This window comes from Laribacter hongkongensis DSM 14985 (assembly GCF_000423285.1).
GTDB classification, from domain to species: domain Bacteria; phylum Pseudomonadota; class Gammaproteobacteria; order Burkholderiales; family Aquaspirillaceae; genus Laribacter; species Laribacter hongkongensis.
Genome location: NZ_AUHR01000004.1, coordinates 1 through 111,164 on the forward strand (window position 1 = coordinate 1; position 111,164 = coordinate 111,164).

Below are 111,164 nucleotides of genomic sequence, written 5' to 3' on the forward strand. Positions count from 1 at the left end.
AGCCCTGTGTGTGACCGTTGTATTCGGTCACGATCATGATTTCGGGTTTTTTGTCGGTGATGATGCCGGTGTACTTGGCGAGGTCGATGACCGGGACGAGCTGCCCGCGCAGGCTGACCATGCCTTCGACGGCGGAGCTCATTTCGGGAGCGGAAGTGATTTCGGGGGTCCGCATGACTTCGCGGACCTTGAAGACGTTGATGCCGAATGTTTCCTTGCGACCGGTGCGCTGATCGGTGCCGAGCGAGAAGAGCAGGATTTCCAGCTTGTTGGCTCCTGCGAGCTTGGTTCGTGCATCAATGCTTTTCAAAAGGTCAGACACAGGACACTCCGCTTGGATCAAGATACCGGACAGACCGGATAATGTGCTTTTTATATCGGATAAACCGGGTAAATCCTGAGCCCAGTCAACTCAGACGCAGCAATTTGCCGCATTATTACCACAAGTCTTTACCAACGTCATAAAGCCTTGCATGTCATGTGATCAGCCTCAAGAAAATACTCATGCCGCCGATCGGCTGGAAACGGCATTTTCGCTCTTTAACCAGGCATCCGTCGAATTAATCGACTCTTATGCCAAACTCCAGAAAGATGTCGCCAGCCTGTCTGCGCAGCTTGAACTCGCTAACCTGGCGCTGGTTCGCCAGACATCCGAGCGGGTCGGGTTGGCGGAACGCCTGGCACTTTTGCTGGATGCATTGCCTGCTGGCGTGGTCGAGTGTGCATCAGACGGTCGTATCCTGAGTCTGAATCCGGCTGCGAGCGAGATGCTGGGAAACGGTTGGCCGGGGCGGTTGTGGGACGAGCTGATGACGACCCTCTCCCCTGCGGATGTTGCCCATGGTTGGTGGCTGACGGATCCCTTGGGTGTGGTGCGGCAAATACAGGTCGAAACACGGGAGTTGCCGATGGGGGGGCGCATCGTCCTCCTGCATGACAACACCCGGACGCAATTGCTATTGCGACAACTGGCCGCCCAGGAGCGGCTGGCTGCCATGGGGCAGATGATGGCCGGGCTGGCACATCAGCTCAGGACACCCCTTTCCGCTGCCATGCTGTATGCAGCCAATCTCTCGGAGCCCGGTCTGCCTGCTTCGGCACGCCAGCGGTTTGCCGAGCGTACGCTGGAGCGTTTGCGCCAGCTGGAAGGCCAGATCCAGGACACATTGAGCTATGTGCGGGGTGACATCATGCCACCAGGGCGCGTGCCGTTATCGCGGCTGCTGGATAGTGTGCATCATGCAGTAGCAGGGCTGGCGGCAGCCCGGCAGGTTGGCTTTGACATCGAACTGCAGGCTGCACCAGACCTCATCATGGCTGACGAGCAGACGCTGGCGAGTGCCCTGATATGTCTGGTTGAAAACGCCATGGCGTTTTCACCGGCGGGCAGCGTCGTCACGCTTGCCGTCGACCTGACCGAAGCCGGTCTCTCCCTGTGCGTGATCGATTGCGGGCCTGGCGTACCGCCTGAAATGGCCGAACGGATTTTCGAACCATTCGTAACCACGCGAACCGACGGTACCGGATTAGGGCTGGCTTTGGCCCGGCAGATCGTGACCCAGCATGGTGGCACACTCCATCTGGATGCCGGATATGCTGATGGAGCGAAGTTTGTAATAACACTACCGCTCATCCCGCAAACGACCAACGGTAGCTAATCAATATATTTGTCTCGCCGACCACAAAGCCGCTTCTGGAGCGGCTTTGTGGCTTTTTATCAGGATGAACGGTCGTTTTTTGCAAAACAATGACATTGTGGCGGTTGCTTGGGGCGTGACTTATACCTGGCATGACCATTACAGAAAGTGAGAGCCGGCCAGGCTCCACATTGGAGAGTGTCATGTCCGTCCGTCCTGTTGCCGTTTTGCAGCTGCCGTGGGTACGCCAGGCCATGGCTCTGGGCATGCTGGCGACCGGGGCCGGATTGTTGTGGCAATTTCCCCAGCCTTTGCTGCTGGCCCTGCTGCTGGTGTCACTGACCGCCATGGCCTGCTGGCCGCTTGCTCCCGCTGTGGCAGAGTCAGCCGGAGCGGACACTCCTGATTCCGGGGATTTGCCTCTTTCCGAAGGAGAGCGGGCAATCTGGCACGAGGTTGAGCAATTGGCAGAACAATGCCGCAGTGACCTCTCACGGCTGGAGCAGCTGTTCGACGAAGGCATGTCACATCTCATGGGCGGCTTTGACGGCATTACCCAGCGTACCCGCAGCCAGGAAGCCGAAACTCGGCATCTGTATGAAGGTGCCAGCAGTGAAACCGGATTCGCCCAGTTTTCATCTTCTCTGGATTGCACCCTGAAACGCTTTCTGGACTCCATCCGCCAGAACGAACAGGTCGCCGACATGCTGGTCCAGCACATGCAAACCATCGTCGAGCAAGTCCAGGGAATGGGCGGTGTGCTGGATGACATCGAAAAGATCACCAGGCAAACCCAGTTGCTGGCGCTGAATGCTGCCATCGAGGCTGCACATGCCGGGGAGTCCGGGCGTGGCTTTGCCGTCGTGGCCGACGAAGTCAAAAAGCTGGCAACCCAGACCTGTGTACTGTCGGCCCAGGTGCGCCAGCGCATGGACGGCGTCCGGGAGGCCGTGACCAATACCACCGAGGCTGCCGGCAATCTGGCCCGGGATGACCACGCTTTTGTCGTGCAGGCACAAACCGACATTGACGTGATGCGCAATGAGGCCGAGCAGCAGCATGTCCGGTTGAAAACAGCTTCATCGGCTCTTGGACGACTGACCCAGGACATTGACCAGGCCGTGGGCGAGATCGTGCGCAACCTCCAGTTTCATGACCTGGTGACCCAGCTGGCGCGCTATCTGGCCCAGCGTCAGCAGGCGCTGGTGACGCTGGCTGCCGGATGCGGTGTCCATGCCGATCCGGCCCGGCGTGAGCAACTGGGCCAAAAGCTTCATCAAAACCTTCAAGAACGCAATCCGGTTTGCCAGCACACCCTGGCACAAGGGGATATCGAGCTGTTCTAGCAGCTTGCCTTCCCTGTCGAACAAGAAAGGACATGCAATGGCCAAATGCATACTGGCTGTCGACGATTCGCCCTCCATTCGCCAGATGGTCACTTTCACGCTGAAAAATGCGGGTTACGACATCATTTCTGCCCCTGATGGCCTTGCCGGCCTGAAAGAGGCCAACAGCCACCGGGTGGATCTGGTCCTGACCGACCAGAACATGCCTGGCATGGATGGCCTGACCCTGATTCGTGAGCTGAGACAACTGCCGGCATACCGGGCAACCCCGATCCTCATGCTGACTACCGAAGCCGGTGATGACATGAAGGCACAGGGCCGGGCAGCCGGTGCCAGTGGCTGGATGGTCAAACCGTTCGATCCACAGAAACTGGTGGATGTCGTGCGCAAACTCCTGGGGTGATCCGGCACCATGAGCATTGATCTCAGCCAGTTCCATGCAGCTTTTTTCGATGAAGCTGCCGATCACCTGGAAACCATCGAACGCCTGCTTCTGGAAAGCCAGCCCGGCCAGACTACCGATGGCGAGGCACTCAATGCCATCTTCCGGGCCGCACATTCCATCAAGGGCAGTGCCGGTACCTTCGGTTTTGCCGACATTGCCGGATTTACCCACGGGCTTGAAAACCTGCTGGACCGCATCCGTCGTGGAGAGCTTCCCCTGACTGCCGGGCGGATAAGCGTGTGCCTCAAGTCACGGGACGTGATTGCCGACCAGCTGGCCGCGCACCGGGACGGAGCCACCGCTGTCGATCCCGGACGCCTTGCCGAGATAGAGGCTGCCTTGCTGGCTGCGCATGACGAGGGTACTGACATGCCAGTACCTGTTACTTCATCCCGGCCTGATGGTGGCCATTATCTGTTGTGCTGGGACCGGCAGCTGGGGCATCCGGAAGGATTGCAAGACCGGCTGGCCGCACTGGGCACCGTTCAACCTTGCGGAGAGCAGGGTGAAGAACTGGTATTCCAGTTGCAAAGCGGGCTCTCGGCCACCGACATTGCCGAAAGCCTGGCTTTCTGGCTGCCCCCGGGCCAATTCCGGCTGGAGCACCTCGAAAGCCAGGGCGACGAGGCATTTGGCGTTTTTGTGGATACTCAACGGGTCGTGGCCACAAGTGCCACAGAACCGGCTGCACCCGTTGACGAGGGCTGGGGCCTGTTTGCGCCGCCGGCTGCTGCAACGGCGGATGTGTCTCCTCCCGTAGCAGAACCTGCGGCAACCGGCAGTACGCCTGCCCTGCGTCAGGCGACACCTCAACCGGAAACCTCGATCCGGGTCAATGTCGAGAAAGTTGACCAGCTCCTGAACCGGATCGGAGAACTGGTCATTACCCAGTCGATGCTGGCGCAGCAGGTCGAGAGGCTTGGTACGCTGGCCAGTGAAGAATTGCAGCGGGGCATGGCCCAGCTGGAACGTACGACCCGCGAACTGCAAGAGGCCGTCATGTCGGTGCGCATGCTGCCGGTTGCCAGTGTATTTGGCCGCTTTCCGCGACTGGTGCGCGAGCTGGGGCAAAAGCTTGGCAAGGCGGTTGAGTTGCAGGTCATCGGTGAGCAGACCGAAATCGACAAAAGCTTTGTTGAAAAACTGACTGATCCCCTGACGCATCTGGTGCGCAACAGCCTTGACCACGGACTGGAATCTGCCGAGGGAAGGGCCGGTGCGGGCAAGCCTCCGGTCGGGCGACTGACATTGCGGGCCTTTCATCAGGGCGGCCACATCGTGATCGAAGTCAGCGATGACGGCGCTGGTTTGCAGCGTGACCGCATCTTGGCCAAGGCGCGCGAGCAGGGGCTGAACGTCAGTGACACGATGAATGATGCCGAAGTGTGGCAACTGATCTTCGAACCCGGATTTTCCACTGCGCAGGCCGTCACGGATGTATCCGGGCGCGGTGTCGGGATGGACGTTGTCCGCCGCAACATCGAGGCCATGGGCGGCTCCATCCGGATTGAATCCCTTGCCGGAGTCGGCACGACCATCAGCCTGCATTTGCCGCTGACGCTGGCCATTCTTGACGGCATGTCGATTGCCATCGGCAACGAAATCTACATCCTGCCCCTGTCGCAGGTCGTGGAGTCGCTGCAACCCCGCGCGGAAGACGTTTTCACGCTGGCCGGGCAACACCGTTTGCTGCGGGTGCGCGGCGAATGCCTGCCCTTGCTGGCGCTGTGGGAAATTTTCGATATCCAGCCACGTGTCCGCGAAGCCCATGAAGGGTTGGTCATCATCATCACCGTGGCGTCCCAGCGCGTGGCCTTGCTGGTGGACGATCTGGTCTCGCAGCAACAGTTTGTCGTCAAAAACCTGGAAACCAATTATCGCCGCGTGCGCGGGCTGGCTGCGGCCACCATTCTGGGAGACGGCCAGGTGGCCTTCATCCTGGACGGAGCCGAGGTCGTGCGCATGGGGCAGGGAGGCTAGCCATGGCTGACAGCCATCAGGAGGGAGGCGCACGGGAATACCTCGTGTTTGCGCTCGGCCCGGAAACCTACGGCATTGACCTGCTCAAGGTGCAGGAAATCCGGGGCTACGATGCCGTCACCCGCATTGCCGGTACACCGGAATTCATCAAGGGAGTCATCAACCTGCGGGGTGCCATTGTGCCGGTGGTTGACCTGCGTATCCGGTTTTCAACCGGAGCAATCGACTACGGCGCGCAAACCGTGGTGATCGTTCTCAACGTCAGCCAGCGCACGGTGGGGGTGGTTGTAGATGGCGTGTCTGACGTGATCGCCCTCGGACCGGACGAAATCCATCCCAAACCTGACATGGGGGCGGTGGACACCAGCTTCATGACCGGACTGGGTCCGTATGAGGAAGGAATGGTCATTTTGCTGGATATCGAACGCCTGATGTGCAGTCCTGACATGGCTTTGATTGATGACTCGCTGGCACAGGCCGGTTGAGTGTGTGCCTTCGGGCAAATACAGATATGCAGGGGGTAGCATGAAGTTTTCACACATGAGCTTGAGCCGGCGCCTGCTGGTGTGTTTCAGCCTGTTGGCCATCATCCCGGTACTGCTGGGCGGTGTATCCATCTGGCAGAACCAGTCCATGCAGAGCCGCGTGAACCATCTCAACGATACGGCCTTGCCGCAGGTCATCGAGGCCAACCACATCATCGACAACTCCAATCTGGTGACCAATTCCCTGCAGAGCATGCTGCTGCTGGATTCGGAAGCACTGGTACGCGAGGCACGCAACAAGGCCAAGCTGGCAGCCGAGTCGAACGCCGAAATCCTGCAAAAACTGCAGGCCGGTGCCCCGGCTGAAGACATGCCCTTGCTCAACAGCATGGTCAGCGCCCGGCAGGCAGTCCTTGCCGACAGGAGCCAGTTCCTGAACCTGTATGACCAGGGCAACCATGAAGCTGCCCGGCGTTACCTGATGAATGAAACCCAGGGGGCGATGCAGGTCCTGATGGCAGCTACCACGCGCTATATCGAGCACAAGACTGCAGCAGCCACCAAAGGTGCTGGCGAGGCCAGTGAAATGGCCGTGTTCGGCAACTGGCTGATCGGCTTTGGCATCGCCTTGTCCCTGGCTCTGGCCATCGCGTTTGCCCGGCTGACGACACGCTCGGTCATGCGTGAAATCGGTGGGGACCCAGCCGTGGCACGGGAAGCGTTGCTACGCCTCAACCAGGGAGACCTGTCCGTATCTTTGCCGGTGGCCGAGGGCGATCACACCAGCCTCTTTGCCCGGCTGAATGATACGTCCCGGCTGGCCATCGAAAATGCCCGCGTTCGTGCGGCCCTGGAGCATGTCAATGCCAACGTGATGATTGCTGACAATGACAGAAACATCCTGTTCATGAACCGCAGTGTCACGGCCATGCTGAAAGCCGCCGAATCGGATATCCGCAAAGGGCTGCCGAACTTCAGTGCCGACAAGGTCCAGGGCAGCAACATGGACATTTTCCACCGCAACCCCCGGCACCAGCAGGACATGCTGGCCCGGTTGTCCTCGGTCATTCATACGCAGATCAGCATTGGCGGGCGCCATTTTGCACTGACAGCCAATCCGGTTTTTGATCCGCAGGGCAACCGGCTGGGAACGGTCGTGGAATGGCTGGACCGTACGGCTGAAGTGGCTGTCGAGCAGGAGGTTGCCGGTATCGTCAATTCGGCCTCCAAGGGCGATTTCACCCAGCGCATCAAGCTCGACAACAAGACCGGCTTTTTCCGGCAACTGGCCGAAGGTCTCAATACCTTGCTGGATACCACGCACCAGGGGATCGGCGATGTGGCCCAGGTACTGTCAGCGCTTGCCCGCGGTGACCTGACTGCCAGGGTCAAGGGCGACTTTGAAGGCACGTTTGCAGCCCTCAGCCAGGATACCAATGCTACGGTCGAGCACCTGCGAGGTATCGTGCAGCGCATCAAGAGTGCTTCCGACACGATCAGCAATGCCGCGCAGGAAATCACGGCGGGCAACCAGAACCTGTCCGCCCGTACCGAGCAACAGGCCGCCAGCCTGGAAGAAACTGCTGCCAGCATGGAGCAGATCACCGGCACGGTGAAGCAGAACGCCGAAAACTCGCGTCAGGCCAATAACCTGGCCATGGGCGCCTCTGACATCGCGACCCGGGGCGGCGAGGTAGTGCACCAGGTGGTAGCCACCATGAATGACATTGCCGACAGTGCGAAAAAGATTGTCGACATCATTGGTGTCATTGACGGTATTGCCTTCCAGACCAATATCCTGGCGCTGAATGCAGCAGTCGAGGCCGCACGGGCCGGGGAACAGGGACGGGGTTTTGCCGTGGTCGCCAGCGAGGTCCGCAGCCTGGCCCAGCGTTCTGCTTCGGCCGCCAAGGAAATCAAGTCGCTGATCGGTGATTCGGTCAGCAAGGTGGAGTCCGGCAACCAGCTGGTGGACGAGGCCGGCCGGACCATGAGCGAGATCGTGGCGGCAGTCCAGCGGGTCAGCGGGATTGTCAGTGAGATTTCTGCGGCCTCCAGCGAGCAGTCGACCGGTATCGAGCAGGTCAATATCTCGGTCAGCCAGATGGATGAAATGACACAGAAGAACGCCACGCTGGTCGAGGAGGCTGCTGCGGCTGCCGAAGCCATGCGCGAGCAGGCCGTGAGCCTTGCCCAGGCGGTGGCCCAGTTCAACCTGGGGGGCAGCGGTGCCCGGGGAGCTGACGGCAAAGGGCGGAGTATTGGCAAGTTTGCCCTGCCGGCAGCCGAACCGGCTTCCGGACAGGCCAGGACGGAACAGCAAGGAAGTGGCGAATCAGTGGGCGAGTGGGAGTCGTTCTGATGGTCGAGGCTGGCGAACTGCTCTTCGAGCGACGTGATTTCGAGCGGGCCGCCAGCCTGATCCGGCGCCGCTGCGGGGTCTGTCTGGGGGAAGGCAAGGAACACATGGTGTATGCCCGGCTGGCCCGGCAAGTGCGCAAGTGTGGTTTCAGCCGGTTTGCGGACTACCTTGATTTGCTTGAGGAGGCCCCGGCTCACCCGGAATGGCAGGGGTTCATCGGTGCCCTGACCACACACCTGACGGCGTTTTTCCGGGAGCGCCACCATTTTGAACTGCTGGTCAAACAGTTCCGGACACATCCGTCTGACCGGCCTTTCCGGATCTGGTGTGCGGCAGTTTCGACCGGAGAAGAAGCGTGGTCGGCCCTGATGGCGTTGTGCGAAGAACGGAACTCGCTGACACCGCGGGTTGAGTTGCTGGCTACCGACGTGGACATCAAGGTACTGAACCAGGCGGCATCCGGTGTGTATCCGCTGGTCCAGGTCGAGGCCTTGCCGTTTGCCTGTCGCAGCCGCTACTGGTTGCGCGGACGCGGTGCTCAGTCCGGGCGGGCGCGCATTCGTCCGGAACTGATGAGCTTGGCACGGTTTGAGGTGATGAACCTTATCGAATCCGGCTGGGGAAAAGGTGCGCCATTCGAGGCCATTTTCTGTCGTAACGTACTGATTTATTTTGATGAAACTACGAGGCAAGCCATCCTGAAGCGGCTGGCCGGACGTCTGGCACCCCATGGCCGGCTGTATCTGGGCCATGCGGAAAACATTGTCAGCCAGGACACCCCGTTTGTTTCCTGTGGGCAAACGGTGTATCGCCTGGCGACAACGGAGGTAGCGGTATGAGTCAGCCTGTACGGGTTCTGGTGGTGGATGATTCTGCCCTGATGCGTAATCTGCTGGCCGAGCTGATCAATGCCTGTGACGGCATGTGCTGTGTCGGGCAGGCGGCGGATCCGTTGCAGGCGCGTGAAAGCATCCGCTTGCTGGCTCCTGATGTGGTGACGCTGGATGTGGAAATGCCGCACATGGACGGGCTGGAGTTCTTGCGTCGCCTGATGCGTTTGCGTCCGACGCCGGTAGTGATGGTGTCCAGCCTGACCGCTCGTGGAAGCGAGGTCGCCATCGAGGCCTTGGCGCTGGGGGCCGTGGAGGTTGTGGAGAAGCCGGGGGCTGGTCTGGGGCAGGCCATACCGCGTTTTGCAATGCAGCTGACCGGTGCGATCCAGAAAGCGGCACAGGCCAATCTGTCTCGAATATGCAACTTGAATAAATCGCCGGCAATGCCGTCACTGCGTCCTCCGGCCAGGGATGCCCTGGTCTTGATCGGGGCATCCACCGGTGGAACGGAGGCATTGGTGACGTTGCTTTCGGCATTGCCGGCCCAGATGCCTCCTGTGCTGATCGTCCAGCACATGCCAGCCGGATTCACGGCTTCATTTGCCCGTCGGCTGGACCAGGCTTGCGTCTTGCAGGTCCGTGAAGCGCAAGGCGGGGAAAAACTGGCTCCGGGGCAGGTGTGGGTCGCTCCCGGGCATGCACATTTGCAGCTTTCGGCCCAGGCCGGAGACTGGCGTACACAACTGGTGGACAGTGATCCGGTCAATCGTCACAGACCATCTGTTGACGTGCTTTTCCATTCGGCATTAAAGGTTGCCGGACGGCATACTGTCGCCGTATTGTTAACCGGCATGGGGCGGGATGGTGCGCAAGGCTTGCTCGCACTACGCAAAGCCGGTGCGTATACCTATGCTCAGGACAAGGCCAGTTCCGTGGTGTTTGGCATGCCTCGCGAAGCAATCGAAATCGGTGCTGCATGTGAGGTTGCCAGTCTGGGGGACATGGCACACCAGATGGTCACCCGGATGGCGGGTGGAGCAGGCGGTCGGGCAGAAGAGGGGAAAGGCGTGGCCGCTCCTCACTAGGAAATTGGAACATCATGACTATCGGAAATACCAAGCAGACCAGTGCCGCAGCGCCCAAACCCACGTACTTTGACCATAATTTCAAGCTGGAAGCGACCAAGGTCCTGCCCGGTGAATATGTCGCCACCAACCGGGACATGCTGCTGGTCACGGTGCTGGGATCTTGCGTGTCGTGCTGTTTGCGTGATTCGGCTGCCAATGTGTCCGGCCTCAATCATTTCATGTTGCCGGATGCCCTGATGGATTCCGAGGCTGCGGCCACCATGCCTGCCCGTTACGGCATGCATGCCATGGAAATCCTCATTAATGAGATGATCAAGCTGGGAGCTGACCGGCAGCGCATGGAGGCCAAGATTTTCGGGGGTGGCAATGTGCTCAAGGGCATCCTCAAATCCAATATCGGCGAGCGCAATGTTGACTTCGTGCGCCAGTATCTGGCCAAGGAGGGGATTCCGGTCATGGCGGAGGACGTGCTCGACAGCTATCCGCGCAAGCTGTATTTCTTTTCCAGAAGCGGGCGTGTACTGGTCAAAAAGATCAAGGAAGTGCATAACCGCACGATCTTTGAACGTGAACTCAGTTACCGGGAACGGCTGCGCCGCATGCCTCTGGACGGCAGCATCGAGCTGTTCTGACTTGTGTGGAGCAGAATGAAAAACGGGCACCATCCGGTGCCCGTTGTCATGATTGGTTGCTTGTTCAGATGCGCTTGAAAATCAGCGTACCGTTGGTGCCGCCAAATCCGAACGAATTCGACAATGCCACATTTACACGGGCATGGCGTGCCTCGTTGGGGACGTAGTCGAGATCACAGCCTTCACCGGCTTCGTGCAGGTTGATGGTCGGCGGCAGGATCTGTTCGGAAACTGCCAGGGCGGAGAATACGGCCTCTACGCCACCTGCTGCGCCGAGCAGATGCCCGGTCATCGATTTGGTCGAGCTGACAGCCAGCTTGTAAGCGTGGTCGCCAAATACACGTTTGACGGCAACCGTTTCGGCGACATCACCCAGCGGAGTCGACGTGCCATGGGCATTGAGATAGTCGACTTCATCCGGATTCATCCGGGCATTCTTGAGGGCGGTTTTCATGCAGCGCATGGCGCCGTCACCGTCTTCGCACGGTGCTGTCATGTGATAGGCATCGGAACTCATGCCGTAGCCTGCCAGTTCAGCATAAATCCTGGCACCGCGAGCCTTGGCATGCTCGTATTCTTCCAGCACCAGAACCCCGGCACCTTCACCCAGAACAAAACCGTCGCGGTCCTTGTCCCAAGGGCGGCTGGCCGCGGCCGGATCGCTGTTGCGGCCGGACAATGCCTTGGCGGATGCGAAACCGCCAATCGCCAACGGGCATACGGTGGACTCAGCACCACCGGCAACCATCACGTCAGCATCACCGTATTCGATCAGGCGGGCAGCGTCACCGATGGAGTGCGTGGCTGTCGTGCAGGCTGACACGATCGCGTAGCTCGGGCCCTTGTAGCCATAGAGGATCGACAGGTTGCCCGACACCATGTTGATGATCGAACCGGGAATGAAAAACGGCGAGATCTTGCGGGCACCCCCTGCCAGATAGGCATTGTGGGTGTCTTCGATCATCGGCAGGCCGCCAATGCCCGAGCCGATGATGACGCCGACACGTTCGGGGTCAAGGCCTGCAATGGCTTCAAGACCGGCGTCGCGAACAGCCTGGATGCCGGCAGCCATGCCGTAATGGATGAACGTATCCATGCGACGGGCGTCTTTGGCCGAAATCCACTGGCTGGCGTCAAAATCCCTGACTTCACCTGCGATCTGGATCGGGAAGTTTTCCACATCGAAGCGGCTGATGCGGCTGATGCCAGAACGGCCTGCAACGATGTTGCCCCAGCCGGTGGTGACGTCGTTGCCGACCGGGCTGATCAGGCCAAGACCGGTGATGACTACTCTGCGTCGAGCCAAGTCGAACTCCTTTTACTGAATGCGATGCGATTGCCGCCGGAAGATCGGGGAGGTTTCAGGAACCTGTCCGTGTCAAACGGGCGTTTACCTGCTCCAGAACGGCAAAAGACCCCTGCACGGTCAGGCACGTTGATGTGCCTTGGGCAGAGGTCTCTGAAAATCGCGGGATTACTTGTCGAGGTGGGCGGTCACGTAGTCGATCGCCTGCTGGACGGTGGTGATCTTCTCGGCTTCTTCATCCGGGATTTCGCATTCGAATTCTTCTTCGAGTGCCATCACCAGTTCCACCGTGTCGAGCGAGTCAGCGCCCAGATCGTCCACGAACGAGGATTCGTTCTTGACTTCGGCTTCGTTCACGCCGAGTTGTTCTGCGACGATTTTCTTGACGCGCTGTTCGATGTTTTCCATTTGGATTTACCTAGGCCTTTCAAAGCGGGGTAATGAAACCGCGTCATTCTACCAAAAAAAATTTAGAGCAAAATACCTAAATCCAATGACGCGAATTTCGAAGTGTTGCAGCGAATGCCTGCCAATGTGCAGGCAGTCACGGTAAAAATCAAGGCATCAGCATGCCACCGTTTACATGCAGGGTCTGACCCGTGATGTAAGCAGCGCGTGACGAGGCCAAAAATGCTACGGCGTCAGCGATATCCTGGGGCGCACCCAGACGACCCAGTGCAATCTGGCCTTCCAGCGCCTGGCGCTGCGCATCCGGCAAATCACGCGTCATGTCGGTCTCGATGAAACCCGGCGCGACGGTATTGACGGTAATGCCGCGGCTGCCGACTTCGCGTGCCAGCGATTTGGAAAAACCGATGACAGCAGCCTTGGCCGCCGCGTAGTTGCTTTGTCCGGCATTGCCCATCGAGCCCACGACCGAACCGATATTGATGATGCGGCCTTCGCGGGCCTTCATCATGCCGCGCAGCACGGCCTTGGACAGGCGATAGACGGATTTCAGATTGGTGTCCATGATGGCATCCCAGTCTTCTTCCTTCATGCGCATCAGCAGCTGGTCACGGGTGATGCCGGCATTGTTGACCAGGATGCCGACCGGACCATAAGTACTGTCGATGTAGCTGATCAGGCGTTCAACCTGCTCTGCACCTTCATTGACGTTGAATTCGATGCCCTGGCCGCCAAACGGCGCCAGACGCTCGCTGATGGCGACGGCACCGGTTTCCGTCGTGGCGGTACCGATCACGATGGCCCCTTCCCGGGCCAGCGTATCGGCAATGGCAGCACCGATGCCGCGGGTGGCACCGGTAACGAGGACGATTTTGCCTTGTAGGCTCATGAATGGCTCCTGCGGGATACGGGGATCAGGCGAATTCGGTCAGCGCAGCTTCCAGTGCCGCGGCGTCGGTCAGCGCCAAGGTCTTGACGCGCGCATCAATGCGCTTGCCAAGACCTGCCAGCACCTTGCCGGGGCCGCACTCGGCCTGTTGCGTCAGGCCGTCTTCGGCCAGCAGGCGGACCGTTTCGGTCCAGCGGACCGGACGATACAGCTGGCGGGTCAGCGCGTCCCGGATGGCCTGCGGCTCGTCATGGCTGGCCACATCGGCGTTGTGGATCACCCGGATGCCCGGCTTGCGCACTTCGATGTCCGCCAGTGCCGCGGCCAGCTGCTCGGCGGCAGGCTGCATCAGGACACAGTGCGAAGGTACGGAGACCGGCAGCAGCAGCGCCCGCTTGGCGCCTTGCTCCTTGCACAGGGCGCAGGCGCGTTCGACAGCGGCCTTGTGACCGGCGATGACCAGCTGGCCCGGTGAATTGAAGTTGACCGGTTCGACCACTTCGCCTTGCGCTGCGGCTTCGCAGACGGCGACGACCGCTGCGTCGTCCAGCCCCAGGATGGCAGCCATGGCGCCCGTTCCGGCCGGCACGGCGGCCTGCATGGCTTCGGCACGCAAGCGGACCAGCCGGACGGCATCGGCAAAGGCCAGGCTGTCGGCCGCGACCAGGGCTGAGTATTCGCCCAGGCTGTGGCCGGCCACGGCAGCCGGCAAGGCACCACCGGCAGCACGCCAGGCACGCCACACGGCGACACCGGCTGCCAGCATGAGGGGCTGGGTGTTGACGGTCTGGTTGATGGCGTCCGGCGATTCGGCCGTAAGCATGCCCCACAGGTCGAGGTCCAGCACGGAGCCGGCTTCATCAAACGTGGCGCGTACGACCGGATGGGCGGCAAAGCCTGCCATCATGTTCAGGCTCTGCGAGCCCTGACCGGGAAAGACAAACGCAAAACTCATGCGACATCTCCTTGCGAAGGGGAGGCGGTTCGGTCCGGTGCATGTGGAAGCCGGCGGCATGGCCGGCGTCTTGTGCAGCGGGAAACGGAATCAGTAATGCAGCAGGGCCGAGCCCCAGGCAAAGCCGCCGCCAATGCCTTCCAGCAACAGCAGCTCGCCGCGCCGGATGCGGCCGTCGCGTACCGCAGCATCCAGTGCCAGCGGCACCGAGGCTGCCGAGGTGTTGGCATGGTTGGGCAGGGTCACGACCACCTTGTCCATCGGCAGGGCCAGATGTCTGGCCGTGGCTTCGATGATGCGCAGGTTGGCCTGGTGCGGCACCAGCCAGTCCAGGTCGGCCTTGGTCTTGCCGGCCTTGGCCAGGGTGACTTCGGCAATGTCGGCCAGCGCCTTGACGGCAAACTTGAAGACGGCCTGGCCGTCCATGTAGACAAACGGGTTGCCGGCCAGCACGCCCTGCGAGGGGCGGGCATCGCACTTGAGGATGTCCTTGTAGCGGCCGTCGGCGCGCAGTTCGGTCGACAGGACGCCGGTATCTTCGTCGGCACCCAGCACCACGGCGCCGGCACCGTCACCGAACAGGATGCAGGTACGGCGATCGTCCCAGTCGATCAGGCGCGACAGCGTTTCGGCGCCGATGACCAGCGCACGCTTGATCTGGCCGCTGCGGATGAAGGCGTTGGCCGTGGCAAAGGCGTACATGAAGCCGGCACAGACTGCCTGCACGTCGAAGGCGGGGACACCGGCGAGGCCGAGGCGTTCCTGCACGACAACGGCGGTGCTGGGGAAAACCATGTCCGGGGTGGTGGTGGCCACGATGATCATTTCGATCGATGCGGCTTCGATGCCGGCCGCTTCGATGGCGCGCAGGGCCGCGCGGTACGCCAGGTCACTGGTCAGCTGGCCTTCGGCGGCGAGGCGGCGTTCCTGGATGCCGGTCCGGCTGACGATCCATTCGTCGGTGGTTTCAACGCGTTTGGCCAGCTCGGTGTTGGTGAGGATGGTATCGGGCAGATAGCTGCCGGTTCCCAGAATCCGGGCGTAGGGCATGGGGAAATCTCTCTGTGGCTACTGACTCTCAGGATGACAAGGTCGCGTCACCGGGCTCCAGCGCAGCCAGCCGGCGGCTGACCTGTTCCTGGATGTGTCCGGTTACGTTGCCGCGGACTTCGGCGACGGCCTCTTCGATGGCATAGCCAAAACCGAGGCTGTCGGTGCCGCCGTGGCTCTTGACCACGATGCCGCGCAGGCCGACCAGACTGGCGCCATTGTAACGCCGGGAATCGAGTCGTTTCTTGAAGTGTTTGAGCACCGGCAGGGCTGCCAGTGCGCTCAGGCGGGTAAACAGGTTGCGGCCGAATTCCTGCTTGAGCAGGGCGCCGACCATGTGTGCCAGCCCTTCCGACGTCTTGAGGGCGACATTGCCGGTAAAGCCGTCGGTGACGATGACGTCGACCGTGCCGAGGTAGATGTCGTTACCCTCGACATTGCCGTAAAAGTTCAGGCTGGAATTGCGCAGGAGTTCGGCGGCCTGTTTGACCGTGTCGTTGCCCTTGATTTCTTCCGAGCCGATATTGAGCAGTCCCACCGTGGGGTTGTTGCGGCCGGTGACGCCTTCGATCAGGGTGGCGCCCATGATGCCGAACTGCAAGAGCTGTTCCGGCGTGCAGTCGACGTTGGCGCCCAGGTCGAGTACGCAGCTTTCGCCCTTCATGGTGGGCAGCAGCTTGGCAATGGCCGGGCGGTCGATGCCGGGGATGGTCTTGAGAACGAAACGGGCAGTGGCCATCAGGGCGCCGGTATTGCCGGCAGATACGGCGGCTTGCGCCTGGCCTTCCTTGACGAGGTTGATGGCAACCCGCATGGAGGAATCTTTTTTGTTCTTGAGCGCCGACTGGGGCGAGTCATCCATGGCCACGACCTGCGAGGCGGCATGGACGGTCAGGCGGCCGGAACGGGGGCGGGCAAGGCGGGTCAGCTCGTCTTCAATGGCGTCCGGCTGGCCTACCAGGATCAGTCTGACGTCCGGATGGCGGTCAAGAAAGTCGACGGCGGCAGGTACGGTTACGCCGACCCCGACGTCACCTCCCATTGCGTCGACAGCTACTGTGAGTGTCATGCTAATCCGGGAAAAGTAAAGCCGTGCGATGGCACGGCTCGGGAATGAGTGGCACCGTTACCGTTTCCGTCCTGGGACCGATCAGGTGACAGCGCTGGCGGACGAAGGATTACTCGTCCTTGCCCTTGACAACCTTGCGGCCACGGTAGAAACCGTTCGGGCTGATGTGGTGACGACGATGGGCTTCGCCGGTGGACGGCTCGATGGCGATCACCGGAGCGGTCAGGAAATCGTGGGCACGGTGCATGCCGCGCTTCGAGGGGGATTTTTTGTTCTGCTGAACAGCCATGATTGACTCCTAAGTCGATTCAAGTTCAGTCGGGCTTGCGCTTGAGCGCGGCAAGCACGGCAAACGGGTTGGGTTTGTCGGTCTTTGCCGCCTCAAGCGCCTCGGGACGGCAATCCTCATGGCGCGGCGCGAGCGGCAAGCCCAGCAAGACTTCATCTTCGATCAAGGCGAGCACGTCCAGTTCGTCTTCGGCCATGACGGCATCCAGCGAGCTGTCTTCATCGCTGGCGGCCTCGAGCTTGCTTTCGTCGGTAAACAGCGTGATGCAGGCATCGGCTGTCACGACAAAAGGCAGCGGATCGAGACAGCGCTGACAGGTCAGTGCGACTTGGCCGGACACCTCCAGTACCAGGTACGGACGATCCAGCTTGTCGACACCTCCCGTGAGCGACCAGTCAAGACGGCCGGCCGGATCGGCCACCGCTTCAAGAAGTCGCTCCAGCTCTGCCACGGCCATGCTGCCGTCGAGTGTCTGGCGTTCACGCGCGAACGTGAGCGGATTGATCAAAATGGGTTGGGACATAAACGGCGGATGATATTATCCGCGTTCTCCCCTGTCAAAAGAATCCTTCACTTTCATGCGTTTGGTCCTTGCTTCCACCTCGCGATTCCGCCGCGAGATGCTGTCCCGTCTGGGCCTGCCTTTCGAGGCACTGGCTCCCGTCTGTGACGAAACCCCGCTGCCCGGAGAATCCGCGCTGGACACGGCCTGCCGGCTGGCCCGCATCAAGGCGCGCTCGCTGGGCGAACGCTGCCCGGATGCGCTGATCATCGGCTCCGACCAGGTGGCACTGCTGGATGGTGAACAGCTGGGCAAGCCCGGCTCGGTTCCCGCGGCCATCGAAATGCTCCGGCGCACCCGTGGCCGCGAGCTGGTGTTCCACACCGCCCTGGCGCTCTACGACGCCCGTTGCGACGTGTTGCGCGAACGGGCGGACATCACCACCGTCCGCATGCGGAACCTGACCGACGGACAGATCGCCGCCTATCTTGAGCGCGAGCCGGATGCCATTCACTGCGCCGGCGGCTGCATGAGTGAAAAGCTCGGCGGGGCGCTGATTGCCCGCATTGATTCCACCGATCCCAATGCCCTGATCGGCTTGCCCCTTTTTGACCTGGTGGACCTGCTGCTGGAAGCCGGCGTCGAGGTACTGTAATGGCCACGCTTTTCCTGATTCCCGCTCCGCTCGGCGACTTGCCGCCCGACAACTGGGTGATTCCTGCCCAGCGTGAACGCATCCGCCACCTGACCCGCTTTGTGGTCGAGGCCAGCAAGACTGCCCGCAAGCACCTCAAGCAGCTGGAGCTGGATACGCCGCTGCAAGTGCTGGAGCTTGCCGAACTCAACGAGCACACCGTCGAGGCGGAGCTGGAGGCTCTGCTGGCCCCGTTGCTGGCCGGCCACGACGTCGGCCTGCTGTCCGAGGCCGGCTGTCCGGCTGTGGCCGACCCCGGCGCCAACCTGGTCCGGCTGGCGCACCGGCACGGCATTACGGTCGAACCGCTGGTCGGACCATCGTCGATCCTGCTGGCCCTGATGGGCTCGGGCAGCCAGGGGCAGCGGTTTGCCTTCAACGGCTACCTGCCCGTGCCCGAGGCCGAACGCATCGCCGCCATCCGCCGGCTGGAAAAGCGCTCGCACGACGAGGACAGTGCCGAGCTTTTCATCGAGACGCCTTACCGCAACCCGCAGCTGCTGGATACCCTGCGCGCTACGCTGGCGCCCTCGACCTGGCTGACCGTGGCGTGCGACCTGACCCTGCCGACCCAGTCGATCATCAGCCGGCCGGTGGTCGACTGGCGAGGCGACAGTGCCGACTACAAAAAGCGGCCGGCCATTTTCGTGTTGCACGCAAGCCGTCGTTAGACAGCGCCGGCAGTCACCAGCCCAACACCCCGCTTCCAGGCGGGGTGTTTGTCTTGATGTGTTGTCCGGTCAGGGGGATCGACCGGATGACTGGCACGGCCTGCATGCCGGGCCGGATTCCGCCGCTGGCTACCGTCAGGTACCAGAACCGCATGTCGGCCTGTCCTGGAAAGAGGGCAGGAGCGCGACTGGCAGGCCGGCATGACGACTGGCCAGTACCCCTCCTGCCCGGCAGAGGGCGGATACCGGCAGGAACAAACCCAGACCAGCGCCGGGTGCGTGCCTGATGCCGGTCCGGCCAGACGGTCGTCATGGCGCTTCGGCCCAGGACATGAGCGGCATGCCGGAGGCGGAGCTTCGTGTCGTGCCGGTCTTGTCTCCCGGATGGATGTGTCCGCGTGGCGAAGAGCTGCCGGACTATTCCAGTCCGAGCGCACGCAGCAGGCCGCGTGCCTTGTGGCGGGTTTCCTGCAATTCACGTTCGGGCTGCGAGTCGATCACGATGCCGGCGCCGGCCCGGAACCGTAGCCGGTTGCCTTCCTGCATGAAGGTGCGGATCAGGATGTTGGTATCCATCGAGCCGTCGCGGTTGATGTAACCGAGGCTGCCGGTGTAGGCGCGGCGTGGCGAGCTTTCCAGCTCGCGGATGATCTGCATGCAGCGCACTTTCGGGCAGCCGGTGATGGTGCCTCCGGGGAAAAGGGCGCGGAAAATGTCGGCGGGCGTCAGCCCGTCGCGCAAGCGGCCGCGCACGTTGGATTCGATATGGTGCACGGTGGCGTAGCTGGCCACGGTCATCAGCTCGTTGACCTCGACACTGCCCGGACGGCAGATGCGTCCGAGGTCGTTGCGTTCCAGGTCGATCAGCATGACGTGTTCGGCGCGCTCCTTCAGGTCGCCGATCAGACGCGCTTTCAGGCTGGCATCCTCGACCGGATCGGCGGCCCGGGGGTGGGTGCCGGCAATCGGGCGGGTATCGGCCACGCCTTCCGGCGTGACCCGCACCAGCCGCTCCGGCGACGAACTGACAATGCTGCCGGCAGCACCAAACTGCACCAGCGCCGAAAAGGGAGCCGGGTTGGCCTGGCGCAGAGCGGCAAACACATCGGCCGGACAGACATCCGGGTTGAGCGTGGCCTGCCACTGGCGCGACAGGTTGACCTGGAACACGTCGCCGTCGCGGATGTAGTCGTGAATGCGGGCAATGGCTTCGGTGAACCGGGCCGGGTCGTCTTCTTCGATGTGTTGCAATGTCAGCAGCTGTGCCTGCCAGCCGGCGGTGGCGACGAGTGCGGCCGTGAGTTCAGCCAGCTCGGTGGTAGTTTCCGCTACCAGCGTGGCGGTCTGGCGATCGCGGTCGACCACGATGGCGGCCGGGTGGCGCACCAGGGCAGCCAGCGGGAACGGATCGGGCAGCGGCGTGCCGACGCTGGGCTCGAAGGTATGCAGCAGTTCGTAGCCGAGATAGACAAACCAGCCGCCGATGAACGGCAGAGATCCGGGGTGCGGCACCGGTGCCAGCGGCAGGCTGGCCAGATCGCTGACGAATTGCGCACCGTCACCCTCGAAATACAGGCGTGGTTCGCGCGGCAGGGCCAGCAGCAGGTCGATGCCGGTGGTGCCGGACGATTGCAGCAGTACCGGAAAGGTGTGCGGTGCCTGGGCGGCCAGCGCCACGAGGTCGGGGATGGTCGGCAGGGATTGGGTATGCAGCATGGGGCTGGCGGAAGCGGGACGAAAAAAACCGCCGGGAGGGTATCACGGCGGTTCGGGGTGTCAATCCGGCAGGACGGGCGTGCCGGAGAGGCGGGATTACAGGCCAGCGTCGGCGCGCAGGGCGGCAGCCTTGTCGGTGGCTTCCCAGGTGAATTCCGGCTCTTCGCGCCCGAAGTGGCCGTAGGCGGCGGTCTTGGTGTAGATCGGGCGCAGCAGGTCGAGCATCTGGATGATGCCCTTCGGGCGCAGGTCGAAGTGACGCTTGACCAGCTCGACGATCTTTTCGTTCGGGATCGCGTTGGTGCCGAAGGTATCGACCGAGATCGAGGTCGGCTCGGCGATGCCGATGGCGTAGCTGACCTGGATCTGGCACTGGCGGGCGAGGCCGGCAGCGACGATGTTCTTGGCCACGTAGCGGCCGGCGTAGGCTGCCGAGCGGTCGACCTTGGACGGGTCCTTGCCCGAGAAGGCACCACCGCCGTGCGGAGCGGCACCACCGTAGGTATCGACGATGATCTTGCGGCCGGTGAGGCCGCAGTCACCCATCGGGCCGCCGATGACGAAACGGCCGGTCGGGTTGATCAGGAACTTGGTTTCGGCGGTCAGCATGTGGGCCGGCAGCACCGGCTTGACGATGTCCTCGATCACCGCTTCGGTCAGCATGTCGTGGCTGATGTCCGGGCTGTGCTGGGTCGAGAGCACGACGGTGTCGATGCGCTTGGGCAGGCCGGTTTCGCTGTCGTAGGCGCAGGTGATCTGGCTCTTGGCATCCGGACGCAGCCACGGCAGGCGGCCGTCCTTGCGCAGTTCGGCCTGACGCTGCACCAGACGGTGGGCGTAGTAGATCGGGAACGGCATCAGCGTCGGGGTTTCGTCGCAGGCGTAGCCGAACATCAGGCCCTGGTCGCCGGCACCCTGGTTGAGGTCGATGCCCTGGCCTTCGTTGACGCCCTGGGCGATGTCGGGTGACTGCTTGTCGTAACCGACCAGCACGGCGCAGCCCTTGGCATCGAAACCGAGGTCGGAGGTGTTGTAGCCGATGCGCTTGATGGTTTCGCGGGCAACGTGGATGTAGTCGACGTTGGCGTGGGTGGTGATTTCACCGGCGAGCACGACGAGGCCGGTGTTGACCAGGGTTTCGGCGGCGACGCGTGCGTGCTTGTCCTGGGTGAGGATGGCATCGAGGATGGCGTCGGAGATCTGGTCGGCGACCTTGTCCGGATGGCCTTCGGAGACGGATTCGGAGGTGAAGAGGTATTCGCTCACAAGGGGTTCCCTGATGGAGAAATGTTCGTTCGGCAGTAGAATGGCCAGCTTGTATTTTCAAGACACTCAAGCACGATGAGCAAACTGCTTCCGGCGCTGTGCGCGCTGGCCGGGCATCTGCCCCTGGGACTGTTGCAGCGCACCGGCGCGGTAGCGGGGTGGCTGGGCCTGCGGGTCTCGAAACGTTTTGCCCGGCTGACCGGAACCAATCTGGAACAGGCCGGGCTGGCGGCAAATCCACGTGATTATAAACACCTGGTTGCCACCAGTGCAGTACAGACCGGCATGGGCGCGATGGAACTGGCGATTGCCTGGGGACGCGACGTGGACGGCATTGCCCGGCTGGTCCGGCGCTGCGAGGGCTGGGAGGCCGTCGAGGCCAGCCTGGCTGCTGGGCGCGGCCTGCTGTTTGTCACGCCGCATCTGGGGGCTTACGACATTGCCGGGCGCTATCTTGCCAGCCGGCTGCCGTTTCCGCTGACGGCCATGTACCGGCCGCCCAAGCTGGCCTGGCTGGAGCCGATGATGCAGGCCGGGCGGGTGCGCGGCAACGGTCGCACGGCACCGGCCACCCCGCAGGGCGTGCGGCAGGTGATGAAGGCGCTGCGCAGCGGCGAGGCCACCATCGTGCTGCCGGACCAGGTGCCGGGGCAGGGCGAAGGCGTCTGGGTGCCGTTCTTTGGTCGCTGGGCCTACACCATGACGCTGGTGGCGCGGCTGGGTGAGATGAAAAACGTGGATACGTTCTTCTTCTACGGGCACCGGCTGGGAGTCGGGGAAGGATTCGAAGTACGCATCCGTCCGCTTTCCGAGCCGTTTACCGGCGACAAACTGGCCGATGCCCGCCGGGTCAACGCCGAAGTGGAGGCGCTGATCCGCGAGGCGCCCGAACAGTACCTGTGGTCGTATAACCGCTTTAAACATCCGGCCGGTGCCGAACTGCCGCCGACCGTTCCCGTTTCCGAGGCTGACTGAACCCATGCGTCTTGCACTTTTTGTCCTGTGGCTGCTGCACTTCCTGCCGCTGTCTGCCATCGACAGGCTGGCCCGTCCCGTCGGCTGGCTGGCCTACCATCTGGTCAAGCCGCGCCGCCGGGTGGGCGAGCGCAATCTGGCCGCCTGTTTTCCGGACTGGACACCGGCCGCCCGGGACCGGCTGTTGCGCGACCACTTTCATGCCATGGCCCGGCTGCTGCTGGAATACGGCGTGGTGTGGTATTCGCCCAATGCCCGCTTCCGCGATCTGGTGCGTTACAAGAACCTGCACTACCTGACCGATCTGCGCGACGAAAATGTCATCATCCTGTACCCGCACTTTGTCGGGTTCGAGATGTGCGTGTTCCGCCTGAACCAGGACGTCCCGCTGGTCAGCGTCTATTCCAACCAGAAAAACGAACTGCTGGACCGCAAGATCTATGAGGGACGGCAGCGCTACGGCAACTGCAAGATCATCTCGCGCCGCGAAGGTTTGCGGTCGATCATCAAGGCCATGAAGGACCACACGCCGTTCCTGTACCTGCCGGACCAGGATTTCGGTGCGCGGGACAGTGTGTTCGTGCCGTTTTTCGGTGTGCCGACGGCCACCATCACCGGCATGTCGCGCATTGCCCGGCTGACGCGGGCCAGGGTGGTGCCGGTGATTCCCCGGCGCATTTCTGCTGCACAGTACGAACTGGAGTGTTTTCCGGCTTGGGACGATTTCCCGTCCGGTGATGAAACCGAAGATGCCCGGCGGATGAATGCCTTTATCGAGGAGCGGGTGCGCGAACAGCCCGAGCAGTATTTCTGGTTGCACAAGCGCTTCAAGACCCGCCCGGAGGGCGAGCCGCCGTTTTACGCCTGACCCACCCTGCAAGGAGCCGCGCCATGATCGACCTGTATTACTGGACCACGCCCAACGGGCACAAGATCAGCATTTTTCTGGAAGAGGCGGGGCTGGATTACACCCTGCATCCGGTCGATATCGGCCGCGGCGAGCAGTTTGATCCGGCTTTTCTGGCGATCGCACCGAACAACCGCATTCCGGCCATTGTCGATCGGTCGCCGGCCGACGGCGGTGAGCCGCTGTCCGTGTTCGAGTCCGGGGCGATCCTGCTTTATCTCGCCGACAAGACCGGACGTTTCATCCCGGCGGGGGTGCGCGGGCGGACTACGGTTCTGGAGTGGCTGTTCTGGCAGATGGCCGGCTTCGGGCCGATGCTGGGGCAGAACCACCATTTCAGCCAGTACGCACCGGAGCCGGTACCGTACGCCATCGAGCGCTACCGCAAGGAAACCGAGCGGCTGTATGGCGTGCTGGATCGGCAACTGGCCAGGCATGAGTGGCTGGCCGGCGCCGAATACAGCATTGCCGACATGGCGAGTTATCCGTGGGCGGTGCCGCACGAGAAGCAGGGGATTGATCTGGCGGATTATCCGCAGGTGGCACGCTGGCATGCTGCCATGGCAGCCCGTCCGGCCGTGCAACGGGCCTATGACCGGGCCGAGGGCGTGAATCCGCGGGTGTCGACGGTCGATGACGAGGCGAAAAAACACCTGTTCGGACAGGGGCGCCGCTGAAAACGGGACGAGGGTCGGGGAGCCGGCTCAGCGGGCTGCCCGGCGATGCCAGAAGTAACGGCCGACAAAGCCCGGAAAGGCAAAGACCAAGAACAGTGCGAGGTTGGTGACCCAGAACTGCCAGTTCTGGGCGTGCGGAGGCGATTGCCGTCCTTCCAGCCAGAAAGCCAAGAGGGCGGTCAGCCCGAACATCAGGACCAGTTCAAGCAGGTGCCAGCCGAACGCCTTGCGGGGACGGGCCAGAACACCCAGCGGGCGCGACAGGATGAAAGGCAGGTTGGCGGCGACAAAGGCCACGATGAGCAGGGCGGCAACACTGGAAGTCATGACAATACCGGGCGGTTAAATGCGCTCGGTATCTTGCCATAAAAGCATGAGAGCAGGCTTAGCGCGTCAGGCTGCGCCGAAACTCCGTCCGCCACTGATGGCCGAGCGCGCGCTGCCGTCACGCTCGTAGCCGAGCGTGCTCTGGTCGCTGCTCATCAGGGTCGAGATGGCCTGGTTGACGTGGGTCAGGCGTTCGGCGATCAGTTTGCCGTTGGTGCTGTTGGCCGCGCGGGCTTTTTCAGATACCAGCTCCAGCCGTTGCCAAGCAGAAAGAATGTCTGGCCGGCCGGCCAGCCAGCCATAAAGGGCTGTCCGGTCGTTCAGGCCCAGCTGATGCATCAGGTCGGCCCGTGTACGGCCGAGTACGTCAATGCGTTCAAGCTGGCGCAGCTTGCTGGTGGCCAGCAGCTCCACTTCCTGAGGGTTACCGGTAATCAGTGCCCGCTGCTCGTCTGCAAGCAGTGCCTGCATGATTTCGTATTCAGCGGTTTCCTCGCCCAAGTGCCGGGCCAGGTGTTGTTCAGTCGTCAGGGAAGCAGGCTGGCTCATACGTCAAATCAGGGTTTCTGGGCCGAAAGCAGTTCGCGGGCGCTGGCAATCAGGCCGTCGGCAATCGCGTCGGCATTGATGCTGAATTCGCCGCGGGCAATGGCGGACTTGATGGCATCGATCTTGCCGGCATCAAATGCCGGAGCGGTTTCGCCAGCTGCGGCAGTCTGCACACGGTTGACCAGCGGATTGATGCTGACCTGGTCATTCTTGTCCGCAACATTGCTGCGTCCGGTCGCGTTGCTGCGGTTTCCCGGTTGTGCTGCCGGCTGAAGGGCCGGTGGAAGCTGTGAATGGATTTTCATGGCGATACGCCTGCTTGTCATGTCTGGTATTGACTGTAATATCGACGAAACGGTCCCTGACTTGAATCAAGCGCGGCGATTTCTTGTCGTCCTGCCGCTTCAATAGCGCAGCTGGATACTGCCATCAGCTGCGACTACGCCTTGTATGGTACGGCCTCCGGGCATGCGTACGCCAATCACTTCACCCTCGCTACCGTTGGTCAGTGCCACACCATCGGCCCAGACACTGAAAGCCGGTCCGATGGCCTGTACCTTTACCCGTTCATTCTGGCGCACCAGCAGCGGCGAAGCCAGCATTTCCCGCCGCAGGGTCACGCCGGTACCCACCCCTCGCCCCAGTGACTTGCCGACCACGTCTTCAATCCGGGTGAAGCTGCCGGCCGGAGCCCGGCCGTTCCGGCTGGGTTCCAGGCGGATGTCTTCGGCCGTGATGACCGCTCCGGCCTCCAGCGGACGGATGAATGTCACCAGTCCCTGCTGGCTGACTACCCGTACCGGCAAGCGCAATGACCAGCCGTGTTCCGGGCACGACAGCTTCAGTGCGTTGCTGCCCTGCCGTTTTTCGCCTGTCCAGGCAAACTCCGGCTGCCGGCACGCCGGTAGGGCCAGCCGCCGGTCGATCTGGCCGAACTGCAGGTTCACGTTCTGGCCTTGCCACTCGTTTTCGGCAAATGCACGAGCAGCAGTTTCAAGTGCGCTGATATCCTGGCGGGCAGCCCAAGCCAAAGGGCTGGCCAGCGCCAGACACAACATTACGGGAAGGAAAGCATGCATGCCGCGATTGTAGCGTGGCCGGCAGGCAGACAAAACAACGGCCACCTGTTCAGGTAGCCGCACAAGGCTGAATGCCGGGAGTTCAGCCGAGCCGGGCCTCGACATAACGCTTGATTTCAGCGGCATCGGCGTTGACGACCGTCACCCGCTTGGGCAGGGATTCGATATCGTCCAGCCCGGCCGGTCGTGGCGGTGTCAGGTTGACCGCTTCGCGGATGGTCTCCTCGAACTTGGCCGGCAGGGCCGTTTCCAGGCACAGCATCGGCACCCCTGTTTCACGCCACGCGGCGGCCACTTTCAGGCCGTCGGCGGTATGGGTGTCCACCAGCACGCCGTAGCGATCCCAAGTCGAGCGGATGGTGGCCAGCCGGTCAGCGTGGGAGCTCTTGCCGGATACGAAGCCGAAGTCCGCCACGCGGGCGAATGCGTCGGTGCCGGCGAGATCAAAGCTGCCGCCTGCGTCTACCTTGGCCCACAGCCCGCGTACCCTAGCCGGATCGCGGCCGACCAGATCGAACACGAAGCGCTCGAAGTTGGACGCCTTGGAAATGTCCATCGACGGGCTGGAGGTGATGTGGGTGTCAGCCGTGCCGCGCGGACGGTAAGCACCGGTGCGGAAGAATTCGTCCAGCACGTCGTTTTCGTTGGTGGCGACCACCAGCTTCCGGACCGGAAGCCCCATCATGCGGGCAATGTGACCGGCACACACGTTGCCGAAGTTGCCCGACGGCACGCAGAAGCTGACGCTTTCGTCATTGCTGCGGGTGGCGGCAAAGTAGCCCTTGAAGTAGTACACCACCTGCGCCACCACGCGTGCCCAGTTGATCGAATTCACCGTGCCGATCTTGTAGCGGGCCTTGAAGGCGTGGTCGTTCTGCACTGCCTTGACGATGTCCTGGCAGTCGTCGAACACGCCGCGCACTGCGAGGTTGTGGATGTTGGCATCCATCAGGCTGTACATCTGCGCCTGCTGGAACGGGCTCATCAGGCCGTGTGGGCTCAGCATGAACACATTGATGCCGGCCTTGCCACGCATGGCGTATTCGGCGGCGCTGCCGGTGTCACCGGACGTGGCACCGAGGATGTTGAGGGTTTCGCCACGGCGGGCCAGCACGTATTCGAACACATGGCCAAGGAACTGCATGGCCACGTCCTTGAAGGCAAGGGTCGGGCCGTTGGAAAGCTCGAGGATCGCCAGCCCCGGCTCCAGTTCCTTGAGCGGGGTAATGTCGGTGCTGCCGAACACCTCGGCGCGGTAGGTGGCAGACACCAGGCGCTTCAGGTCGTCAGCGGGAATGTCGTCGGCGAACAGGCGGATGATTTCAAACGCCAGTGCCGGGTAATCAAGGCCACGCCAGGCATCGAGGGTGGCGCGGTCGATCTGCGGGTAGTGCTCGGGCAAGGCCAAGCCGCCATCGGGGGCCAGCCCCATCAGGAGAATGTCGGAAAAGCTGCCCAGCCGGGCGCCGCGGGTGCTGATGTAGTTCATGGTATCGGGTCGGGGTCGGGAAGATGCCGGCCGAGGATGGACAGCGAACGGCGGGTGCCGTCCAGCTCGGCCACGTCGGGCAGCTCTCCCCAAGAGGCAAAGCCGGCCCGGGCAAACAGGGCAAGGCTTGCGGGGTTGTGCGAAAAAATGAAGCCCAGCAGGGTGCGGATACCCAGTGCCGGGCTGCGGGCCATGACGTAGTCGAGCAGCCAGCGCCCGAGGCCGTGGCCGCGCGCGGGTCCGGCAAGGTAGATGCTGACTTCGGCAGTGGCCGCATAGGCCGGCCGGCCGTAAAACGGTGACAGGCTGGCCCAGCCCAGGAGTTGCCCTTCGGCATCCTCGACCACCCACAGCGGGTGGTGATCGGGGTGATGGGCATCAAACCACGCCTGCCGGCTGGCCACGCTGACTGGCTCGGTATCGGCTGTCACGGTGCGCAGCGGCACGGTGCTGTTGTAGATGGCGACGATGCCGGGCAGGTCTGCCGCCCGGGCAGGGCGGATGGCCGTGCCCGGCAGCGGCGGCAGGTCAGCCATTCAGGGCTTCCATGCGGATGCGCACGATGCGGCCCTTGACGCTGTCGAGTGCCTCGATGCGGCGGATGGCCGAGTTGGCGTGTTTTTCCTGTACGCGATGGGTCAGCAGCACGATTTCGGTATGACTGCCCTGGTCGCTGCCCTTCTGGATCAGCGCTTCGATCGAGATCTGCTCGTCGGCCAGGATGCGGGTGATGTCGGCCAGCACGCCCGGACGGTCCACTACCGGCACGCGCAGGTAGTAGCTGGTTTCGATTTCTTCGATCGGCAGGATCGGCAGGTCGGCAATGCACTCCGGCTGGAACGCCAGATGCGGCACGCGGTGTTCCGGATCAGCGGTGGCAAGACGGGTCACGTCGACAATGTCGGCGACCACGGCCGAGGCGGTCGGCAGGCTGCCGGCGCCGGCGCCGTAGTAAAGCGTCGGGCCGACGGCATCGCCCTTGGCCAGCACGGCGTTCATGACGCCGTTGACGTTGGCGATCAGGCGGCTTTCCGGAATCAGGGTCGGGTGTACACGCAGCTCAATGCCGTTGGCGGCGCGGCGGGTAATGCCCAGCAGCTTGACGCGGTAGCCCAGTTCTTCGGCGTAGCGGATGTCTTCGGACGTGAGTCTGGAGATGCCTTCGAGGTAGCACTTGTCGAACTGCATCGGGATGCCGAAGGCGATGGCCGACATGATGGTCAGCTTGTGGCCGGCGTCGTGGCCTTCGATGTCGAAGGTCGGGTCGGCTTCGGCGTAGCCGAGCTCCTGTGCCTGCCTGAGCACGTCGGCAAACGCCAGGCCCTTCTCGCGCATTTCGGTCAGGATGAAGTTGGAGGTGCCGTTGATGATGCCGGCGATCCATTCGATGTGGTTGGCGGTCAGGCCTTCGCGCAGCGCCTTGATGATCGGGATGCCGCCGGCCACGGCCGCTTCAAAGGCCACGATCACGCCCTTGGCGCTGGCGCGGGCAAAGATTTCGTTACCGTGTTCGGCCAGCAGTTTCTTGTTGGCGGTGACCACGTGCTTGCCGTTGTCGATGGCCGTGAGTACCAGGTCCTTGGCGATGCCGGTGCCGCCGATCAGTTCCACCACGATGTCGATGTCGGGGTGGGTGGCAACCAGCCGGGCGTCGCTGACCACTTCCACGTCGTCGCCGACGAGTTCGCGTGCCTTGGCCACGTCCAGGTTGGCGGCCATTTTGAGTGCGATCGTGCGGCCGGCGCGGCGGCTGATTTCTTCTGCGTTGCGTTTCAACACGGTGGCGGTACCGCCGCCGACCGTACCGACGCCCATGATGCCCACATGAATCGGCTTCATCGTTGCTCCTGCGTTAGATGCCTGAATGAGTATGTAAAAACCTAGCTCCGAATATGCCACACAATTTGCTGCGGCGCGTGAAATGGCGTATTTGGCGCCGGACAAGCCACCAGGAGTTGACTCGGGTCAAGCAGGAACGGCGTCATGTCCCCATACTGGAAAGGCTGGCGCCGGAACCGGCTCCGGGCGCGGCAACTCCAAAATCACAGGGCTGGCACCATGCCGCCATGCAATCCGATCCGATGAAGGGAGACAATGATGTATCGCAATATTCTGGTTCCGCTGGACGGCAGTCCGGCTGCCGAGCGTGGCCTGCAGGAAGCCATTGCACTGGCCGCGGCGCTGGGCAGCAGGATCAAGCTGCTGCACGTCATTGATCCGACCGTGGTCTACCCGATGATCGCCTACATCCCGCGCGAAGACCTGACCCTGTCCGGCGGGCATGACAAAACCCTGCGTGACGAGGCCGAGGCACTGGTGGCCCGTGCCGAAGCCAGCGCCCAGGCCAAGGGCGTAGCGACCGAACGCCTGATCGTGACCCGTGACGTGACGACGGTGGCCGACCTGATCGTCGAGGCCGCCGAACAGAGCAATGCCGACATGATCGTGATGGGCACGCACGGCCGGCGCGGACTTGACCGCCTGCTGATGGGCAGCGATGCCGAGATGGTGCTGCGCAACAGCCGGGTGCCGGTGCTGATGGTACGCGAGGTGCAGTCCTGAGCCGGACGACTGTTCGGGCAGCATGAAAAACGGCCGCTGTTGCGGCCGTTTTTGCGGATCATTGTCCGGGCTTTTCCGCCTCGATCTGGCGGCGGACTTCATCCATGTCGACCGAGCGGACCTGTCCGATCAGCTGTTCCAGTCCATTGGCCGGCAGGGCACCGGCCTGCTGGAACAGCATGATCTGTTCGCGGAACACCATCAGGGTCGGAATGGAGCGGATGCCGAAGGCCGAGGCCAGGGCCTGTTCTTCTTCGGTGTTGACCTTGGCGAACAGGATGTCCGGATGCTTGTCGGCAGCAGCTTCAAAAATCGGGGCAAACATGCGGCAAGGAGCACACCACGGCGCCCAGAAGTCGATGATGACCGGCTTGTCGGACTGGACGGTTTCGTTGAAGTTGGCTTGAGTCAGAATCTGTACGGCCATGATGGCTTCCTTTGCATAAGGCGGAACGACGGCCTGCTAACGGCCGGTGGCAAGTAATATGGAAGTAGCGTAGCTGGTCGCAAGTCTCTTGGATAATTGAATTGCTTGCCGTTACGTAATAGTTATAGCCTATGTGACGAACAAAAAAATGCGCCGCTAAAGGGCGGCGCAGAAGTCTGCAAAGGAGAAATAGAGGAGAAACTACATCGAACCAACTGCGGTTCAGATGTAATATTAGACTTCTCTGAAAATCTAACCTTGATCCATGTCAAGTTCACGCATTGTCTTTGGCTATGATGCGGAAGCACTGGTGGATCTTGCGGTTACGGAAATCTTCCGGCACGGACTGATGGGTAATGTCGGTGACGTGGTAGCGCTCGGCCAGCTCGGTTGCCAGCGTGAAGCCGCGCAGGTTGTTGGAGAAATACAGGACCCCTCCAGGTGCCAGCAGCTGCATGGCACTGTCGACCAGATAGTGCTGGTCCCGCTGGACGTCGAGGGTGTCGAACATCTTTTTCGAGTTGGAAAACGATGGCGGGTCCATCACGATCAGGTCGTACTGTTGACCCTGGTCGATGGCATCGTCGAGCCAAGCCAGTACGTCGGCACGCTCGCGCCGGTGGCAGGGCAGGTCCAGCCCGTTGAGCGCCAGATTGCGCTCGGCCCAGTCAAGATAGGTGTTGGAGAGGTCGACCGTCATGCTGCTGCTGGCGCCACCGGCCGCAGCATGCACGGTAAAGCTGCCGGTATAGGCAAACAGGTTGAGAAAACGTTTGCCGGCCGCTTCGCTGCGGACCCGGGCGCGGGTAGGCCGGTGGTCGAGGAACAGGCCGGTATCCAGATAGCGGGTCAGGTTGACCTCAAAACGCAGCCCGGCCTCGTGGACGACAAAGAATTCGCCCGCGTCACCGGTCTTTTCGTACTGGGCCAGCCCTTTCTGGCGCTGGCGGGTCTTGAAGGCGATCTGCTCAAACGGAACGGACAGGGCTTCGGCGCAGGCCGCCTTGACCCCTTCCGCCCAGATTTCACGGGTTTCGTCATCCTGCTGCCAGCCGGTGTCGTATTCGGCAATGTGCAGCCAGTCGCCGTAGCGGTCGACGGCTACCGGAAACTCCGGCAGGTCGCGGTCGTAGACACGCCAGCAGTCGGTCGCCATCCGGCGGGCGAGCTTGGCGGTGTGGCGGTCGTTTTTTTTCAGGCGGTTGATGAAGGGAGTCAGGTCACGCATATCGGCAGGTCGGCAGCAAAGAACGAACGGGGCAGCGCCCCGTCCAATTCCGCATTATCAATCACATTGTCCGTTCCACGCACCAAAGGATGAGGTGATGGCGTATTTTTTCTGGGCAGCCTTCCTGACCCTGCTGACCGTGGTCGTGCATGCGCTGGGGATTTTCTGCATCAACCGGCTGACGCATTTCATGATCGGCCGCATCCGGGTTTCCGCTTTCAGCGAGACCGTGCTGTTCGGCGTGGTGACCTACCTGCTGATGCTGGTGCACATGGGGCCGGTGCTGCTGTGGGCGCTGTTTTACTGGCACACGGCCGGCATGGAGAGCTTCAGCAATGCGTTTTTCTATTCCATTTCCAGCTACTCAACCGTCGGTCTGGCCGACCACGGGCCGGCCGGAGCGCTGGGGCGGCTGCTCGGGCCGTATGAGTCCGCACTGGGCATGCTGATGTTCGGCCTGTCCGGCGCCTATCTGGTGCACGTGCGCGAGCTGACGCGCGAGCAGGCCAAGGCCGCGGCACGGTTGTTATAGCGACAGGGCAGTGCGTTCCTCGGGCATCCTGCCGGCCCAGTCGCAGGCAAATTGCCAGGCAATGCGGCCCGAGCGCGCACCGCGCAGGCGGGCCCACAACAGGGCCGCGGCTTCGGCCTCCGGGTCCGGTTCCAGCCCGAAGTGCTGTAACCAGACGCCGACTGCTGCCAGATAGGCATCCTGGTCGAAAGGATAGAAAGACAACCACAGGCCAAAGCGCTCGGACAGGGAGACTTTCTCTTCGACGGCTTCGCCGGGATGGATTTCGTCGTCGATGCGCTGGGTGGCCAGGTTGTCGGCCATGCGGTCGGGCAACAGGTGGCGACGGTTGGAAGTGGCATAGATCAGCACGTTGTCGGCCCGCTGGGCCAGTCCGCCGTCCAGGGCACTCTTGAGCGCCTTGTAGGCGTCGTCGCCCTCTTCAAACGACAGGTCGTCACAGAACAGGATGAAGCGTTCCGGACGCAGGGACAGCGGCTCGACAATGTCGGCGAGGTCGGCGAGATGCTGGCGGTCGACCTCCACCAGTCGCAGCCCGTCGGCCATGAAGGCCGGCAGCAGGGCCTTGACCAGCGAGGATTTGCCCGAGCCGCGCGCGCCGGTCAGCAGCACGTTGTTGGCCGGGCGTCCGGCGACAAAGGCGGCCGTATTGCGCAGCAGGCGGGTTTTCTGCCGCTCGACATGGGTGAGTTCGTCCAGCCGGACGGTGTGCGGCGCCGATACGGCACGCAAGACACCTCGGCCGTTCTGCCGCTGCCAGCGGAATGCCGGCGCGTTCCAGTCAGTGGGCGGCAGCGGCGGTGGCAGCAGGCGGTCAAGGCGGTCGAGCAGGGCGTCAAAGCGTTGCAGCAGGGCAGGGTCGGTCATGGCAGAGGGCATCGGGCGTGCAAGTGGAGCCGGCCCGGTCGGACCGGAGCAGAGGGCCGGCCAGGCTTACAGCTTGTAGCCCTTGTGCAGGGCCACGACACCGGCGGACAGGTTGTGGTAGTCCACCTTGCCGAAGCCGGCCTCCAGCATCATGTCCTTGAGGGTATCCTGGTCCGGGTGCATGCGGATCGATTCGGCAAGGTACTGGTAACTGTCGGCATCGCGGGCCACCAGCTTGCCCATCAGCGGCAGGGCCTTGAACGAATACAGGTCGTAGACCGGCTTGAGCGGGGTCCAGACTTTGGAAAACTCCAGCACCAGGAGCTTGCCGCCGGGCTTGAGCACCCGGCACATTTCCTTGAGTGCCTGGTCCTTGTGGGTCATGTTGCGCAGGCCGAAAGCCACCGATACCAGATCGAAATGGTTGTCGGGGAACGGCAGCTTTTCGGCGTCGGCAATGGCGACCGGCAGGATCATGCCCTCGTCGAGCAGGCGGTCGCGGCCGACGGTCAGCATGGAGCTGTTGATGTCGGTCAGCCACACTTCACCGGTCTTGCCGACGCGTTTTTTCCAGCCGCGGGCGAGGTCGCCGGTGCCGCCGGCAATGTCGAGCACCTTCATGCCCGGCCGCACACCGGCGGTCGACAGGGTGAAATGCTTCCAGATCCGGTGCAGGCCGCCCGACATCAGGTCGTTCATCACGTCGTATTTTTTGGCCACCGAGTGGAATACTTCGGCCACACGGCCGGCTTTATCGTCTTCGTTGACGGTCTTGAACCCGAAGTGGGTGGTCTTGTCCATGCTTACTCCCGGCTCTTGCCTGCGGCGGCAAGGCGATTCAGATAATCCTGCCAATAGTCGGTCTGATGCTGCCCGAGGTCGTGGAGCGTGGCCCAGCTGTAAATGCCGCTCGAATGACCGTCGTCAAACACCAGCTTGATTGCGTATTGCCCGACCGGCTCGATGCCGGTAATGGCGACGTGGCGCTTGCCGTGTTGCAGCACTTCTTGTCCCGGCGCATGTCCGCGTACCTCGGCAGAAGGTGAAAACACGCGCAGGTATTCGCACGGCAGCGAAAAACGGCTGCCGTCGTCAAAGGCGACTTCCAGCACCCGGGAGGCCTGGTGCAGCACGATGTCGGTGGGAATCGGGGTCATGGCTGTGCGTCCTGCCGTTCCAGCAGCATGGCGTCGCCATAGCTGAAAAAGCGGTATTGCCGTTCGATGGCGTGCCGGTAAGCCGCGCGGATGGTTTCGGTGCCGGCAAAGGCACTGACCAGCATCATCAGGGTGGACTTGGGCAGGTGGAAATTGGTCACCAGCCGGTCCACCACGCGGAAGCGGTAGCCCGGGGTGATGAAAATGTCGGTTTCGCTGGGGCCGGCCCGCAGCTCGCCCGACTGCGCACCGGCTTCCAGTGCACGCATCGAGGTGGTGCCGACGGCGACCACGCGGCCACCCCGCGCCCGGCAGGCGGCGATGGCGTCAACGGTGGCCTGCGGGATGACAAAGCGTTCGCTGTGCATCTTGTGCTCGGCGATGTTGTCCACCCGCACCGGCTGGAAAGTGCCGGCACCGACGTGCAGGGTGACGCGGGCCACGTCGATGCCGCGGGCGCGGATGGCGGCCATCAGCCCGTCGGTAAAGTGCAGGCCGGCCGTCGGAGCCGCCACGGCACCCTGCTCGCGGGCATAGATGGTCTGGTAGCGTTCGTCGTCATTGTCGCCGGCGCTGCGGGTGATGTAGGGCGGCAGCGGCAGGTGGCCGGCGGCGTCGAGGATGTCGAGCACGCTGGTGTCGCCAGGGAAGCGCAGCAGGAACAGCTCACCCTGCCGTTCGACCATTTCTGCTTCCCAGCGGTCGGCAAACACCAGACGGCTGCCGGGCTTGGGTGATTTGCTGGCGCGGACGTGGGCCAGTGCCGTGCGTTCGTCCAGCACGCGTTCGACCAGTGCCTCGACTGCTCCGCCACTGGCCTTGCGGCCGAACAGGCGGGCCTTGATCACGCGGGTGTCGTTGACGACCAGCAGGTCGTCCGGCGACAGCAGTCCCGGCAGGTCGGCAAACTGCAGGTCGGCCAGTCCGGCCGGGCTGACGTGCAAAAGCCGGCTGTTGCCCCGCTCGGCCGGCGGGAACTGGGCGATCAGGTGTGCGGGAAGGTGATAGTCGAAATCAGAAAGCTGCATGGCATCGGCCGATGGGAAAACCGGGCGATTATATGTCACTCGGCGACAGGGCGTGGCGCAGGCGTGTGGCGGATTTTCCATGCTGGCAGGAGGGGATGGAAAATTTTGCATGTACAGAGCAAATACTCTGAATTTGCGGAAAAATTGCCGGTCTGATGCAGTCCGGCTGGTCGCGGACAGGGTTGATCCGCTTGCCAGTTTTTGCACGTTTGCCGCACAATCGCCGCCATGTCGACGAAAAACCCTTCCGAGATGCCCCGAATCCTGGTCTTGCATGGTCCCAACCTGAACCTGCTGGGAACCCGTGAACCGCAGCATTACGGCGCAGATACGCTCGACGCGATCAATGCCCGGCTGGTGGCTCGCGCAGCCGCGTCCGGGGTGGCATGCGACACGTTCCAGTCCAATGCCGAATACCGGCTGATCGAACGCATCCATGACGCGCGCACCGACGGAACCGGTTTCATCGTCATCAACCCGGCGGCCTTCACGCATACCAGCGTGGCCCTGCGCGACGCGCTGGCTGCCGTGGACCTGCCTTTTGTCGAGGTGCACCTCTCCAACGTGCACAAACGCGAACCTTTCCGCCATCACTCCTACTTTTCCGATCTGGCTGTCGGCGTGATCTGCGGGCTGGGTGCGCGTGGCTATGACCATGCCCTCGAACATGCACTGGACACCCTGACGGCCTCCTGACTCCGGATGCCGTCTTACCGCTATTTCTACGGGATATATCCGCCATGGACCTTCGCAAACTGAAAAAACTCATCGACCTTGTCGAGGAATCCGGCATTGCCGAACTGGAAGTCACTGAAGGGGAAGAAAAAGTCCGCATCACGCGCGTGCAGGCCGGTGGTACGGTCAATTACGCCGCGCCGATGATGCAGGCCGTTCCGGCTGCCGCGCCTGCCGCTGCACCGGTGGCGGCACCGGCGGCACCGGCTGCCGCGCCGGCAGTGGACAACAGCAAGGCGGTCAAGTCGCCGATGGTCGGCACGTTCTATCGTGCCTCCAGCCCGAGCGCCAAATCCTTTGTCGAGGTGGGCAGCCAGGTCAACGTCGGCGATACCCTGTGCATCATCGAGGCGATGAAGCTCATGAACGAGATCGAGTCGGACCGCGCCGGCGTGGTCAAGGCCGTTCTGGCGGAAAACGGCCAGCCGGTCGAATTCGGCGAACCCCTGTTCATCATCGAATAAACGGCAGCGCAATCAGCGAGAGGGGAAGGCAGGGAGCAAACCCGTCCAGTGCCTTCCCTCTTCTGTTTCCGGCACCCCGCCCACCAGCCTTGGCTGCCCGGGCCGCGTGTGCCGGACAATGCCTGCCGTGGAGGTTGCAAGATGTTTGAAAAAATCCTTATCGCCAACCGTGGTGAAATCGCCCTGCGCATCCAGCGTGCCTGCCGTGAAATGGGCATCAAGACCGTGGTGGTGCACTCCGAGGCCGACCGCGAGGCCAAATACGTCAAGCTGGCGGATGAGTCGGTCTGTATCGGCCCGGCAGCGTCCAGCCTGTCGTACCTCAACGTGCCGGCCATCATTGCTGCCGCCGAAGTGACCGACTCGCAGGCCATCCATCCGGGCTACGGCTTCCTGTCGGAAAACGCCGACTTTGCCGAGCGTGTCGAGCAATCCGGCTTCGTGTTCATCGGCCCGCGTGCCGAAACCATCCGCCTGATGGGCGACAAGGTGTCGGCCAAGCAGGCCATGATCGAGGCCGGCGTGCCGTGCGTACCGGGTTCCGGCGGCGCCCTGACGGATGATCCGGCCGAAATCACCAAGATGGCACGGGAAATCGGCTATCCGGTGATCATCAAGGCCGCCGGTGGCGGTGGTGGCCGCGGCATGCGCGTAGTGCATTCCGAGGCGGCACTGATCAACTCGGTCAACATGACCAAGACCGAGGCGCAGGCAGCCTTCGGCAATCCGACCGTGTACATGGAAAAGTTCCTCGAGACACCGCGTCACGTGGAAATCCAGATCCTGGCCGACGAATACGGCCACGCCATCTATCTGGGCGAGCGCGACTGCTCGATGCAGCGCCGCCACCAGAAAGTGATCGAGGAAGCGCCGGCTCCGGGCATTACCCAGAAGCAGCGCGACAAGGTTGGTCATGCCTGTGCCGAAGCCTGCCGCCGCATCGGCTACCGTGGTGCCGGTACGTTTGAATTCCTGTACGAGAACGGCGAGTTCTACTTCATCGAAATGAACACCCGCGTGCAGGTCGAACATCCGGTGACCGAGCTGATTAGCGGCGTGGACATCGTGCAGGAGCAGATCCGCATCGCTGCCGGTGAAAAGCTGCGCTACACGCAGAAGGACATCAAGCTGCACGGCCATGCCATCGAGTGCCGCATCAATGCCGAAGATCCGTTCACCTTCGTGCCGAGCCCGGGCAAGATCGACGGCTACCATCCGGCGGGCGGCCCTGGCATCCGTATTGATTCGCACATCTATCAGGGGTATACCGTCCCGCCTTATTACGACTCGATGGTGGGCAAGCTGATCGCTTACGGCGATACGCGCGAGCAGGCAATTGCCCGCATGCGCGTGGCCCTGTCCGAGATGGCCATCACCGGGATCAAGACCAACATTCCGCTGCACCAGGAACTGATGATGGACGCCGCCTTCCACCGCGGCGGCACCAGCATCCACTATCTGGAGCACCGGCTCGCAGAACGCAAGAAAGGCTGACATGAGCTGGCAGCAAGTGGCGATCGACGCCGACAGTCGCATTGCCGAACGATTCGCCGACACCCTGATGGAACTGGGCGCCCTCTCCACCGCGATCGAGGACGCCGCTGCCGGCACCGAGTTCGAGCAGCCGATTTTCGGGGAGCCCGGCGAACCGGTCGACCGGCTGTGGGAACAAAGCCGCATCATCGTCCTGTTTGCCGCTGATGCCGATGTCGCCATGCTGATCGCTGCTGCTGCCGGTGAAGCGGGCATGCCGACACCGGTCTATACGGTCGAAGCGGTCGAGTCGCAGGACTGGGTGCGCCTGACGCAAAGCCAGTTTGACCCCATCCGCATTTCCGGCCGGCTGTGGATCACGCCGACCTGGCATGATGCTCCCGACGCCAGCGCCATCAATCTGGCACTGGATCCGGGTCTGGCCTTCGGTACCGGCAGCCATCCGACCACCCGCCTGTGCCTGCAATGGCTGGATGCGAACATCCAGGGAGGGGAGAGCGTACTCGACTACGGGTGTGGCTCGGGCATCCTCGCCATTGCCGCCATCAAGCTCGGCGCCACCGACGTGACCGGCATCGACATTGACCCGCAGGCCGTGCAGGCCAGCCGTGACAATGCCGTGCAAAACCAGGTGACCGCCGCCTTCGGGCTGCCGGATGCGCTGGAAGACAGCCGGCAGTTCGACGTACTGGTCGCCAACATCCTTGCCAATCCGCTGCGCATGCTGGGCGACCTGCTGGCCTCGCATGTGCGTGCCGGCGGCCACATCGTGCTGTCGGGCATTCTGGAAGAACAGGCGCAGGAGCTGTCCGAGCTCTACTCTGCTTGGTTTGAAATGGATCCTCCGGTATTCGACGAAGGCTGGACCCGTCTTTCCGGTGTGCGCCGGGCCTGACCGCCGGAGCAGCAACAGCGTACAATGCGCCGCATCTTGCGGCGCATTTGCATGAAGGGGTTTCCTGCATGCAAGTCCGTCCCGTCCAAACCCGCTTTGACACACTCTGCCATGTACATTACGCAATGCCCCCACTGTGACACCCGTTTCCGTGTGCTGCCCGAGCATCTCGAAGTGGCTGGCGGGCAGGTGCGTTGCGGCCGCTGCCGCACGGTTTTCAATGCCCGCGAGCGGCTGGAGCAAGAGCCTGCTGCCAGTGCACCTCCCGCTCCGGTGACCGCCCGGGAAAAAGCCGTACCGGAAACCGTGGGCAGCATGGCTGCTGCCGTCGCGACGGCAGGTACTCCGGCTCCGCGGGTTGCACCACAGCCAGAGATGCGTACGGATCCCGTCCCGGCTGAAGACGATGCGCCACCGGCCACCGAAGCCCAGCGGCTGGCCGCTGCCATGCGGCAGATGCAGGCCAGCGGACACTGGACGGAAACCTCGCTGCGCGAAAGTGACCGGGAACTGGCTCCGGCAGACGAGCCGGACGGGCTCTCAGGTGAAGATTTCTCGCTGGATTTGCCGGACTTCAGTACCGGCGTAACGGCAACACCGGTTTCCGGCATGGCCGCAGAACAGCCGGCAGCCGCTCCTGATGCAAGCCCTGAGGTTGCATCCGAAGCCGAAGAGCAAGGCGATGTAGCATCGGAAACCACAGATGACCCGGTGACATCTTTCCGTTCGTCGGCGACACCGGAGGCCGTAGAAGCCGATGAAGCCTTTGACCAGTCCGAAGAGAACAGGCCGGAACCTGTTGCAGTGACACCGGAGCCGGCCCCCGATGCCGACTTTGCCAGCCTGCTGGCCGGGTTGACCGGTCAGCCGGCCGGATCGCCTGCCGGCCAGCCCGCTGATGACAAGCCGGCGACAGACGACAGCCTGCCGCGCTTCAGTGCGCTGGCTGATGACGACGATGAAGATGTCGCCGTCAGCCTGTCGGGGGATCATCGCCGGCGCGAACCACAACTGAATGCCGGTCCGGAAGAGACCCCGCTGGGTGCCGCTGCCGCCACGGAGGCGGCAGATGCCCTGTTTGCCGGGCCGAGGACGAGTGACGGGCCGGCTCCTGAGACCATCGAGCCGTCGCCGCCTGTGCCCCGGGATGAGGCTGCGCCGGGCAAACCGCGCACCCTGTTGTGGGCCGGGCTGTCCCTGGCGGCATCGCTGGCGCTGGCCGGGCAACTGGCCTACCTCTACCGGGCCGAAATCGCCCGCGAAGTTCCTGGTACCCGGGCACCGCTTGAAGCCGTCTGTTCATTGATGGGGTGCAGCGTGCCACTGCCGCAGGATGCTGCCATGCTGCGTACCGAGTGGTCGGAGATGCGCTATGTGCCTGATCAGCCGCAACTGGTGCAGCTGGCGGCCACGGTGCAGAACCACGCACGTTACAACATGGTGTGGCCGTCGATGCAGCTGGTACTGAAAGACGCGAAGGACCATGTGCTGGCCAAGAAGGTTTTTGCACCGGCCGAGTGGCTGCCTGCCGATATGGCCAAAACTGCCGTTTTTCCGGCTGGCGGCAAGGTGAAGCTGCAAATGCAGATCGCCCTGACCGACATCCGTTCCCAGGGCTACAGCATCAGCTGGTTTTACCCCTGATCCAGGAAGGCGGTTGCACTGGTACCGGTCCGGACGTTTTAGCGCCGGACCGCGCCAAATGTGCAGGATGTTTGCATTAACCGGGTATTTTAAGAATGTTTGAAGGTTAAAATAGCGCTCCATGTCCGTGCCGAGCATGAAGGTGCGTGACGTTCCCTGATCCAGACCACAGGTTGCTCCATGATCAATCTTTCGATTCGTGCCCGTCTGCTGCTGCTTGTAGCCTTTCCGGTCGTCCTGCTGCTGATCTACATCGGCATCGACTTGCGGGAAAACTACCGTTTGATGCATGAAATGGAAGAAACCGCGGTGCTGACCGGATTTTCCAGTGTTTCCAATGATCTCGTGCACTCGCTCCAGGCCGAGCGGGGCCGCTCGGTGGGCTGGCTCAATGGTCATGCAGACCGCAAGCCGATCGAAGACACCCGGGCCGATACTGATCGTGCCCAAGCGGCACTGAATGATTTCATCCGGACGGCTGAACTGCCGGCGGCCATCCGCAGCGATCTGGGGTCATTGCAAAACGACCTGGCGACACTGGCCGCCCTGCGCCAGTCGGTCGACGACAAGTCGATTTCGCCGGCTGATTCACTGGCCCGTTATACCAAGGCCATCGACGGCCTGTTCCGTTTCGTGACCGTACTCCAGCAGAACAGCAGCGACCCGGTGCTGGCTCGCGACGTGTCGGCGATGCTCGGCCTGCTGTGCCAGAAGGAGTTTGCCGGGCGCGAACGCGCCATGATCAACGGAGCGCTGGCTGCCGGTTCGTTTGCTCCCGGCTCGCGTGACCGCGCGATGCTGGGACTGGGCCAGCAACAGGCCTGCCAGTCGCAGTTCGAGCGTTTCGCCGAGTCGTTCATGGTCGAGGCCTACACAATGATCCGTACTACGCCCGAATACAGCGGCAGCATCGGGTTGCGCGAGCGCATCCTGGCGCCTGATGCCGACCTGGCTGCCCTGGGCATTCCGGCTGCCGAGTGGTTCCGCCAGTCATCGCTGCATATCGACGCCATCAAGGGCATGCTGGATACCGTGGCTCTGACCCTCCAGGCCAAGGTGGCCCAGCGAGTGGAGGAAACCCGTACCCACCTGCTGATCGGAACCGGCATCGCGCTGGGCCTGCTGGTAGTGCTGGCCGTGCTCCTGACCATGACACTGCGCAGCATCCTGAGTCCGATCCGTCGCCTGCAACAGCTGATGGACCGCATGAGCGACACGTTTGACCTGTCTGCCCGTGCCAATATCCGCGGCACGCACGAAGTGGCCCGCATGGCGAGATCCTTTGACCGGCTGGTCGATGCCTTCGAGCAGGCAGTCGGCGACGTGGAAAACAACGCCCGCTTCCTCTCCGGGGCTGCCGGACAGCTGGCGCAGATCAGCCAGCAGGCCAGCCAGGCCAGCAGTGCGCAAACCGAATCGTCCTGCCAGATCGCTGCGGCGACCGAAGAGATGAGTACCGGCATCGCCTGTGTGGTCGACAATGCCAAGGCCAGCGAAAGCAACGCCCAGGCTGCCCGCGAGATGGCCGAACGTGGCGTGAGCAGCATGGCCCATACCGCCGAGGAAATCCGCCGGACGGCAGACCAGGTGAAGGACACGGCAGTCCTGATCGATACCCTGCACGAACGCTCGCAGGCCATCAGCCAGATCATCGTGGCGATCCGCGACATTGCCGACCAGACCAACCTGCTGGCCCTGAACGCAGCCATCGAGGCGGCCCGGGCCGGCGAACAGGGGCGCGGCTTTGCCGTGGTGGCCGATGAAGTCCGCAAGCTGGCCGAGCGCACCTCGTCGGCCACGCTGGAAATCACCAGCCTGATCGGTGCCATCCGCTCCGATACCGACCGTGTGGCAGCCGGCATGGGAGATGCCAGCCGGCAGATGCACCAGGGGCTTGAGCTCCTGGGCGAGTCGAGTGCTGCGCTGGCCCGCATCCGCGAAACGGCCGAAGAAACCCTGGCGAAAAACAGTGAAATCAGCATGGCGATGCAGGAACAGAGCCACACCAGCAATGATGTGGCCGGCAATATCCAGCGCATTGCCGAGCAGAACGAGCAGACCAGCCGGCTGGTGGCCGAGTCGGCCGAAATCGCCGGTTCGCTCAGTCAGACCGCCAGTCAGCTGGAGGCGCTGGTCGGACGCTTTCGCATCACTCGTGGCTGAGTAAGGGGCACGTCCGGCACCGTGCGTTTGCCGCACTGGAAACAGTGTGAAAAAATTGAGCCAACTCAACGAATTTTGGTTGCACAGCCATGCTGGATCGGGACGGTTATCGCCCCAATGTCGGAATCATCATCTGCAATACCAGGAATCAGGTGTTCTGGGGCAAGCGGGTGCGCGAGCACTCGTGGCAGTTTCCGCAGGGGGGCATCAAGCCGGGCGAAAGCCCGGAAGCCGCAATGTATCGCGAGCTGATGGAAGAGGTGGGGCTGAGTCCCCACCATGTCAAAATCATCGGCCGGACGCGTGACTGGCTGCGTTACGACGTGCCGACCCACTGGGTCCGCCGCGAATGGCGCGGCAGTTACCGCGGGCAGAAACAGATCTGGTTCCTGCTGCGCCTGACCGGCCGTGACAGTGATGTCTGCCTGCGGGCTACCCATCACCCCGAGTTCGACGGCTGGCGCTGGAGCGATTACTGGTCGCCCATCGAGCATGTCATCGACTTCAAGCGCAACGTGTACGAAATGGCGCTGACCGAACTGTCGCGTTACCTGCGTGGACTCGAATCGCGCCAGGCCAGCGATGCCGGAGCGGTGCAGCCTGATGGCGCGCCTCTCTGAACGTGCCTTGCCGGCATCATCTCCGCAGCCGCGCCTGGTATCACTCCTTGTGTGGGGGCTGGTGCCGGGCGTGCTGCTGTGGTCCGGTGTGTCGCCTCATGACCGGCTGACCTGGTGGCTGGAAGTCCTGCCGGTCCTGGTGGGGCTGCCCTTGCTGGCGTGGTGTCACCGCCATTTTCCGCTGACTCCGCTGGTGCAGGCAGCCATTGCCCTGCACATGCTGGTGTTGCTGTACGGCGGACACTACACCTACGCCCTGACCCCGGCCGGTGACTGGTTACAGTCATGGCTCGGGCTGTCCCGCAACCCGTTTGACCGCATCGGTCACCTGATGCAGGGGGCCGTGCCGGCGCTGGTTGCCCGCGAAATCCTGCTGCGCCGCACAGCCCTGACACCAGGTGGATGGCTGACGTTTCTGGTCATCTCGGTGTGCCTGGCCATCAGTGCCGGCTACGAACTGATAGAATTCGCCGCCGCCCGGCTTCTGGGGCAGGGGGCCGACCAGTTTCTCGCCATGCAGGGCGATGTCTGGGATACCCAGTGGGACATGCTGTGCGCCCTGATTGGCGCATCGGTGTCGCTGCTCCTGTTTTCCCGCTGGCATGACCGCCAGCTCGCCTGACTGAACATTCCCAATGAGCCAGATTTACGACGAAAGCGCGGTGCGCGTCCTCAAGGGCCTCGAGCCTGTCAAGGAACGCCCCGGCATGTACACCCGGACCACCGATCCCACCCACATCTGCCAGGAAGTGATCGACAACGCCGCTGACGAAGCACTGGGCGGCTTTGCCAGAAAGATCGCTGTCACGGTCCATGCCGACGGTTCACTGTCGGTCGAGGATGACGGGCGCGGCATTCCGGTTGGCCTGCATCCTGCCGAAGGGGTGCCGGTGGTCGAGCTGGTGTTCACCCGCCTGCACGCCGGTGGCAAGTTCGACAAGCAGGCCGGCGGTGCCTATGCATTTTCCGGCGGCCTGCACGGTGTCGGCGTATCGGTCACCAACGCCCTGTCCACCCGGCTGGAAGTCGAGGTCAGGCGCGATGGCAGCGTCTGGCAGATCGCCTTCTCCGGCGGTGATGTGGTCGAGCCGCTCACCCGGACCGGCAGCTGCGGTCCTCGCACCAGCGGAACGCGGGTCCGGGTCTGGCCTGATCCGCGCTACTTCGAAAGTCCGCGCTACTCCCTGCACGAGCTGGAACGCCTCCTGCGCGCCAAGGCTGTCCTGCTGCCGGGCGTCGCCGTCACGCTGACGGTGGAAAAAGCCGACGGCAGCAACGACACCCGTACCTGGCGCTACCCTGACGGCCTCAAGAGCTATCTGGCCGAACTGTGCCAGGGCGATGCCCCGCTGGCCCCGCCCTTTGCCGGCGAAAACTACGCCGGAGCCGAGCACGACACCTTTGCCCAGGGCGAAGGGGCGGCGTGGGCCTTTGCCTGGTTCGAGGAAGGCAGCGGTGGCGGCGAGAGCTACGTCAACCTGATTCCCACCGCCAGTGGTGGCACCCACGAAGCCGGCCTGCGGACCGGTGTGTTCGAGGCCATGAAAGCGTTTGTCGAGCACCACGGCCTGATGCCGCGCGGGGTCAAGCTGGTGGCCGAGGACGTATGGGGGCGGGCACGCTACGTGCTGTCGGCACGGGTACTTGATCCGCAGTTCCAGGGGCAGACCAAGGAAAAGCTCAACAACCGCGATGCCCTCAAGCTGGTCGCTGCCATGGTGCGCGACCCGTTCGAGAACTGGCTCAACACCCACGTTGAGGACGGCAAGAAAATCGCCGAACTGGCGATCCGGCAGGCGCAGAGCCGCCTGCGCTCGGTCAAGAAAATCGAGAAGAAAAAAGGTAGCGGCGTGGCCGTGCTGCCGGGCAAGCTGACCGATTGCGAAAGCGAAGACATCGAGCGCAACGAACTCTTTCTGGTCGAAGGGGATTCGGCCGGTGGGTCGGCCAAACTCGCCCGCGACAAGGAGACCCAGGCCATCCTGCCGCTGCGCGGCAAGGTGCTCAACAGCTGGGAAACCGACCGCGACCAGCTGTTCGGCAATGCCGAAATCCACGACATCGCCGTGGCAATCGGCGTGGACCCGCACGGAGCCGGCGATATGCCGGACCTCTCCGGCCTGCGCTACGGCAAGATCTGCATCCTGTCTGACGCCGACGTGGACGGCTCGCACATCCAGGTCCTGTTGCTGACCCTTTTCTACCGTCACTTTCCGGCGCTGGTGGCTGCCGGGCACGTCTATGTGGCGCAGCCGCCGCTGTTCCGGGTCGATGTGCCGGGGCAGGGCAAGAACCGGCCGCCACGCAAGTTCTACGCACTGGACGAGGCCGAACTGGAGGGCATTGTCGACCGCCTGCGTGCCGAGAAAGTGCGTGAGGGCAGCTGGTCGGTCAGCCGCTTCAAGGGCCTTGGCGAGATGAACCCCGAGCAGCTCAAGGACACCACCATGAATCCGGACACCCGTCGCCTGCTGCCGGTCCGGGTACGTGACGGAGCCGACGACCTGACCCGGCGCATGTTCGTCATGCTGATGGGCAAGGGCGAAGCGGCCAGCCGGCGCAGCTGGATGGAATCGCGCGGTCACGAAGTCGAAGCCGACATTTAAGCCGGCGTATAATCGGTTTTTTTGCCGGGCGGGGGCCAGCGGTCCCCGCTCCTGTTTTGTGGAGCCAGAGCAACGATGTCCGAGAGAAATGTGATTCAGGAACTGGAGGCCCGCGGCCTCATCGCGCAACAGACCGATTCCGGGGCGCTGCAAAAGCTGCTGGAAAGCGAAAGCGTGACCCTGTATTGCGGCTTCGATCCGACGGCGGACAGCCTGCATCTGGGCCATCTGGTGCCGCTTTTGATGCTGCGTCGCTTCCAGGAAGCCGGCCACCGCCCGATCGCACTGGTCGGTGGAGCCACCGGCATGATCGGCGACCCGAGCTTCAAGGCCGCCGAGCGCAAGCTCAACACCCCGGACGTGATTGCCGGCTGGGTGGACAAGATCCGTCGCCAGCTGTCGCCGTTCCTGTCGTTCGAGGGCGACAACGCCGCCGTAATGGCCAACAACTACGACTGGTTCGGCCAGATGAACGTGCTGGAATTCCTGCGCGACATCGGCAAGCACTTCTCGGTCAACGCCATGATCAAGAAAGAGTCGGTGCAGCAGCGCATCAGCCGCGAAGACCAGGGCATCTCGTTCACCGAGTTTTCCTACAGCCTGTTGCAAGGCAATGACTTTGCCGAGCTCAACCGCCGTTTCGGCTGCAAGCTGCAGATCGGTGGCTCCGACCAGTGGGGCAACATCACTGCCGGCATCGACCTTACCCGTCGCCTGAACCAGCAGCAGGTCTTCGGTCTGACCGTGCCGCTGATCACCAATTCCGACGGCACCAAGTTCGGCAAGAGCGAAGGCAATGCGGTGTGGCTGGATCCGCAGAAGTGCTCGCCCTACAAGTTCTACCAGTTCTGGCTGGGCGTGGCCGATGCCGATGTGTACCGCTTCCTGCGCTACTTCACTTTCCTGTCGATCGAGCAGATCGATGCCATCGAGGCTGCCGACAAGACCAGCGGCACCAGGCCGCAGGCGCAGCGCATCCTGGCCGAAGAAGCCACCCGCCTGGTGCACGGTGACGAGGCGCTGAAAGCTGCCCAGCGCATTACCGAGAGCCTGTTCTCCAACGACCTGTCGGCGCTGACGGCCGAGGATCTGGCCCAGCTGGCGCTGGATGGCCTGCCGGTGCTGGACATGGCCGGGCAGGGAGACGGCCTGATTGATGCCTTGGCTGCCAGCGGGCTGGCCAAGTCGAAAAGCGAGGCGCGTACATTCATCCAGAGCGGTGCGGTCAGCATCAACGGCATCAAGGCTGAAGGGCTGGATTACTGCCTGACCGGGGATGACCGCCTGTTTGGCCGGTATACGCTCCTGAAGCGTGGCAAGAAGCTGTACGCCCTGCTGGTGTGGCCGGCCTGACCGGAAAAGCGGCCCCTTGAAGCAATGACGGCGACCCTCAGGGGTCGCCGTTTGCATGTCTGGCGTCTGTCCGGGTCAGTCCTCATCGTCCTGGTTGGCCAGGGCCTGTTCGACCACCGGGCGGGTCAGGTGCGGGGCAAACTGCTCGATGAAGTGATAGGCATAGCCGCGCAGGTATACGTCGCGCCGCACGCCGATACGGGTGGTGGAGGGGCGGAACAGGTGTTCGGCGTGGATCAGGTCGAGCTGGGTGTCGCGGTCTGGCTCGTAGGCCATGGTGGCGATGATGCCGATGCCCAGACCGAGGGCGACATAGGTCTTGATCACGTCGGTGTCGATGGCGGTGAGCACGAAGTTCGGCTCCAGCCCGGCCTCTTCGAACGCGCTGTTGATCTTGTTGCGGCCGGCAAAGGCAAAGTCATAGGTAATGATCGGCCAGGCAGCGATGTCTGCCAGCGTGATCGGGCGGTCCAGTCCGGTGAGCGGATGGTCCAGCGGCACCACCACGCTGCGGTTCCACTGGTAGCAGTCCAGCGCCACCAGCTCGTCAAACAGGGTGATGCCCTCGGTGGCGATGGCGAAATCGGCCTCGCCGGCCACCACCATTTCGCAGATCTGTACCGGGCTGCCCTGCTTGATGCGCAGGGTGACTTCCGGATAACGCTGGCGGAAGGCCTTGACGGCCACTGGCAGGGCATAGCGCGCCTGCGTATGCGTGGTGGCGATGGTCAGTTCGCCCTCTTCCTCGCGGGCGAATTCTTCGCCCACCCGCTTGAGGTTCCGGGCTTCACGCAGGATGGTGCTGGCGATGTCCAGTACCTGTCTGCCCGGCTCGCTGACGGCCACCATGCGCTTGCCGTTGCGGATGAACACCTGCACGCCCAGTTCGTCCTCGAGCAGCCGGATCTGCTTGGAGATGCCCGGTTGCGAGGTGTGCAGTTTTTCGGCGGCTTCGGACACGTTCAGTCCCTGGCGGGCCACTTCGACCAGATAGCGCAGTTGTTGCAGTTTCATAGGATCGGTACGGGTATCGGAATCAGTTAAATAACTGAAGGTGATTTAACTCTAACACAATCTTATTTTGTTGTTCTAAGGATGGCTGGGTAGCATGCTGTGAAATGTCATGAATGACTGAGAGGACGAGCCATGTCGCTCGACGCGAAAATCATGCAGGTGCAGGAACTGCTGGCCGGGATAGCCGCCGGGTTTCCGGCCGCTGCGCTGGCCAATAGTCTGGGGGCCGAGGACATGGTCCTCATGGACCTGACGGCACGGGCCGGTGTGCCGCTGGCCGTGTTTTGCCTCGATACCGGCCGGCTGCCGGCAGAGACCTACGATCTCCTGGCGCGCCTGTCCGGTGCGTATCCGCAACACCCGGTCGAGGTGTGGGTACCGGAGCATGGCGGAGTACAGGCATATGTGGCTCAGTTCGGCATCAACGGTTTTTACGACAGCGTGGCCGCCCGCCAGGCCTGTTGCGCCGCCCGCAAGCTGGAGCCCCTGGGGCGGGCACTGGCCGGACGCGGAGCCTGGGTGACCGGCCTGCGCCGGACGCAGTCGGTGACCCGCAGCGCGCTGGCCGTGCGCGAGGATGATCCGGTCAACGGGCTGGTCAAGTTCAGTCCGCTGGCCGACTGGAGCGAGGCCGAGGTGTGGGAATACGTGCACCGTTTTTCCGTGCCTTACAACGCCCTGCATGACCGTCATTATCCGTCGATCGGCTGCGCGCCGTGCACGCGGGCTGTTGCCGTTGGCGAGGACGTGCGTGCCGGCCGCTGGTGGTGGGAAAACCCGGAACACAAAGAGTGCGGGCTGCATCGCAAGCCGGCCTGAAGGAGCCTTCGATGTATCGCTATACCGAATTTGACCGGCAGATCGTGCGCGAGCGCGTTGCCCAGTTCCGGGACCAGACGCGCCGCTATCTGGCGGGGGAATTGTCCGAGGACGATTTCCGGCCGCTGCGCTTGCAGAACGGCCTGTATGTCCAGCGCCATGCGCCGATGCTGCGCATTGCCATTCCCTACGGCACGCTGTCTTCCGTGCAGTTGCGGGCGCTGGCAGCCATCAGCCGCGAATTTGACCGGGGCTGGGGGCATTTCACCACCCGGCAGAACCTGCAGCTCAACTGGGTCCGGCTGGAAGAGGTGCCGGACATTCTGGCGCGGCTGGCAGACGTCGACATGCATGCGATCCAGACGTCGGGCAACTGCATCCGCAACACCACGACCGACCATTTTGCCGGGGTGGCCGCGGATGAGGTGGCGGACCCGCGCCCGTGGTGCGAGCTGATCCGCCAGTGGTCGACCCTGCACCCGGAATTCGCCTATCTGCCGCGCAAGTTCAAGATTGCCGTCAGTGCTTCGGAAACTGACCGCGCGGCCACGTGGTTCCACGATATCGGCATCCATCTGGTCCGCAACGCGGCCGGCGAACTGGGTTGCCGGATCATTGCCGGTGGCGGGCTGGGGCGGACGCCGATGCGCGGCGAGGTGATCCACGAGTTTGTCGAGTCCGGGCACCTGCTGACCTATCTCGAAGCCGTGCTGCGGATCTACAACCGCTACGGCCGGCGCGACAACAAGTACAAGGCCCGGATCAAGATCCTGCTCAAGGCCATGACGCCGGCCGGATTTGCCGCCCGGGTGGAGGACGAATGGCGCCATACCCGCGAAGGAGCGGCCATGGTGTCGCCGCAGGTGCTGGCCGGTCTGGCCGGGCAGTTTGCCGTGCCGGACTACGATGTCCGCGAGGCGGATGCCGGCCTGGCGGTGCAGATGTCTGACGATCCGGCATTTGCACGCTGGGTACGGCGCAACACCACTCCTCACCGGCAGGCCGGCTGGCGGGCAGTCACCCTGTCTCTGAAACCGCATGGCGCGCCGCCGGGAGATGCAACGGCGGAGCAGATGGAGGCGGTGGCCGGTTGGGCCGATCGCTTCGGTTTTGGCGAAATCCGGGTCAGCCATGAACAGAACCTGATCCTGCCCGACGTGCGCGAGCGCGACCTTCATGCCCTGTGGCAACTGGCTCGGGCCGAGCGGTTGACGACCTCCAATGTCGGGCTGCTGACCGATGCCATCTGCTGTCCTGGCGGTGATTATTGCGGTCTGGCCAATGCCCGCTCGATTCCGGTGATCGAGGCCATTTCAACCCGGCTGGACGATCTGGACTATCTGGAGGATCTGGGCGAAATCGACCTGAATCTTTCCGGGTGCATGAATGCATGCGGACATCATCATGTGGGGCACATCGGTATTCTGGGTGTTGACAAAAACGGAGAGGAGTGGTTCCAGGTCACGCTGGGGGGCGATGCTGCCGATGGCCTCCTCGGGCGCGTGATCGGCCCGTCGTTTGCCCGGGCAGAAATGGCAGATGTGGTGGAGAAGCTGCTGTTGACTTATGTGGAGCTGAGGGAGGCCGGCGAGCGTTTCATTGACACCGTCAGTCGTACCGGCATCGCTCCTTTCAAGGAACGCGTATATGCAAAGATTGATTAAATATGCCGGTGGTGCCGTTACGGTTCTGGATGATGGCTGGCTGCGCCTGCTGGCTGGCGAGGCACGTCCGGCGGAGGGCGACATCCTGTTGTCGCTGGCGGACTGGCTGGCCGGACGGAATGTGGTCCATTCCGGGCGGGTAGGGGTATGGCTGGGGGCCGGGGATGACCCGGAGCAGATTGCGGACGCCTTGGACGAATTGCCGGTAATCGGGATTGAATTCGGTCATTTTTCTGATGGCCGGGGATATAGCATTGCCAGACTGTTGCGTGACCGCTACGGTTTTTCCGGTGAGTTGCGGGCTTTGGGCGATATTCAGCGGGATCAGCTGTTTTATTTGCATGCAGTTGGTTTTGATGCTTTTTCGCTGAAGCCCGAAGACCGGCCTGATGCAATTGCTGCGGGATTGCGGGATTTTTCGGCTACGTACGGGCGACGCGGATGGCAATGAAATTGCCAACCGGATTGCTTTTTGGGCTTTGGCATGTAAAGGTGACCAAGTGAAATAGCCGGATGCCGCAAGGCCGAAACTATCACGTGAAAACGACCAAGCCAGACGCTATAAGTTTGACAGTGGCTTAGTCAAAAAACTATATTAGCGATACCTGTATCTCCGGTTTGCATAAGTTTCGCCTGGTCTGCTCTTCCGGGCCGGAAATGTGCGGCTAAGTTAAGTTCCTGACGAAAAAGAGGGTCATCGATGAAAACCACCAACAAGATCAAACTGGGCGGACTGACGGGCGCGCTGCTGGTTTCGCTGTTCTCGGCCAACGCGTTTGCTGCGCATCCGGGCTACCTGGATGACCAGGCCACCGGTTCGGTCGTTCGCAACAGCTACAACGAATGCTGGCGTACCGCCTACTTCGACAAGGCCAAGGACGGTCTGGTCGAGTGCGGCGACGCAGAAGCCAAGGCTGCTCCGGCTCCGGTCGTTGCCGTGCCGGTGAAGGAAACCCTGTCCCTGTCCGCTGAAGTGCTGTTCGGCTTTGACAAGTCGACCGTGACTCCGGAAGGCAAGCAGGCTCTGGTCGATGTGGCCAACAAGATCAAGTCCAAGGGTGCCAAGCTGCAAGGCGTGGAAGTTCTGGGCTACACCGACTACATCGGCACCGAGAAGTACAACATGGCTCTCTCCGAGCGCCGTGCTGCTGCCGTCAAGAACGTGCTGGTTGAAATGGGCGCCGACCCGGCCAAGATCACCTCGGCCGGCCGTGGTGAACTCAACGACAAGACCGCTCAGGAATGCCGTGCCAAGAAGCAGAGCTACAAGCAGCTCAAGGCTTGCCTGGCTCCGGACCGTCGCGTGGACGTCGAAATCACCGCCCAGCAGTAATGTACGCTGTGGCTCCGTAATCGGGCCTCTGTCGTTCAGTCAGAATCCCCGTGCAATGCACGGGGATTCTGTTTTTTTGCCTGTCGCCCGTGGGGATGGACCGGATTGCCTGTCTAAACTTTACGCACTTGGCTCATGCTCGCTACAATCGTCCGTTTCACCCCTTTCACGCTCTCATGCAGGTTCTTTTTGGCGAACAGGCAGGTACGGCAGGACGGATTGCCGAGGCCCAGCTTCCCTGCGCGCTCACCATCGGCAATTTTGATGGTGTCCACCTCGGGCACCAGGCCATCCTCCGCGATCTGCGTGAAGAGGCGGACCGGCGCGACTTGCCCACCGCCCTGCTGACGTTCGAGCCACATCCGCGCGAGCTGTTTGCCCGTAACAATCCGCCTGCCCGCCTGATGACCCTGCGTGACAAGCTGGATTTTCTGGCCTCCACCGGGCTGGTTGACCGGGTGCATGTGCTGCGTTTCAACCATGGTCTGGCCAGTCTGGCACCGGAGGTCTTCATCGACCGCATCCTGCGCCGGCTGTTGCACGCGCGGTTTTTGCTGATCGGTGATGATTTCCGGTTCGGTGCGCGGCGAGCCGGTGATTTCTCCACACTGGCTGCCCTGCCTGACATCGAAGTCCGGGCCATGAGTACCGTCGAAATCGATGGCCGCCGGGCTTCCAGCTCACTTTTGCGCGATGCGCTGGGAGCGGGGCAACTGGACACGGCGGCACGCCTCCTGGGGCGGCCCTACCAGATTTCCGGCCGGGTGGTGCACGGACGCCAGCTCGGACGCCAGCTCGGTTTTCCGACTGCCAATATCTGCCTGCCGTTCAAGCGTCCGGCCCTGCAAGGCGTTTTTGCCGTCGAGTGCGATACGCCAGCCGGAACCTTCATGGGTGCCGCCAGCCTGGGGCGTAATCCGACGGTCGAAACCGGCGGGCGCTACAAGCTGGAAGTCTACCTGCTGGATTTCACCGGCGACCTGTACGGCCAACGTGTTACCGTGCGTTTCATGGCCAAACTGCGTGACGAAGCCAAATACGACTCGCTCGACGCCCTTGTTTCTCAAATCCATGCCGACGTCGCCGCAACCCGGCGCCTGCTGGCGCACTGATTCTGGATGTCTTCACGATGGACCTGAAAAAAACCGTCAATCTGCTCGATACCCCTTTCCCCATGCGCGGCGATCTGGCCAGGCGCGAACCGGGCTGGCTGGCCCAGTGGCAAGCGCAGCAGCGCTACCAGAAGCTGAGAAAGATTGCGGCCGGCCGTCCCAAGTTCATCCTGCACGACGGCCCGCCGTACGCCAACGGTGACATCCACATCGGGCACGCGGTCAACAAGATCCTCAAGGACATCATCGTCCGCTCCAAAACCCAGGCCGGATTCGATGCGCCCTATGTGCCGGGCTGGGACTGCCACGGCCTGCCGATCGAGCACCAGATCGAAAAGCTGGTGAAAGGTGACAAAAAGGCCATTGAGGCTGCACCTTCCATCCATGCCCGCATTACCGAATACCGCAAGGCCAACGGTCTGGATGCCAAGGCTACCGACCTGCCCGCCTCGTTCATCCGTGAACTGTGCCGCGAATACGCCGGCTTGCAGATCGAACGGCAGAAAAAGGACTTCATCCGTCTGGGCGTGCTGGGCGAGTGGGACAACCCCTACCGCACCATGAGCTTCCGCTCCGAAGCCGACGAAATCCGCGCACTGGGCAAGCTCTACCAGCAGGGCTACCTCTTCAAGGGTCTGAAGCCGGTGTACTGGTGTTTCGATTGCGGTTCGGCACTGGCCGAGGCCGAGGTCGAGTACCAGGACAAGACCTCGCCGACCATCGACGTGGCCTTTGCCTCGGCCGAGCCCGAAAAACTGGCTGCCGCCTTCGGCCTGTCGGCACTGCCGTCCGGCAAGACCGCTTCGGCCGTCATCTGGACCACCACGCCGTGGACCATTCCGGCCAACCAGGCGCTGAACGTGCACCCGGATTTTGACTACGGCCTCTACGACACCGAAAAGGGCCTGCTGATCCTCGCTGCCGATCTGGCCAAGGGGGCACTGGAGCGTTTCGGTCTGACCGGCGTGGAAGTGGCCCGCTGCAAGGGGCAGGCGCTGAGCCACCTGACCTTCCGCCACCCGTTCTACGACCGGGTGTCGCCGGTGTACGTGGGCGATTACGTGACGCTGGATGCCGGCACCGGCATCGTGCACAGCGCCCCGGCCTATGGTCTGGAAGACTTCGATTCCTGCCGCAAGAACGGCATGCCCAACGACGCCATCCTCAATCCGGTGACCAGCGACGGCACCTATGTGGACAGCCTGCCGTTCTTTGGCGGCCTGCACATCTGGAAAGCCAACCCGCTGATCGTGGAAAAACTGGCCGAGGTCGGTGCGCTCATGCACACCAGCCCGCTGTCGCACAGCTACCCGCACTGCTGGCGCCACAAGACGCCGGTGGTGTACCGCGCCACCACCCAGTGGTTTGTCGGCATGGACCGCGAAGTCGCCGGTTCCACCCTGCGCCAGCGCGCACTCAAGGGCGTGGACGACACCACCTTCTTCCCGGCCTGGGGCCAGGCCCGCCTGCATGCCATGATCGCCAACCGCCCGGACTGGTGCGTCTCGCGCCAGCGCAACTGGGGCGTGCCGATTCCGTTCTTCCTCGACAAGCAGACCGGCGAGCCGCACCCGCGCACGCCGGAGCTGCTGGAAGTCGTGGCTCGCAAGGTGGAAGAGCAGGGCATCAATGCCTGGTTTGAACTCGATCCGGCCGAGCTGCTGGGCGAGGATGCCGCCCGCTTTGACAAGATGAAGGACACGCTGGACGTCTGGTTCGACTCGGGCACCACGCACTTCCACGTGCTGCGCGGCACCCATGCCGAGCAGCTGGCGTACCCGGCCGACCTGTATCTGGAAGGTTCCGACCAGCATCGCGGCTGGTTCCACTCCTCGTTGCTGACCGGCTGCGCGCTGGATGGCCGGGCACCGTACAACCAGTTGCTGACCCACGGCTTTGTCGTCGATGGTCAGGGCCGCAAGATGTCGAAGTCGGTAGGCAACGTGATTGCCCCGCAGAAGATCAACGATTCGCTCGGCGCCGACATCCTGCGCCTGTGGGTGGCTTCGACCGACTATTCGGGCGAGCTGGCGATTTCCGACACCATCCTCAAAGGCACCACCGACAGCTACCGCCGTCTGCGCAACACCATCCGCTTCCTGCTGGCCAACCTGTCCGATTTCAATCCGGCCACCGATGCCCTGCCGGTGAGCGAACTGACCGAGCTGGACCGCTATGCACTGGTGCTGGCGCAGCGCCTGCACGCCGGCGTGGCCGAGGACTGCTACCCGCGTTATGCCTTCCACACCGCCATGCAGGCCATCGTCGGCTACTGCACGGACGATCTGGGGGCTTTCTGGCTCGACATCATCAAGGACCGCCTCTACACCACCAAGGCTGATTCGAAGGCCCGCCGCTCGGCCCAGACTGCCCTGTGGCACGTCACCCGCAGCCTGCTGTCGCTGCTGGCGCCAGTGCTGTGCTTTACTGCCGACGAGGCTTGGCAGGCGCTGACTGGCGAGGCGGAAGACAGCCCGATCTACCACACCTGGCACGAGCTGCCGGTAGTGGCGGATGCAGAGGCACTGGCGGCGCGCTGGGATGTGCTGCGCGCCCTGCGTGCGCAGATCAACAAGGACATCGAAACCCTGCGTGAAGCCAGAGCAGTCGGTTCGTCGTTGCAGGCCGAAGTGGACATCGAGGCCGATGCCGGACTGTATCCGCTCCTGAATGCGCTGGGTGACGAACTCAAGTTCGTGCTGATCGTGTCGCGCGTCGGCGTGGTGCCAGGGCCGGAAACCCGCATCCGCGTCAGCGCCTCGGGTGAACAGAAGTGCGAGCGTTGCTGGCACTACCACCCGACGGTCGGCGAGAACGCCGAGGCTCCGACCTTGTGCGCGCGCTGCTATGACAATATTTTCGGACAGGGCGAGTCGCGTTCCTATGCATAAGCGTACCGGCTGGTATTTTCTGGCACTGGTCGTCCTGCTGGTCGACCAGTTCACCAAGGTCTATTTCGACAGTGCGTTTCGCTACGGTGAAGTGCGCGAAGTGATCCCCGGCTTTTTCAACTGGGTGCTGGTGTACAACCCGGGAGCTGCCTTCAGCTTCCTGTCGGATGCCGGTGGCTGGCAGCGCTATTTCTTCAGCCTGCTGGCACTGGCTGTGACCGTGTGGCTGGGTGGGCTGATCTGGCGTGGCCGGCAGAGCCAGCTGATGAACTGTGCAGCCAGCCTGATCATCGGCGGAGCCTTGGGCAACCTGATCGACCGGCTGGCCTACGGGCATGTGGTGGACTTCATCCAGCTCTACTACGGCAGTTTTGTCTGGCCGGCCTTCAATCTGGCCGACTCGGCCATCTGTCTTGGCGCTGCTCTGATGGTGATTGACGGTTTTCGCAAGGAGAAACGGCGATGATGCGTGACATCCTGCTGGCCAACCCGCGTGGCTTCTGTGCCGGGGTGGACCGGGCCATTGCCATTGTCGAGCGGGCGCTGGAGAAATTCGGCGCGCCGATCTATGTCCGGCACGAAGTGGTGCACAACACTTTTGTGGTGGAAGGGCTCAAGCGCAAAGGGGCGGTCTTCATCGAGGACCTGGCCGAAGTGCCGGCCGGTTCCACTCTGGTCTATTCGGCGCACGGCGTGCCGCTGTCGGTACGGCTGGAGGCCGAGTCGCGCGGACTGACGGTCTTTGATGCCACCTGTCCGCTGGTGACCAAGGTGCATGTCGAGGTCCGCAAGATGCGCGAAGCCGGGCTGGAGATCATCATGATCGGCCACGCAGGCCATCCGGAGGTAGAGGGCACCATGGGCCAGGCTCCGGACGGCATGTATCTGGTGGAAACGGCCGCCGACGTGGCGAAACTGCAGGTCCGGAAACCGGAACAGCTGGCCTATGTCAGCCAGACCACGCTGTCGGTAGACGAAACCCGCGGCATCATCGCGGCACTGGAGGCCCGCTTTCCGGCCATTCACGGGCCGAAGAAGGACGACATCTGCTACGCCACGCAAAACCGCCAGGATGCGGTCAAGCAGCTGGCCGGCGAGTGCGACATCGTGATCGTGGTGGGTTCGCCTACCAGCTCCAACTCCAACCGCCTGCGGGAAGTGGCCCTTCAGCGCGGCGTGACGGCCTACATGGTGGACAACGCTGCCGAGCTGCAACCCGACTGGTTTGCCGGCAAGGCCCGGGTGGGCCTGACGGCCGGTGCTTCGGCGCCCGAAGTGCTGGTTCAGTCAGTGCTCGATACCATCCGCAGCTACGGGCTGGATACGGTGACTGAACTGCCCGGTGTCGAGGAGACAATCACCTTTTCGCTGCCTGGCGGCTTGCGCGACCCGGCCTGAACCAGGGCGCAACCGGATAAAAAACGCGACGGGGTACCCGTCGCGTTTTTGCTGGCCGGACCGGGTGATTTCAGGTCAAGGCTAGGCGTGGGGGAGTCATGCTGGCAGCTGCCGGGCGAACCAGGGTATCCAGTGCTTCGGTGAAGCGGCGGCTGGCTTGTTCGGCTGCACTCATGCGGGCCAGTACCTGCTTCTCGTCGGGGGCGGGATCACTGATGGCCCTGACCGCCTGGACTACGCTGTCGTGCAGTGTCTGCCAGACGGACGGCAGCGCCTGCCAGCCCGGCAGGCCGGCAAAGAGTTCGCGGCCTTCACGTTCCAGCCAGAGTGTCAGCCGCTCGTACTGGCCAGTGGCCTGTGCAAGTTCGGTTGGCCGTGCCAGCGCAAGGTACCCGTACTGCTTGTAGAGCACATGGTCCATCTTGATGCGGGACAGGGCTGACTGTTGCGTGACGTGTTCCACCCGCTCGATGACCTCGTGCGAGGTCTGGGCCAGCCGCACGAAAACCGAACGGAAGCCGTCAACCGATACGCGCACGTCTTCGGCCACGCTGGCAGCTGCCTGCGAGCGCTCAAGCATGTCATGCACTTTGCTCGACAGGCTGGCGAGGGTTTCCTGAACCTGCAGGGCGGCACTTTTGCTTCGGGTTGACAGGTTTTTCACCTCGTCGGCCACAACGGCAAAACCGCGTCCGGCCTCGCCTGCCCGGGCTGCCTCGATGGCGGCATTGAGCGCCAGCAGGTTGGTCTGCTCGGCCAGGCCGGAAATTGCACTCAGGGCGTCTTCGATGCCGCGCCACTCGCGCGCCATGGCCTGCCCGGCATCGTTGACGGCCTCGACGCTGGCCGCGATGGTGTCAAGACGCTCGCCGATGCTGTTGGCTGCTGCCTCGCTCTGGCCGGATTGCTCGGCATTGGCCCGGGCGATGCTGGCGATGCCCTGCATGTCGTTGCTGATGGTGACCAGATCGTTCTGGGTCGAGTCGAGGTCGCCACGCAAATGGCTGGTGTTGAGCTGGTTGAGTTCCCCGCTCAGGCGCGAACTGCCCAGCAGGTGATGGTTGGCCTCCATGGCGGCAACGGCTTCACCGACATTGTCGAGCGAGCTGGCAAATACTCCGGGCAGGCCGCTGGAAAGCGGGCGGCGGCGGAAGTCGTGTTCGCGTACCCGGCTGAAGCAGGTGTTGATCTCCTTGAAGTAGCTCTCGATCAGGTCCATGAAATCGTTGAGCTCCCAGGCAACCTGTCCGACCTCACCCAGGTGACGCGCACGGGTGGTGCGGTGATGCAGTTCACCCTTGCGGGCCAGTCCGATGTGGTGGCGCAGGATGGCCAGTACGCGGAACGGCCGGCGCGAGGTGACGAGAACGTAGGCGGTGACAGCGAGGCTGAGCGGCGGGATCAGCCACAGGCTCCAGAGCGGCTCCAGCCCGGACCATGCCAGCAGCACGGTGACCAGTACCAGCAGGTTGTAGCCTGTCAGGACCAGCAGGAACTGCGTTGACAGAAACGGCGGGCGGCGCAGGGTCATGCGGCGATGCTCCGGTCGAGAACGTCGTGGTTGAGTGCGAGGATAAGTGCTTCGTAGCTGGGAAAACCGAGCCGGCCGATTTCGGCCAGCAGCCAGTTCATCGAGGCATCAGGAGCCTCGGTCTTGCCGCGCTGCGACTCGATTTCGCGCATGCGGGCGTAAACCGGCTCCAGCGTTTCGATGGCGGTCCGGCTGGGACGGCGGCGGACCGAGTAATAACCCTTGAGCTGGCCGGCTGCGTCGAAATCCGGCGTGACATTGGCCAGTACCCAGTAGTAATGGGCGTTGTCGCAGGTCAGGTTCTTGACCACGGCAAAGAATTCTTGGCCGGCCTGCAGGGTTTTCCACATCAGGCGGAACGCGCCGCGCGGCATGTCCGGGTGGCGGATCAGGCTGTGCGGCTGTCCCAGGAGTTGCGGCTCGCTGTAGCCGCAGATGCGCATGAAGTCGCGGTTGGCATAGGTAATCTTGCCGCGGGTATCTGTCTTGCTGATGATCATGTCTTCGTCTGTCATGACGTATTCACGCGGGGCGCTGACGGGGCGGCTGGGCTGCATGGGGCATTCCTCGTGGCGGGTAGAGCGTAACGGCATCTTGTTTTTATGCAAATTGGGCATTTTGCATTCAGGGATATTCGGCATGTTGACTTGGGTCAAGTTGCCCAAAGGCAAGGGCGGCATCAGGGCCTGCATGCTAGGATGCCGCCCGATCGCATCCATCGTTTTCAGAGAGGTAGTTTTCATGCGTCTGGGTACTCCGCTTTCCCCGTCCGCCGTCCGGGTCATGCTGCTGGGAAGCGGCGAACTTGGCAAAGAGGTGGCGATTGCCTTGCAGCGTCTGGGCTGCGAAGTGATCGCTGTTGACCGCTATGCCGATGCACCGGCCATGCAGGTGGCGCACCGCTCGCACGTCATCGCCATGACCGACGGTGCCGCCCTGCGCGCGCTGGTCGAGGCCGAACGTCCTGCGCTGATCGTGCCGGAGATCGAAGCCATTGCCACCGCCACCCTGCTGGAGATCGAAGCTGCCGGCTTGGCCGAAGTCATCCCGACCGCCCGTGCGGCAAACCTGACCATGAACCGCGAAGGCATCCGCCGCCTGGCCGCCGAAGAACTGGGCCTGCCGACCTCGCCGTATGCCTTTGCCGACAGTCTGGACAGCCTGCAGGCTGCCATCGACGCCGGCATCGGTTACCCGTGCGTGGTCAAACCGGTGATGAGCTCCAGTGGCAAGGGGCAATCGGTGCTGCGCAGCCCGGCGGATGTCAAACCGGCCTGGGATTACGCCGCAGCCGGGGGCCGGGTGGACAACGGCCGGGTGATCGTCGAAGGCTTTGTCGATTTCGACTACGAAATCACCCAGCTGACCGTGCGGGCGCTGGGTGCCGATGGCCAGCCGGAAATCCGTTTCTGCGAACCGGTCGGTCACCTGCAAAAGAACGGTGACTATGTCGAAAGCTGGCAGCCGCAGCCGATGAGCCCGCTGGCGCGCGAACGTGCCCGCGACGTGGCTGGCCGGGTTGTCGAGGCACTGGGCGGCCGCGGGCTGTTCGGGGTGGAACTGTTCGTCAAGGGCGATGAAGTCTGGTTCAGCGAAGTCAGTCCGCGTCCGCACGATACCGGTCTGGTCACGCTGGCCAGCCAGGTGCTCAGCGAATTCGAACTGCACGCCCGCGCCATCCTCGGCCTGCCGGTTACCACCGACATGCGCGTGCCGGCTGCCGCCAGCGCGGTGATTTACGGTGGCGTCGAAGCCCGTGGCATTGCCTTTGAAGGCGTGGCCGAAGCCCTGGCCGTGCCGGGCAGCGACCTGCGCCTTTTCGGCAAACCGGAAAGCTTCGTGCGTCGCCGCATGGGGGTGGCCGTGGCTGCGGCAGATTCGGTCGAACTGGCGCGGGAACGGGCAGGCGAGGCGGCGGGCAAAGTCCGTCCGGTGTGTGCATGAGCGAGGTTCAGGCATCGGCCGGCACGCTGTATGAGCTGCTGGGGGGTGAATCCGGCGTCTGGCTGCTGGTTGACCGCTTCTACAACGTGATGGACAGCGACCCACGGGTGGCGCCGCTGCGCGGCATTCACCCGCCGGATCTGGAATCGTCGCGCCAGAAGCTCTTCATGTTCCTGTCGGGCTGGACCGGGGGACCGGATCTTTTCGTGCAAGCCTTCGGGCATCCCCGTCTGCGCATGCGGCACATGCCGTTTTCCGTGGACGAATCCATGCGGGACCAGTGGATGCTGTGCATGGGTGAAGCGCTGGACGGTCTGGAGCTGGAGGATACGCTGCGCCAGCGCCTATACCAGGCCCTGTGGGATCTGGCCGATTTCATGCGCAATCGTTAAGACGATGAACGGCATGGCTGACCGGCTGTTGCTGACTATCTTGCAAGAAACAGGACACCCTCACGCGAACGCCGCGCGGGAGGTGCGTTTCCGCACGGGAGAGAGTCATGCTGCTGCAACGCTGGAAAAGCCACGCCTGTGCGTGCCTGCTGGGCGGATTGTCCGGCTCGTCAGCCTGGGCGCTGGAAAACCTCGGGTCTTTCGGTGCCGGCGACCCGTGGTCGCCGCAAAACCAGGCCAGACTGGCCGACCGGCCGGCCAGCGGCAACGGCTGCATGCCGCAGGCAACCTTGTGCAGCCGTCTGCCGGGAATGCCGCCTGCTGGTGACGGCATTACGCTGGGGCGGGTGAAAATCGCCGGCGGGCTGTCTCTGGAAGCCGAACGGCTGGAAGGCAGTGCGCTGGCCTTCCGTCCCAGCCTGCAACTGGACAAGCGCACGCGCCTGCTGCTGCACCCCAGGCAACGCATGCTGGCATTACGCTGGCAGTTTGACTGATTCGCGTCCGGCAGCCGGAGCATGCGCTGGTGGCGGAGGCCGTTTTCGCTGCTTCAGCCGGTTTGGCTGCAATGCCGCCTGATTCCGCCGCATGTACCGGTCAGGTACAGGACCGGACCCGCCGTACCGGCGGGTTCAGCGTGGCCGGTGGCCGCGTTCGATCTGGACCCCGACCTTTTTGACTCCGGGCAGGATGCCCAGCTTGGTGACTGCCACCCGCACCCACGGCGCGCCGAATTCTTCGCGCACGATGCGGGCAATGTGCTCGGCCAGTGCCTCGATCAGCAGGAAATGCTGTTCGGCCAGTGTCGCGCGCAGGCGCTCGACGACCACGCCGTAGTGGATGGTGTCGCCGATGTTGTCGCTGTGGCAGGGGGCTTCGCTGGGGATGCCGATATCGAGGTCAAGCTCGATCGTCTGTGGCGCGCGGCGCTCCCATTCGTAAACGCCGATAACGGTGTCGACGCGCACCTCGCGCAAGAAAATGATGTCCATGCCGGAGCCAGTGAATACGGGTATTGGGCGCTGTAGACCCTTCCCGTACAATGCAAAGCTTTACATTGTATTGAATTCGCCATGACCACGATAGCGTCACTCGTATTGGCTTACCTCTTGGGGTCCGTTCCGTTTGCCGTACTCGTCAGCCTGGGTATGGGCCTTGCCGATCCGCGCAGCTATGGCTCGGGGAACCCGGGTGCGACCAATGTCCTGCGCAGCGGCAACAAGCTGGCCGCGCTGCTGACGCTCTTGGGAGATGCTGCCAAGGGCTGGCTGGCCGTCTGGCTGGCACAGACATACGGTGCGTCGTTTGGCCTGGCCGCTCCCGAAATCGCCATGGTCGGACTGGCTGTTTTCATTGGTCACCTGTGGCCGGTGTTCCTGGCATTCCGCGGCGGCAAGGGCGTGGCCACCGCGCTGGGCGTGCTCCTGGCCGTCAATCCCTGGCTGGCGCTGATCGCTGCCGCCGTGTGGCTTGCCGTGGCGCTGCTGACCCGTTATTCCTCGCTGGCAGCCATGGTGTCGGCGGTGGCCACGGCCGTGGCGGCCTGGTTCATCGAGCCTGGCGTATATGCCGGGCTGACCATCGTCATTGCCCTGCTGCTGGTCCGGCGGCACAAGCAGAACATCCTCAATCTGGTTTCCGGCACTGAAAGCCGGATCGGCGGCAAGAAAAAATCCTGATTCCCGCCTTTTGTCTCTCTCAAGCGCCGCATGTCAGCATGCGGCGTTTTTCGTACCCGGCAGCTGTCGTCCGGATTTCTTTCCTGTCCAGTCCTGAACTGATCGTCCGTCCATGGCATGGCTGCGGCCCGGGCGAATGCTGACAAAAGCATGAAAGGCTTCGGGGTATGGCCGCTAGGAAGCCGGATGTCCCGGCCGGAGCAGGATGGGCTGGTGACCGTACCGCCACCGGTCCTGGTATCTGGTTTGTACCCCCCGGACAACGTCATCTGGCCGGGCGCAGCGGTCAGGTCTGGACGGTCGGGAGTCTCATCGAAACCATGCCCGGAAGGACGCCTCGTGTTGTTCTGCCGCACACCGCCTTGGCCAGCATGGATCTGCCGGCTCAGGCATCCCGCCTTGCGCCCGGTTCACGAATGCCCTGCGGAGGTGTTGTCGGGCTTCAGGCTGGCCAGCCGGGCATCCAGCTCTTCCAGCATGCGCAGCCAGCCTTGCCGGTAACCCGCGACCAGGGCCGCTGGCGTAGCACTTTCCAGCGGGATGCGCTGGTTCAGGTCCAGTACCAGCAGGCGGCGGCGGGGAACGGCGGCGGTATCGACAATGACGAACTGGGCACTGATGACGGCCTGTGGCGCGCTGGCCGAGCGGAAATCGCCGTACAGTGCGGTAATGCCGGTTTCCAGCCGCCATGGGGCCGGGGCCGGAGAGCCCGGTGCCAGGACCGCCTCGAAGCGCTGGCGCGCGCCCAGCCAGTCGGCCAGTGCCGTGTTGAGCAAGGTCGAGGCCGGCGACAGCAGCCGGTGATAGGCATCGGCGCTGAAGCGCACGTCAGACAACTGGTAGACCAGCGCAGTGCCGTTCCATGGTGCACCGACCGTGGTGGTGCCAAGGCGCACGGCCGGCAGGGCGGGAGCCGTTACGGGCACCGGTGCCGGCAGGGTGAGTGCATACGTGGTGGGGGGCGTGATTTCGGTCGGCAGGATCTGGCAGGCACTCAGCCAGCCGAGGCAAAGCAGGGCCAGTGCACTGCGGCGCAGCAGGGGGCTCATGGTCGGTTTCCTGTGGAAGCGGGGGCAGGGGGCAGCACCACGGGGGCCGGTGGCGCACTCAGCACCAGCGCGCTGGGCGACTGCGACAGGGTGGCGCTCAGGGTGGTGAGCTGGGTCAGCGTCCGCGAGAGTTCGGCGAGGATCTGCCGCAGCTCGCCCGCGTTGTCGTAAACCAGCGAGTCCGAATCGGCCAGCAGCTGGTCAAGGCGGGCCAGCAACTGCCTGACCCGGCCGTCGTCGGTGGCAGCACGCAGCCGTTCGGCCAGCAGGCCGAGATTGCGGGGCAGTTGCCGGTGCTCCAGTTCGCCCAGCAGCCGGTCGATCCTGGCGCTGGCTTCTGCCACATTCCGGGCCGTGGTGCGCACGTTTTCCGGCGGCAGGGCTGCCACCCGTTCGTCGATGCGCACGATCAGGGCGTTCAGGTCGCGGGCCAGTTGCTGGATGTTGGCTTCGTCAAGGCTGGCCAGGAACGACTGGGCGTTGTGGATGATGCGGTTGGTCAGGCTGGGTGCTGACGGAATGTACGGATAGGACGGTGTCCAGCTGACCGGCAACGGCGCGCCCCAGTCATTGCGCGGCACGAAGTCCAGCGCGAGGTACAGCTGCCCGGTAATGCCGGCCAGCTGGGTCTGGAAACGCAGGCCGCGGTCGAGGTATTCGCGCAGGGTGGTCTGGGAAATGCCCATGTCGCGGCCGCGCAGGACCGAACGCACGATGATGTAGTTGTGGCGCTCTTCCAGCGGGGTCGACAGCTGGTAGACCCAGGTCGAGACGGTGACCTCGCTCACTTCGCCGATCTGCACGCCACGGAACTTGACCGGCGAGCCGACCTCCAGGCCGTTGACCGATTCGTTGAAGTAGGTTTCCACCTCGACCGACGGCTGGAACCAGCGGCGGGCGCCCAGCAGGAAGGTCAGCACGACCAGAAGGCCGATGCCGAGGAGCACCAGCAGGCCGACGCGGAACAGGGGGCGGGTATCGTCCATTACGGAAGTCCTCCGGGATGATCGGGCTGGCGGCGGAAAAACTGCCGCACCATCGGCAGCGGACAGTGGTCGCGCAGCTCGGCCGGTGCGCCGTCGGCCACCAGACGGTGGCTGGCGGCATCCAGCATCAGGGCGCGGTCGGCAATGCGGAAAATGCTGTCCAGTTCATGGGTGACCACCACCAGCGTCAGGCCGAACCGCTCGCGCAGGTCCAGCAGGGTTTCGTCCAGATTGGCCGAGGTGATCGGGTCCAGCCCGGCCGACGGTTCGTCCAGGAACAGCAGCCGGGCGCCCAGCGCCAGCGCGCGGGCAATGGCGACCCGCTTGACCATGCCGCCCGACAGCTCGGCCGGCCTGCGGTGGGCTGCCGCCGCCATTTCCACCGTGTCGAGCTGCAACATGGCAATGGCGTCACGCGCCTCGCGCGGCAGGTCGGTAAAGCGGTCCAGCGGGAAGCGGACATTCTGCAGGGCCGTCAGCGAGCCGAACAGGGCACCCTGCTGGTACATCACGCCGATCCGGCGTTGCAGGGCTGCCCGTTCGGCCGGCGTGGCCGTCACGATGCTCTGGCCAAACAGGCGGATGTCGCCCGCCAGCGGCCGGAACAGCCCGGTCAGGAGCTTCATCAGGCTGGACTTGCCTGAGCCGGAACCGCCCAGCAATGCCACGATCTCGCCCTGCTGCACGCTGAAACTGGCGTCGTCCAGCAGGACGCGCTGGCCGTAGCCCATGCGCAGCCGCTCCACTTCCACCACGGCCGTCATGTGCTTTGCCACTGTCCGAGCAAGGCGGCAAACAGGCCGTCGATCACCACGATCCAGATCAGGCTGGACACCACTGCCCGCGTGGCAGCCACACCGACGGCCGTCGGCCCCTGACCGGCCGACAGGCCCTGGCGGCAGCCGATCTGGGCGATGAAGAGGCCGAACACCATGGATTTGCCCAGCCCGAAATACAGGTCGGTCAGCGATACCGTAGCCAGCGTCTGGTGGTAGAACTGCATCGGTGTCACCGAGAAAGCCTGCATCACCAGCGCTCCGCCCAAGAGGCCGATGACGTCGGCCAGCACGGTCAGGAGCGGCAGGACCAGTACCGCAGCCACCAGTCGCGGCAGCACCAGGAACGCGACCGGGTCGATGCCGAAGGTGTGCAGCGCGTAGATTTCCTCATTGACCTTCTGGGTGCCCAGTTCGGCAGCAAAGGCCGCACCACTGCGGCCGGCAAACACGATGGCGGTCATCAGCGGGCCCAGTTCGCGCAGCATGGCGATGCCGATGCCGTTGACCACCAGCAGGCCGGCACCGAATCCCTGTGCCACCAGACCCATCTGGAATGCGAGGATGGTGCCCATCAGAAAGCCGATCAGCAGCACGATCGGCAGGGCCTGTGTACCGGCGCTGGCCATGATGTCCAGTACACGCGCACCTTCCAGCCGGGCCGGACGGCACAGTGCCCGCCACAGGGCACTGGCGCTGGCGCCGGTCCAGACCACGCTGTCACGGCCGGTGTGCAGGCCGGAGAGCGTGGCTGCACCGATCCGTTCGACCGGAGACAGGGGCGGCGGGCTGGCCGGTGGTGTCAGCGAGGCTGTCCGGATGCGTTCCAGCAGCGGCTGGTATTCGGCGGCCAGTCCGGACAGCGCGACCGGTGCACTGGCCGGCCGCGGGTCGTGCAGCAGCCGGTGCAGCAGCACCAGTCCGGCGCTGTCGAGCTGGGTAACGGCTGAAGCATCCAGCGTCAGGGGCGTTTGCGGCTGGGCCGCCAGCGCCGCCAGTGCCTCGGCCCAGATGCTGCCGACGCTGTGCGTGGTCAGCGGGCCTTCGAGCCTGAGCCGGCCCGGGGTGCAGACAAGCCGTGCCTGACTGGATGCGGTCATGAAGCCTCGCCGGATGTGATCACCAGATACCGATCACTATAGCGGTCGGGAGCGGCATGGCCGCCCGCGTCAACCCTTGCTGGAGAGCATCTGCATTTCGATGATGCGGATTTCACCCAGCGGATAGCCCTGTTCGGCCAGCTGCTGGCGTGCGTATTCCTTGCCCATCTGGCGTACTTCCAGATCGTCGATGCTGCTGTCGATCTGGAACGGGATTTCCGCCGTTTCGATCTTGACCTTGGTCGGATGGATGCCGGTGGCAAAACGTACCTTGAGCAGGTAGGTACGCTGAATGGACAGTTTGGATTCTTGCATGAGCATAAGTCAACGAACCGGCAATGACGGGACAAGGGGATTATCGTGTCGGCATCGCTGGCGGGCAACCCGGATGGTCAGCCGGCCAGCTCTTTCAATAGCTCCCTGACCCGGGCCGTACGCATCGCCGGTTCGGCCAGCGCCACTTCCACCCGCAGCTTGTCCTGCCCGACCAGGCGATAATTGCGCTTGTCCTGCACCAGCTGGATGATGCGCACCGGCTCGACCGGAGTCTGGCGCGAGAAGGTCAGCTGCACCGCGCTGTCCGAGGCATCGATCTTGTCGATGCCGAGGCTGCGGGCCGCAAGGCGCAGCCGGTGGCTGTCGATCAGCGTCTTCACCGGCACGTCCGGCAGGCCGAAGCGGTCGATCAGCTCCTCGTGGATGGCGTCGATTTCGCCCTCGGTTTCGCAGCTTGCCAGCCGTTTGTAAAGCACCAGCCGTTCGTGCACGTCCGGGCAGTAGCTGTCCGGCAGCAGGGCCGGGGCGTGCAGATTGACTTCGGTGGTGACGCCCAGCGGCGCATCAAGATCGGGTTCCTGACCTTTCTTGAGCGCCCGTACCGCGCTCTTGAGCATCTCGGTGTAGAGCGAGAAACCGATTTCGTGCATTTCGCCCGACTGGCCTTCGCCCAGCACCTCGCCCGCACCGCGGATTTCCAGGTCGTGCATGGCGAGGTAAAAGCCGCTGCCGAGGTCTTCCATCATCTGGATTGCTTCCAGCCGCTTCATGGCGTCCTTGGTCATGCCTTCGCCGGTCAGCAGATAGGCATACGCCTGGTGGTGGCTGCGGCCGACCCGGCCGCGCAACTGGTGCAGTTGTGCCAGGCCGAAACGGTCGGCGCGGTGGATGATGATGGTGTTGGCGTTGGGGATGTCGATGCCGGTTTCGATGATGGTGGAACACAGCAGCACGTTGAAGCGCTGCTGGTTGAAATCACGCATCACCTGTTCCAGCTCACGCTCGCGCATCTGGCCGTGCGCCACCTGCACCCGTGCTTCCGGCAGCAGCTCCGTGAGCTTTTCGCGCATGTTCTCAATGGTTTCCACCTCGTTGTAGAGGAAGAACACCTGACCGCCACGCTTGAGTTCGCGCAGCACCGCCTCGCGGATCACCCCGTTGTTTTGCGGCGTGACAAAGGTCTTGACCGACAACCGGCGGTTGGGCGCCGTGGCGATGACCGAAAAGTCACGCAGGCCTTCCAGTGACATGGCCAGCGTGCGCGGAATCGGCGTGGCGGTCAGCGTCAGCACATCGACATTGGCGCGCAGGCGCTTGAGCTGTTCTTTCTGCCGCACGCCGAAGCGGTGTTCCTCGTCGATGATCACCAGACCGAGACGGGCGAATTCGACATCCGGCTGCACCAGCCGGTGCGTGCCGATGACGATGTCGACACTGCCGTCGGCAAGGCCGGCCAGCGCGGCCTTTTGCTCCTTGGCCGAGCGGAAGCGCGACAGCTCGACAATCTTCAGCGGCCAGTCGGCAAAGCGGTCGGCAAAGTTCTGGTAATGCTGCTCGGCCAGCAGGGTGGTGGGCACCAGCACGGCCACCTGCTTGCCGCCCATGGCGGCGACAAAGGCCGCCCGTAGCGCCACTTCGGTCTTGCCGAAGCCGACGTCGCCGCACACCAGCCGGTCCATCGGCCGGCCGGCGGTCATGTCGTGGATCACCGCTTCGATGGCGGCCTGCTGGTCCGTGGTTTCCTCGAAACCGAAGCCGGCGGCAAAGGCCTCGTAATCGTGGGCTGACAGTTCGAAGGCATGGCCTTCGCGCGCCGCGCGCCGGGCATAGAGGTTCAGGAGCTCGGCTGCCGTGTCACGCGCCTTTTGCGCCGCGCGCTGCTTGGCCCGTTCCCATTGCGGCGAGCCCAGCCGGGTCAGCTGCACGCTGTCGGAGGCGTGGCCGGCGTAACGCGAAATCAGGTGCAGCTGGCTGACCGGCACGTAGAGGGTGGCGCCGTCCGCGTATTCAAGCTGCATCATCTCGGTCTGGCCTTCGCCCAGATCCATCGACACCAGCCCCAGATAGCGGCCGATGCCGTGCGCCTCGTGCACGACCGGATCACCGACCTTGACCTCGGCGAGGTCGCGCAGCATGGCGTCGGTGTTGCTGCGCTTTTTCTGCTGGCGCGGCGTGCGCGCCACGGTCTGGTAGAGGTCGGCCTCGCTCAGCAGCGCCTCCTGGCGCTCAAGGTCGACAAAGCCGCCGGTCAGCGTGCCGACGGTCAGGGCAAAGCGCATGTCACCCTGGCTGAAGCCGGCCAGCGAATCGACCGGCTGCGGCCTGAGCCCGTATTCGCCCAGGAACTGGGTCAGCGTTTCGCGCCGGCCGAGGCTTTCGGCCACCAGCAGGGTGCGGGCCGGTGTCGTGGCGAGGAAGGCCTTGAGCCGGGCAACCGGCACCTCGGCCCGCCGGTCGACCGTCAGGTCGGGCAGGCGCGCCAGGTCGTCCGGCAATGCGCCGCCGGCAGCGATTTCGAAGCGGGCGTACGGCTTGAGGGCCGCCATCAGTTCGTCCGGACGCAGGTAAAGCGTGGCCGGCGGCAGCAGCGGGCGGGCCGGATCGGTGCCGAGCATGGTGCGGCGCTGTTCGACTTCGCGCCAGAAGGTTTCGGCCGCTGCTAGGGTGTCGTGGTGCAGGGCGATCAGGGCCTGCTCGCCCACGTAGTCGAAAAACGTGGCGGTATGGTCGAAAAACAGCGGCAGATAGTATTCGATGCCGGCGGGGATGCTGCCGGCGGAAATGTCCTTGTAGAGCTGCCGCCGCGACGGATCGCCCTCGAAGGTTTCGCGGAAATGCTGGCGGAAGGCCGTGACGCCGCCCTCGTCGGTGGGAAATTCGCGCGCCGGCAGCAGGCGCACGTCATTGACCGGATAGAGGGTGCGCTGGGTGTCGACGTCAAACGTGCGCAGGGTGTCGATTTCGTCGTCGAACAGCTCGATGCGGTAAGGCAGGGCGGCGCCGGACGGAAATAGGTCGATCAGGCCGCCGCGCACGGAAAACTCGCCCGGGGCATACACCTGCGTGACGTGGGTGTAGCCCGCCAGTGCCAGGTCGGCGCGCAACTGGTCGGCATCCAGCCGGTCGCCGGCCTTGAGCAGGAAGGTGCGTCCGGCCAGGAATTCCACCGGCGCCAGCCGGCCCATGGCGGTCGGGACGGCGGTGACGATCACGTCGGCCTTGCCTTGGCGCAGCTTCCACAGCGTGGCCAGCCGCTCGCTGACTAGGTCGGCGTGGGGCGACAGCTGGTCGTAGGGCAGGGTTTCCCAGTCGGGGAAAAACGCCACTTCCAGTTCCGGGTCGAAAAACGGCAGTTCGTCGGCGATGCGGCGGGCGGCCTGCGGGTCGGCGGTCAGGATCACCAGCGGCTGGCGGCTGGCGCGCGCTAGGGCCGCCAGGCGGGCGCTGTCGGCTCCGCGCGGCAAGGCGCCGAGGGCAAGACGGGAAGCGGGGCGGGGCAGTTCGGGAATCATGGCTAAGACCGGGGCTGTTCGGTAGGAGTGGGCGGGAGCGGCAGTGGCGGGGCGATGTGTTCCGGCGGCGTGCCGCCGCCCTGCTGCTGTTCCAGCCAGTACACAAATGCCAGTACTTCAGCGACGGCCTGGTAGAGCTCGGGCGGAATCTGGCTGTCGAGATCGACCTGCATCAGCAGGTTCACGAGTTGCGGTGATTCGTGCACGAACACGCCGGCCTGCTGGGCGCGCTCGATGATGCGCAACGCCAGTTCGCCCTGGCCCTTGGCCGTCACCTTGGGTGCGACCGAGCCTTCACGATAGGCCAGCGCAACCGCGCTGCGGCGTTGTTGTTCTTTCTGGTTCATCAGGCGTCCCGGTTAACCGAATACTGGATGAGGGTCAAACCGCCGGAATCAAGCTGTCCGGCCAGCTGGTTGCGGTGGGCGGCCAGCTGGGCCGCCGATGCGGGGCTGAGGGCATCCATGCGGATCTGCACGCCGCTGCCGGTCAGGCGGATGCGGGCCTCGACCGGGCCCAGGTGCGGCAGGTTGAGTGCCAGCCGGCCGGTCCAGCTGCCGGGCTGGGCGCTGCCGCCTTCGGCTTCGCGTTCGTCGGCGTGCGGTTCTTCTTCGACCAGCAGTTCGAAACCCTGTTCCGGCCAGGCGGTGCCCTGCACCAGCAACTGGCGGTGTTCCAGCGTGTCGAGCTGGCGGGCGACCAGTTGCCCCAGTGCGGTGTTGGCATTCTGGTGGCGGGTGGCGGTGGCCTCCTGTTCGTCCGGGCCGCGCAGGGCTGCGCGCAGGCTGGCGTAACGGTCGCTGACCGGTTCGTTTTCCGCTTCGGCATGCTGTCGGGTCAGCAGTGACAACAGGGCGCGCGGCAGTTCCAGCCTGGCCTGCGGTTCGGCCTGGATGTCGGCGAGCTGGCGCTGGCCGTTGACCCACTGCGCCAGGTGCGATTCGTAAAAGGCGCCGCTGCCGCTGACCAGCAGGCGCAGCGCCTGGGCCATGGCCTTGGTGTCGGGCTGGGCCGCCAGCGCGTTCTGCATGGCGGTCATGCTGGGCTGGCGGGCGATCAGGGGCGTGCGGGCACTATCCGGCGTGGCCTGGGCACGGCTGTCTTCATTGCCGCGAGCGGCCTGCGTCAGCAGGGTGGCAAGGTAGCGCGAGGCACCCGAGAGGGTGACGCGCGACAGCTGGCGATCAACCTGCTCGCTGAGCGGGTCGCCGTTGAGATGGAAGGTGAGCTTGGGCGAAATTTGCGCCACCGACAGGCGCAGGGTGGAGCCCGGCTCGGCGGCCAGCATCTGTCCGCGGTTGAGGTTGAGGGTCAGGAGCTGGTTCTTGACCAGCACCAGAAAACGGTTGCCCGACAGCGAGTCGACCACGCGGGCATTGACCTGTTCGCCGTCCTTGAGGTCGGGCAGCTTGGCCGGCAGCGGGTTGACTTCCAGCATGGGCCGGTTGTCGCGCAGCAGGCGTGACAACTGGGCGGGGGCGACTTCGCGCAGGGCGAGCGGGGACGGGATCGGTTGCATGGCAGGTCGGACGGGTCAGCTCGCTGCATTGTAACGGCTGACCCCGGTTCAGGGGATGCCTGTCATGTCCCTCCCCCGTTCATGCCTGCATCAGCGGGTGGCGTAGACGCGGGTTTTGCCGTCACGGTCAAAGGCAATGACCTGATAGCGGTCCTTGCGGCCATCGGGCATTTCCATGCCCGGCGACCCCGCCGGCATGCCCGGCACGGCCAGCCCGCGGATGGCCGGCTTGTCGCGCAGTACCTGTTTGACGAGATCGGCCGGCACATGGCCTTCGAACACATAGCCGCCGATTTCGGCGGTGTGGCACGACGCCAGCTGCTGCGGTACGCCCAGACGCTGCTTTTTCTGCCAGATGTCCTGGGCCACGGCGGCCTTGGTGGCAAAGCCGGAAGTCTTGAGGTGCTCCACCCACAGGTGGCAGCAGCCGCAACCCGGTTGTTCGTGGACCACGGCGGTCGGCAGCGCCTGCGCCTGCACGGTTGAAACAGCGGTCAGCAGGGCCAGCAGGCGGGAAAGACGGTAAGACATGACAACTCCAGTCGGTTTGGATCGGGATTCAGGAAAAAACACGAAACGATGATGCAATTCAGGCCCGCACCCGCAGGGTGGCCATCATGCCGGCGTCTTCGTGTTCGAGGACGTGGCAGTGGTAGAGCAGTTCGCCTGGATGGTCGAAGCGGGTCAGCAGGGTCAGGCGCGAGCGCGGCGGCAGGTTGACGGTGTCGCGCCAGGTCGGCGTGACCGGACGGCCATCGATGGCCACCAGCTGGAAGCGGCCGCCATGCAGGTGGAAGGGATGGTCCATGTGGCTGCGGTTGACCACCTCCCATGCCTCGACTTCACCCACGCGGGCCTCCAGGTCGACGCGGTCCATGTCGTAGGTCTTGCCGTCGATCAGGAACAGGCCTTCGACCATGCGCTGCGGATCGGCCATGGCATGCCCGGCATGGGCCGCCATGTCGTGCGGGCGCTCGTCCAGCACGATTTCGCGCCGGCGTACCGGTGCGCCGAGCGGCACCACCGGCCTGAGGGTGGCCGGCAGGGTGAAAGGCGCTGCCGGCTCGCGCCCGCTGCTGATCCCGATATCCAGCAGGGGGACGGGTGCGGTCTGCTCCGGACTCATCATTTTCTGCCGGGCATAAGGCAGTGACACCAGTGTCAGCGGTGTGCCGGAATGGTGCGGGAAGGTGACGACGAATTCGCTGCGCTCGCCCGGTACCAGCAGGTAGTCCCCGACCGGCTGCGGCGCCGGCAGCCAGCCGCCGTCACTGGCGACCCGCACCAGTCTGGCTCCGGGCACGGCCAGCCGCAGGTAGCGGGCAGCGCAGGCATTGACTACGCGCAGGCGCCGGGTTTCACCGGGAGCGACGGTCAGGCGCGGGTGATGCTGGCCGTTGACCAGCACCACGTCGCCTTCGCGGCCGTCCATCCAGTCTGCCAATGTGTGGGCGGCCACCTGGTTGCCGGTATCGAAACGCTGGTCGGAAATCACCAGCAGGCTTTCCGGCAGGCCGGCCAGCGGGTCCGCCGGATCGCGCACCAGCACGGCACCGGCCAGCCCCATGGCCGCCTGGCGTGCGGTGCGGCCGTGCGGATGCGGGTGATACCAGTAGGTACCGTACCAGTCGGCCGGCAGCTGCCAGCGGGCGACAAAATCGTTACCGGGGGCGATGGCTTGACGCGGGTGGCCGTCGAACTCCGGTGCCACCGGCAGGCCGTGCCAGTGCACGGTGGTGGATTCGGCCAGCCGGTTGCGCAGGGTCAGGCTGACCTGGTCGCCGGCGGTGAGTTCAATGAGTGGTCCCGGTACGCTGCCGTTGAAGGTCCACAGCCGGGTCGGTTCGCCGGGCAGCAGTGCATGGCGGGTTTCGGCCAGGGTCAGTGTGCCGGCAAACCGGCCGGCCGTGCCGGATTGGTTGGCAAGGCGGGCCGGTTCGCGCAGGGAGGTACCGCCTGACAAGGGCTGGCGGGCGACCGGAGCCGGTGCGGCGGGCGTGGATGCGGGGGCGGGCATGCCGTGATGGGCATGCGGATTGGCGCGGGCAGCCAGCGGCCACAGCGGCAGGCTGGCGAGCGCCGTCAGCAGGTGACGTCGTTGCATGACAGAAACTTTCTCTCGTGCCGGCGGCTATCAGCCGGCCGGCGGGCAGACATGGCCGGCACCGGAAGGTGACGGCTGCATGAGCGGGAGAAAGGTCAGGTGCGCGGAGGCTTGTCCGGCGGAGGGAGTGCCCGGCTGGCCAGCGGGGCGATTGCCGTGGCCGGGCGGGTGGTGGCCAGCGTCAGGAGCGGCAGGCCGGCCGGAACGGCATCGGCCGGCAGGGCGACGACGCAACAGGCGTGGCTGCCGGCGACGGCGCCCTGGCAGTCAGTGGTGCCGCTGCGGCAGACCGACAGGGCGGGTTCGTCGGGGGGAGCGGCGTGGCGGCGCGATATACCGGCTTCGTGCGCAGCCGGCATGCCGTCATGACAGGCTGCCTGTGCCGGCGCCGCGAGCAGCAGCAGGCCCGCCGTCCACAGGACGGCGAGCAGGGCAAACAGCGGGCGGGCGAGGCGGGTCATGAACCGGAGTGTAGTGCAGCCGGCTCAGGCCTGGCGGCGTTCGGCGGCGAGCGTGTGCTGGCGGCGGGTTTCGGCCAGCACCATGCCGGTGGCAACCGACACGTTGAGGCTTTCCACCGTGCCGAACATCGGGATGCTGACCAGCAGGTCGCAGTGCTCGCGGGTCAGGCGGCGCATGCCTTCGCCTTCAGATCCCATGACCCATGCCAGTGATTCCGGTGCTTCGAAATGGTAGAGGTCGCTCTGGCCGTCCATGTCGGTACCGGCGATCCAGATGCCGCGGTCCTTGAGGTCGCGCAGGGTCCGGGCGAGGTTGGTGACCTGGATGTACGGCACGGTTTCGGCTGCACCGCAGGCAACCTTGCTGACGGTGGCGTTGAGGCCGGCCGAGCGGTCCTTGGGGGCCAGCACGGCATGTACGCCCATGGCATCGGCCACGCGCAGGCAGGCGCCGAGATTGTGCGGGTCGGTGATGCCGTCGAGGATCAGGAGGAAGGGCGGGGTCGTCAGGGTGTCGAGCACGTCGTCGACGTTGACGATGCGGTGGCTGGCATCGATCACGGCGGCGATGCCCTGATGGCGGGCGTGACCGGTCATGGCATCGAGCCGTTCGTTGTCGAGCGGGATGACCCGGATGCCTTCGTCGGCGGCCTTGGCCAGCGCTTCCTGCATGCGGCGGTCTTCACGGCCGCGGGTGATGTAGATCTCGATCAGGCTTTTGGGCGACTGGAACAGGCGGGCATTGACGGCATGAAAACCGTGGATGAGTTTTTTCTGCGACACGCTGGGGTCCGGCAAGAAAGGGCAAAGGCGGCATTCTACCGGTTAGCGGGCCGGCTGGCTCAGGTCAGTGCGACCGGAGGCGCATCGCTGTCGAACATCCGGCTGAACGAATGCAGGGCCTCTGCGGCCAGCGGCGGGCTGTAGAAATAGCCCTGGATCAGTTCGCTGCCGCAGCGGGCCAGAAAATCACGCTGGTCGGCTGTTTCCACGCCTTCGGCCACCACGGACAACGACAGTTTCTTGGCCATGGCGATGATGGCTTCGGTGATGGCCAGGTCGCTGGCATCGGCCGGAATGCCGCTGACGAAGGTGCGGTCGATTTTCAGCGTGTCGAGCGGGAAGCGCTTGAGCTGCGCCAGACTGGAGTAGCCGGTGCCAAAGTCGTCGATCGACAGGCGCACGCCCAGTTCCTTGAGCTCGGTCATCAGGGCGATGGCAGCGGTCGGGTTGTTGATCAGGGTGCTTTCGGTCACTTCCAGCTCCAGCCTGCGGGCAGCGAGGCCGCTGTCCGACAGGACCGCTTTCAGGTGATGCGTGAGGCCGGGATCATTGAACTGGTGGGCCGACAGGTTGACCGCGACGTGTCCTACGCTGAATCCGGCCGTGTCCCACGCTGCCAGCTGCCGGCAGGCGGTTTCCAGTACCCAGCGGCCGATCGGCAGGATCAGCCCGGTTTCCTCTGCCAGCGGAATGAAGGTGGCGGGGGACACCTGGCCCAGCTCGGGGTGATGCCAGCGCAGCAGGACTTCGACACCGACCAAGCGCTGGCGGTGCGGGTCGATTTGTGGCTGGTACGCCAGGGTAAGCTGATTGCGCGGCAGGGCGTGGCGCAAGGCATTTTCCAGTGCCAGCCGCTGGTTGGAGAGGCCGTGCAGGGTGTGGGTAAAAAAGGCAAAGGTATTCTTGCCGGCGTCCTTGGCGCGATAAAGCGCGGTATCGGCATGGCGCAGCAGGGTGGCGGCATCCTTGCCGTGCTCGGGGGCCAGGGCGATGCCGATGGAGGCGGTGATGTGCAGTTCCTGGTTTTCCAGCGTGATGGGCTGTGACAGTTCGTCCAGCAGGCGGTTGGCCATGTCGATGACGGCGGTGCGCTGGCCGGTGTCTTCCAGCAGCAGGGTGAACTCGTCACCGCCCTGGCGGGCCAGCAGGGCATTGCTGCCCACGACAAACGACAGGCGTGCGGCCACGATGCGCAGGAGGTTGTCGCCGGTGGCGTGACCGAAGCTGTCGTTGATGAGCTTGAAGCGGTCCAGGTCGATGAACAGCACGGCAAAGGACTGCTCGATGCCGGAGAGGCAGATGTCCTCGAGCTTGCGGAACAGGGCGTCACGGTTGAGCAGGCGGGTGAGCGGATCATGGCTGGCGAGGAACACCAGCCGGTCTTCGGCGGCCTTGCGGCGCGAAATGTCGGTGAACACGCCGACGTAGTTGGATACCCGGTCTTCATCGTATACCGCGCTCAGGGACAGCCAGACCGGATACAGGCGGCCGTCGCGGTGGCGGTCGAACATTTCTCCCTGCCAGTGCCCGTGTTCGGCCAGCGACTGCATCATTTGCATGTTGGTGGCCTGGCCGACGTGGTCGGTGCGGAACATGCGCGAGCGGCGTCCCAGTGCCTGCTCCTCGGTGTAGCCGGTGATGCGGGTAAACGCCGGATTGACGGTGATCAGGGTGCCGTCGGCATCGGTAAGCAGGATGCCTTCGCTGGAGTTTTCAAACACGGTGGCGGCCAGTTGCAGCGTGCGCTCGGTTTCCAGGCGAGCGCTGATGTCGAGGCCGACGCCGACAATCACCCGTTCGCCACGGAATTCGGTCAGGCGGCTGTGCAGTTCCACCGACAGCCGGTGGCCGTTGCGGTGGATCAGTGGCAGGACGTAGTGCTGTTCGGTGATGTTGTCCCGGTGACGCCGGCGGACTGATTCACCGATCTCGTGCGCCACTCCGGGAGGCATCAGGTCAACAAGGGATTTGCCGGCCAGTGCGCCGGCCGGATACCCGAGCATTTCGCTGGCGCGCTGGTTGGCGTAGATCAGCGTGTGTTCCTTGAGGATGTAGATGCCGACCAGTGATTGCTCGATCAGGGCATCGTACTGTGCCCGCAGGTCACGCAATTCGCTGCGCTGGCTCCGGTAGAGATGCTCGCGCCGGCGCCAGTAATGGCGGCTCAGGCCCCAGCCCAGCCAGGAGAGCAGCAGTGCGGCCAGCAGCAGCGTGGTGGTCAGGGATGCCGGTGTGACATCGCCGATCCGGGGGGCGGCATATGCTGCAAGCGCACATGCCAGACCGGTTCCAAGGCAGAGGAGCTGGCGTGGCAGGCGGGAGCGGAAAGAAGAAGGCATCCGGCAGGAAGACAGGAAACAGGGGATGCGCCAGAGGTATCGCGAAACGCCGCGCCAAGTCAAATGTCATTATCTGGTGCGGCATGGGAAAACCGGTCTTGCCTGACGATAATGGATGATGCTTCGCCGTGGAGAGAAACCAGCATGAGGACTACATGGGCCGTAATCGGGCTGCTGATGGCTGGTAGTGCACCGGCCGCAGAAGTCACGGTCTGGTCGCCGGCCTTGTGGCAGCAGGCCGATGCCGTGGTGGCGGTCGAGGTCGAACCGGCCCGGCGCGACGGGCCGCTTGAGCAGGTGTGGGTACGGGTGACCAGTGTGTACCGGGCACCGTTGCGGACAGGAGAAGTGATTGCCCTGGCCGGCTTTGACGGTGACCTGACCCCGTCGCCAGGGCAGCGGAAAATCGTCGCACTCCTGCAACGGGGAGCATTCTGGCAATTGCCTGATACGTCATATTGCCTGCCTGACTCGCCGGAATGGCGGGCCATTCTGGGTGAGTACTGAGCAGTCTCTTTTCATGCTGCCATGCAAAAAGCTTTGCCGCGGTTCCATGCTGCGTTTACAGTGCGCGCATCCTGTTTTTGCACTGCAACGGGAGGCAATCCTTGAAACGCGCGGTTTATGCCGGCAGTTTTGACCCGGTGACCAATGGCCATTTGTGGATGATCCAGCAGGCCGTCGAGCTGTTTGACGAGCTGATCGTGGCGATCGGGGTCAACCCCGACAAGCACTGCACCTTCAGCGCTGAAGACCGGGCCGCCATGCTGCGGGAAACCACCCAGCAGTATCCGAACCTGCGCGTCGAAGTCTTCGACAACCAGTTTCTGGTGTCGTACGCCCAGTCGGTGGGGGCCAACTACATCGTGCGCGGCATCCGCACCACCAGCGATTACGAGTATGAGCGCGCCATGCGCTACATCAATTCGGACCTGTATCCGAACATCAACACCATTTTCCTGCTGCCGCCCCGCGAATTTGCCGAGGTGTCGTCCACCATGGTGCGCGGGCTGGTCGGCCCGATGGGCTGGGAAAACATCATTCACCAATACGTACCCGACCCGGTGTACCGGCGGCTGCTCCAGTGGGCAGAGCGCCGTGGCATCCAGCGTTACGGGGATACAAAGCAACAGGCATCATGACCAAATGGGTGGATGTCGTCGCCGGGGTGCTGCTGGCCCCGAACGGCGACTTTTTTCTGTCGAGCCGGCCGCAGGGCAAGCCGTATGCCGGTTACTGGGAGTTCCCCGGCGGCAAGCTGGAAGCCGGCGAAACACCGTATCAGGCGCTGGTACGCGAGCTTGACGAAGAGCTGGGGCTGACCGTCGAAGAAGCCACGCCGTGGCTGACCCAGCATTTTCACTACGAACACGCCAGCGTGCGGCTGTCGTTCTGGCGGGTGACCCGCTGGCAAGGGCAGCCGCAGGCGCGCGAAGGCCAGACCTGGGCGTGGCAGCCTGCGGCCGGTGCCCTGAATGTCGCACCGGTGTTGCCGGCCAACACGCCGGTATTCCGGGCACTGTCCTTGCCGGCCACGCTGGCGCTGACCTGTGCCGGCGAAACCGGAGCTGCCGCCATCCTCGCGCGTATTGGCGCCGACCCTGCCGCCTTTCCGCTGGTGGTTGTGCGGGAGCCCGGCTGGGCCGAAGCCGACCGCGTACAGCTGGCGCACGAAATCCGGGCACTGACCGCCGGCTGCGGCGGCCGCGTGCTGCTGGCCGGTGCCACGACGCTGGTGGCCGGGCTGGACGGCGTGCATCTGACCGCCGCACAGCTGATGGCGCTGGACACCCGCCCGGCGGCCGACTGGGCCGGTGCGTCGGTGCACAGGCAAGAAGAACTTGAGCAGGCTGCCCGGCTGGGACTGGATTACGTCATGCTGGGGCATGTCATGCCCACGCCCAGCCATCCCGGCGTTCCGCCCTTGGGCTGGTCACGCTTTGCCGGGTTGGCCGGCGGTCGCTGGCCGATGCCGGTCTACGCCCTGGGCGGCATGCAGCCGCAGGACATGCAGGCTGCACAGGCGCATGGCGCGCACGGAATCGCCATGATGCGGGGAGCATGGCAATGACACGCAAGCAGATGCAACGCTGGTTCTGGATTGCCCTGGCACTGGTCGTGCTGGGCGTGTTCAAGCTCGGGGTGCTGTGGTACGGCTGGGCCGGCGAGGCGAAACCGGCCACTGCCGAAATGCTGACCTGCCCGGATACGGCTCGTGTCTGCCAACTGGGTGACAGCGGTGCCAGCCTGCGCTTCGCCACGCCACCCGTGCACGGCAAGCCATTCGAAATCGAAGTCAGCGGTACCGGCGAAACACCGATGGCGCGTTTTGAAATGCCCGGCATGGACATGGGCGTACCGCCTTATCGGCTGATCCCTGCCGGAGACCGGCGCTGGACCGCCAGGGTCATGCTGCCGGTGTGTGCCAGCGGCGCGCGCGACTGGGACATGCGGGTGGATGTGGGCAGCAAGGCCTACGTCCTGCGCTTTACCGCCCGGTAAGTCAGGCGCCGTTGCGGTCGAGCTCCTGGCGCTTGTCCAGCACCCGTGCCCAGTCGTCGGCATCGTCCGGCGGCAGCCTGGCCATGGTGATGGGGCGCCACTCCGGATGGGCCGCCAGCTCGGCATTCAGCGCGATGAAATCCTGCTGGTCGGGCGGTACGTCGTCATCGGCATAGATGGCACCGACCGGACACTCGGCCACGCACAGCACGCAGTCGATGCATTCACGCGGGTCGATGACCAGGAAATTGGGGCCTTCGCGAAAGCAGTCCACCGGACACACCTCGACGCAGTCGGTGTATTTGCAGCGGATGCAGGCTTCAGTGACGACGTGGGTCATGGCGGCTATCCTTGCGCTGACGTTCCAGCCTCCATTCTAGAAACTCCATACCGTTTAGCCGTGACTTCCGTTCCTGTCCGCCGCTACCGCGGCCGTTTTGCTCCCAGTCCGACCGGCCTGCTGCATGCAGGCTCCCTGCTGACCGCCGTGGCCAGCTGTCTGGATGCCCGCCGCCACGGCGGCGAATGGTGGCTGCGGATCGAAGACCTCGACCCGCCGCGCGAAATGCCCGGTGCCAGCAGCCGGATCCTCGCCACGCTTGAAGCCTTCGGTTTTGAATGGGATGGCGAACTGGTCTACCAGCACGATAGGCACGAGCGGTACGCCGCAGCGCTGGAGCGCCTGATCGCTGCCGGTGTCGCCTATCCCTGTGCCTGTACCCGCAAGGACATTGCCCGCGCGGCCGTGCGCGGCATTGACGGCCCGGTCTATCCCGGCACCTGCCGCCACGGCTTGCCGGCCGGGCAGGCTGCCCGTGCCTGGCGCCTGCGGGTGCCAGCCGGTCCGGTGCGTTTCGTCGACCGCATCGTGGGGGAGCAGGTGCAGGACGTTGCCCGTGATGTCGGCGATTTCGTGTTGCGGCGGGCAGACGGCCTGTGGGCCTACCAGCTGGCGGTGGTGGTCGACGATGCCGACCAGGGCATGACCGACATCGTGCGCGGCGCCGACCTGCTGGATTCCACGCCACGGCAGATCGTGCTGATGCACGCACTGGGCGTGCCGGTGCCGCGCCACGCCCATGTGCCGCTGGTGGTGAATGCAGCGGGTGAAAAACTGTCCAAGCAGACGCTGGCGCCGGCCATCTGCGCCGACCATGCCGCCGACGAGCTGCTGCTGGCGCTCAGGCGGCTGAACCAGCCTGTTCCCGGTAGTCGCTGGCCGCTGGCCGAACTGTGGGCCTGGGCGCGCGAGCACTTTGACTTCGGGCGCATCGGCACCCGTCCCGTGACGGCAGCCGGGCCGGAGGCCGGGTAGTTTTCCGGCCTGCCCGGTGCGGCAAGCATGCAAGCTGCTGCGGGCCTTGTGGATGTTGCCGTTGGTGCCGTGAAGCCCGGAGCTGCCTGCGGTAGCAACCGGATGTGCGAGACCGCAAACCGGGGGTTTCAGGGCGGTGAACTGGCGCATGGAAAGTCATCCCGATGCCTTCCGCACCAGCCAAACGTACCGGCATGGCATAGCGGGGGCAGACGCTGGCCAGATCAGCCGGTAGCTTCCTGATGGTGGCAGGCAGACCCTGACAGGGCATTTTCCTGCGGATGCTGTAAACGGCATCAGGGCCGGAGCAGGACAGGCATGGTTGCCGGATTCCCCGGCTGCGGACCGCGCGGAAACCGGGCCAGGTAACCGGCTGGCTTCTGAGCCGGAGTACGGCAGGTGCCGATGCCGGACGGGCCGGGATTGCCGGGCTGGCTCGCCGCGGTTTTCCGGTGTGCTTGTGCACGGCCTGTCGGCGGGACGGTAGCCGGGTGCGGTGAGCAAACTCCGGGGCGAACGCTGGCCGGATCCTGGTCAGGCATGCTCCGGCGTGTAGAGAAAATAGGTTGTTCTCAAGCCTCTCAGGCGCTGGCGGATGGCAGCGGGGCGTAGAGGTCGAAGCGGGTACTTTTGCCCACTTGCTGGCCGGCGGGTTTTTCACCGGTCAACAGCGCACCCAGCCGCGGGCGCTTGACCACCACCCGCTTGCCGGCAACCTGCCGCGCCACCAGCAACAGGCGGCCGGCATCCAGATCGTCCCCCACCACGACCTGAAACGCCTGCATCTCTTTTTTGGCCGCGGCGGACTTGCCGGTATCGGGAAACATCGGGTCCAGGTAGACAACGTCCACACTGCCGGCCGGCTGCTGTGCCAGCCAGTCGGCGGCATCGGCAAACACCAGCTGCATGCGGGCGGCAATCTCGTGCGTGGCAGGGTCCAGCCGGGCGCGGGCGAGTGCATCGTCGAGCAGGGCCGCCGCCACGGGCGAGCGCTCGACCAGCGTGACCCGACAGCCCAGGCTGGCCATCACGAAAGCATCGCGGCCCAGTCCGGCGGTGGCGTCGACCACCTGCGGACGCTGGCTGCCCTTCAGGCCGATGGCGCGGGCGACCGGCTGCCCGGCACCGCCGCCGAATTCGCGCCGGTGCCGGGCAGCGCCACCGACAAAATCGGACGTCACCGCACCGTGGTGCGGGCTTTCCAGCCCCAGTACGCCTGCGCGCCAGGCCAGCCAGTAGCCTTCGCCCGGCGGCGTCGCCAGGCACGGCAGGCCGTAACCGGCGGCAAAGTGCTCCAGCGTGGCGGGGGAAACGTCGGGCGTGGCGAGCAAACCGTGAAACATGGCAACCATTAATCGGGGCAAAGGCACATTGTCGGCGCTGGACCGCTAGCGCGAAAGCCCGCGCGGAAAAATCATTTCATGCAAAATGAATATTTGTCTTCCGGGGCGTTGCCTTCATGCCTGTCCTTGCCTGGCTGGTCGCGGGCCTGATGCTGCCGCCCCATCTGCCTGTCTCCCTGCCGGTACACGGGGTCGCCGCCGGCGTGATCCTGCTGGGATGCTGGGCCGGCGTGCGCGGCCGCTGGCCCGCCTGGGGCTGGCTGTGCCTGGGTGTACTGTGGAGCGTCTGGCGGCTGGACCTGCGTCTGGCCGAACAGCTGCCGCCCGCGCAGGAAATGCAGCCCGTGACGGCACAATTCACCATTCGCGGACTGCCGCAAGTGGACGGTATGGGCCGGGTGCAGGTGGTGGCTGCCGTCGAGGCGGTGCCGGAAGGCTTCTCTTTGCCGTCACGGATACAGGTCCGCCTGCCGGTCGAGCCGTCGGCCGATCTGGCCGGCAGCCGCTGGCAGGCAGAGTTGCGCTGCCAGCGACTGCACGCGCTGGCCAATCCGTACGCTTTCGACATGGAAGGCTGGCTGATGGCGCAGGGCTGGCTGGCGCGTTGCCAGGCCCGTTCGCCCGAACGCCTTTCAACCCCGTGGCAGGACGTGTCCGCCCGGATCGACCGCTGGCGCGCGCATCAGGCCGGGCGCATCCGGACGGTGGCCGGTACCGAGGCCGGAGCCGGACTGCTGGCGGCCCTGACCATTGGCGACACGCGCGCCATCACGCCGGAACAATGGCAATGGCTGGCCCGGACCGGCACCACCCACGTGGTCAGCATTTCCGGCCTGCACTTGGCACTGCTGGCCGGCACCCTGACCGGACTGGCCGGCTGGCTGGTGCGTCGCCGCACCTGGCGGGGCCGTTCGCTGCGGCCGCTGGCGGCCTGGGCCGGACTGGCCGGCGCGGCAGGCTATGCCCTGCTGGCCGGCAGTTCGGTACCGACCCTGCGCGCCCTTTACATGCTGGCAGCCGGTTGCTGGGCCTTGCAGCAGCGCCGGCGCTGGCCGATGCGTCAGGTGTGGTTGCTGGCCTTGCTGGCCGTGTTGCTGCCGGACCCGTGGGCGGCAACACAGGCCGGATTCTGGCTGTCCTTCGGGCTGGTGGCGGCCCTGCTGGCCGTCGGCAGCGGTCGTCCGGGTGCATGGCGCGGCATGGCTGCCGTCGCCGGAGCCCAGCTGGCGATCGCGGCTGCTTCGGTGCCCCTGCTGCTGGCCTGGTTCGGCAGCCTGCCGCTGCTGTCGCCACTGGCCAACCTGTACGCCGCACCGGTGCTGGGCGGTGCGCTGACGCTGGCCTCGTTGCTGGTGCTGCTGCAACCGTTCGATGCGCCCTTGCAACTGGTCGCCTGGTTGCTGGGGCTGGCGCTGGAGCCCCTGCGCTGGCTGGCTGCCGGTCCGCAATGGCAGATTCCGGCACCGGCCGGCTGGGCCGTGGTGCTGGCCTTGCTCGGCAGCGTGCTGATGGTGCTGCCGTCGTGGTCGTTGCGCGGACTGGCAGCCTGCCTGTGGCTGCCGTTGCTCTGGCCGGTGACGGAGCGCCCGGCTGCGGGCGAAGTCTGGCTGACCGTGCTGGACATCGGCCAGGGTCTGAGCGTGGTGGTGGAAACCGCCAGTCATACGCTGGTGTACGACGTCGGTCCGGGCGGGCCGTCCGGTGCCACCGCCAGCCGCACGCTGCTGCCGTATCTGGCCGGACGGGGGGTACGTTCGCCGGACCGGGTCATGCTGTCGCACGACGACAGCGATCATGCCGGCGGCTGGGCCGTGCTGGCACCGCTGTGGCCGGATGCCGGACGCTGGAGCAGCCGGCCCGGGCGCTGGCCGGGGCAGGGATTTGCCGCTTGCCGCCAGGGACAGCGCTGGACGTGGGACGGGGTGGAATTCCGCGTGCTGTGGCCGTCTGCAGGGATAGCGGAAAGTGCCAGCGACAACAATGCCAGTTGCGTGCTGAAGGTCACGAGCCGGCAGGGGCGCTCGATGCTGCTGACCGGGGATCTGGAACAGGCGGGCGAGGCGGAACTGCTGGGCGAACCGGCGTTGTCCAGCGACGTCCTGCTGGTGGGGCATCACGGCAGCCGCACGTCATCGGGGATGGCATTCCTGCAAGCCGTGGGCGCGCAGGCGGCGATTGTCAGCGCCGGCTACCGCAACCGTTACCGGCACCCGCAGCGCCAGGTCTGGGAACGTCTGCGGGAGGCGGGCATGCAGCGCTGGCGTACCGACTGGCAGGGGGCCATCCGTGTGCAGCTGCACGACCAGGTGGCCGTGTCCGGCTGGCGCGGGCAGCGGCCGCGCTATTGGGATCCGGGCTGGCGCGATGAGCCGCTCCGGTGAGGCAGCAACCGGCCGGACCGGGCGATGCCGAACCCCAGCCGGATTCCGGAGGGCTCCGGCCCGCACCGTGAAAGGCCGTGCCGGACCTGCGAGTCCGGGTCCGGCAGGCAACATGCCCGGCTTCTGCCCGGTCGCTGGTGCGGCTGGTCCTGATGTGCGGCAGTGATGTCCATGCCAGCCCGCCACCGAACTGCGAGCCGGGCAGCCGGGGCAACTGCGCTAGATGAGCTGCGGGTACAGGCCTGCGTGGGGCGGCAGCACGGGTCACATCCGGCGGGAAAGCAGCCGGCAATCGGCAGGTATAGGCTGCCGTACGGGAGAAAGAGATCCAGGCACGAATACGGGCAGTCCGGTCCGGAGACGGCTGCCTGTGCGGCGTTCCGTTGCCATGGCGGCAAGCCGGCCGGAGCGGAGCTTGCACGGGGAGGCCGGCGATTCCGCAGGACGGCGCGGGCAGGTGTCCTGCCCGTCGAGGTCCGTACTCCTTACAGCACCATGGCGGCGATCCAGCCGGCCACCAGCAGCGGCAGGTTGTAGTGCAGGAAGGTCGGCACCACGGTGTCCCAGATGTGGTTGTGCTGGCCGTCCACGTTCAGACCGGCGGTCGGGCCGAGGGTGGAGTCCGACGCCGGGCTGCCGGCATCACCCAGGGCGCCGGCCGTGCCGACGAGGCTGACGATGGCCAGCGGCCCAAAGCCCATTTCGATGGCCAGCGGCACGTAGATGGCGGCGAGGATCGGGATGGTTGAAAACGACGAGCCGATGCCCATGGTGACCAGCAGGCCGACCAGCAGCATCAGCAGTGCAGCCAGGGGCTTGCTGTGGCCGATGGCGTCGGCAGAGGTCTGCACCAGTGCACCGATTTCGCCGGTGGCCTTCAGTACTTCGGCAAAACCGGCAGCGGCGATCATCACCAGTCCGATGGTGGCCATCATTTTCATGCCGTCGCTGAAGATGCTGTCGGCTTCGCGCCATTTGACCACGCCGCCCAGCACGAATACCAGAAAGCCGGCCAGTGCGCCGATCAGCATCGAATCAACCGACAGCTGCACGGCGAAGGCAATGGCCACGGCAATGACCGATACCCAGATGGAACGTGACGAATACGCCACGGATTCACGCTCGACGTCGCTGATCTGTGCAAGGTCGTAATCGCGCGGCTTGCGGTAGCTGACAAACAGCGCGATCAGCAGGCCGGCAATCATGCCCAGGGCCGGAATCAGCATGGCGTGGCTGGCATGGATGCCGGAGGTGTCCAGTCCGGCTTTGGCGACATTGCTCATCAGGATTTGATTCAGATAGATTTCGCCGAATCCGATTGGCATAGTCATGTACGGCGTAATCAGGCCGAAGGTCAGCACGCAGGCCACTGCCCGGCGGTCCAGCCGCAATTTGGCCAGCACGAACAGCAGGGGCGGTACAACCAGGGGAATGAAGGCAATGTGGATGGGCAGGATGTTTTGCGACGATATGGCCATCAGGACCAGGGCGCCGAGCACGGCCCACTTGAGCAGTGTGCCTTGTCCGCGTTGCACCATCGCCAGCAGCTTGTCAGCCAGCGCATGCGGCAGGCCCGACTGCGCCAGTGCCAGTGCGAAGGCACCGAGCAGGGCATATGACAAGGCCACGCCAGCCCCGCCGCCAATGCCGGCATTGAAGGCCTTGAGGGTGACGGCCATGTCGAGTCCGCCGGCCAATCCGCCGGCCACGCTCGCCACGATCAGGGATATCACCACGTTCACCCGGGCCAGCGAGAGCCCGAGCATGAGAACGACAGCCAGTAAAACAGCGTTCATGACAAAAGAAAATCCTGTGCAAAAGGTTATTTTTCAAGACGAAATTCAGTTTTCAGGCATGTTAAAGGGATTTTCTGTTTCTGTCGCCGCAGGCCCGCAACGGGGAATGGCGTTTTTGACCGTGCTTGTTCCCTTGTTGCTGCTGTTGCTGGTCTTGCCGTTCATCGGGCAACTGAAAGAGGGCTACCGGCAGATGCGGCTGCAACGCCAGGCTGATCTGGGTACGGCCAAGCAGGTGGCGCTGGCGTGGATCGGTGGTGGCATCAGCCGCGAGGATGACCGGTTGCCGGCCGGTCTGGACTGGCCGGCCGGCCAGGCGGGCGCCTGGCAGACGCGGGCATGGCCGATGCACAAGGGGCAGTTGCGGCCTCCGTATCTGGGCGGTGGAACCGATGCCGGCAACCAGCAGGTCGGGGAGGCCGCACCGCTGTTCAGCGTGGCCAACGGCCAGTTTTGCGGCGGGGTTTTTCCGTTTGCCGACTCCGGGCTGACGCCTTATGTCCCAAGTGGCAACGGCATCTGGCTGTTTGCTTCCAGCCGCCTCTTTACCACCGGCAACGCCTGCCGGAACGGCAGCGTGCAGATTTGCCCGCTGACGGCGGCAGATCTGGAAAACCGGGACCTGTTCCCGGCCGTACTGCTGGAGGGCGAGCCTGCGGCGACCGAGCCATCCCGTGACATCCTCGGGCTGCTGGTGCGGGACCGGATGCCGGCCGGATTTTCGCAACTGCTGAACACGGGCGCCGCAACGGCGGATAACGCCTATCCGGGGTGGGCAAAGCCGTTGGCCGGCGCTTCGCCCGGAAGCCGCGGCACGCTGGCCAATTGCATCGATACCAGCCGGCCGGTGGCGCTGACCCGCAGTGCAGCGGCTGGTTCTGCCACGTCGTCCGTAGCCTACGTGACCCTGACCCGCCGCGAGCTGCAACTGGCCTTGCTGCCGGTCCTGCAACAGGTCGCGGGGCTGGGGGTGCTGCTGGGATCGGTGCGGTCGACACCGGTCGGGATGCAGTTGCCGGGTGATGATGCACTGGTGCAGGACTGGCAGCAGCTGGACGGCAGGGCATGCCTGACGGACCGGTTCGTGACGGCCTGGCAGGTGGCGTTCGGGCAGGAGCCCGGGGTCAAGTCCGGCTGCGACAGTCCTGATTCTGCGCTTTCCACCCTGTTGCAGGCACCTCAGGACAAAACCGGAAATGGTGCCTGGCGGTTGTTGGAGACTCAGAGACAGGCCGGAAAACTGGCCGACTGGGTGTATCTCTGCACGCTCAGCCGCCGGAATCATTTTGATGATGAAGGGATTGGCCTGTCGGTCCGGGACGTGTGCCAGCCGCTCGGCAAATGGTGGCAGCAACTGGAGAGCGTGACGCGCTACAGCGAGTCGGCACGGGATGCCGGCGGGCTGGTGTTTGAAGCGGCGCAGGGCTTGCGCTTGCAGTTCAAGGGCGGGCTGTCGGTGTTTTACCTGCGCCAGCGGGCAAGTGCCGGTGCGAACTGGGGACCGCTGACACTGTCGGCAAAGGGGTAAGGACATGCAGAAACAACAAGGGTTTACGCTGGTCGAGCTGGCTGTTTCGCTGGTGGTGATCGGTCTGGTGCTGGGCATGGTGTCGCTGCCGCTGATGCGCCAGCTGAATGACCGGCTTGGCCGGGTGCCCGGCGGGCAGGATGCGCAGGACATCCAGGCGGCGCTGGCCATGTACATGCAGACCATGGGGCGTCTGCCCTGTGGCAGTGCTGATGCTGGTGGCGTGGAGAATGCCGGCCTCTCCGGCAGGAAAGTCCAGTTCCTGCCGTGGAAAACCCTGGGGCTGCCGGCCGGGTATGACAAGTACGGATCGATGTTCGGCTATGTGGTGGATCCGGGTATCTGCTCGGTCCCGGTGCAGTGGGGCAGCTTGCTGGACCAGAGTCCGGTCGTGAATGTCGAATTCTGGGGAGCTGCCGGCAAGATTGCCGGCAATGCGGTACCGGTGGCTGTCATCAGTTACGGCAAGAACCGTGCAGGCACGGTTGACCGTAACGGCCTGCGTTTTGGCGATGCAGCAGCCTCGGCCAAGGAAAAAGGGCAGGCTATCGGCCAGTCGCCGGCAATGTTGTACGGGCGGGTGAGCGAAGCGGTGCAGGAATTTGACGACGAAGTGCTGGTGCTGCCGGCCTTGCTGCTGGCCAACCGCGCCAGCCTGGGCGGGTATCCGGTGGTGCGCCAGCCTGCTGCTTCCGGTTCCTGAATCCGGATCAGGGTTTGCCGGCAACAAAAACAGCGCCCCGGACCGGGGCGCTGTGCATGTCGTGTGCAGGACTCAGTCGATGTATTCGTAGCCCGGCAGGGTCAGGAATTCGACGAAATCGTCCGAGGTGGTCAGCAAGTCGAACATGCGGGCGGCGTCTTCGTACTGGCGGGTCCACTTGTTGCCATATTCGGCTTTCAGTTTGGCCACTTCGTCAGCCTGGAGTTCGCGGAACAGCTCGGTCGTCACCTTGCGGCCGTCTTCCAGCACGCCCTTGGGCGAGCGGATCCACTGCCAGATCTGCGAACGCGAGATTTCGGCGGTGGCGGCGTCTTCCATCAGGTTGTGGATCGGTACGCAGCCGTTGCCGGAAATCCACGAGCCCAGGTACTGGATGCCGACGTTGATGTTCATGCGCAGGCCGGCTTCGGTGATCGGTGCTTCCGGCTGGAAGTTCAGCAGGTCGGCGGCCGTCACGCTGATGTCGTCGCGCTGTTTTTCGATCTGGTTCGGGGCGCTGCCCAGCACGGCATCGAACTCGGCCTTGGCTACCGGCACCAGACCCGGGTGTGCCACCCAGCCGCCGTCGTAGCCGTCGGTGGCATCGCGCTGCTTGTCGGCCCGGATGCCGGCCATGGCGGCTTCGTTCTTGACCGGATCGTTCTTGATCGGAATCAGGGCAGCCATGCCGCCGATGGCCGGTGCGTTGCGCTTGTGGCAGGTCTTGAGCAGCAGCAGGGCATAGGCACGCATGAACGGTACGGTCATGGTGATCCTGGCGCGATCGGCAAGGCAGAAGTCGCGGTTGACGCGGAATTTCTTGATGCAGCTGAAGATGTAGTCCCAGCGGCCGGCGTTGAGGCCGGAGCTGTGTTCGCGCAGTTCGTAGAGGATTTCGTCCATCTCGAAGGCGGCGAGGACGGTTTCGATCAGGACGGTTGCCTTGATGGTGCCTTGCGGAATGCCGAGGTCATTTTGGGCGGCGACAAAGATGTCGTTCCACAGGCGGGCCTCGAGATGCGATTCCATCTTCGGCAGGTAGTAATAGGTGGCGCTGCCGACGCTTTGCAGGTAGGCGATGTTATGGAAGAACGACAGGGCAAAGTCGAAAATGGCACCGGACACGATTTCGCCATCGACCTTGACGTGCTTTTCCATCAGGTGCCAGCCGCGCGGACGCAGGATCAGGGTGGCGATTTCATCGTTCAGGCGGTACTGCTTGCCTTCCGGACTGGCAAAGCTGATGGTCTTGCGATAAGCATCACGGACATTGATCTGGCCACTGATCTGGTTTTCCCAGCTCGGGCAGTTGGAGTCCTCGAAGTCGGCCATGAAGCTCTTGGCGCCGGAATTGAGCGCGTTGATCATCATCTTGCGGTCGACCGGGCCGGTGATTTCCACGCGGCGGTCCAGAAGGTCGGCCGGCAACGGAGCGATTTTCCAGTCGCCGTTGCGGATGGAGGCTGTCTGCGGCAGGAAGTCCGGCAGGCGGCCGGCGTCCAGCTCAGCCTGGCGGCTGTCGCGGGCAGCCATCAGTTCGCGGCGGCGGCCTTCGAACTGGCGGTGCAGCCGGGCGACGAAAGCCAGTGCTTCCGGGGTGAGGATGTCGGCAAAGGCCGGAGTGATGTCAGCGGTGATTTCCACGCCTTGAGGCAGTTGGGCCATCTTGTAGTTTCTCCAGGGTAATGTCGGAATGCATGCTCGGTTGCCAAGCAGTCTAGTCTCGTACTAGTGATGGAAAAACCCATAAAATGCCATCTCACTTTTTACTTTTACGTCACTAATGAGCGATTTTCGTCAGCTGCAAACCTTTGTCGAGGTGGTGAAGCAGGGCAGCCTGTCAGCTGCTGCGCGGCAGGAGGGCGTTGTGCCGGCAGTGATCGGTCGCCGGCTGGATGCGCTGGAAGAGCGCCTCGGAGTCCGGCTGCTGGTACGAACCACCCGCCGCCTGACGCTGACACAGGAAGGTGCGGCTTTTTTTGAAGACTGCCAGCGGCTGCTGACCGAGCTGGCCGAGGCGGAAGCTGCCGTGGCCAGCGGGGTACAGGGACCGAAAGGGCATTTGCGGGTGACGGCTCCGGCCGGATTCGGGCGGCGGCATGTGGCACCGCATGTGGCGAGTTTCCAGCGGGCCAATCCGGACATCCGGGTGACACTGGACCTGTCGGACCGGCTGGTGGACCTGCTGGCCGAGCGGGTGGATGTGGCCATCCGTATCAGTGATCTGGCGGATTCGTCGCTGGTGGCAGTGCGGCTGGCGGAAAACCGGCGGGTGGTGGTGGCCGCGCCGGCATACCTGGCCCGGCATGGCGTACCGCTGACGCCGGAAGACCTGTCCCGTTTTGACTGCCTGACACTGGGAGCCAGCCAGCCGCGTGGCTGGAGCTTTGTCGTGGCCGGCAAGCTGGTGAACTGGAAAGTCAGCGGGTTGCTGGCCTGCAACGATGGTGCCGTGCTGCACGACTGGGCGCTCAAGGGGTTGGGGCTGGCCTGGCGCTCGTTGTGGGAGGTGAAGGACGACCTGACCGAAGGGCGGCTGGTGACGGTGCTGGATGCGTTTTCGTCACCGGATTATCCGGTCTGTGCCGTCGTACCCCAGCGCAAGTATCTGCCCTTGCGTACCCGTGCCTTTATCGGGCATCTGAAGCAGTGCTATCAGGTGCCCGGATACTGGGAGTGAATCAGCCAGCCAGCCCGGCCGGTGTGCCGGCCTCATGATCCGGATGCGGAGGCTGGTTGTGGGCTGCGCGCCGGGCGGCCAGTGCCACGATGATGGAGGTCCAGCCGGCGAAGATCAGCTCGGCGCTGATGAAGAGGCCGATGACCCAGAAGCCCGATCCCGGCCAGCTCATCAGGAGCAGTACGCCGGAAACAAACACCAGCACGCCCCCCAGCACCACCCAGCCGTAGCCGTGTTCCGGCCGGTGCTGCCAGCCCTTGACGGCGCGCATGAAGCCGACGGCAATCAGCCAGCCGGCCAGCATCAGGGTCAGCCACTCGGCCGACAGCAGCGGAGCAAACAGCATGACCAGACCGGCGGCCAGATACATCAGGCTGATGAGGATGGAAACGCCGCGTGCCTTCCAGCCTTGCCCGTGAAAGACCGCGCTGAGCAGTGTCAGGATGCCGCTGGCACACAGGATGGCACCAAAAGCCAGCACGCTGGCAACGGTGAACAGCGTGCTGATCACCAGGCCGACGGTGCCGATCAGGAGTTGTACGATGCCCAGGGCGACCAGCCAGCCCCAACGGTGGGTAAGTTGGCCATAAGTCGGTAAAGAGACTGACATGATCAGGAAATCCTCGTGAAATAACTGACTTCACTATAGGACAGACAAAAGCCATGCCAGTGCAGTCCGGCTGAATGGAGCAGGGTGTATGGTGAAGTATCGGTAGTGTCTGGAGGGATGGATCATGAACGGAATCAGGAAAGCGGCGGGATGGAGCGGATTGCTGCTGGGCATGGGGCTGGCCGGGAGCGTGATGGCGGCGCCGCAATATGTCCTGCAGTGCGTGCCGGCTGCCGGGATCGGATTTGGCGAGTGGTTGCAGACCCGGCTGGCAGTGGCGGGCTGGCAGCAGAATGCCAGGGAGCCCCAGGTTGGACTGTGCTTCGAAGTACAGAAGGAGACCGTGTGGAACCGGACGCCATATACCGGAGCCTGTGGCCCGAGTGCGGCCATGAGCTGGGGCCGGGGCAATGGCTGGTGGCCGGGGCCTGGTGGTGTGGTGGCGCTGGATTGTGGCTGGGTCCCAGAGCAGCAGTCGGTGCTGTACCTGAAAACCGTGCCGTTGCCGGCCGGCCATCCGGTCAGTACTTATTCGACCCCGGTTCCGGCAGCAGACAATCCGCAGGCCGGACTGGAGCGCGCAGCATCATCGCTGATCGAGCGCCTGCCCTGGCCGCAACCCTGACCCGGATGGCCGGCAAGTTAAAAACTTATCCTTTTAAAACAATCCGGTAAGTGTATATACCAATTGATGACAATTGTTTTGAGGGCTACAAACCAGAAAATCTGCCGGCATGCGTATCACGGCCGGTATTCTGAAACAGGATGCCCATCTCATGCGTATTTTCTGGAACCGGATCACGTTGCAGGCCCGGCTGGTATGCCTTGGTCTGGTCGTGAACGTGACCTTGATCGGCCTTCTGGCCAGCCTGGCGCTATGGGCAGCGCAAACCCTGGTCAGGGACAGCCTGACCGAGCGTGACATTGAAGTGCGGGCATTGCTGACCATGGCGGCCCTGGCTGACCAGGGCGGATCGTCAAACCGTGAGCAGCCGTCCTGGTCCGGCATTCTGGAACAGGCAGGAGGGCTGTCTTATCTGCAATGGCTGGACCGGAACGGCAAGGTGCGTGTCCAGACTGGCAGGACCGGGCCGGAACGGGATCTTGACGAACAGCTTCCGGAAAACCTGTGGGCATTCCTTGCCCAGGGACCGGTCTGGCATCGTCAACTGGCCTTGCCCCAGAGCACGGGCGGTATCGTGCGCTATGGAATGGACATTTCGCCGCTGCAACAAACCGTCAGGCACATGCTGTGGCTGGGCGGACTGGTGCTGTTGCTGGCAGTGAGTGGAGTCTGGGGTTTGCAGCAGCTGTTATTGCGCTGGGTCGGGCGTCCGCTGCGCCGTTTGCTGGCAGCGGCCCGCCGTTTTGAGGAGGGAGATCGTCATGTCAGCCTGCCGGCCGCGCCCACACGAGAGTTCCAGGCGCTCTACCGCAGTTTCGAGAACATGCGCGACCGGGTCAGTGAACAGCTGGAGTCGCTGCACCGGCAGCAAGAAACGCTGTATGCAATTGCCGACCATACCTATGCATGGGAGCTGTGGGTGGCGCCGGACGGCAGCATTACCTGGGTCAATCCGTCCATTTACAGGATTACCGGTTTTGCTGTCAGCGACTGTCTGGGACCGAGTGCAGCCTTCTTGAATCTGGTCCATGCGCAGGACCGGGCGCGCGTGGCCCATGGCCTGCAGGTATCGCTGAACGACCGCCAGCCGGGACAGGGGTTTGAATTCCGCGTCCGGCATGCGTCGGGCAGTACCGTATGGGTGGTGGCTAGCTGGACCCCGATCTATTCTCCCGACAGCCGCTACTTGGGACTGCGCCTGAGTCTGCTTGACTGCACTGAAGCACGTTCCACCCGGGAAGCACTCAAGCAGGCTGTCAGCCACCTGCGCAACGCCCAGGACGAGGTCGAGCAGCATCTGCACCATACCCGCAAGGAGCAGGCCCGGCTGGATACCCTGTTGGCCTCGCTGCACCTCGGTCTGGTGTTTGTTGATGCCGAGTGGCGCGTGCTGTATGCCAATCCGCTGTTTTCGCAGCTGTGGTTCCTGCCTCCGGCCGAGCAGATCAAGGGTTGTCCTTTGTCCGGACTGTTGCCGGCGCTGGCCGGCAACGGGCCTGAGGAGGGCGCGGCCGAGTCGGAGTACAAGCTGGAGGACGGGCGCATCGTACTGGTTCGCCAGGCGGCCATCCAGGGAGGAGAAAGCTGCCAGGACAACGGTTTCCTGCTGCTGTGCGAGGATGTAACCGCTGCCCGGGCCAGTGCCGAGCAACTGGTGTTTCTGGCCGAGCGTGACACCCTGACCGGCGTGTTCAACCGTCGTCGTTTCCAGGTGGAGATCGACCGGATGTGGAGGCTGGCCGAGCGGCGCCAGCGCAGGATGGGATTACTGGCGTTTGACCTGAACGACTTCAAGCTGATCAATGACAATCACGGGCATGCCGCAGGAGACGAGGTGCTGATCGAGATTGCCCGGGCAGTCAGCCGGACCGTACGCCAGGACGAGCTTTTCTGCCGGCTGGGTGGCGACGAGTTTGCAGTGCTGCTGCCGGAGGCGGATGTCTATGATTCCACCCGTCTGGCGATGAGGATAGAGAGTTGCGTTTCGGCGTTGCAATTCGAGTTTGACGGCGTCGCCCGGCGTGTTTCTGCTTCCATCGGTATTGCCGTAGCACCAGACCATGCCAATTGCGCTGACGCACTGAGTGCTGCTGCCGACGCTGCAATGTACCAGGCCAAGAAGGAAAATCCCCAGGGGTGCTGGCGGGTCTTTGATCCCGGGCTGCACGTCATCGGCATGTCGCGGTGGGGCATGGGGAACGCCAGTGCCCAGGACGGTCGCCTGGAACCGACCGTGATTGTCGATGGCTCAAGCGCGGCTGCACACGATACGGACCAGTTGTTTGCAGCCTGTCAGCGAGAAGCGGATTCGCTTGCTTGAAAGCGGCGACAATGCAGCCATCTACCTGTAATCTTGAGCCGTTCATCATCCGTCAGGATGCAGGGCACCGGAGTGCTCGTGCTTCGGGCCACAAGACTGCAACATAACCCCATTACAGTACGAGAAGGAGCGTCATGGCACGCATGGTTCAGTGCATCAAGCTTGGCCGCGAGGCCGAAGGTCTGGATTTTCCCCCCTTGCCGGGCGAACTGGGCAAAAAGGTTTATGAAAACGTGTCCAAAGAGGCATGGCAGGCATGGCTTCGCCACCAGACCATGCTGATCAATGAAAACCGCCTTAATCTGGCGGACAGTCGTGCGCGTCAATATCTGACCCAGCAACTGCAAAACTATTTCTTTGGTACCGGGGCCGACATGCCCGCAGGTTTCGTGCCGCCGTCCGTGTAAGGTACCGGGCCACGTCAAAGAATTGCGGAGCGCCTGGCGCTCCGTTTTGGTCTGTTTCAGGCCACCTTGTCTTAGGGGAATGCTGTGACTACTGCTGCCGATACGCTTCTGAACCGCGAACTCGGTCTGATCGAATTCAACCGCCGGGTGCTGGCACAGGCAGAGGACAGCTCGCTACCCGTGCTGGAGCGGCTCAAGTATCTCGGCATCGTGTCATCCAATCTGGACGAGTTTTTCGAAGTGCGGGTGGCCTGGCTCAAGGTCAATGTCCAGCATAACCCTGACCGGGTCCTGCCCGACGGGTCGACACCGCAGCAGGCACTCGGACTGGTTGCCCGGGCCGCGCATGCCCTGGTCCGGCGGCAGTATCAGGTGTTGCATGACAATATCCTTCCCGACCTGCGTGACGCCGGCATCATTTTCCTGCGCCGTGCGGAATGGACCGATGCGCAGCGTATCTGGATTCGCAGCTATTTCGTACGCGAGGTGCTGCCGGTCCTGACGCCGATCGGTCTTGATCCGGCCCACCCGTTTCCCAAACTCCTGAACAAGAGCCTGAATTTCGCTATCGAGCTGGAAGGCCGGGATGCCTTCGGGCGTGATTCCGGCATCGCCATCGTGCAGGCTCCGCGCATCCTGCCGCGCGTGATCAGGCTGCCGGCAGAGCTGGCCGGAGCCAACACCTTTGTTTTCCTGTCATCAATCGTGCACGAGCATATTGATGACCTGTTTGCCGGCATGACCGTCAAGGGGTTTTACCAGTTCCGGGTAACCCGCAACAGCGAACTGACAGTCGAAGAAGAGGAAATCAAGAACCTGCGCACGGCCTTGCAGGGCGAGCTGCGTCACCGCCAGTACGGTGCGGCCGTACGGCTGGAAATCGCAGAAAACTGCCCGCCGCACATGGAGGAGTACCTGCTGGCGCAATTCGCCTTGCAGCGCGAGGACGTCTACCGCGTGGATGGCCCGGTGAACCTCGTGCGCCTGATGCAGGTGGCGGACATGGTCGATGCACCGGTGCTGAAATTCCCGCCCTTTGTCCCGGCCTTGCCCGGTGCGTTGTCCAAAAAAACCGAACTGCTGGATGTCATCCGCAAGCAGGACGTATTGCTGCATCACCCGTACCAGAGTTTCCAGCCGGTGATTGACCTGCTGAACCTGGCCGCCAGCGACCCGGATGTAGTGGCAATCAAGATGACGGTCTATCGCACGGGTACCGATTCCGTGCTGATGGAGTCGCTGATTGCAGCGGCACGGGCGGGCAAGCAGGTTACGGTCATCGTCGAGCTGATGGCCCGCTTCGACGAAGAAGCCAACATCAGCTGGGCGCAGCGGCTGGAAGATGCCGGTGCTCACGTTGTATATGGTGTGTACGGCTACAAGGTGCACGCCAAAATGCTGATGGTGGTACGCCGGGAAGAAGGCTGCCTGCGCCGGTATGTCCATCTGGGCACCGGCAACTACCACCCGCGTACTGCCCGGCTCTATACCGATTTTGGCCTGCTGACCTGCAATGAAGACATCGCCAGCGACGTCAACGACCTCTTTGTGCAGATCACCGGGCTGGGACGGGCCAGCAAGCTCAAATACCTGCTGTCATCACCGTTTACCCTGCAACCGGGCATGGTCGAGCGCATTGCTCGTGAAGCCGGACATGCCCGTGCCGGCAAGCCGGCGCAGATCATTGCCAAGATGAATGCCCTGCTGGAGCCGGGCGTGATCGACGCACTCTACCAGGCAAGCCAGGCCGGCGTGAAGATCCAGCTGATCGTACGCGGCGTGTGTGCCCTGCGACCGGGAGTGCCGGGACTGTCGGACAACATTTCCGTCCGCTCCATCGTGGGGCGATTCCTTGAGCATTCGCGCATCTTCTATTTCGGTAATGATGGCGACGAAGAGCTCTTTATCGCCAGTGCCGACTGGATGGGGCGCAATTTCTTCCGTCGCATCGAAACCTGCGTGCCGATTCTCGACCGCAGGATCCGTCAGCGCATCATCAAGGAAGGGCTCAAGCCCTATCTGGCGGACAACATGAATGCATGGGAGATGGATTCTGATGGCAATTACCGTCGCCGCACGTCTCGCGGCAAACCGCATTGCGCCCAGCTGGAGCTGCTGGGGTTGCTGGCACACGGGCCGGTGAAAAAAGCCTAATGATCACTTTCCTGTGGATTGCCGGCTGCCTGCTGGTATTGCTGGGGGTGGCGGGTACCGTCTTGCCGGCCCTGCCCGGGCTGCCGATCCTGTTTGCCGGCTCGCTGCTGATTGCATGGGCCGGTGATTTCCAGCAGGTCGGAACCATCAGCCTCGTCATCCTTGGCGTGCTGGCTGTTCTCGGTTCGGCAGTGGATTTTGTGGCCGGCCTGCTGGGGGCCAAGGCATATGGAGCCAGCCGCATGGCCCTGTGGGGATCGCTGGCCGGCAGCATTGTCGGCATATTTTTCGGATTGCCGGGGCTGTTGCTGGGGCCGTTGCTGGGCGCAGCCCTTGGCGAGTGGCGGGCCCGTCGCTGCTGGTTGCAGGCTGGCAAGGTCGGGGTGGCCACGTTCGTGGGCCTGATCATCGGTACGGTCGCCAAGGTCGGTACTGCACTGGCGATGCTGGGTGTGCTGGTATTTGCCCTGCTGCTGTAGCGCGCTGGAAGCGTGGTGCGCGGACTTCCGGATTCAGGACAGGCAGGAAAACAGACGCCGCATGGCCGGGAAGGGCCGTACGGCGTTTTTCATTACCCGGCTTTCGGGCCGGGTACCGGTGCAGGGTCGGCCTGCGGCAGTCAGGCTCCGCTGAGTATCTTGATATGAGCAGTGGCGCTGCGGGCCAGTGCCGAAAGATCGTAACCGCCTTCCAGGACCGAAACGATGCGGCCTTCGCAGTGCTCGGCGGCAAATTCGCACAGTTTGCGCGTAACCCACTCGTAATCTGCTTCAACCAGGCCCATTGAGCCCATCTCATCTTCCCTGTGTGCATCAAAGCCTGCCGAGATGAACAGGATCTGGGGCTGGAATTCCAGCAGCCGGGGCAGCCAGATGTCCTCGACAACCTTGCGGAATTCAGCTCCGCTGCTACCCGCTTTCATGGGGACATTGACCATGTTGGGACCCATGGGAGCATCGCCGGAATACGGGAAGAAGGGGTGCTGGAAGATCGAGCACATCAGTACGCGGTCTTCGTCGCGGAAAATTTCCTCCGTACCGTTGCCGTGGTGCACGTCAAAGTCAATGATGGCCGCGCGTTCGATTCCGTGCGCAGCTAGGGCATGCCGGATGCCGATGGCGATATTGTTGAAAAAGCAGAATCCCATGGCCTTGGCTGATTCGGCGTGATGGCCGGGCGGGCGGATGGCACAAAAAGCGTTGGGGACCTTTTTTTCACATACCAGATCCACGGCCTTGATGACGGCGCCTGCGGCTCGCCGGGCAGCCCGCAGGGTGGCGGGTGACATGGCCGTATCGGAATCCACGCGGGTGGTACCGATCAATGGCTGGCTCAGCTCCAGATATTCGATGTAGCGCGGCGTGTGTACGCGGGCGATCTGCTCGTCGCTGGCTTGCGGCGCTTCGATTTCATCCAGACTGTCGAAAATCTGCGAGGCCTTGAGCTGGTCCCGGATGGCAATCAGGCGTGCCGGACTTTCCGGATGCATTTCGCCTACGTTGTGTTCCATGCACTCCGGGTGAGTGATGTAGGCAGTCAGTCCCGGGGCGTAGCGTTGTTTCAGCCAGTCCAGCAATGTCATCTCCTCATAATTATTCATATGTGTTTATGCTGAAAAGTGTGCTCGCCTCACTGTTTAAATGCAATATGCAATAACTCCATGATTTGAAAGTCATGAAGGCAGCTGGCGTGCAGGTTGATCTGGCGATGGACGATACGGAACAAAACAACGAAAGCCGTCAGGCCGGGCCTGACTCAGGCCAGCATGGTGGCACAGCTGTTTCAGGTCGTCAGTCAGAGATAAAACATGCAAATCCGTATGCAATCAGCTTGCTGTTTTCGCTCTTGCCGGGAGCGGTGACGTACAGGTCGAAGGCTATCCGGGCCTGGATGCATGGTGTTGAAGCCGATATCTGCCAGGTACAGGCTTGAGTGCCGGACAAGCCGTTTGATTGGCTACCGGCTCCGGTTTTGCCGGCGTTTCCATTGTCCTGTTGCAGATGTTGCGACACGGTATCACCCGGTCATGACCGGCTTCGCCCATCCACCGCTGTCATGCCGGCCCGTTTGCTGGTCCGTGCATCGTGACTGCAAAAGAACCGTGACCCCGGCTCTTGAAATGTCGGGGGGGCGCCCCTACCATTGGCACTCGTGAGTGATGAGTGCTAAACCAGCCGTTTCATCCTCTGATGAAGTTCAGAACATATTGAGCCCGTATATCAATACAGGAGAAGTTTCCATGGCTATTCGCCCTTTGCATGACCGTGTTGTGATCAAGCGTCTTGAAGCTGAAGAAAAAACCGCTTCGGGTATCGTGTTGCCGGGCAATGCTGCTGAAAAGCCGGACATGGGTGAAGTCGTCGCTGTCGGCAACGGCAAGGTGCTGGACAACGGCGAACGTCGCCAGCTGGAGCTGAAGGCCGGTGACAAGGTGATTTTCGGCAAGTACAGCGGTCAGACGGTCAAGGTCGACGGCGAGGAATTGCTGGTCATGCGTGAAGAAGACGTAATGGGTATCGTCGAGTAATTTTCCCGGTCATTCATTTGTACGCAGATTTTCAGAATTCAGGATTGAGGTAAGAACATGGCTGCTAAAGACGTCAAATTTGGTGATTCCGCCCGTTCCAAGATGGTGGTGGGTGTCAATATTCTGGCTGATGCCGTCAAGACCACGCTCGGCCCGAAAGGCCGCAACGTCGTGCTGGAACGCAGCTACGGCGCTCCGACCATCACCAAGGACGGCGTGTCCGTTGCCAAGGAAATCGAACTGAAGGACAAGTTCGAGAACATGGGCGCCCAGATGGTCAAGGAAGTGGCTTCCAAGACCAACGACGTCGCCGGTGACGGCACCACCACCGCCACCGTGCTGGCCCAGGCCATCGTGCAGGAAGGCATGAAGTACGTCGCTGCCGGCATGAACCCGATGGACCTCAAGCGCGGCATCGACAAGGCCGTCGTGGCACTGGTCGAAGAAATCAAGAACATCGCCAAGCCGTGCGCCACCACCAAGGAAATCGCCCAGGTCGGCGCCATCTCCGCCAACAGCGACACCGTGATCGGTGAAAAGATCGCTGCGGCCATGGAAAAGGTCGGCAAGGAAGGCGTGATTACCGTTGAAGACGGTTCGGGTCTGGAAGACGAACTCGACGTCGTCGAAGGCATGCAGTTCGACCGCGGCTACCTCAGCCCGTACTTCATCAACCAGCCGGAAAAGCAGATCGCCCAGCTCGACAATCCGTACGTGCTGCTGTGCGACAAGAAGATCAGCAACATCCGCGAACTGCTGCCGACCCTGGAGCAAGTCGCCAAGTCCGGCCGTCCGCTGCTGATCATCGCTGAAGACGTGGAAGGCGAAGCACTGGCCACGCTGGTGGTCAACAACATGCGCGGCATCCTCAAGACCGTGGCCGTCAAGGCTCCGGGCTTCGGCGACCGTCGCAAGGCCATGCTGGAAGACATCGCCATCCTGACCGGCGGCACCGTGATTGCCGAAGAAGTCGGCCTGACGCTGGAAAAGGTGTCACTCGAGATGCTGGGTCAGGCCAAGCGTGTTGAAGTGGCCAAGGAAAACACCACCCTCATCGACGGCGCCGGTTCCGAAGCCGCCATCAAGGCCCGTGTCGAACAGATCCGTGCCCTGATCGAAACCGCAACCAGCGACTACGACCGCGAAAAGATGCAGGAACGTCTGGCCAAGCTGGCCGGTGGTGTGGCCGTGATCAAGGTCGGTGCTGCGACCGAAGTCGAAATGAAGGAAAAGAAGGCCCGCGTCGAAGACGCCCTGCACGCAACCCGCGCTGCCGTGGAAGAAGGCATCGTGGCCGGTGGCGGCGTGGCCCTGCTGCGCGCCCGTGCCAACCTGAAGGAAGTGGCCACCATCAACGCCGAGCAGGCAGCCGGTGTGCAGATCGTGATGCGCGCGATCGAATCGCCGCTGCGCCAGATCGTGGCCAACGCCGGTGATGAGCCGAGCGTGGTGGTCAACAAGGTGTACGAAGGCAGCGGCAACTTCGGTTACAACGCTGCAACCGGCGAATACGGCGACCTGGTGGAAATGGGCGTGCTCGACCCGGCCAAGGTGACCCGTTCGGCCCTGCAACACGCTGCTTCGGTGGCTGGCCTGATGCTGACCACCGACTGCATGGTGGCCGAGCTGCCGGAAGACAAGCCGGCTGCTCCGGACATGGGCGGCATGGGTGGCATGGGCGGCATGATGTAATCAGGCATGTCCTTCATGCAGGAATGCCGGCGGTCGTATTGCCTGTACCTGCTGTATGTGCAAACCCCTCGCATTTTGCGAGGGGTTTGTTTTTCAGGGTTTTCGTCCTTGCTATTTCATTTTTGTAGTCTAAAGTTCTATATGTGACGTAATTCACATTAATAAAATGTTGTTTAAGTGCAACATATCGTAATTTTCTATTTTCCATAAAAATCATCTTGTTATGGTTGTTTTATGAAAAAGGCTTGACTGCCTTGACGGTGTCAAGCGCCCCGGTTTGCTGCTCTAGCCTGGCTTTGCGTATGGTCGCTCCCGTCGCCGCAGCACACGCGGTCGATGCTGGCTTGCCAGCCTGTCGTTCAAACCGAGGAAGTAAATACAATGAAAAAAATCATTGCTGTGGCAATCGCCGCACTGCCGATGGCCGCCATGGCCGACGTCACCATCTACGGCAAGGTTGCCGGTGGTATCGAAAGCGATCGTGGCTTTGACGGCGTGAGCAACACCCGCGTGTCCGACTACACCTCGCGCATCGGCTTCAAGGGTAACGAAGACTTGGGCAACGGCCTGAAGGCCATCTGGCAACTGGAAAGCCGCTTCAAGGTTGACGGCGAACAGGCCGGCACCGGCTTTGCCACCCGCCAGTCGTTCGTGGGCTTCCAGAGCAACGATCTGGGCACCCTGCGTCTGGGTCACCTGAACTACTACGGCAACGACCGTATGAGCGACGTTGACCCGCTGCTGGCTACCGCCAACGCCTTCGTGACCCCGACCGGCACCCGTCTGAAGAACGCTGTCCGTTACGACAGCCCGGTGTTCTACGGTTTCAACGCTGCCGTGATGTTCGGCGCCGGTGAAAACAAGACCGACACCACCAAGGCTCAAGACACCTGGAACATCGGTCTGGGTTACGAGTACGCTGGCTTTGTTGCCGACTACGAATACACCGGCTGGCTGAACCAGGGTGAAGTTGCCGGCGAAGCCAAGGACGGCCAGAACCATCGCGTGCAGTTCGGCTACAACGCCAACAACCTGCAAGTGATCGCTGGCTACCAGGCTGGCAAGTACATCGGTGACGGCCTGGCCAACAGCTACTACGGCGAACTGATCAGCGCTGTGGGCGGTACCGAATACAAGACCAGCGAAGCCACCCTGACCGCTGCCTACACCATCGGCAACTGGACTCCGCGCCTGATCTACACCAAGGGCTGGAACATCAAGGCCAATGGCGTGAAGCAGAACGACACCGGCTACCAGCAGTACATCGCTGCCGTGGACTACACCCTGTCCAAGCGCACCATGCTGGAACTGAGCTTCGCCCAGACCAACGCCGACAACAAGGACAACGACGCCCGCACCATCTCGCTGGGCATGGAACACAAGTTCTGACCTGTTGTCCCTGTCAGTGCAAAAGCAGCCTCCGGGCTGCTTTTTTCATGCCCTTGCGCCGGCTTCTTGACCGGTTTGCGCTTCCGCCCGGATACTCGGGCATCCTGACTGCCTGCATTCCTGTTCCATCTTGGACGACATACCTTTATCCCTGCTGCTGCTGGCCCTGGTCATCCTGCTGATGTCTTCGGCGTTTTTCTCCATGTCGGAAACCGGCATGATGGCGGTCAACCGCTACCGCCTCAACAACCGTGCCGCCAGTGGCCATCGTGGCGCCAGGCTGGCCAAGAACCTCTTGGGACAGACCGACAAGCTGCTGGGCGTCATCCTGCTCGGCAACAACTTCATCAACTCGGCCGCAGCCTCCATCGCCACGGTCATCACCTTCCGGCTGGTCGGCCAGAACGAAGTGGCGCTGGCCATGGCTACGGTGCTGGTCACGTTCGCCATTCTGGTGTTTTCCGAAGCCACCCCGAAAGTGATTGCCGCCACGCACCCCGAACGGGTGGCCGTGGTGGCCAGCTATCCGCTGACCCTGCTCCTCAAGGTGGCCTATCCCGTCGTCTGGTTCGTCAACCTGTTCGTGCAGGGGCTGATCCGCCTGCTGCGGGTGCAGCCCGAGCCGGAGTCGACCCAGCTGACACCCGAGGAACTGCGGGTACTGGTGCTGGAAAGCGGGCAGTTCATCGCCAAGAAACACCGCTCGATGCTGCTCAACCTGTTCGAGCTGGAAAACTGTACGGTCGACGACGTAATGGTGCCCCGGCACCAGCTGGAAATGATCGACATTGACGATGACCTCGACGAAATCGTTGCCCAGCTGCGTACCTGTCACCATACCCGCCTGCCGGTGTGCGAGGGCAGCAGCGAAAACGTCATCGGCATCCTGCATGTGCGCAAGGTGCTGCACCTGATGGACCGGGATTTTGGCCAGGATGCCCTGCGCGGCATCCTGCGCGCACCTTACTTCATCCCCGAAGGCACACCGCTCTTTACCCAGTTGCAGAATTTCCAGGAAAACCACCGGCGCATCGGCATCGTCGTCGATGAATACGGCGAAATGCTGGGGCTGGTGACGCTGGAGGACATTCTGGAGCAGGTGGTGGGTGAGTTCACCACGGCTGCCCCGACCTTCGAGTCGCGCCTGTTGCCGCAGGAGGATGGTTCGATCCTGGTTGACGGTGCCATGTTGTTGCGCGACCTCAACCGCAGCCTGGACCTCAACCTGCCGCTGGAAGGCCCCAAAACGGTCAATGGCCTGCTGCTCGAACATTTCCAGGATATTCCCGAGCCCGGCACCTGCTTCAAGCTGCACCAGTGCGTGTTTGAAGTGCTGCAATCGGGGGAGCGCAGCGTCAGGCGTGTCCGTATCATTCCGCTGTAGCGGTACGCCCGGGTCAGGCATGGACGATTCAGCACCAGTGATGGTGGGCTGCATGTCCTTGCTGCTGCCGGTCCGTTCATTTTATTGACTGCAGGTATTCCGGCTGCGGCCGGCTGTCGGGGAGGCGCTGATGGCATGGCTGGTTGCGGGGTGTGCCCTGCTGGGAATGCTGGCTGGCAGTTTTTTCAATGTGGTGGTGCATCGCCTGCCACGCATGCTGGCTGCCCGCTGGGAAGATGACTGGGCTGCATGGCAGGGGCAGCCGAAACCGGCAAGACCGGCCTACAACCTGAGCCGGCCGCGCTCGGCCTGTCCTGCCTGTGGCGGGGCGATCGCGGCACGGGACAACGTGCCGCTGCTGTCGTGGCTGTGGCTGCGCGGAGCCTGCCGGCATTGCCGGACCCCGATTTCGTGGCGCTACCCCCTGCTGGAGCTGGTCTCGGCCTTGCTGGCTGGCGGACTGGCCTGGCGCTTCGGCGCTACGCCGCAGCTGCTGGCAGCGCTGGTACTGGCCGGTTTCTTGCTGCCACTGGCGTGGATCGACCTGGAAACCCGCCTGCTGCCTGATTGCCTGACGTTGCCGCTGGTGTGGCTGGGACTGGGCTTCAGCTCGCTGGACGTGACCGGAGTCCCCCTGCATGAGGCGCTCTGGGGTGCCATGGCCGGCTATGTCTTGCTGTGGAGCGTGGCGCGGCTGTTTTTGCGGCTGACCGGCCGTGAAGGCATGGGACAGGGCGACGTCAAGCTGCTGGCAGCGCTGGGGGCATGGCTGGGGCTGGCAGCGGTTCCGGACGTAATTGTGCTGGCGGCGGGCGCGGCTGTCGTGGTCGGACTGGCCGGGCGCCTTTTCGGGCGCTTGCCGGCTGATGCTGCCTTGCCGTTCGGGCCGTTTCTGGCCACGGCCGGCATGGTGGTGTTGTGGGTGACAGGTTAAGGAGTGAAAGGATGGCAGCAAGCGTCATCGGGCTGACCGGAGGCATCGGCAGCGGCAAAAGTGCCGTGGCGGAAGAATTCGCCCGGTTGGGCATCTGCGTGGTGGATGCAGATGCGATTGCGCATTCGCTGACTGCGCCCGGAGGTACAGCCATGCCGCTTTTGCAACAGGCGTTTGGCACGGAGGTGGTGCGGGCGGACGGTGCACTGGACCGCGAGGTGATGCGGGCGCGGGTATTCAGTGACCCGGTGGCACGCGAGCGGCTCAATACCTTGCTGCATCCGCTGATTGCGGAAGAGGCCCTGCGGGAGCTGGCCGCCGCCCGGTCGCCCTATGTGGTGCTGATGGTGCCGCTGCTGTTTGAAAGCGGGCGTTTTGCCGGATTGTGCCAGCGGGTGCTGGTGGTGGATTGCCCCGAACAGGTGCAGATCGAGCGGGTCCGGCAACGCAGCGGTTTGGCGGCGGAACAGGTTGTCGCTATCATGGCCGCCCAATTGTCCCGCGCCGACCGGCTGGCCCGGGCCGATGACGTGATCGACAACAGCGGCGCGCGTGATTCCTTGCCGGCTCAGGTAGCCGGGCTGCACCGCTCCTATTTACAATTGAGCCGCCAGCCTTCGTGCAGCTCCTGAAAACCCCTTGCCTTGACGCGGCTATCCAGTGATTAGTTTCGAATTTCCGGTAACCGAACGTGTCCGCCTGCTTCTGCGGCTGGAGGACCTGTTCGCACGCCTTGACCACCATCTGTCCGCCGGGGCCGCTCTGGATCATCATGCCGCCTTGCTGACGCTGTTTGACCTTGCCGAGCTGGGGGGGCGGGTGGACATCAAGGGCGAGCTGCTGCAAGAGCTGGAGCGGCAAAAACAGCTGCTCGACACCCTGCGTGACAACCCGGCCATTTCCGAAACGGCGCTTGAATCCCTGCTGGCCGAGATCGACCAGGCCCAGCGCCAGTTGCTGCGGCAGGCCAGCCGGCTCGGGCATTCGATCCGCGAAAACGAGTGGCTGAGCAGCATCCGCCAGCGCGCCATGCTGGCCGGTGGCGTGTCACGCTTTGAGCTGCCGGCTTACCACAGCTGGCTGAGCCTGCCGGATGAAGCCCGCGCGGCAGACCTGGCCGGCTGGATTGCTCCGGTGCTGCCGGCGCGCGAAGGCACCCGCATCCTCCTCGAACTGCTGCGCCGCAGCGGCAAGACCTTTGAGCTGGTCGCCCGCGGCGGACAGTTCCAGCAAATGTCGGGCGGGCGCTCGGTACATCTCCTGCGGGTCACGCTGGAGGCCGGAACCGATGCCGTGCCCGAGCTGTCTGCCAACAAGTACGCCATCAACGTGCGCTTCATCCAGGCCCGCCCGCGGCGTGGCCGGGCGCTGCCGGTGACGGCCGACATTCCTTTTACCCTGACGCACTGCCGTTTCTGAGCCGGCCGGCGCGCACGCTATCCGTTGCAACAAGGAGGCTTCATGCCGACCATCGTCAATTGTCCCACTTGCGGTGCTGCCGTCGAATGGGGACCGCAAAGCCCCTGGCGACCGTTTTGCAGCCAGCGCTGCAAGCTGATCGATCTCGGCCAGTGGGCCGACGAAGGCTATCGTATTCCAGCCGAAGACGGACAGAACCCACCGGATGATCCGGACGGGGCCAGATAAAATAGCGAAAAATTCATTTGACGTAGCGCAAGTGGCTAAAAATTAGTGACTGCGGAAATTCTGTTTTCCTGATTATCTAGGCAGCGCACATGGCAGTTCCGGCTGTCATGGTCCGAATACCGAATAATCAGGAGAGAACATGACTGTCAAGAAGCTGGCCCTGATGCTGGCCACCGTGGGTATCGCAACACAGGCGCAGGCAGCGGGCACGCTGATCTACTGTTCCGAAGGCAGCCCGGCAGGTTTCGACCCGGCCCAGTACGTCACGGGAACCGACTTTGACGCGGCCGCCGAAACCGTCTTCAACCGGCTGGTCCAGTTCGAGCGCGGCTCGACCCGTGTGGTGCCCGGACTGGCCGAAAAGTGGGAAGTCAGCCCGGACGGCAAGACCTACACTTTCCACCTGCGCCGCGGTGTCGCTTTCCACACCACCGACTACTTCAAGCCGACGCGTGAATTCAACGCCGACGACGTGGTATTCACGTTCGAGCGCATGCTCGACAAGAACCATCCGTTCAACAAGGCCTATCGTGCCGAGTTCCCGTATTTCACCGACATGGGCATGGACCGCAACATTGCCAAGGTGGAAAAGGTCGATCCGTATACCGTCCGGTTCGTGCTGAAAAAACCGGAAGCCGCCATGCTGCAAAACCTGGCCATGAGCTTTGCCTCGATCCACTCGGCCGAGTATGCCGGCCAGTTGCTCAAGTCCGGCAAGGCCAACCAGATCAACACCCGGCCGGTCGGTACCGGTCCGTTCATTTTCAAGCGTTACCAAAAAGACGCCCAGATCCGCTACGCCGGCAACAAGCAGTACTGGGACAAGGGCGCTGACGGCGTCAAGCTCGACAACCTGATCTTTGCCATCAACACCGACGCTTCGGTGCGGGTACAAAAGCTCAAGGCCGGTGAATGCCATGTCGCCGCCTATCCCAAGCCCGCCGACGTGGCCGGCCTCAAGTCCGACAAGCGGTTGCAGGTCATGACGCAGCCGGGCTTCAACCTCGGCTACATCACCTACAACGTCAAGAAACCGCAGCTGGCCAAGCTGGAAGTGCGCCAGGCGCTCGACATGTCGGTCAACAAGAAGGCCATCATCGACGCTGTTTACCAGGGTTCCGGCCAGCTGGCGACCAACCCGATGCCGCCGACCCAGTGGTCGTACAACAAAAACATCAAGGATGCTCCGTATGATGTCGCCAAGGCCAAGCAGCTGCTGGCCAAGGCCGGCTACCCCAACGGATTCGAGATGACCCTGTGGGCCATGCCGGTGCAGCGCCCCTACAACCCCAATGCCAAGCTGATGGCCGAAATGCTCCAGTCCGACTGGGCCAAGATCGGCGTCAAGGCCAAAATCGTCAGCTACGAATGGGGCGAATACATCAAGCGCGGCAAGAACGGCGAGCATGACGTGCTGCTGATGGGCTGGACCGGCGACAACGGAGACCCGGACAACTGGCTGGGTACCCTGCTGGGTTGCGATGCCGTTGACGGCAACAACTACTCCAAGTGGTGCTACAAACCGTTTGACGACCTGATCGTCAAGGCCCGCCAGACCACCGACCAGGCCGAGCGCACCAAATACTACCTGAAGGCGCAGGAAATCTTCCGGGAGCAGCTGCCGTTCACGCCGGTGGCGCACTCGACCATCAACCTGCCGGCCAGCAGCAAGGTCCAGGGCTTCAAGGTCAGTCCGTTTGCCCTGCACTCGTTCTACGGCGTCAGCATCAAGTAATGCCGTCAGGCAGGATGCCCGTCATCCTGCCCCGTGCAACTGCCACGGGCTGAACGTCAAAAAGCCGCTCCGGTCTGCCGGAGCGGCTTTGTCATGGCTGGCTGCCGCCGGTTTCAGCCGGCAGCCAGCTCGTCCGGTGCATCGGTGCACAGCGCATCCACACCCAGCGTCCGCAGCCGGCGGGCCGTGGCCAGGTCGTTGACGGTCCAGGCCAGCACGGCCAGTCCGGCCGCGTGGGCGGCACCGACCAGCGGCGCGTCCACCAGTGCGTGTTCCAGATGCAGCGCCATCACGCCCAGCGTCCGGGCCTGCGCCAGCCAGTCGGCCGGCAGGGTGCCTTCGATCCGCCAGCCAAGGTTGAGCTGCGGTGCTGTGGCCCGTGCGGCCAGCAGGGCTTCCGGCGAAAACGACGACAGCAGTGGCGGCACGGCTGCCCGCTGCCAGCCGCGCGCGCATTCGGTGGCCACGATGCGGCCGGTTTCAGCCTCCCGCCCGGGGCAGGGCTTGATTTCCACATTGGCATCCAGTCCGTGCTCGCAACACACGCGGGCAGCGTCGGCCAGCCGTGGCAGTTCTTCACCGGCAAAGCGTGGGTCAAACCAGCTGCCGGCATCCAGTCGTGCCAGTTGCTGCCAGTCCTGTCCGGCGGCCGGGCCCTGGCCGTTGGTGGTGCGCTCCAGTGTGTCGTCATGCAGCAGGAACGGCACATCGTCGCGTGACAGCCTGACGTCGAATTCGGCCATGCGGCTGCCGAACAGGGCACCTGCCACCAGGGCGGACAACGTGTTTTCCGGTGCCAGCCGGCCGCCGCCGCGATGGGCCAGCAGGTCAGGATAAGGCCAGCGGGGAGTCGTCATGGCAGCAGCTTTCCGGGGTTCATCAGGTTGTGCGGGTCCAGCGCCGACTTGATGAGGCGCATCAGGTCCAGGGTGGCCGGATCGTGAAAACGGCCCAGTGCGGCGCGGCGCAGCTGGCCGATGCCGTGCTCGGCCGACAGGGTGCCGCCCAGTTCGCAGGCGCAGCCGAACACGATGTCCTGTACGGCCGCTTCGTCCGCCAGCAGGTCGCGGTTGTCCGGACGGGTGTAGCTGACGTTGTAGTGCAGGTTGCCGTCGCCGAGGTGGCCAAAAGTGACGATGCGGCAGCCGGGAAAGGCCTGTCCGAGGCGCCGGCCGCATTCGTCCAGAAATGCCGGCACCTTGGATACCGGCAGGGCGATGTCGTGCTTGAGGCTGATGCCGTCACGCTTTTGCGCCTCCGACAGTTCCTCGCGCACCCGCCACAGCTCGGCCCGCTCGCGTTCGCTCTGTGCCAGCACGGCGTCGCCCAGGTCGGCCTGTGCAGCCAGCCACTCCATCAGCGCTTCGTCGAGTGCGGTCTGGCTGCCGCCATCGGACAGCTCGAACAGT

The 111,164-nt window shown here is 63.5% G+C and carries 112 protein-coding genes (1 of these 112 running past the window's edge); 62 read left to right on the forward strand and 50 right to left on the reverse strand.

Annotated elements, in window-relative coordinates; translation table 11 throughout:
• Positions 1-322: chemotaxis protein CheW (locus G542_RS15925; RefSeq protein ID WP_162142334.1), on the reverse strand; the 322-nt coding region annotated here is incomplete at its 3' end.
• 151 nt (positions 323-473) lie between these two features.
• On the opposite strand from G542_RS15925, the gene G542_RS0104565 reads away from it, so the two are divergent.
• Complete coding sequence (locus G542_RS0104565) at positions 474-1,658, forward strand: sensor histidine kinase (RefSeq protein WP_051189908.1); 1,185 nt, start codon at positions 474-476, stop codon at positions 1,656-1,658.
• On the opposite strand, the gene G542_RS18775 is transcribed toward G542_RS0104565, so the two are convergent.
• The gene (locus G542_RS18775; protein ID WP_162142333.1) at positions 1,630-1,842 is read right to left on the reverse strand and encodes a hypothetical protein; all 213 of its coding nucleotides are present in this window, start codon (positions 1,840-1,842) and stop codon (positions 1,630-1,632) included. The genes G542_RS0104565 and G542_RS18775 overlap by 29 nt on opposite strands.
• Here G542_RS18775 and G542_RS0104570 point away from each other — a divergent pair.
• The 8 genes from G542_RS0104570 to cheD are packed head-to-tail and all read left to right on the forward strand — an operon-like array spanning position 1,841 to position 10,808.
• Positions 1,841-2,983 (forward strand): methyl-accepting chemotaxis protein, encoded by a 1,143-nt coding sequence (locus G542_RS0104570; RefSeq protein WP_280513438.1) that lies wholly within the window; start codon positions 1,841-1,843, stop codon positions 2,981-2,983. The two genes, G542_RS18775 and G542_RS0104570, sit on opposite strands and share 2 nt — an antisense overlap.
• A gap of 37 nt (positions 2,984-3,020) precedes the next feature.
• Positions 3,021-3,386: a response regulator gene (locus tag G542_RS0104575; protein WP_012696046.1), complete on the forward strand. Its 366-nt coding sequence runs from the start codon at positions 3,021-3,023 to the stop codon at positions 3,384-3,386.
• Positions 3,387-3,395: 9 nt separating this feature from the next.
• Positions 3,396-5,408, forward strand: a complete 2,013-nt coding sequence (locus G542_RS0104580) for a chemotaxis protein CheW (protein WP_034985073.1) — start codon at positions 3,396-3,398, stop codon at positions 5,406-5,408.
• Between the two features lie 2 nt (positions 5,409-5,410).
• On the forward strand, positions 5,411-5,893 hold the full coding sequence (locus G542_RS15930) for a chemotaxis protein CheW (protein WP_012696048.1): 483 nt from the start codon (positions 5,411-5,413) through the stop codon (positions 5,891-5,893).
• Between the two features lie 40 nt (positions 5,894-5,933).
• Positions 5,934-8,255 (forward strand): methyl-accepting chemotaxis protein, encoded by a 2,322-nt coding sequence (locus tag G542_RS19615; RefSeq protein WP_012696049.1) that lies wholly within the window; start codon positions 5,934-5,936, stop codon positions 8,253-8,255.
• Complete coding sequence (locus G542_RS0104595) at positions 8,240-9,094, forward strand: CheR family methyltransferase (RefSeq protein ID WP_143714425.1); 855 nt, start codon at positions 8,240-8,242, stop codon at positions 9,092-9,094. Before G542_RS19615 ends, G542_RS0104595 begins: the two co-directional genes overlap by 16 nt.
• Positions 9,091-10,173 (forward strand): protein-glutamate methylesterase/protein-glutamine glutaminase, encoded by a 1,083-nt coding sequence (locus tag G542_RS0104600; RefSeq protein WP_012696051.1) that lies wholly within the window; start codon positions 9,091-9,093, stop codon positions 10,171-10,173. The genes G542_RS0104595 and G542_RS0104600 overlap by 4 nt, the downstream gene beginning before the upstream one ends.
• A 14-nt stretch (positions 10,174-10,187) precedes the next feature.
• Positions 10,188-10,808, forward strand: a complete 621-nt coding sequence (gene cheD, locus G542_RS0104605) for a chemoreceptor glutamine deamidase CheD (protein WP_012696052.1) — start codon at positions 10,188-10,190, stop codon at positions 10,806-10,808.
• 64 nt (positions 10,809-10,872) lie between these two features.
• On the opposite strand, the gene fabF is transcribed toward cheD, so the two are convergent.
• The 8 genes from fabF to G542_RS0104645 all read right to left on the reverse strand — a co-directional run bounded on the left by fabF (position 10,873) and on the right by G542_RS0104645 (position 17,297).
• Entirely contained in the window at positions 10,873-12,114 is a 1,242-nt protein-coding gene (gene fabF, locus G542_RS0104610; protein ID WP_027823510.1) for a beta-ketoacyl-ACP synthase II, read from the reverse strand.
• Positions 12,115-12,282: 168 nt separating this feature from the next.
• Positions 12,283-12,522, reverse strand: coding sequence for an acyl carrier protein (gene acpP, locus G542_RS0104615; protein WP_012696054.1), 240 nt, complete (start codon positions 12,520-12,522; stop codon positions 12,283-12,285).
• A 148-nt stretch (positions 12,523-12,670) separates the two neighbouring features.
• Entirely contained in the window at positions 12,671-13,411 is a 741-nt protein-coding gene (fabG, locus tag G542_RS0104620) for a 3-oxoacyl-ACP reductase FabG (protein WP_012696055.1), read from the reverse strand.
• Between the two features lie 25 nt (positions 13,412-13,436).
• On the reverse strand, positions 13,437-14,366 hold the full coding sequence (gene fabD / locus G542_RS0104625; protein ID WP_027823511.1) for an ACP S-malonyltransferase: 930 nt from the start codon (positions 14,364-14,366) through the stop codon (positions 13,437-13,439).
• A gap of 90 nt (positions 14,367-14,456) precedes the next feature.
• Positions 14,457-15,416: a beta-ketoacyl-ACP synthase III gene (locus G542_RS0104630; RefSeq protein ID WP_027823512.1), complete on the reverse strand. Its 960-nt coding sequence runs from the start codon at positions 15,414-15,416 to the stop codon at positions 14,457-14,459.
• Positions 15,417-15,444: 28 nt separating this feature from the next.
• Complete coding sequence (plsX, locus tag G542_RS0104635; protein WP_027823513.1) at positions 15,445-16,485, reverse strand: phosphate acyltransferase PlsX; 1,041 nt, start codon at positions 16,483-16,485, stop codon at positions 15,445-15,447.
• A gap of 109 nt (positions 16,486-16,594) precedes the next feature.
• The gene (gene rpmF / locus G542_RS0104640; RefSeq protein WP_012696059.1) at positions 16,595-16,774 is read right to left on the reverse strand and encodes a 50S ribosomal protein L32; all 180 of its coding nucleotides are present in this window, start codon (positions 16,772-16,774) and stop codon (positions 16,595-16,597) included.
• A 25-nt stretch (positions 16,775-16,799) separates the two neighbouring features.
• Positions 16,800-17,297 carry a YceD family protein gene (locus tag G542_RS0104645; RefSeq protein WP_027823514.1) on the reverse strand — a complete coding sequence of 166 codons (498 nt, stop codon included), beginning with the start codon at positions 17,295-17,297 and terminating at the stop codon, positions 16,800-16,802.
• A gap of 55 nt (positions 17,298-17,352) precedes the next feature.
• On the opposite strand from G542_RS0104645, the gene G542_RS0104650 reads away from it, so the two are divergent.
• Both G542_RS0104650 and G542_RS0104655 read left to right on the forward strand, forming a co-directional pair.
• Positions 17,353-17,931, forward strand: coding sequence for a Maf family protein (locus G542_RS0104650; RefSeq protein WP_012696061.1), 579 nt, complete (start codon positions 17,353-17,355; stop codon positions 17,929-17,931).
• On the forward strand, positions 17,931-18,641 hold the full coding sequence (locus G542_RS0104655; protein WP_027823515.1) for an SAM-dependent methyltransferase: 711 nt from the start codon (positions 17,931-17,933) through the stop codon (positions 18,639-18,641). Before G542_RS0104650 ends, G542_RS0104655 begins: the two co-directional genes overlap by 1 nt.
• 417 nt (positions 18,642-19,058) lie before the next feature.
• Here G542_RS0104655 and G542_RS0104665 read toward each other — a convergent pair whose 3' ends face one another.
• Positions 19,059-20,357: an aminodeoxychorismate synthase component I gene (locus tag G542_RS0104665; protein ID WP_034985076.1), complete on the reverse strand. Its 1,299-nt coding sequence runs from the start codon at positions 20,355-20,357 to the stop codon at positions 19,059-19,061.
• A gap of 96 nt (positions 20,358-20,453) precedes the next feature.
• The gene (metK, locus tag G542_RS0104670) at positions 20,454-21,623 is read right to left on the reverse strand and encodes a methionine adenosyltransferase (protein ID WP_012696064.1); all 1,170 of its coding nucleotides are present in this window, start codon (positions 21,621-21,623) and stop codon (positions 20,454-20,456) included.
• A gap of 75 nt (positions 21,624-21,698) precedes the next feature.
• On the opposite strand from metK, the gene G542_RS0104675 reads away from it, so the two are divergent.
• From G542_RS0104675 to G542_RS0104685, 3 genes are read left to right on the forward strand one after another with little or no spacing between them, the layout of a single operon-like run.
• Positions 21,699-22,598 carry a lysophospholipid acyltransferase family protein gene (locus G542_RS0104675; protein WP_027823517.1) on the forward strand — a complete coding sequence of 300 codons (900 nt, stop codon included), beginning with the start codon at positions 21,699-21,701 and terminating at the stop codon, positions 22,596-22,598.
• A 4-nt stretch (positions 22,599-22,602) separates the two neighbouring features.
• Positions 22,603-23,466: a lipid A biosynthesis lauroyl acyltransferase gene (locus tag G542_RS0104680; RefSeq protein ID WP_027823518.1), complete on the forward strand. Its 864-nt coding sequence runs from the start codon at positions 22,603-22,605 to the stop codon at positions 23,464-23,466.
• A gap of 23 nt (positions 23,467-23,489) precedes the next feature.
• The gene (locus tag G542_RS0104685) at positions 23,490-24,182 is read left to right on the forward strand and encodes a glutathione binding-like protein (RefSeq protein ID WP_012696067.1); all 693 of its coding nucleotides are present in this window, start codon (positions 23,490-23,492) and stop codon (positions 24,180-24,182) included.
• A 27-nt stretch (positions 24,183-24,209) separates the two neighbouring features.
• Here the strand turns inward: G542_RS0104685 and G542_RS0104690 are convergent, their stop codons facing one another.
• The 7 genes from G542_RS0104690 to G542_RS0104720 all read right to left on the reverse strand — a co-directional run bounded on the left by G542_RS0104690 (position 24,210) and on the right by G542_RS0104720 (position 29,465).
• A complete protein-coding gene (locus G542_RS0104690; protein WP_012696068.1) occupies positions 24,210-24,509 on the reverse strand; it encodes a DUF2818 family protein in 300 nt (99 codons plus the stop codon).
• A 66-nt stretch (positions 24,510-24,575) separates the two neighbouring features.
• Positions 24,576-25,058, reverse strand: a complete 483-nt coding sequence (locus tag G542_RS0104695) for a flagella synthesis protein FlgN (protein WP_012696069.1) — start codon at positions 25,056-25,058, stop codon at positions 24,576-24,578.
• A gap of 8 nt (positions 25,059-25,066) precedes the next feature.
• Positions 25,067-25,363, reverse strand: a complete 297-nt coding sequence (flgM, locus tag G542_RS0104700) for a flagellar biosynthesis anti-sigma factor FlgM (RefSeq protein WP_012696070.1) — start codon at positions 25,361-25,363, stop codon at positions 25,067-25,069.
• Positions 25,364-25,462: 99 nt separating this feature from the next.
• Entirely contained in the window at positions 25,463-26,137 is a 675-nt protein-coding gene (flgA, locus tag G542_RS0104705; protein ID WP_012696071.1) for a flagellar basal body P-ring formation chaperone FlgA, read from the reverse strand.
• 82 nt (positions 26,138-26,219) lie between these two features.
• The gene (gene thrC, locus G542_RS0104710) at positions 26,220-27,626 is read right to left on the reverse strand and encodes a threonine synthase (protein ID WP_012696072.1); all 1,407 of its coding nucleotides are present in this window, start codon (positions 27,624-27,626) and stop codon (positions 26,220-26,222) included.
• Positions 27,623-28,162, reverse strand: coding sequence for a GNAT family N-acetyltransferase (locus G542_RS0104715; RefSeq protein WP_027823520.1), 540 nt, complete (start codon positions 28,160-28,162; stop codon positions 27,623-27,625). The genes thrC and G542_RS0104715 overlap by 4 nt, the downstream gene beginning before the upstream one ends.
• On the reverse strand, positions 28,155-29,465 hold the full coding sequence (locus tag G542_RS0104720) for a homoserine dehydrogenase (RefSeq protein ID WP_012696074.1): 1,311 nt from the start codon (positions 29,463-29,465) through the stop codon (positions 28,155-28,157). The genes G542_RS0104715 and G542_RS0104720 overlap by 8 nt, the downstream gene beginning before the upstream one ends.
• 258 nt (positions 29,466-29,723) lie before the next feature.
• Here G542_RS0104720 and G542_RS0104725 point away from each other — a divergent pair, with 258 nt between their 5' ends.
• Positions 29,724-30,188 (forward strand): universal stress protein, encoded by a 465-nt coding sequence (locus G542_RS0104725; protein ID WP_012696075.1) that lies wholly within the window; start codon positions 29,724-29,726, stop codon positions 30,186-30,188.
• Positions 30,189-30,246: 58 nt separating this feature from the next.
• On the opposite strand, the gene trxA is transcribed toward G542_RS0104725, so the two are convergent.
• Together trxA and G542_RS0104735 are read right to left on the reverse strand one after the other, a co-directional pair.
• Positions 30,247-30,615, reverse strand: a complete 369-nt coding sequence (trxA, locus tag G542_RS0104730; protein ID WP_012696076.1) for a thioredoxin — start codon at positions 30,613-30,615, stop codon at positions 30,247-30,249.
• A 274-nt stretch (positions 30,616-30,889) separates the two neighbouring features.
• Positions 30,890-31,843: a class I SAM-dependent methyltransferase gene (locus G542_RS0104735; protein WP_012696077.1), complete on the reverse strand. Its 954-nt coding sequence runs from the start codon at positions 31,841-31,843 to the stop codon at positions 30,890-30,892.
• Between the two features lie 97 nt (positions 31,844-31,940).
• Here G542_RS0104735 and G542_RS0104740 point away from each other — a divergent pair, with 97 nt between their 5' ends.
• The gene (locus G542_RS0104740) at positions 31,941-32,375 is read left to right on the forward strand and encodes an ion channel (RefSeq protein WP_012696078.1); all 435 of its coding nucleotides are present in this window, start codon (positions 31,941-31,943) and stop codon (positions 32,373-32,375) included.
• Here the strand turns inward: G542_RS0104740 and G542_RS0104745 are convergent.
• From G542_RS0104745 to queA, 4 genes are all read right to left on the reverse strand, one after another.
• Positions 32,370-33,242 carry an ATP-binding protein gene (locus G542_RS0104745; RefSeq protein ID WP_012696079.1) on the reverse strand — a complete coding sequence of 291 codons (873 nt, stop codon included), beginning with the start codon at positions 33,240-33,242 and terminating at the stop codon, positions 32,370-32,372. The genes G542_RS0104740 and G542_RS0104745 overlap by 6 nt on opposite strands.
• 66 nt (positions 33,243-33,308) lie before the next feature.
• Complete coding sequence (gene ubiE, locus G542_RS0104750; RefSeq protein WP_027823521.1) at positions 33,309-34,043, reverse strand: bifunctional demethylmenaquinone methyltransferase/2-methoxy-6-polyprenyl-1,4-benzoquinol methylase UbiE; 735 nt, start codon at positions 34,041-34,043, stop codon at positions 33,309-33,311.
• Between the two features lie 2 nt (positions 34,044-34,045).
• Positions 34,046-34,399, reverse strand: a complete 354-nt coding sequence (locus tag G542_RS0104755) for a gamma-butyrobetaine hydroxylase family protein (RefSeq protein ID WP_027823522.1) — start codon at positions 34,397-34,399, stop codon at positions 34,046-34,048.
• Entirely contained in the window at positions 34,396-35,427 is a 1,032-nt protein-coding gene (queA, locus tag G542_RS0104760; RefSeq protein WP_027823523.1) for a tRNA preQ1(34) S-adenosylmethionine ribosyltransferase-isomerase QueA, read from the reverse strand. Before queA ends, G542_RS0104755 begins: the two co-directional genes overlap by 4 nt.
• A gap of 252 nt (positions 35,428-35,679) precedes the next feature.
• Between queA and aroQ the strand changes: the two genes are divergently transcribed.
• The 10 genes from aroQ to tyrS all read left to right on the forward strand — a co-directional run bounded on the left by aroQ (position 35,680) and on the right by tyrS (position 47,401).
• Positions 35,680-36,123: a type II 3-dehydroquinate dehydratase gene (gene aroQ / locus G542_RS0104765; protein ID WP_027823524.1), complete on the forward strand. Its 444-nt coding sequence runs from the start codon at positions 35,680-35,682 to the stop codon at positions 36,121-36,123.
• Between the two features lie 44 nt (positions 36,124-36,167).
• Positions 36,168-36,626, forward strand: coding sequence for an acetyl-CoA carboxylase biotin carboxyl carrier protein (gene accB / locus G542_RS0104770; RefSeq protein WP_027823525.1), 459 nt, complete (start codon positions 36,168-36,170; stop codon positions 36,624-36,626).
• A 141-nt stretch (positions 36,627-36,767) separates the two neighbouring features.
• Entirely contained in the window at positions 36,768-38,120 is a 1,353-nt protein-coding gene (gene accC, locus G542_RS0104775; protein WP_027823526.1) for an acetyl-CoA carboxylase biotin carboxylase subunit, read from the forward strand.
• 1 nt (position 38,121) lies between these two features.
• Positions 38,122-39,015 (forward strand): 50S ribosomal protein L11 methyltransferase, encoded by an 894-nt coding sequence (gene prmA, locus G542_RS0104780; RefSeq protein WP_027823527.1) that lies wholly within the window; start codon positions 38,122-38,124, stop codon positions 39,013-39,015.
• Positions 39,016-39,126: 111 nt separating this feature from the next.
• Positions 39,127-40,659, forward strand: coding sequence for a DUF3426 domain-containing protein (locus G542_RS17380; protein WP_244878682.1), 1,533 nt, complete (start codon positions 39,127-39,129; stop codon positions 40,657-40,659).
• 180 nt (positions 40,660-40,839) lie between these two features.
• Positions 40,840-42,822, forward strand: coding sequence for a methyl-accepting chemotaxis protein (locus tag G542_RS0104790; protein WP_012696088.1), 1,983 nt, complete (start codon positions 40,840-40,842; stop codon positions 42,820-42,822).
• Positions 42,823-42,911: 89 nt separating this feature from the next.
• Positions 42,912-43,442, forward strand: a complete 531-nt coding sequence (locus tag G542_RS0104795; protein WP_012696089.1) for an RNA pyrophosphohydrolase — start codon at positions 42,912-42,914, stop codon at positions 43,440-43,442.
• Positions 43,426-44,064 carry a DUF2238 domain-containing protein gene (locus tag G542_RS0104800; protein ID WP_051189912.1) on the forward strand — a complete coding sequence of 213 codons (639 nt, stop codon included), beginning with the start codon at positions 43,426-43,428 and terminating at the stop codon, positions 44,062-44,064. Before G542_RS0104795 ends, G542_RS0104800 begins: the two co-directional genes overlap by 17 nt.
• Before the next feature lie 13 nt (positions 44,065-44,077).
• The gene (gene parE, locus G542_RS0104805; RefSeq protein ID WP_027823529.1) at positions 44,078-46,048 is read left to right on the forward strand and encodes a DNA topoisomerase IV subunit B; all 1,971 of its coding nucleotides are present in this window, start codon (positions 44,078-44,080) and stop codon (positions 46,046-46,048) included.
• A 75-nt stretch (positions 46,049-46,123) separates the two neighbouring features.
• Entirely contained in the window at positions 46,124-47,401 is a 1,278-nt protein-coding gene (tyrS, locus tag G542_RS0104810) for a tyrosine--tRNA ligase (protein ID WP_027823530.1), read from the forward strand.
• Between the two features lie 75 nt (positions 47,402-47,476).
• Here the strand turns inward: tyrS and cysB are convergent, their stop codons facing one another.
• Complete coding sequence (cysB, locus tag G542_RS0104815; RefSeq protein WP_027823531.1) at positions 47,477-48,415, reverse strand: HTH-type transcriptional regulator CysB; 939 nt, start codon at positions 48,413-48,415, stop codon at positions 47,477-47,479.
• 132 nt (positions 48,416-48,547) lie between these two features.
• Here cysB and G542_RS0104820 point away from each other — a divergent pair, with 132 nt between their 5' ends.
• From G542_RS0104820 to ispH, 8 genes are all read left to right on the forward strand, one after another.
• On the forward strand, positions 48,548-49,234 hold the full coding sequence (locus G542_RS0104820) for a phosphoadenylyl-sulfate reductase (protein WP_027823532.1): 687 nt from the start codon (positions 48,548-48,550) through the stop codon (positions 49,232-49,234).
• Positions 49,235-49,245: 11 nt separating this feature from the next.
• Positions 49,246-50,898 (forward strand): nitrite/sulfite reductase, encoded by a 1,653-nt coding sequence (locus tag G542_RS0104825; protein ID WP_027823533.1) that lies wholly within the window; start codon positions 49,246-49,248, stop codon positions 50,896-50,898.
• Positions 50,882-51,349 carry a DUF934 domain-containing protein gene (locus G542_RS0104830; RefSeq protein WP_027823534.1) on the forward strand — a complete coding sequence of 156 codons (468 nt, stop codon included), beginning with the start codon at positions 50,882-50,884 and terminating at the stop codon, positions 51,347-51,349. The genes G542_RS0104825 and G542_RS0104830 overlap by 17 nt, the downstream gene beginning before the upstream one ends.
• Positions 51,350-51,598: 249 nt before the next feature.
• Complete coding sequence (locus G542_RS0104835; RefSeq protein WP_012696097.1) at positions 51,599-52,231, forward strand: OmpA family protein; 633 nt, start codon at positions 51,599-51,601, stop codon at positions 52,229-52,231.
• 50 nt (positions 52,232-52,281) lie between these two features.
• Positions 52,282-53,343 carry a bifunctional riboflavin kinase/FAD synthetase gene (locus tag G542_RS0104840; RefSeq protein WP_012696098.1) on the forward strand — a complete coding sequence of 354 codons (1,062 nt, stop codon included), beginning with the start codon at positions 52,282-52,284 and terminating at the stop codon, positions 53,341-53,343.
• 17 nt (positions 53,344-53,360) lie between these two features.
• Positions 53,361-56,234: an isoleucine--tRNA ligase gene (gene ileS, locus G542_RS0104845; protein ID WP_027823536.1), complete on the forward strand. Its 2,874-nt coding sequence runs from the start codon at positions 53,361-53,363 to the stop codon at positions 56,232-56,234.
• Entirely contained in the window at positions 56,227-56,700 is a 474-nt protein-coding gene (gene lspA / locus G542_RS0104850; protein WP_027823537.1) for a signal peptidase II, read from the forward strand. Before ileS ends, lspA begins: the two co-directional genes overlap by 8 nt.
• Positions 56,697-57,632: a 4-hydroxy-3-methylbut-2-enyl diphosphate reductase gene (gene ispH, locus G542_RS0104855; protein WP_027823538.1), complete on the forward strand. Its 936-nt coding sequence runs from the start codon at positions 56,697-56,699 to the stop codon at positions 57,630-57,632. Before lspA ends, ispH begins: the two co-directional genes overlap by 4 nt.
• Positions 57,633-57,702: 70 nt before the next feature.
• Here the strand turns inward: ispH and G542_RS19175 are convergent, their stop codons facing one another.
• Both G542_RS19175 and G542_RS0104865 read right to left on the reverse strand, forming a co-directional pair.
• A complete protein-coding gene (locus G542_RS19175; RefSeq protein ID WP_051189915.1) occupies positions 57,703-59,163 on the reverse strand; it encodes a methyl-accepting chemotaxis protein in 1,461 nt (486 codons plus the stop codon).
• Positions 59,160-59,720 carry a PAS domain-containing protein gene (locus G542_RS0104865; RefSeq protein ID WP_027823539.1) on the reverse strand — a complete coding sequence of 187 codons (561 nt, stop codon included), beginning with the start codon at positions 59,718-59,720 and terminating at the stop codon, positions 59,160-59,162. Before G542_RS0104865 ends, G542_RS19175 begins: the two co-directional genes overlap by 4 nt.
• Before the next feature lie 184 nt (positions 59,721-59,904).
• Between G542_RS0104865 and purT the strand changes: the two genes are divergently transcribed.
• The 3 genes from purT to G542_RS0104880 all read left to right on the forward strand — a co-directional run bounded on the left by purT (position 59,905) and on the right by G542_RS0104880 (position 61,996).
• The gene (purT, locus tag G542_RS0104870; RefSeq protein ID WP_012696104.1) at positions 59,905-61,107 is read left to right on the forward strand and encodes a formate-dependent phosphoribosylglycinamide formyltransferase; all 1,203 of its coding nucleotides are present in this window, start codon (positions 59,905-59,907) and stop codon (positions 61,105-61,107) included.
• The gene (locus tag G542_RS0104875) at positions 61,104-61,499 is read left to right on the forward strand and encodes a group II truncated hemoglobin (protein ID WP_012696105.1); all 396 of its coding nucleotides are present in this window, start codon (positions 61,104-61,106) and stop codon (positions 61,497-61,499) included. The genes purT and G542_RS0104875 overlap by 4 nt, the downstream gene beginning before the upstream one ends.
• Before the next feature lie 107 nt (positions 61,500-61,606).
• Positions 61,607-61,996: a hypothetical protein gene (locus G542_RS0104880; RefSeq protein ID WP_012696106.1), complete on the forward strand. Its 390-nt coding sequence runs from the start codon at positions 61,607-61,609 to the stop codon at positions 61,994-61,996.
• A gap of 135 nt (positions 61,997-62,131) precedes the next feature.
• On the opposite strand, the gene G542_RS0104885 is transcribed toward G542_RS0104880, so the two are convergent.
• Positions 62,132-62,491, reverse strand: a complete 360-nt coding sequence (locus tag G542_RS0104885) for a dihydroneopterin aldolase (protein WP_012696107.1) — start codon at positions 62,489-62,491, stop codon at positions 62,132-62,134.
• 81 nt (positions 62,492-62,572) lie between these two features.
• Here G542_RS0104885 and plsY point away from each other — a divergent pair, with 81 nt between their 5' ends.
• On the forward strand, positions 62,573-63,178 hold the full coding sequence (gene plsY / locus G542_RS0104890) for a glycerol-3-phosphate 1-O-acyltransferase PlsY (RefSeq protein WP_012696108.1): 606 nt from the start codon (positions 62,573-62,575) through the stop codon (positions 63,176-63,178).
• Positions 63,179-63,588: 410 nt separating this feature from the next.
• On the opposite strand, the gene G542_RS0104895 is transcribed toward plsY, so the two are convergent.
• The 13 genes from G542_RS0104895 to G542_RS15955 all read right to left on the reverse strand — a co-directional run bounded on the left by G542_RS0104895 (position 63,589) and on the right by G542_RS15955 (position 78,083).
• Positions 63,589-64,227, reverse strand: a complete 639-nt coding sequence (locus G542_RS0104895; RefSeq protein ID WP_027823540.1) for a PqiC family protein — start codon at positions 64,225-64,227, stop codon at positions 63,589-63,591.
• The gene (locus G542_RS0104900; RefSeq protein WP_027823541.1) at positions 64,224-65,213 is read right to left on the reverse strand and encodes an MlaD family protein; all 990 of its coding nucleotides are present in this window, start codon (positions 65,211-65,213) and stop codon (positions 64,224-64,226) included. Before G542_RS0104900 ends, G542_RS0104895 begins: the two co-directional genes overlap by 4 nt.
• Positions 65,213-65,977, reverse strand: a complete 765-nt coding sequence (locus tag G542_RS0104905; RefSeq protein WP_034985080.1) for an ABC transporter ATP-binding protein — start codon at positions 65,975-65,977, stop codon at positions 65,213-65,215. Before G542_RS0104905 ends, G542_RS0104900 begins: the two co-directional genes overlap by 1 nt.
• Positions 65,974-67,089 (reverse strand): ABC transporter permease, encoded by a 1,116-nt coding sequence (locus G542_RS0104910; RefSeq protein ID WP_012696112.1) that lies wholly within the window; start codon positions 67,087-67,089, stop codon positions 65,974-65,976. The genes G542_RS0104905 and G542_RS0104910 overlap by 4 nt, the downstream gene beginning before the upstream one ends.
• Before the next feature lie 69 nt (positions 67,090-67,158).
• Complete coding sequence (locus G542_RS0104915) at positions 67,159-67,404, reverse strand: hypothetical protein (protein WP_012696113.1); 246 nt, start codon at positions 67,402-67,404, stop codon at positions 67,159-67,161.
• A gap of 77 nt (positions 67,405-67,481) precedes the next feature.
• Positions 67,482-70,877, reverse strand: coding sequence for a transcription-repair coupling factor (mfd, locus tag G542_RS0104920; protein ID WP_027823545.1), 3,396 nt, complete (start codon positions 70,875-70,877; stop codon positions 67,482-67,484).
• A gap of 2 nt (positions 70,878-70,879) precedes the next feature.
• Positions 70,880-71,224, reverse strand: a complete 345-nt coding sequence (locus G542_RS0104925) for an EscU/YscU/HrcU family type III secretion system export apparatus switch protein (protein ID WP_012696115.1) — start codon at positions 71,222-71,224, stop codon at positions 70,880-70,882.
• Positions 71,224-72,396, reverse strand: a complete 1,173-nt coding sequence (gene fliK / locus G542_RS17385) for a flagellar hook-length control protein FliK (protein WP_051189916.1) — start codon at positions 72,394-72,396, stop codon at positions 71,224-71,226. The genes G542_RS0104925 and fliK overlap by 1 nt, the downstream gene beginning before the upstream one ends.
• A 90-nt stretch (positions 72,397-72,486) precedes the next feature.
• Entirely contained in the window at positions 72,487-72,927 is a 441-nt protein-coding gene (locus tag G542_RS0104935; RefSeq protein WP_012696117.1) for a DUF411 domain-containing protein, read from the reverse strand.
• Between the two features lie 58 nt (positions 72,928-72,985).
• The gene (locus tag G542_RS0104940) at positions 72,986-74,500 is read right to left on the reverse strand and encodes a multicopper oxidase family protein (protein WP_027823546.1); all 1,515 of its coding nucleotides are present in this window, start codon (positions 74,498-74,500) and stop codon (positions 72,986-72,988) included.
• A 95-nt stretch (positions 74,501-74,595) separates the two neighbouring features.
• Positions 74,596-74,961 carry a hypothetical protein gene (locus G542_RS0104945; RefSeq protein WP_012696119.1) on the reverse strand — a complete coding sequence of 122 codons (366 nt, stop codon included), beginning with the start codon at positions 74,959-74,961 and terminating at the stop codon, positions 74,596-74,598.
• Between the two features lie 24 nt (positions 74,962-74,985).
• Entirely contained in the window at positions 74,986-75,744 is a 759-nt protein-coding gene (rlmB, locus tag G542_RS0104950) for a 23S rRNA (guanosine(2251)-2'-O)-methyltransferase RlmB (RefSeq protein WP_012696120.1), read from the reverse strand.
• Between the two features lie 59 nt (positions 75,745-75,803).
• Positions 75,804-78,083 (reverse strand): putative bifunctional diguanylate cyclase/phosphodiesterase, encoded by a 2,280-nt coding sequence (locus G542_RS15955; protein ID WP_012696121.1) that lies wholly within the window; start codon positions 78,081-78,083, stop codon positions 75,804-75,806.
• A gap of 144 nt (positions 78,084-78,227) precedes the next feature.
• On the opposite strand from G542_RS15955, the gene G542_RS17390 reads away from it, so the two are divergent.
• The 4 genes from G542_RS17390 (at position 78,228) to G542_RS17395 (ending at position 80,585) form a co-directional block, all read left to right on the forward strand.
• Positions 78,228-78,590: a hypothetical protein gene (locus G542_RS17390; protein ID WP_012696122.1), complete on the forward strand. Its 363-nt coding sequence runs from the start codon at positions 78,228-78,230 to the stop codon at positions 78,588-78,590.
• Between the two features lie 101 nt (positions 78,591-78,691).
• The gene (gene coaD, locus G542_RS15965) at positions 78,692-79,225 is read left to right on the forward strand and encodes a pantetheine-phosphate adenylyltransferase (RefSeq protein WP_081666744.1); all 534 of its coding nucleotides are present in this window, start codon (positions 78,692-78,694) and stop codon (positions 79,223-79,225) included.
• Positions 79,222-80,154 (forward strand): Nudix family hydrolase, encoded by a 933-nt coding sequence (locus G542_RS0104970; RefSeq protein WP_027823547.1) that lies wholly within the window; start codon positions 79,222-79,224, stop codon positions 80,152-80,154. Before coaD ends, G542_RS0104970 begins: the two co-directional genes overlap by 4 nt.
• Complete coding sequence (locus tag G542_RS17395) at positions 80,145-80,585, forward strand: hypothetical protein (RefSeq protein ID WP_155826610.1); 441 nt, start codon at positions 80,145-80,147, stop codon at positions 80,583-80,585. Before G542_RS0104970 ends, G542_RS17395 begins: the two co-directional genes overlap by 10 nt.
• A 1-nt stretch (position 80,586) precedes the next feature.
• Here G542_RS17395 and fdxA read toward each other — a convergent pair whose 3' ends face one another.
• Positions 80,587-80,925, reverse strand: a complete 339-nt coding sequence (gene fdxA, locus G542_RS0104980; protein WP_012696126.1) for a ferredoxin FdxA — start codon at positions 80,923-80,925, stop codon at positions 80,587-80,589.
• A gap of 60 nt (positions 80,926-80,985) precedes the next feature.
• Here fdxA and gluQRS point away from each other — a divergent pair, with 60 nt between their 5' ends.
• Positions 80,986-81,900, forward strand: coding sequence for a tRNA glutamyl-Q(34) synthetase GluQRS (gluQRS, locus tag G542_RS0104985; RefSeq protein ID WP_027823548.1), 915 nt, complete (start codon positions 80,986-80,988; stop codon positions 81,898-81,900).
• A gap of 581 nt (positions 81,901-82,481) precedes the next feature.
• On the opposite strand, the gene G542_RS0104990 is transcribed toward gluQRS, so the two are convergent.
• A complete protein-coding gene (locus G542_RS0104990; RefSeq protein ID WP_244878684.1) occupies positions 82,482-83,243 on the reverse strand; it encodes a class I SAM-dependent methyltransferase in 762 nt (253 codons plus the stop codon).
• 116 nt (positions 83,244-83,359) lie between these two features.
• On the opposite strand from G542_RS0104990, the gene G542_RS0104995 reads away from it, so the two are divergent.
• Complete coding sequence (locus tag G542_RS0104995; protein ID WP_034985085.1) at positions 83,360-85,624, forward strand: DNA internalization-related competence protein ComEC/Rec2; 2,265 nt, start codon at positions 83,360-83,362, stop codon at positions 85,622-85,624.
• A gap of 485 nt (positions 85,625-86,109) precedes the next feature.
• Here G542_RS0104995 and G542_RS0105000 read toward each other — a convergent pair whose 3' ends face one another.
• The gene (locus G542_RS0105000) at positions 86,110-87,420 is read right to left on the reverse strand and encodes a Na+/H+ antiporter family protein (protein WP_027823551.1); all 1,311 of its coding nucleotides are present in this window, start codon (positions 87,418-87,420) and stop codon (positions 86,110-86,112) included.
• A 106-nt stretch (positions 87,421-87,526) separates the two neighbouring features.
• Between G542_RS0105000 and G542_RS0105005 the strand changes: the two genes are divergently transcribed.
• Positions 87,527-88,948: a globin family protein gene (locus G542_RS0105005; protein ID WP_027823552.1), complete on the forward strand. Its 1,422-nt coding sequence runs from the start codon at positions 87,527-87,529 to the stop codon at positions 88,946-88,948.
• Positions 88,949-88,952: 4 nt separating this feature from the next.
• A complete protein-coding gene (locus G542_RS0105010; RefSeq protein WP_027823553.1) occupies positions 88,953-89,651 on the forward strand; it encodes a type II secretion system protein in 699 nt (232 codons plus the stop codon).
• 72 nt (positions 89,652-89,723) lie between these two features.
• Here G542_RS0105010 and aceB read toward each other — a convergent pair whose 3' ends face one another.
• Positions 89,724-91,316: a malate synthase A gene (aceB, locus tag G542_RS0105015; protein ID WP_027823554.1), complete on the reverse strand. Its 1,593-nt coding sequence runs from the start codon at positions 91,314-91,316 to the stop codon at positions 89,724-89,726.
• 118 nt (positions 91,317-91,434) lie between these two features.
• On the opposite strand from aceB, the gene G542_RS0105020 reads away from it, so the two are divergent.
• The gene (locus G542_RS0105020) at positions 91,435-92,331 is read left to right on the forward strand and encodes a LysR family transcriptional regulator (protein ID WP_012696135.1); all 897 of its coding nucleotides are present in this window, start codon (positions 91,435-91,437) and stop codon (positions 92,329-92,331) included.
• Between the two features lies 1 nt (position 92,332).
• Here G542_RS0105020 and G542_RS15975 read toward each other — a convergent pair whose 3' ends face one another.
• Positions 92,333-92,941 (reverse strand): HdeD family acid-resistance protein, encoded by a 609-nt coding sequence (locus tag G542_RS15975; RefSeq protein ID WP_012696136.1) that lies wholly within the window; start codon positions 92,939-92,941, stop codon positions 92,333-92,335.
• 124 nt (positions 92,942-93,065) lie between these two features.
• Here G542_RS15975 and G542_RS0105030 point away from each other — a divergent pair, with 124 nt between their 5' ends.
• The 5 genes from G542_RS0105030 (at position 93,066) to G542_RS0105050 (ending at position 98,926) form a co-directional block, all read left to right on the forward strand.
• Positions 93,066-93,566: a hypothetical protein gene (locus tag G542_RS0105030; RefSeq protein WP_012696137.1), complete on the forward strand. Its 501-nt coding sequence runs from the start codon at positions 93,066-93,068 to the stop codon at positions 93,564-93,566.
• 151 nt (positions 93,567-93,717) lie between these two features.
• Positions 93,718-95,886, forward strand: a complete 2,169-nt coding sequence (locus G542_RS17400) for a sensor domain-containing diguanylate cyclase (protein WP_162142336.1) — start codon at positions 93,718-93,720, stop codon at positions 95,884-95,886.
• Positions 95,887-96,020: 134 nt separating this feature from the next.
• Positions 96,021-96,293 (forward strand): oxidative damage protection protein, encoded by a 273-nt coding sequence (locus tag G542_RS0105040; protein WP_012696139.1) that lies wholly within the window; start codon positions 96,021-96,023, stop codon positions 96,291-96,293.
• Between the two features lie 84 nt (positions 96,294-96,377).
• Complete coding sequence (gene ppk1 / locus G542_RS15985) at positions 96,378-98,447, forward strand: polyphosphate kinase 1 (RefSeq protein ID WP_034985087.1); 2,070 nt, start codon at positions 96,378-96,380, stop codon at positions 98,445-98,447.
• The gene (locus G542_RS0105050; protein ID WP_027823556.1) at positions 98,447-98,926 is read left to right on the forward strand and encodes a DUF456 domain-containing protein; all 480 of its coding nucleotides are present in this window, start codon (positions 98,447-98,449) and stop codon (positions 98,924-98,926) included. The genes ppk1 and G542_RS0105050 overlap by 1 nt, the downstream gene beginning before the upstream one ends.
• 140 nt (positions 98,927-99,066) lie before the next feature.
• Here the strand turns inward: G542_RS0105050 and G542_RS0105055 are convergent, their stop codons facing one another.
• Positions 99,067-100,047 carry a histone deacetylase family protein gene (locus tag G542_RS0105055; RefSeq protein ID WP_012696142.1) on the reverse strand — a complete coding sequence of 327 codons (981 nt, stop codon included), beginning with the start codon at positions 100,045-100,047 and terminating at the stop codon, positions 99,067-99,069.
• Between the two features lie 74 nt (positions 100,048-100,121).
• Here G542_RS0105055 and G542_RS0105060 point away from each other — a divergent pair, with 74 nt between their 5' ends.
• The 10 genes from G542_RS0105060 (at position 100,122) to G542_RS0105100 (ending at position 109,755) form a co-directional block, all read left to right on the forward strand.
• Entirely contained in the window at positions 100,122-100,379 is a 258-nt protein-coding gene (locus tag G542_RS0105060) for a hypothetical protein (RefSeq protein WP_027823558.1), read from the forward strand.
• Between the two features lie 307 nt (positions 100,380-100,686).
• Entirely contained in the window at positions 100,687-100,974 is a 288-nt protein-coding gene (gene groES, locus G542_RS0105065; protein ID WP_012696144.1) for a co-chaperone GroES, read from the forward strand.
• A gap of 57 nt (positions 100,975-101,031) precedes the next feature.
• Positions 101,032-102,666 (forward strand): chaperonin GroEL, encoded by a 1,635-nt coding sequence (gene groL, locus G542_RS0105070; protein WP_012696145.1) that lies wholly within the window; start codon positions 101,032-101,034, stop codon positions 102,664-102,666.
• 381 nt (positions 102,667-103,047) lie between these two features.
• Positions 103,048-104,055: a porin gene (locus G542_RS15990; protein ID WP_012696146.1), complete on the forward strand. Its 1,008-nt coding sequence runs from the start codon at positions 103,048-103,050 to the stop codon at positions 104,053-104,055.
• A gap of 130 nt (positions 104,056-104,185) precedes the next feature.
• Positions 104,186-105,439: an HlyC/CorC family transporter gene (locus G542_RS0105080; protein ID WP_012696147.1), complete on the forward strand. Its 1,254-nt coding sequence runs from the start codon at positions 104,186-104,188 to the stop codon at positions 105,437-105,439.
• Between the two features lie 130 nt (positions 105,440-105,569).
• The gene (locus G542_RS0105085) at positions 105,570-106,373 is read left to right on the forward strand and encodes a prepilin peptidase (RefSeq protein ID WP_027823559.1); all 804 of its coding nucleotides are present in this window, start codon (positions 105,570-105,572) and stop codon (positions 106,371-106,373) included.
• A gap of 11 nt (positions 106,374-106,384) precedes the next feature.
• Positions 106,385-107,005: a dephospho-CoA kinase gene (gene coaE / locus G542_RS0105090; protein ID WP_027823560.1), complete on the forward strand. Its 621-nt coding sequence runs from the start codon at positions 106,385-106,387 to the stop codon at positions 107,003-107,005.
• A gap of 28 nt (positions 107,006-107,033) precedes the next feature.
• Positions 107,034-107,792 carry a cell division protein ZapD gene (gene zapD / locus G542_RS0105095; RefSeq protein ID WP_012696150.1) on the forward strand — a complete coding sequence of 253 codons (759 nt, stop codon included), beginning with the start codon at positions 107,034-107,036 and terminating at the stop codon, positions 107,790-107,792.
• Positions 107,793-107,834: 42 nt separating this feature from the next.
• Complete coding sequence (yacG, locus tag G542_RS17865; RefSeq protein WP_012696151.1) at positions 107,835-108,020, forward strand: DNA gyrase inhibitor YacG; 186 nt, start codon at positions 107,835-107,837, stop codon at positions 108,018-108,020.
• A gap of 139 nt (positions 108,021-108,159) precedes the next feature.
• Positions 108,160-109,755 (forward strand): ABC transporter substrate-binding protein, encoded by a 1,596-nt coding sequence (locus tag G542_RS0105100; RefSeq protein ID WP_027823561.1) that lies wholly within the window; start codon positions 108,160-108,162, stop codon positions 109,753-109,755.
• A 113-nt stretch (positions 109,756-109,868) separates the two neighbouring features.
• Here the strand turns inward: G542_RS0105100 and ugpQ are convergent, their stop codons facing one another.
• Both ugpQ and G542_RS0105110 read right to left on the reverse strand, forming a co-directional pair.
• Positions 109,869-110,612, reverse strand: a complete 744-nt coding sequence (gene ugpQ, locus G542_RS0105105) for a glycerophosphodiester phosphodiesterase (RefSeq protein WP_027823562.1) — start codon at positions 110,610-110,612, stop codon at positions 109,869-109,871.
• Positions 110,609-111,164 carry the 3' portion of an FAD-binding oxidoreductase gene (locus tag G542_RS0105110; protein ID WP_027823563.1) on the reverse strand. It continues 836 nt past the right edge of the window, so the window shows 556 of its 1,392 coding nt (coding positions 837-1,392); its start codon lies beyond the right edge, outside the window; it ends in the stop codon at positions 110,609-110,611. The genes ugpQ and G542_RS0105110 overlap by 4 nt, the downstream gene beginning before the upstream one ends.

Bases quoted from the DNA above. Each gene is read 5' to 3' on its own strand.
- G542_RS0104565 (WP_051189908.1), top strand. From the start codon at position 474: ATGTCATGTGATCAGCCTCAAGAAAATACTCATGCCGCCGATCGGCTG.
- G542_RS0104570 (WP_280513438.1), top strand. From the start codon at position 1,841: ATGTCCGTCCGTCCTGTTGCCGTTTTGCAGCTGCCGTGGGTACGCCAG.
- G542_RS18775 (WP_162142333.1), bottom strand. From the start codon at position 1,842: ATGACACTCTCCAATGTGGAGCCTGGCCGGCTCTCACTTTCTGTAATG.
- G542_RS0104575 (WP_012696046.1), top strand. From the start codon at position 3,021: ATGGCCAAATGCATACTGGCTGTCGACGATTCGCCCTCCATTCGCCAG.
- G542_RS0104580 (WP_034985073.1), top strand. From the start codon at position 3,396: ATGAGCATTGATCTCAGCCAGTTCCATGCAGCTTTTTTCGATGAAGCT.
- G542_RS15930 (WP_012696048.1), top strand. From the start codon at position 5,411: ATGGCTGACAGCCATCAGGAGGGAGGCGCACGGGAATACCTCGTGTTT.
- G542_RS19615 (WP_012696049.1), top strand. From the start codon at position 5,934: ATGAAGTTTTCACACATGAGCTTGAGCCGGCGCCTGCTGGTGTGTTTC.
- G542_RS0104600 (WP_012696051.1), top strand. From the start codon at position 9,091: ATGAGTCAGCCTGTACGGGTTCTGGTGGTGGATGATTCTGCCCTGATG.
- cheD (WP_012696052.1), top strand. From the start codon at position 10,188: ATGACTATCGGAAATACCAAGCAGACCAGTGCCGCAGCGCCCAAACCC.
- acpP (WP_012696054.1), bottom strand. From the start codon at position 12,522: ATGGAAAACATCGAACAGCGCGTCAAGAAAATCGTCGCAGAACAACTC.
- fabG (WP_012696055.1), bottom strand. From the start codon at position 13,411: ATGAGCCTACAAGGCAAAATCGTCCTCGTTACCGGTGCCACCCGCGGC.
- fabD (WP_027823511.1), bottom strand. From the start codon at position 14,366: ATGAGTTTTGCGTTTGTCTTTCCCGGTCAGGGCTCGCAGAGCCTGAAC.
- G542_RS0104630 (WP_027823512.1), bottom strand. From the start codon at position 15,416: ATGCCCTACGCCCGGATTCTGGGAACCGGCAGCTATCTGCCCGATACC.
- plsX (WP_027823513.1), bottom strand. From the start codon at position 16,485: ATGACACTCACAGTAGCTGTCGACGCAATGGGAGGTGACGTCGGGGTC.
- rpmF (WP_012696059.1), bottom strand. From the start codon at position 16,774: ATGGCTGTTCAGCAGAACAAAAAATCCCCCTCGAAGCGCGGCATGCAC.
- G542_RS0104645 (WP_027823514.1), bottom strand. From the start codon at position 17,297: ATGTCCCAACCCATTTTGATCAATCCGCTCACGTTCGCGCGTGAACGC.
- G542_RS0104650 (WP_012696061.1), top strand. From the start codon at position 17,353: ATGCGTTTGGTCCTTGCTTCCACCTCGCGATTCCGCCGCGAGATGCTG.
- G542_RS0104655 (WP_027823515.1), top strand. From the start codon at position 17,931: ATGGCCACGCTTTTCCTGATTCCCGCTCCGCTCGGCGACTTGCCGCCC.
- G542_RS0104665 (WP_034985076.1), bottom strand. From the start codon at position 20,357: ATGCTGCATACCCAATCCCTGCCGACCATCCCCGACCTCGTGGCGCTG.
- G542_RS0104675 (WP_027823517.1), top strand. From the start codon at position 21,699: ATGAGCAAACTGCTTCCGGCGCTGTGCGCGCTGGCCGGGCATCTGCCC.
- G542_RS0104680 (WP_027823518.1), top strand. From the start codon at position 22,603: ATGCGTCTTGCACTTTTTGTCCTGTGGCTGCTGCACTTCCTGCCGCTG.
- G542_RS0104685 (WP_012696067.1), top strand. From the start codon at position 23,490: ATGATCGACCTGTATTACTGGACCACGCCCAACGGGCACAAGATCAGC.
- G542_RS0104690 (WP_012696068.1), bottom strand. From the start codon at position 24,509: ATGACTTCCAGTGTTGCCGCCCTGCTCATCGTGGCCTTTGTCGCCGCC.
- G542_RS0104695 (WP_012696069.1), bottom strand. From the start codon at position 25,058: ATGAGCCAGCCTGCTTCCCTGACGACTGAACAACACCTGGCCCGGCAC.
- flgM (WP_012696070.1), bottom strand. From the start codon at position 25,363: ATGAAAATCCATTCACAGCTTCCACCGGCCCTTCAGCCGGCAGCACAA.
- flgA (WP_012696071.1), bottom strand. From the start codon at position 26,137: ATGCATGCTTTCCTTCCCGTAATGTTGTGTCTGGCGCTGGCCAGCCCT.
- thrC (WP_012696072.1), bottom strand. From the start codon at position 27,626: ATGAACTACATCAGCACCCGCGGCGCCCGGCTGGGCAGCTTTTCCGAC.
- G542_RS0104715 (WP_027823520.1), bottom strand. From the start codon at position 28,162: ATGGCTGACCTGCCGCCGCTGCCGGGCACGGCCATCCGCCCTGCCCGG.
- G542_RS0104720 (WP_012696074.1), bottom strand. From the start codon at position 29,465: ATGAAGCCGATTCATGTGGGCATCATGGGCGTCGGTACGGTCGGCGGC.
- G542_RS0104725 (WP_012696075.1), top strand. From the start codon at position 29,724: ATGTATCGCAATATTCTGGTTCCGCTGGACGGCAGTCCGGCTGCCGAG.
- trxA (WP_012696076.1), bottom strand. From the start codon at position 30,615: ATGGCCGTACAGATTCTGACTCAAGCCAACTTCAACGAAACCGTCCAG.
- G542_RS0104735 (WP_012696077.1), bottom strand. From the start codon at position 31,843: ATGCGTGACCTGACTCCCTTCATCAACCGCCTGAAAAAAAACGACCGC.
- G542_RS0104740 (WP_012696078.1), top strand. From the start codon at position 31,941: ATGGCGTATTTTTTCTGGGCAGCCTTCCTGACCCTGCTGACCGTGGTC.
- G542_RS0104745 (WP_012696079.1), bottom strand. From the start codon at position 33,242: ATGACCGACCCTGCCCTGCTGCAACGCTTTGACGCCCTGCTCGACCGC.
- ubiE (WP_027823521.1), bottom strand. From the start codon at position 34,043: ATGGACAAGACCACCCACTTCGGGTTCAAGACCGTCAACGAAGACGAT.
- G542_RS0104755 (WP_027823522.1), bottom strand. From the start codon at position 34,399: ATGACCCCGATTCCCACCGACATCGTGCTGCACCAGGCCTCCCGGGTG.
- queA (WP_027823523.1), bottom strand. From the start codon at position 35,427: ATGCAGCTTTCTGATTTCGACTATCACCTTCCCGCACACCTGATCGCC.
- aroQ (WP_027823524.1), top strand. From the start codon at position 35,680: ATGCCCCGAATCCTGGTCTTGCATGGTCCCAACCTGAACCTGCTGGGA.
- accB (WP_027823525.1), top strand. From the start codon at position 36,168: ATGGACCTTCGCAAACTGAAAAAACTCATCGACCTTGTCGAGGAATCC.
- accC (WP_027823526.1), top strand. From the start codon at position 36,768: ATGTTTGAAAAAATCCTTATCGCCAACCGTGGTGAAATCGCCCTGCGC.
- prmA (WP_027823527.1), top strand. From the start codon at position 38,122: ATGAGCTGGCAGCAAGTGGCGATCGACGCCGACAGTCGCATTGCCGAA.
- G542_RS17380 (WP_244878682.1), top strand. From the start codon at position 39,127: ATGTACATTACGCAATGCCCCCACTGTGACACCCGTTTCCGTGTGCTG.
- G542_RS0104790 (WP_012696088.1), top strand. From the start codon at position 40,840: ATGATCAATCTTTCGATTCGTGCCCGTCTGCTGCTGCTTGTAGCCTTT.
- G542_RS0104795 (WP_012696089.1), top strand. From the start codon at position 42,912: ATGCTGGATCGGGACGGTTATCGCCCCAATGTCGGAATCATCATCTGC.
- G542_RS0104800 (WP_051189912.1), top strand. From the start codon at position 43,426: ATGGCGCGCCTCTCTGAACGTGCCTTGCCGGCATCATCTCCGCAGCCG.
- parE (WP_027823529.1), top strand. From the start codon at position 44,078: ATGAGCCAGATTTACGACGAAAGCGCGGTGCGCGTCCTCAAGGGCCTC.
- tyrS (WP_027823530.1), top strand. From the start codon at position 46,124: ATGTCCGAGAGAAATGTGATTCAGGAACTGGAGGCCCGCGGCCTCATC.
- cysB (WP_027823531.1), bottom strand. From the start codon at position 48,415: ATGAAACTGCAACAACTGCGCTATCTGGTCGAAGTGGCCCGCCAGGGA.
- G542_RS0104820 (WP_027823532.1), top strand. From the start codon at position 48,548: ATGTCGCTCGACGCGAAAATCATGCAGGTGCAGGAACTGCTGGCCGGG.
- G542_RS0104825 (WP_027823533.1), top strand. From the start codon at position 49,246: ATGTATCGCTATACCGAATTTGACCGGCAGATCGTGCGCGAGCGCGTT.
- G542_RS0104830 (WP_027823534.1), top strand. From the start codon at position 50,882: ATGCAAAGATTGATTAAATATGCCGGTGGTGCCGTTACGGTTCTGGAT.
- G542_RS0104835 (WP_012696097.1), top strand. From the start codon at position 51,599: ATGAAAACCACCAACAAGATCAAACTGGGCGGACTGACGGGCGCGCTG.
- ileS (WP_027823536.1), top strand. From the start codon at position 53,361: ATGGACCTGAAAAAAACCGTCAATCTGCTCGATACCCCTTTCCCCATG.
- lspA (WP_027823537.1), top strand. From the start codon at position 56,227: ATGCATAAGCGTACCGGCTGGTATTTTCTGGCACTGGTCGTCCTGCTG.
- ispH (WP_027823538.1), top strand. From the start codon at position 56,697: ATGATGCGTGACATCCTGCTGGCCAACCCGCGTGGCTTCTGTGCCGGG.
- G542_RS19175 (WP_051189915.1), bottom strand. From the start codon at position 59,163: ATGACCCTGCGCCGCCCGCCGTTTCTGTCAACGCAGTTCCTGCTGGTC.
- G542_RS0104865 (WP_027823539.1), bottom strand. From the start codon at position 59,720: ATGCAGCCCAGCCGCCCCGTCAGCGCCCCGCGTGAATACGTCATGACA.
- purT (WP_012696104.1), top strand. From the start codon at position 59,905: ATGCGTCTGGGTACTCCGCTTTCCCCGTCCGCCGTCCGGGTCATGCTG.
- G542_RS0104875 (WP_012696105.1), top strand. From the start codon at position 61,104: ATGAGCGAGGTTCAGGCATCGGCCGGCACGCTGTATGAGCTGCTGGGG.
- G542_RS0104880 (WP_012696106.1), top strand. From the start codon at position 61,607: ATGCTGCTGCAACGCTGGAAAAGCCACGCCTGTGCGTGCCTGCTGGGC.
- G542_RS0104885 (WP_012696107.1), bottom strand. From the start codon at position 62,491: ATGGACATCATTTTCTTGCGCGAGGTGCGCGTCGACACCGTTATCGGC.
- plsY (WP_012696108.1), top strand. From the start codon at position 62,573: ATGACCACGATAGCGTCACTCGTATTGGCTTACCTCTTGGGGTCCGTT.
- G542_RS0104895 (WP_027823540.1), bottom strand. From the start codon at position 64,227: ATGAGCCCCCTGCTGCGCCGCAGTGCACTGGCCCTGCTTTGCCTCGGC.
- G542_RS0104900 (WP_027823541.1), bottom strand. From the start codon at position 65,213: ATGGACGATACCCGCCCCCTGTTCCGCGTCGGCCTGCTGGTGCTCCTC.
- G542_RS0104905 (WP_034985080.1), bottom strand. From the start codon at position 65,977: ATGACGGCCGTGGTGGAAGTGGAGCGGCTGCGCATGGGCTACGGCCAG.
- G542_RS0104910 (WP_012696112.1), bottom strand. From the start codon at position 67,089: ATGACCGCATCCAGTCAGGCACGGCTTGTCTGCACCCCGGGCCGGCTC.
- G542_RS0104915 (WP_012696113.1), bottom strand. From the start codon at position 67,404: ATGCAAGAATCCAAACTGTCCATTCAGCGTACCTACCTGCTCAAGGTA.
- mfd (WP_027823545.1), bottom strand. From the start codon at position 70,877: ATGATTCCCGAACTGCCCCGCCCCGCTTCCCGTCTTGCCCTCGGCGCC.
- G542_RS0104925 (WP_012696115.1), bottom strand. From the start codon at position 71,224: ATGAACCAGAAAGAACAACAACGCCGCAGCGCGGTTGCGCTGGCCTAT.
- fliK (WP_051189916.1), bottom strand. From the start codon at position 72,396: ATGCAACCGATCCCGTCCCCGCTCGCCCTGCGCGAAGTCGCCCCCGCC.
- G542_RS0104935 (WP_012696117.1), bottom strand. From the start codon at position 72,927: ATGTCTTACCGTCTTTCCCGCCTGCTGGCCCTGCTGACCGCTGTTTCA.
- G542_RS0104940 (WP_027823546.1), bottom strand. From the start codon at position 74,500: ATGCAACGACGTCACCTGCTGACGGCGCTCGCCAGCCTGCCGCTGTGG.
- G542_RS0104945 (WP_012696119.1), bottom strand. From the start codon at position 74,961: ATGACCCGCCTCGCCCGCCCGCTGTTTGCCCTGCTCGCCGTCCTGTGG.
- G542_RS15955 (WP_012696121.1), bottom strand. From the start codon at position 78,083: ATGCCTTCTTCTTTCCGCTCCCGCCTGCCACGCCAGCTCCTCTGCCTT.
- G542_RS17390 (WP_012696122.1), top strand. From the start codon at position 78,228: ATGAGGACTACATGGGCCGTAATCGGGCTGCTGATGGCTGGTAGTGCA.
- G542_RS0104970 (WP_027823547.1), top strand. From the start codon at position 79,222: ATGACCAAATGGGTGGATGTCGTCGCCGGGGTGCTGCTGGCCCCGAAC.
- G542_RS17395 (WP_155826610.1), top strand. From the start codon at position 80,145: ATGGCAATGACACGCAAGCAGATGCAACGCTGGTTCTGGATTGCCCTG.
- fdxA (WP_012696126.1), bottom strand. From the start codon at position 80,925: ATGACCCACGTCGTCACTGAAGCCTGCATCCGCTGCAAATACACCGAC.
- G542_RS0104990 (WP_244878684.1), bottom strand. From the start codon at position 83,243: ATGTTTCACGGTTTGCTCGCCACGCCCGACGTTTCCCCCGCCACGCTG.
- G542_RS0104995 (WP_034985085.1), top strand. From the start codon at position 83,360: ATGCCTGTCCTTGCCTGGCTGGTCGCGGGCCTGATGCTGCCGCCCCAT.
- G542_RS0105000 (WP_027823551.1), bottom strand. From the start codon at position 87,420: ATGAACGCTGTTTTACTGGCTGTCGTTCTCATGCTCGGGCTCTCGCTG.
- G542_RS0105005 (WP_027823552.1), top strand. From the start codon at position 87,527: ATGGCGTTTTTGACCGTGCTTGTTCCCTTGTTGCTGCTGTTGCTGGTC.
- G542_RS0105010 (WP_027823553.1), top strand. From the start codon at position 88,953: ATGCAGAAACAACAAGGGTTTACGCTGGTCGAGCTGGCTGTTTCGCTG.
- aceB (WP_027823554.1), bottom strand. From the start codon at position 91,316: ATGGCCCAACTGCCTCAAGGCGTGGAAATCACCGCTGACATCACTCCG.
- G542_RS0105020 (WP_012696135.1), top strand. From the start codon at position 91,435: ATGAGCGATTTTCGTCAGCTGCAAACCTTTGTCGAGGTGGTGAAGCAG.
- G542_RS15975 (WP_012696136.1), bottom strand. From the start codon at position 92,941: ATGTCAGTCTCTTTACCGACTTATGGCCAACTTACCCACCGTTGGGGC.
- G542_RS0105030 (WP_012696137.1), top strand. From the start codon at position 93,066: ATGAACGGAATCAGGAAAGCGGCGGGATGGAGCGGATTGCTGCTGGGC.
- G542_RS17400 (WP_162142336.1), top strand. From the start codon at position 93,718: ATGCGTATTTTCTGGAACCGGATCACGTTGCAGGCCCGGCTGGTATGC.
- G542_RS0105040 (WP_012696139.1), top strand. From the start codon at position 96,021: ATGGCACGCATGGTTCAGTGCATCAAGCTTGGCCGCGAGGCCGAAGGT.
- G542_RS0105050 (WP_027823556.1), top strand. From the start codon at position 98,447: ATGATCACTTTCCTGTGGATTGCCGGCTGCCTGCTGGTATTGCTGGGG.
- G542_RS0105055 (WP_012696142.1), bottom strand. From the start codon at position 100,047: ATGAATAATTATGAGGAGATGACATTGCTGGACTGGCTGAAACAACGC.
- G542_RS0105060 (WP_027823558.1), top strand. From the start codon at position 100,122: ATGAAGGCAGCTGGCGTGCAGGTTGATCTGGCGATGGACGATACGGAA.
- groES (WP_012696144.1), top strand. From the start codon at position 100,687: ATGGCTATTCGCCCTTTGCATGACCGTGTTGTGATCAAGCGTCTTGAA.
- groL (WP_012696145.1), top strand. From the start codon at position 101,032: ATGGCTGCTAAAGACGTCAAATTTGGTGATTCCGCCCGTTCCAAGATG.
- G542_RS15990 (WP_012696146.1), top strand. From the start codon at position 103,048: ATGAAAAAAATCATTGCTGTGGCAATCGCCGCACTGCCGATGGCCGCC.
- G542_RS0105085 (WP_027823559.1), top strand. From the start codon at position 105,570: ATGGCATGGCTGGTTGCGGGGTGTGCCCTGCTGGGAATGCTGGCTGGC.
- coaE (WP_027823560.1), top strand. From the start codon at position 106,385: ATGGCAGCAAGCGTCATCGGGCTGACCGGAGGCATCGGCAGCGGCAAA.
- yacG (WP_012696151.1), top strand. From the start codon at position 107,835: ATGCCGACCATCGTCAATTGTCCCACTTGCGGTGCTGCCGTCGAATGG.
- G542_RS0105100 (WP_027823561.1), top strand. From the start codon at position 108,160: ATGACTGTCAAGAAGCTGGCCCTGATGCTGGCCACCGTGGGTATCGCA.
- ugpQ (WP_027823562.1), bottom strand. From the start codon at position 110,612: ATGACGACTCCCCGCTGGCCTTATCCTGACCTGCTGGCCCATCGCGGC.